Annotated in this window: 96 protein-coding genes, 1 tRNA gene and 1 pseudogene; 56 read left to right on the top strand and 42 right to left on the bottom strand. The window is 48.9% G+C overall.

The window, feature by feature from the left end:
• Positions 1 to 174: 174 nt before the first annotated feature.
• The gene (locus JKP77_RS15385; RefSeq protein ID WP_338024880.1) at positions 175 to 2,073 is read right to left on the bottom strand and encodes an aminotransferase class V-fold PLP-dependent enzyme; all 1,899 of its coding nucleotides are present in this window, start codon (positions 2,071 to 2,073) and stop codon (positions 175 to 177) included.
• Positions 2,074 to 2,230: 157 nt separating this feature from the next.
• Entirely contained in the window at positions 2,231 to 4,105 is a 1,875-nt protein-coding gene (locus JKP77_RS15380; protein ID WP_218312043.1) for a putative bifunctional diguanylate cyclase/phosphodiesterase, read from the bottom strand.
• A 221-nt stretch (positions 4,106 to 4,326) separates the two neighbouring features.
• On the opposite strand from JKP77_RS15380, the gene JKP77_RS15375 reads away from it, so the two are divergent.
• Together JKP77_RS15375 and JKP77_RS15370 are read left to right on the top strand one after the other, a co-directional pair.
• Positions 4,327 to 4,647: a hypothetical protein gene (locus JKP77_RS15375; RefSeq protein WP_218312042.1), complete on the top strand. Its 321-nt coding sequence runs from the start codon at positions 4,327 to 4,329 to the stop codon at positions 4,645 to 4,647.
• A 367-nt stretch (positions 4,648 to 5,014) separates the two neighbouring features.
• On the top strand, positions 5,015 to 5,410 hold the full coding sequence (locus JKP77_RS15370) for a DUF3718 domain-containing protein (protein ID WP_218312041.1): 396 nt from the start codon (positions 5,015 to 5,017) through the stop codon (positions 5,408 to 5,410).
• A gap of 261 nt (positions 5,411 to 5,671) precedes the next feature.
• Here the strand turns inward: JKP77_RS15370 and JKP77_RS15365 are convergent, their stop codons facing one another.
• Entirely contained in the window at positions 5,672 to 6,898 is a 1,227-nt protein-coding gene (locus JKP77_RS15365) for a methyl-accepting chemotaxis protein (RefSeq protein ID WP_218312040.1), read from the bottom strand.
• Between the two features lie 254 nt (positions 6,899 to 7,152).
• Entirely contained in the window at positions 7,153 to 8,043 is an 891-nt protein-coding gene (locus JKP77_RS15360; protein ID WP_218312039.1) for an alpha/beta hydrolase, read from the bottom strand.
• A 128-nt stretch (positions 8,044 to 8,171) separates the two neighbouring features.
• On the opposite strand from JKP77_RS15360, the gene JKP77_RS15355 reads away from it, so the two are divergent.
• Positions 8,172 to 8,669, top strand: coding sequence for a DUF3750 domain-containing protein (locus JKP77_RS15355; RefSeq protein ID WP_218312049.1), 498 nt, complete (start codon positions 8,172 to 8,174; stop codon positions 8,667 to 8,669).
• A gap of 93 nt (positions 8,670 to 8,762) precedes the next feature.
• Here the strand turns inward: JKP77_RS15355 and JKP77_RS15350 are convergent, their stop codons facing one another.
• Positions 8,763 to 9,659 carry a LysR family transcriptional regulator gene (locus JKP77_RS15350; protein ID WP_218312038.1) on the bottom strand — a complete coding sequence of 299 codons (897 nt, stop codon included), beginning with the start codon at positions 9,657 to 9,659 and terminating at the stop codon, positions 8,763 to 8,765.
• A gap of 114 nt (positions 9,660 to 9,773) precedes the next feature.
• On the opposite strand from JKP77_RS15350, the gene JKP77_RS15345 reads away from it, so the two are divergent.
• The 6 genes from JKP77_RS15345 (at position 9,774) to JKP77_RS15320 (ending at position 14,315) form a co-directional block, all read left to right on the top strand.
• Positions 9,774 to 10,226: a DoxX family protein gene (locus tag JKP77_RS15345; RefSeq protein WP_218312037.1), complete on the top strand. Its 453-nt coding sequence runs from the start codon at positions 9,774 to 9,776 to the stop codon at positions 10,224 to 10,226.
• A 386-nt stretch (positions 10,227 to 10,612) separates the two neighbouring features.
• Positions 10,613 to 11,203 (top strand): hypothetical protein, encoded by a 591-nt coding sequence (locus JKP77_RS15340; protein WP_218312036.1) that lies wholly within the window; start codon positions 10,613 to 10,615, stop codon positions 11,201 to 11,203.
• A 364-nt stretch (positions 11,204 to 11,567) separates the two neighbouring features.
• Positions 11,568 to 12,152, top strand: coding sequence for a hypothetical protein (locus JKP77_RS15335; RefSeq protein ID WP_218312035.1), 585 nt, complete (start codon positions 11,568 to 11,570; stop codon positions 12,150 to 12,152).
• Positions 12,153 to 12,614: 462 nt separating this feature from the next.
• Complete coding sequence (locus tag JKP77_RS15330; protein WP_218312034.1) at positions 12,615 to 13,013, top strand: response regulator transcription factor; 399 nt, start codon at positions 12,615 to 12,617, stop codon at positions 13,011 to 13,013.
• 88 nt (positions 13,014 to 13,101) lie between these two features.
• Complete coding sequence (locus JKP77_RS15325) at positions 13,102 to 13,734, top strand: CatB-related O-acetyltransferase (RefSeq protein WP_218312033.1); 633 nt, start codon at positions 13,102 to 13,104, stop codon at positions 13,732 to 13,734.
• A gap of 140 nt (positions 13,735 to 13,874) precedes the next feature.
• Positions 13,875 to 14,315 carry an MgtC/SapB family protein gene (locus tag JKP77_RS15320; RefSeq protein WP_218312032.1) on the top strand — a complete coding sequence of 147 codons (441 nt, stop codon included), beginning with the start codon at positions 13,875 to 13,877 and terminating at the stop codon, positions 14,313 to 14,315.
• Here the strand turns inward: JKP77_RS15320 and JKP77_RS15315 are convergent.
• Complete coding sequence (locus tag JKP77_RS15315; protein ID WP_218312031.1) at positions 14,275 to 15,252, bottom strand: endonuclease/exonuclease/phosphatase family protein; 978 nt, start codon at positions 15,250 to 15,252, stop codon at positions 14,275 to 14,277. The genes JKP77_RS15320 and JKP77_RS15315 overlap by 41 nt on opposite strands.
• Positions 15,253 to 15,506: 254 nt before the next feature.
• Here JKP77_RS15315 and JKP77_RS15310 point away from each other — a divergent pair, with 254 nt between their 5' ends.
• From JKP77_RS15310 to JKP77_RS15290, 5 genes are all read left to right on the top strand, one after another.
• Positions 15,507 to 16,151: a BON domain-containing protein gene (locus JKP77_RS15310; protein ID WP_218312030.1), complete on the top strand. Its 645-nt coding sequence runs from the start codon at positions 15,507 to 15,509 to the stop codon at positions 16,149 to 16,151.
• Positions 16,152 to 16,481: 330 nt separating this feature from the next.
• Entirely contained in the window at positions 16,482 to 16,661 is a 180-nt protein-coding gene (locus JKP77_RS15305; RefSeq protein ID WP_218312029.1) for a hypothetical protein, read from the top strand.
• Positions 16,662 to 16,851: 190 nt separating this feature from the next.
• Positions 16,852 to 17,202, top strand: coding sequence for a hypothetical protein (locus JKP77_RS15300; protein ID WP_218312028.1), 351 nt, complete (start codon positions 16,852 to 16,854; stop codon positions 17,200 to 17,202).
• Complete coding sequence (locus tag JKP77_RS15295; protein WP_218312027.1) at positions 17,189 to 18,079, top strand: MlaA family lipoprotein; 891 nt, start codon at positions 17,189 to 17,191, stop codon at positions 18,077 to 18,079. The genes JKP77_RS15300 and JKP77_RS15295 overlap by 14 nt, the downstream gene beginning before the upstream one ends.
• Positions 18,039 to 20,495: an efflux RND transporter permease subunit gene (locus tag JKP77_RS15290; RefSeq protein WP_220100179.1), complete on the top strand. Its 2,457-nt coding sequence runs from the start codon at positions 18,039 to 18,041 to the stop codon at positions 20,493 to 20,495. The genes JKP77_RS15295 and JKP77_RS15290 overlap by 41 nt, the downstream gene beginning before the upstream one ends.
• Before the next feature lie 754 nt (positions 20,496 to 21,249).
• Here the strand turns inward: JKP77_RS15290 and JKP77_RS15285 are convergent.
• Positions 21,250 to 21,444 carry a hypothetical protein gene (locus tag JKP77_RS15285; protein ID WP_218312026.1) on the bottom strand — a complete coding sequence of 65 codons (195 nt, stop codon included), beginning with the start codon at positions 21,442 to 21,444 and terminating at the stop codon, positions 21,250 to 21,252.
• A 29-nt stretch (positions 21,445 to 21,473) separates the two neighbouring features.
• Positions 21,474 to 21,650, bottom strand: a complete 177-nt coding sequence (locus JKP77_RS15280; RefSeq protein WP_018982048.1) for a DUF1328 domain-containing protein — start codon at positions 21,648 to 21,650, stop codon at positions 21,474 to 21,476.
• Positions 21,651 to 21,898: 248 nt separating this feature from the next.
• Between JKP77_RS15280 and yfbR the strand changes: the two genes are divergently transcribed.
• Positions 21,899 to 22,543: a 5'-deoxynucleotidase gene (gene yfbR, locus JKP77_RS15275; protein ID WP_218312025.1), complete on the top strand. Its 645-nt coding sequence runs from the start codon at positions 21,899 to 21,901 to the stop codon at positions 22,541 to 22,543.
• A gap of 380 nt (positions 22,544 to 22,923) precedes the next feature.
• Here yfbR and JKP77_RS15270 read toward each other — a convergent pair whose 3' ends face one another.
• The 10 genes from JKP77_RS15270 to JKP77_RS15225 form a co-directional block, all read right to left on the bottom strand.
• Positions 22,924 to 23,379 (bottom strand): DUF2383 domain-containing protein, encoded by a 456-nt coding sequence (locus tag JKP77_RS15270; RefSeq protein WP_218312024.1) that lies wholly within the window; start codon positions 23,377 to 23,379, stop codon positions 22,924 to 22,926.
• Positions 23,380 to 23,561: 182 nt separating this feature from the next.
• A complete protein-coding gene (locus JKP77_RS15265) occupies positions 23,562 to 24,125 on the bottom strand; it encodes a CC0125/CC1285 family lipoprotein (RefSeq protein ID WP_218312023.1) in 564 nt (187 codons plus the stop codon).
• A 9-nt stretch (positions 24,126 to 24,134) separates the two neighbouring features.
• Positions 24,135 to 24,395 carry a hypothetical protein gene (locus JKP77_RS15260; protein ID WP_218312022.1) on the bottom strand — a complete coding sequence of 87 codons (261 nt, stop codon included), beginning with the start codon at positions 24,393 to 24,395 and terminating at the stop codon, positions 24,135 to 24,137.
• Positions 24,392 to 24,904: a hypothetical protein gene (locus tag JKP77_RS15255; RefSeq protein WP_218312021.1), complete on the bottom strand. Its 513-nt coding sequence runs from the start codon at positions 24,902 to 24,904 to the stop codon at positions 24,392 to 24,394. The genes JKP77_RS15260 and JKP77_RS15255 overlap by 4 nt, the downstream gene beginning before the upstream one ends.
• Before the next feature lie 2 nt (positions 24,905 to 24,906).
• Complete coding sequence (locus JKP77_RS15250; RefSeq protein ID WP_218312020.1) at positions 24,907 to 25,233, bottom strand: DUF883 domain-containing protein; 327 nt, start codon at positions 25,231 to 25,233, stop codon at positions 24,907 to 24,909.
• Positions 25,234 to 25,446: 213 nt separating this feature from the next.
• Positions 25,447 to 27,438: a response regulator gene (locus JKP77_RS15245; protein ID WP_218312019.1), complete on the bottom strand. Its 1,992-nt coding sequence runs from the start codon at positions 27,436 to 27,438 to the stop codon at positions 25,447 to 25,449.
• A 15-nt stretch (positions 27,439 to 27,453) separates the two neighbouring features.
• On the bottom strand, positions 27,454 to 27,906 hold the full coding sequence (locus JKP77_RS15240; protein WP_218312018.1) for a response regulator: 453 nt from the start codon (positions 27,904 to 27,906) through the stop codon (positions 27,454 to 27,456).
• Entirely contained in the window at positions 27,899 to 29,410 is a 1,512-nt protein-coding gene (locus JKP77_RS15235; RefSeq protein ID WP_218312017.1) for a sensor histidine kinase, read from the bottom strand. Before JKP77_RS15235 ends, JKP77_RS15240 begins: the two co-directional genes overlap by 8 nt.
• Before the next feature lie 3 nt (positions 29,411 to 29,413).
• On the bottom strand, positions 29,414 to 29,638 hold the full coding sequence (locus tag JKP77_RS15230) for a hypothetical protein (RefSeq protein ID WP_218312016.1): 225 nt from the start codon (positions 29,636 to 29,638) through the stop codon (positions 29,414 to 29,416).
• 18 nt (positions 29,639 to 29,656) lie between these two features.
• Positions 29,657 to 30,991, bottom strand: a complete 1,335-nt coding sequence (locus JKP77_RS15225; RefSeq protein WP_218312015.1) for a sigma-54-dependent transcriptional regulator — start codon at positions 30,989 to 30,991, stop codon at positions 29,657 to 29,659.
• Between the two features lie 199 nt (positions 30,992 to 31,190).
• On the opposite strand from JKP77_RS15225, the gene JKP77_RS15220 reads away from it, so the two are divergent.
• Positions 31,191 to 31,799, top strand: coding sequence for an exopolysaccharide biosynthesis protein (locus JKP77_RS15220; protein ID WP_218312014.1), 609 nt, complete (start codon positions 31,191 to 31,193; stop codon positions 31,797 to 31,799).
• 161 nt (positions 31,800 to 31,960) lie between these two features.
• Here JKP77_RS15220 and JKP77_RS15215 read toward each other — a convergent pair whose 3' ends face one another.
• The 3 genes from JKP77_RS15215 to JKP77_RS15205 all read right to left on the bottom strand — a co-directional run bounded on the left by JKP77_RS15215 (position 31,961) and on the right by JKP77_RS15205 (position 35,739).
• A complete protein-coding gene (locus tag JKP77_RS15215; RefSeq protein WP_218312013.1) occupies positions 31,961 to 33,862 on the bottom strand; it encodes a putative bifunctional diguanylate cyclase/phosphodiesterase in 1,902 nt (633 codons plus the stop codon).
• A 319-nt stretch (positions 33,863 to 34,181) separates the two neighbouring features.
• Entirely contained in the window at positions 34,182 to 35,111 is a 930-nt protein-coding gene (locus JKP77_RS15210) for a LysR family transcriptional regulator (protein WP_218312012.1), read from the bottom strand.
• A 280-nt stretch (positions 35,112 to 35,391) separates the two neighbouring features.
• Positions 35,392 to 35,739 carry a rhodanese-like domain-containing protein gene (locus tag JKP77_RS15205; RefSeq protein ID WP_218312011.1) on the bottom strand — a complete coding sequence of 116 codons (348 nt, stop codon included), beginning with the start codon at positions 35,737 to 35,739 and terminating at the stop codon, positions 35,392 to 35,394.
• A 415-nt stretch (positions 35,740 to 36,154) separates the two neighbouring features.
• Here JKP77_RS15205 and JKP77_RS15200 point away from each other — a divergent pair, with 415 nt between their 5' ends.
• Positions 36,155 to 36,469: an ArsR/SmtB family transcription factor gene (locus JKP77_RS15200; RefSeq protein ID WP_218312010.1), complete on the top strand. Its 315-nt coding sequence runs from the start codon at positions 36,155 to 36,157 to the stop codon at positions 36,467 to 36,469.
• Between the two features lie 7 nt (positions 36,470 to 36,476).
• Here the strand turns inward: JKP77_RS15200 and JKP77_RS15195 are convergent, their stop codons facing one another.
• The 3 genes from JKP77_RS15195 to JKP77_RS15185 form a co-directional block, all read right to left on the bottom strand.
• Positions 36,477 to 37,793: a class II fumarate hydratase gene (locus JKP77_RS15195; protein ID WP_218312009.1), complete on the bottom strand. Its 1,317-nt coding sequence runs from the start codon at positions 37,791 to 37,793 to the stop codon at positions 36,477 to 36,479.
• A gap of 2 nt (positions 37,794 to 37,795) precedes the next feature.
• Positions 37,796 to 38,533 (bottom strand): PRC-barrel domain-containing protein, encoded by a 738-nt coding sequence (locus tag JKP77_RS15190; RefSeq protein ID WP_218312008.1) that lies wholly within the window; start codon positions 38,531 to 38,533, stop codon positions 37,796 to 37,798.
• A 720-nt stretch (positions 38,534 to 39,253) separates the two neighbouring features.
• The gene (locus JKP77_RS15185; RefSeq protein ID WP_218312007.1) at positions 39,254 to 39,610 is read right to left on the bottom strand and encodes a MaoP family protein; all 357 of its coding nucleotides are present in this window, start codon (positions 39,608 to 39,610) and stop codon (positions 39,254 to 39,256) included.
• 330 nt (positions 39,611 to 39,940) lie between these two features.
• Here JKP77_RS15185 and JKP77_RS15180 point away from each other — a divergent pair, with 330 nt between their 5' ends.
• From JKP77_RS15180 to JKP77_RS15155, 6 genes are all read left to right on the top strand, one after another.
• Complete coding sequence (locus JKP77_RS15180) at positions 39,941 to 40,108, top strand: hypothetical protein (protein ID WP_218312006.1); 168 nt, start codon at positions 39,941 to 39,943, stop codon at positions 40,106 to 40,108.
• A 122-nt stretch (positions 40,109 to 40,230) separates the two neighbouring features.
• A complete protein-coding gene (locus JKP77_RS15175; RefSeq protein WP_218312005.1) occupies positions 40,231 to 41,055 on the top strand; it encodes a LysR family transcriptional regulator in 825 nt (274 codons plus the stop codon).
• Positions 41,056 to 41,153: 98 nt separating this feature from the next.
• Positions 41,154 to 42,566: a M16 family metallopeptidase gene (locus JKP77_RS15170; protein WP_218312004.1), complete on the top strand. Its 1,413-nt coding sequence runs from the start codon at positions 41,154 to 41,156 to the stop codon at positions 42,564 to 42,566.
• The gene (locus tag JKP77_RS15165) at positions 42,563 to 43,972 is read left to right on the top strand and encodes a M16 family metallopeptidase (RefSeq protein ID WP_218312003.1); all 1,410 of its coding nucleotides are present in this window, start codon (positions 42,563 to 42,565) and stop codon (positions 43,970 to 43,972) included. Before JKP77_RS15170 ends, JKP77_RS15165 begins: the two co-directional genes overlap by 4 nt.
• A 1-nt stretch (position 43,973) precedes the next feature.
• A complete protein-coding gene (locus JKP77_RS15160) occupies positions 43,974 to 44,330 on the top strand; it encodes a DUF2750 domain-containing protein (RefSeq protein ID WP_218312002.1) in 357 nt (118 codons plus the stop codon).
• Between the two features lie 423 nt (positions 44,331 to 44,753).
• A complete protein-coding gene (locus JKP77_RS15155; RefSeq protein ID WP_218312001.1) occupies positions 44,754 to 44,990 on the top strand; it encodes a DUF2789 domain-containing protein in 237 nt (78 codons plus the stop codon).
• A 199-nt stretch (positions 44,991 to 45,189) separates the two neighbouring features.
• On the opposite strand, the gene JKP77_RS15150 is transcribed toward JKP77_RS15155, so the two are convergent.
• Positions 45,190 to 45,873 (bottom strand): YceH family protein, encoded by a 684-nt coding sequence (locus JKP77_RS15150; protein ID WP_218312000.1) that lies wholly within the window; start codon positions 45,871 to 45,873, stop codon positions 45,190 to 45,192.
• A 189-nt stretch (positions 45,874 to 46,062) separates the two neighbouring features.
• On the opposite strand from JKP77_RS15150, the gene JKP77_RS15145 reads away from it, so the two are divergent.
• The 6 genes from JKP77_RS15145 to JKP77_RS15120 all read left to right on the top strand — a co-directional run bounded on the left by JKP77_RS15145 (position 46,063) and on the right by JKP77_RS15120 (position 55,960).
• Positions 46,063 to 48,231, top strand: a complete 2,169-nt coding sequence (locus tag JKP77_RS15145) for a S46 family peptidase (RefSeq protein ID WP_218311999.1) — start codon at positions 46,063 to 46,065, stop codon at positions 48,229 to 48,231.
• A 333-nt stretch (positions 48,232 to 48,564) separates the two neighbouring features.
• Complete coding sequence (locus JKP77_RS15140) at positions 48,565 to 49,869, top strand: ribonuclease J (RefSeq protein WP_218311998.1); 1,305 nt, start codon at positions 48,565 to 48,567, stop codon at positions 49,867 to 49,869.
• A gap of 396 nt (positions 49,870 to 50,265) precedes the next feature.
• Positions 50,266 to 50,481 (top strand): hypothetical protein, encoded by a 216-nt coding sequence (locus JKP77_RS15135; RefSeq protein ID WP_218311997.1) that lies wholly within the window; start codon positions 50,266 to 50,268, stop codon positions 50,479 to 50,481.
• Positions 50,478 to 50,978: a hypothetical protein gene (locus tag JKP77_RS15130; RefSeq protein WP_218311996.1), complete on the top strand. Its 501-nt coding sequence runs from the start codon at positions 50,478 to 50,480 to the stop codon at positions 50,976 to 50,978. Before JKP77_RS15135 ends, JKP77_RS15130 begins: the two co-directional genes overlap by 4 nt.
• A 137-nt stretch (positions 50,979 to 51,115) precedes the next feature.
• A complete protein-coding gene (locus JKP77_RS15125; RefSeq protein WP_218311995.1) occupies positions 51,116 to 51,502 on the top strand; it encodes a hypothetical protein in 387 nt (128 codons plus the stop codon).
• A gap of 255 nt (positions 51,503 to 51,757) precedes the next feature.
• Entirely contained in the window at positions 51,758 to 55,960 is a 4,203-nt protein-coding gene (locus tag JKP77_RS15120; protein WP_218311994.1) for an EAL domain-containing protein, read from the top strand.
• A gap of 338 nt (positions 55,961 to 56,298) precedes the next feature.
• Here the strand turns inward: JKP77_RS15120 and JKP77_RS15115 are convergent, their stop codons facing one another.
• Both JKP77_RS15115 and JKP77_RS15110 read right to left on the bottom strand, forming a co-directional pair.
• Positions 56,299 to 58,542 carry a xanthine dehydrogenase family protein molybdopterin-binding subunit gene (locus tag JKP77_RS15115; RefSeq protein ID WP_218311993.1) on the bottom strand — a complete coding sequence of 748 codons (2,244 nt, stop codon included), beginning with the start codon at positions 58,540 to 58,542 and terminating at the stop codon, positions 56,299 to 56,301.
• On the bottom strand, positions 58,539 to 58,994 hold the full coding sequence (locus JKP77_RS15110) for a (2Fe-2S)-binding protein (protein ID WP_218311992.1): 456 nt from the start codon (positions 58,992 to 58,994) through the stop codon (positions 58,539 to 58,541). Before JKP77_RS15110 ends, JKP77_RS15115 begins: the two co-directional genes overlap by 4 nt.
• Positions 58,995 to 59,688: 694 nt before the next feature.
• On the opposite strand from JKP77_RS15110, the gene JKP77_RS15105 reads away from it, so the two are divergent.
• The 4 genes from JKP77_RS15105 to JKP77_RS15090 all read left to right on the top strand — a co-directional run bounded on the left by JKP77_RS15105 (position 59,689) and on the right by JKP77_RS15090 (position 64,077).
• Positions 59,689 to 61,362, top strand: coding sequence for an AMP-binding protein (locus tag JKP77_RS15105; RefSeq protein WP_218311991.1), 1,674 nt, complete (start codon positions 59,689 to 59,691; stop codon positions 61,360 to 61,362).
• A 361-nt stretch (positions 61,363 to 61,723) separates the two neighbouring features.
• On the top strand, positions 61,724 to 62,155 hold the full coding sequence (locus tag JKP77_RS15100; RefSeq protein WP_218311990.1) for a type 2 periplasmic-binding domain-containing protein: 432 nt from the start codon (positions 61,724 to 61,726) through the stop codon (positions 62,153 to 62,155).
• Positions 62,156 to 62,171: 16 nt separating this feature from the next.
• Complete coding sequence (locus JKP77_RS15095; RefSeq protein WP_218311989.1) at positions 62,172 to 63,308, top strand: topoisomerase IV; 1,137 nt, start codon at positions 62,172 to 62,174, stop codon at positions 63,306 to 63,308.
• Between the two features lie 379 nt (positions 63,309 to 63,687).
• Positions 63,688 to 64,077 (top strand): hypothetical protein, encoded by a 390-nt coding sequence (locus JKP77_RS15090; protein WP_218311988.1) that lies wholly within the window; start codon positions 63,688 to 63,690, stop codon positions 64,075 to 64,077.
• A gap of 58 nt (positions 64,078 to 64,135) precedes the next feature.
• Here the strand turns inward: JKP77_RS15090 and JKP77_RS15085 are convergent, their stop codons facing one another.
• Positions 64,136 to 64,792 (bottom strand): dUTP diphosphatase, encoded by a 657-nt coding sequence (locus JKP77_RS15085; RefSeq protein ID WP_218311987.1) that lies wholly within the window; start codon positions 64,790 to 64,792, stop codon positions 64,136 to 64,138.
• Between the two features lie 853 nt (positions 64,793 to 65,645).
• Between JKP77_RS15085 and recC the strand changes: the two genes are divergently transcribed.
• The 3 genes from recC to recD are packed head-to-tail and all read left to right on the top strand — an operon-like array spanning position 65,646 to position 74,427.
• Complete coding sequence (gene recC / locus JKP77_RS15080) at positions 65,646 to 68,948, top strand: exodeoxyribonuclease V subunit gamma (protein WP_218311986.1); 3,303 nt, start codon at positions 65,646 to 65,648, stop codon at positions 68,946 to 68,948.
• The gene (gene recB / locus JKP77_RS15075; protein WP_218311985.1) at positions 68,945 to 72,547 is read left to right on the top strand and encodes an exodeoxyribonuclease V subunit beta; all 3,603 of its coding nucleotides are present in this window, start codon (positions 68,945 to 68,947) and stop codon (positions 72,545 to 72,547) included. Before recC ends, recB begins: the two co-directional genes overlap by 4 nt.
• A complete protein-coding gene (gene recD, locus JKP77_RS15070) occupies positions 72,547 to 74,427 on the top strand; it encodes an exodeoxyribonuclease V subunit alpha (RefSeq protein ID WP_218311984.1) in 1,881 nt (626 codons plus the stop codon). Before recB ends, recD begins: the two co-directional genes overlap by 1 nt.
• Before the next feature lie 26 nt (positions 74,428 to 74,453).
• Here the strand turns inward: recD and JKP77_RS15065 are convergent, their stop codons facing one another.
• Positions 74,454 to 75,398, bottom strand: coding sequence for a hypothetical protein (locus tag JKP77_RS15065; RefSeq protein ID WP_218311983.1), 945 nt, complete (start codon positions 75,396 to 75,398; stop codon positions 74,454 to 74,456).
• Between the two features lie 365 nt (positions 75,399 to 75,763).
• Between JKP77_RS15065 and JKP77_RS15060 the strand changes: the two genes are divergently transcribed.
• Positions 75,764 to 78,148, top strand: coding sequence for a zinc-dependent metalloprotease (locus JKP77_RS15060; protein WP_246601229.1), 2,385 nt, complete (start codon positions 75,764 to 75,766; stop codon positions 78,146 to 78,148).
• Positions 78,149 to 78,298: 150 nt separating this feature from the next.
• Here JKP77_RS15060 and JKP77_RS15055 read toward each other — a convergent pair whose 3' ends face one another.
• Both JKP77_RS15055 and JKP77_RS15050 read right to left on the bottom strand, forming a co-directional pair.
• The gene (locus JKP77_RS15055) at positions 78,299 to 79,438 is read right to left on the bottom strand and encodes a M14 family metallopeptidase (RefSeq protein WP_218311982.1); all 1,140 of its coding nucleotides are present in this window, start codon (positions 79,436 to 79,438) and stop codon (positions 78,299 to 78,301) included.
• Positions 79,439 to 79,442: 4 nt separating this feature from the next.
• Positions 79,443 to 80,219, bottom strand: a complete 777-nt coding sequence (locus tag JKP77_RS15050; RefSeq protein WP_218311981.1) for a HesA/MoeB/ThiF family protein — start codon at positions 80,217 to 80,219, stop codon at positions 79,443 to 79,445.
• Positions 80,220 to 80,336: 117 nt separating this feature from the next.
• Here JKP77_RS15050 and moaB point away from each other — a divergent pair, with 117 nt between their 5' ends.
• From moaB to JKP77_RS15015, 7 genes are read left to right on the top strand one after another with little or no spacing between them, the layout of a single operon-like run.
• Positions 80,337 to 80,852: a molybdenum cofactor biosynthesis protein B gene (gene moaB, locus JKP77_RS15045; protein WP_218311980.1), complete on the top strand. Its 516-nt coding sequence runs from the start codon at positions 80,337 to 80,339 to the stop codon at positions 80,850 to 80,852.
• Positions 80,849 to 81,346 (top strand): cyclic pyranopterin monophosphate synthase MoaC, encoded by a 498-nt coding sequence (moaC, locus tag JKP77_RS15040; protein ID WP_218311979.1) that lies wholly within the window; start codon positions 80,849 to 80,851, stop codon positions 81,344 to 81,346. The genes moaB and moaC overlap by 4 nt, the downstream gene beginning before the upstream one ends.
• The gene (locus JKP77_RS15035) at positions 81,343 to 81,588 is read left to right on the top strand and encodes a MoaD/ThiS family protein (RefSeq protein WP_218311978.1); all 246 of its coding nucleotides are present in this window, start codon (positions 81,343 to 81,345) and stop codon (positions 81,586 to 81,588) included. The genes moaC and JKP77_RS15035 overlap by 4 nt, the downstream gene beginning before the upstream one ends.
• A complete protein-coding gene (locus JKP77_RS15030; protein ID WP_218311977.1) occupies positions 81,589 to 82,086 on the top strand; it encodes a molybdenum cofactor biosynthesis protein MoaE in 498 nt (165 codons plus the stop codon).
• A gap of 3 nt (positions 82,087 to 82,089) precedes the next feature.
• A complete protein-coding gene (gene modA / locus JKP77_RS15025) occupies positions 82,090 to 82,854 on the top strand; it encodes a molybdate ABC transporter substrate-binding protein (RefSeq protein ID WP_218311976.1) in 765 nt (254 codons plus the stop codon).
• Positions 82,851 to 83,543, top strand: a complete 693-nt coding sequence (gene modB / locus JKP77_RS15020; protein ID WP_338024878.1) for a molybdate ABC transporter permease subunit — start codon at positions 82,851 to 82,853, stop codon at positions 83,541 to 83,543. Before modA ends, modB begins: the two co-directional genes overlap by 4 nt.
• On the top strand, positions 83,522 to 84,694 hold the full coding sequence (locus JKP77_RS15015; protein ID WP_218311975.1) for an ATP-binding cassette domain-containing protein: 1,173 nt from the start codon (positions 83,522 to 83,524) through the stop codon (positions 84,692 to 84,694). Before modB ends, JKP77_RS15015 begins: the two co-directional genes overlap by 22 nt.
• 34 nt (positions 84,695 to 84,728) lie before the next feature.
• On the opposite strand, the gene hemN is transcribed toward JKP77_RS15015, so the two are convergent.
• Positions 84,729 to 86,093, bottom strand: a complete 1,365-nt coding sequence (gene hemN, locus JKP77_RS15010; protein WP_218311974.1) for an oxygen-independent coproporphyrinogen III oxidase — start codon at positions 86,091 to 86,093, stop codon at positions 84,729 to 84,731.
• A gap of 171 nt (positions 86,094 to 86,264) precedes the next feature.
• Positions 86,265 to 88,841, bottom strand: coding sequence for a TonB-dependent receptor (locus tag JKP77_RS15005; RefSeq protein ID WP_246601228.1), 2,577 nt, complete (start codon positions 88,839 to 88,841; stop codon positions 86,265 to 86,267).
• A 233-nt stretch (positions 88,842 to 89,074) separates the two neighbouring features.
• Between JKP77_RS15005 and JKP77_RS15000 the strand changes: the two genes are divergently transcribed.
• From JKP77_RS15000 to JKP77_RS14985, 4 genes are read left to right on the top strand one after another with little or no spacing between them, the layout of a single operon-like run.
• Positions 89,075 to 89,749 (top strand): histidine phosphatase family protein, encoded by a 675-nt coding sequence (locus tag JKP77_RS15000; RefSeq protein ID WP_218311973.1) that lies wholly within the window; start codon positions 89,075 to 89,077, stop codon positions 89,747 to 89,749.
• Positions 89,750 to 89,763: 14 nt separating this feature from the next.
• A complete protein-coding gene (locus JKP77_RS14995; protein ID WP_218311972.1) occupies positions 89,764 to 90,996 on the top strand; it encodes an acyl-CoA dehydrogenase family protein in 1,233 nt (410 codons plus the stop codon).
• A 2-nt stretch (positions 90,997 to 90,998) separates the two neighbouring features.
• Positions 90,999 to 92,042: a phosphotransferase family protein gene (locus tag JKP77_RS14990; RefSeq protein ID WP_218311971.1), complete on the top strand. Its 1,044-nt coding sequence runs from the start codon at positions 90,999 to 91,001 to the stop codon at positions 92,040 to 92,042.
• 9 nt (positions 92,043 to 92,051) lie between these two features.
• Positions 92,052 to 93,032: an NADPH:quinone oxidoreductase family protein gene (locus tag JKP77_RS14985; RefSeq protein WP_218311970.1), complete on the top strand. Its 981-nt coding sequence runs from the start codon at positions 92,052 to 92,054 to the stop codon at positions 93,030 to 93,032.
• Between the two features lie 416 nt (positions 93,033 to 93,448).
• Here the strand turns inward: JKP77_RS14985 and JKP77_RS14980 are convergent, their stop codons facing one another.
• Positions 93,449 to 93,721 (bottom strand): hypothetical protein, encoded by a 273-nt coding sequence (locus tag JKP77_RS14980; RefSeq protein WP_218311969.1) that lies wholly within the window; start codon positions 93,719 to 93,721, stop codon positions 93,449 to 93,451.
• A 174-nt stretch (positions 93,722 to 93,895) separates the two neighbouring features.
• On the bottom strand, positions 93,896 to 94,660 hold the full coding sequence (locus JKP77_RS14975; RefSeq protein ID WP_218312044.1) for an SDR family NAD(P)-dependent oxidoreductase: 765 nt from the start codon (positions 94,658 to 94,660) through the stop codon (positions 93,896 to 93,898).
• Between the two features lie 399 nt (positions 94,661 to 95,059).
• Between JKP77_RS14975 and JKP77_RS14970 the strand changes: the two genes are divergently transcribed.
• From JKP77_RS14970 to JKP77_RS14955, 4 genes are all read left to right on the top strand, one after another.
• Positions 95,060 to 97,186 carry a 3-hydroxyacyl-CoA dehydrogenase NAD-binding domain-containing protein gene (locus JKP77_RS14970; protein ID WP_218311968.1) on the top strand — a complete coding sequence of 709 codons (2,127 nt, stop codon included), beginning with the start codon at positions 95,060 to 95,062 and terminating at the stop codon, positions 97,184 to 97,186.
• Between the two features lie 5 nt (positions 97,187 to 97,191).
• Complete coding sequence (locus JKP77_RS14965) at positions 97,192 to 98,373, top strand: acetyl-CoA C-acyltransferase (protein ID WP_218311967.1); 1,182 nt, start codon at positions 97,192 to 97,194, stop codon at positions 98,371 to 98,373.
• 9 nt (positions 98,374 to 98,382) lie between these two features.
• Positions 98,383 to 100,182: an acyl-CoA dehydrogenase C-terminal domain-containing protein gene (locus tag JKP77_RS14960; RefSeq protein WP_218311966.1), complete on the top strand. Its 1,800-nt coding sequence runs from the start codon at positions 98,383 to 98,385 to the stop codon at positions 100,180 to 100,182.
• A gap of 298 nt (positions 100,183 to 100,480) precedes the next feature.
• On the top strand, positions 100,481 to 101,341 hold the full coding sequence (locus tag JKP77_RS14955) for an alpha/beta fold hydrolase (protein ID WP_218311965.1): 861 nt from the start codon (positions 100,481 to 100,483) through the stop codon (positions 101,339 to 101,341).
• A gap of 94 nt (positions 101,342 to 101,435) precedes the next feature.
• On the opposite strand, the gene JKP77_RS14950 is transcribed toward JKP77_RS14955, so the two are convergent.
• The 5 genes from JKP77_RS14950 to JKP77_RS14930 form a co-directional block, all read right to left on the bottom strand.
• Positions 101,436 to 101,831, bottom strand: coding sequence for a DUF3718 domain-containing protein (locus tag JKP77_RS14950; RefSeq protein ID WP_218311964.1), 396 nt, complete (start codon positions 101,829 to 101,831; stop codon positions 101,436 to 101,438).
• Positions 101,832 to 102,049: 218 nt separating this feature from the next.
• Positions 102,050 to 102,445: a DUF3718 domain-containing protein gene (locus JKP77_RS14945; RefSeq protein ID WP_218311963.1), complete on the bottom strand. Its 396-nt coding sequence runs from the start codon at positions 102,443 to 102,445 to the stop codon at positions 102,050 to 102,052.
• A 746-nt stretch (positions 102,446 to 103,191) separates the two neighbouring features.
• Positions 103,192 to 104,679 carry a Na+/H+ antiporter NhaC gene (gene nhaC, locus JKP77_RS14940; protein ID WP_218311962.1) on the bottom strand — a complete coding sequence of 496 codons (1,488 nt, stop codon included), beginning with the start codon at positions 104,677 to 104,679 and terminating at the stop codon, positions 103,192 to 103,194.
• Between the two features lie 463 nt (positions 104,680 to 105,142).
• On the bottom strand, positions 105,143 to 105,535 hold the full coding sequence (locus JKP77_RS14935) for a DUF3718 domain-containing protein (protein ID WP_218311961.1): 393 nt from the start codon (positions 105,533 to 105,535) through the stop codon (positions 105,143 to 105,145).
• A 166-nt stretch (positions 105,536 to 105,701) separates the two neighbouring features.
• The gene (locus tag JKP77_RS14930) at positions 105,702 to 106,604 is read right to left on the bottom strand and encodes a LysR family transcriptional regulator (protein ID WP_218311960.1); all 903 of its coding nucleotides are present in this window, start codon (positions 106,602 to 106,604) and stop codon (positions 105,702 to 105,704) included.
• Positions 106,605 to 106,747: 143 nt separating this feature from the next.
• Here JKP77_RS14930 and JKP77_RS14925 point away from each other — a divergent pair, with 143 nt between their 5' ends.
• A complete protein-coding gene (locus JKP77_RS14925) occupies positions 106,748 to 107,203 on the top strand; it encodes a MaoC family dehydratase (RefSeq protein ID WP_218311959.1) in 456 nt (151 codons plus the stop codon).
• 98 nt (positions 107,204 to 107,301) lie between these two features.
• Here the strand turns inward: JKP77_RS14925 and JKP77_RS14920 are convergent, their stop codons facing one another.
• Both JKP77_RS14920 and JKP77_RS14915 read right to left on the bottom strand, forming a co-directional pair.
• Complete coding sequence (locus JKP77_RS14920; RefSeq protein WP_218311958.1) at positions 107,302 to 107,466, bottom strand: entericidin A/B family lipoprotein; 165 nt, start codon at positions 107,464 to 107,466, stop codon at positions 107,302 to 107,304.
• A gap of 26 nt (positions 107,467 to 107,492) precedes the next feature.
• A complete protein-coding gene (locus JKP77_RS14915) occupies positions 107,493 to 108,482 on the bottom strand; it encodes a mechanosensitive ion channel family protein (protein ID WP_218311957.1) in 990 nt (329 codons plus the stop codon).
• A 414-nt stretch (positions 108,483 to 108,896) separates the two neighbouring features.
• Here JKP77_RS14915 and JKP77_RS14910 point away from each other — a divergent pair.
• The 3 genes and pseudogenes from JKP77_RS14910 to JKP77_RS14900 all read left to right on the top strand — a co-directional run bounded on the left by JKP77_RS14910 (position 108,897) and on the right by JKP77_RS14900 (position 112,333).
• A pseudogene (locus JKP77_RS14910) lies at positions 108,897 to 111,599 on the top strand (TonB-dependent receptor domain-containing protein).
• Between the two features lie 193 nt (positions 111,600 to 111,792).
• Complete coding sequence (locus tag JKP77_RS14905) at positions 111,793 to 112,095, top strand: 4a-hydroxytetrahydrobiopterin dehydratase (protein ID WP_218311956.1); 303 nt, start codon at positions 111,793 to 111,795, stop codon at positions 112,093 to 112,095.
• A gap of 161 nt (positions 112,096 to 112,256) precedes the next feature.
• Positions 112,257 to 112,333, top strand: a tRNA-Met gene (locus JKP77_RS14900).
• Positions 112,334 to 112,513 lie beyond the last annotated feature (180 nt).

The following is a 112,513-nucleotide window of genomic DNA, read 5'->3' as shown; positions in this document are numbered from 1 at the left end:
CGGCTTATCTCCATTAAATGATCTTCGCAAAATCAGTTTAATGAATGCTGATGTCCCCCGTTAATGATGAAGAGCCATCATTTGTTGAGGTCTGGCGGGAAAACCGTTTATGCGTTCTTGTATAAGTTAGCAAAACCATTTCCCGACTGCTGATAACCATCACGCCAACCCGCATCATTCCTCGTTCTCAATCACATATACCTCACCGTCGTGCAGGCCCTGAATTGTCAGTTTCTGGCTGGATAGGGCATCTAAATAATCCAGGTGGGCCTGCTCAATTTTTTGCCCTGGCACCAGCAATGGGATCCCGGGTGGGTAGGGGGTGATAAGCGCCGCGGCCGTGCGGCCAACACTGTTTTTCAGTTCAACCAGCTCTCGTTTTCCAAAAAATGCGTCGGAAGGTAGTGTCGCCAGATGTATAGGCGGTATTGCTACCGGTAACGCTTTCTGACGGTTACTTTTGCGCAATGAGACATGCCCGGCATCCAGTTTATTCAAGGCGTTGAACAGCCTGACAATCTTTGAACGCATGCCACCGAACGTCAGCAATACCAGCAGTGTACTGTGGGTAAACTTCTCGATTTCCAGGCCGACTTCGTCCATCAGAAAACGGTGTATCTCCTGATTGGAATAAGACAGTGCAGAAATATCGATAAGAATTTTAAGTGGATCATGGCCGATATTGTCTGACTCAAAATGTGAAAACATCTGCTTGAAGTCATCGGCATCCAGAATGCGTACCCGGGTAAATTTCTCAGCCTGCTCTTTTAGCTCCTGCACGTGGCGCAGTAAATTATTGATAATTTTGAAACCTTCCATTTCCAGTTGTTTGCGGCACACATCCAGAGAGGCAATTAACTGGTACTGCGGTGACGTACTGGTGTGGATGGCATAAATCTCTTTGAAAAAGTCTTTATCAAAATCGGGATCATTCACATGGATATAGGAAGCTTGTGAAAACGCTGATACTACTTTGTGCGCGGAGTGGGTCACATAATCTGCGCCGGCGTTAATGGCGGAATACTGTCTGAACTGCGGATGAAATAAGGAATAGGCGAACCACGCCTCATCAATGAATACCTTGATGCCGTGCTGATGGGCATACTCAACCACTTGTCTGAGATCGGTAAGCAGACCATCGTAGGTACAACCGGTAAGTACAATAAGCTTCGCATCCGGGTTTTCGTCAATCATGGTTTTGAGCTGGCCCAGAGAGGGGGGCGCAAAAATGCCGTATTTCGGGTCCAGAATGCTGTCCAGATACAGCGGCAATGCCCGTGCCTGGACCATGCCGTAATGCACTGACTTGTGACAGTTTCGGTCAACAATCACCTTGTCACCTTCACGCAACAGGGTTTGCAGAATGATTTTGTTGGACGTGGAAGAGCCGTTGGTAACAAAATAGGAATGGTTAACTTCAAAGGTACTGGCGACAAGGTTCTGCGCTTTTCCAATGGCGTTGGTTCCGTCGGATAACGACCCCAAAGAATCGACGCTCACAGACAGGTCGCTGATAAACATGTTGCGACCGAAAAACTTGTAGAAGTCATTGATGTAACTGGAGCCTCTGAAACTGGCACCGCCACTGTGTCCCGGGGTGTGCCAGGAGTCATTGGTTTCTACCGCGTATTTTTTGTAAGCGGTCCAGAAGGGCGTTTCGCTGCGATCATCAAAGTCGTTCACGATATAAGCCAGCGCTGATTCTGGATCTGCTGCTATTTCATTAACCGCAAAAAACGCTTCTATCCGGCTTGAACGCTTTACGATATCAAAGCCGATATCATCCTCTGCGGTAACGTATACTGGCAGCTCATGACGAATAGCTTTAATCGCATCAATAACGGATTCATCGTGCGATAGTGACTCTTCGGTTTCCCAGCTAAGCAGTGCAGCCTGTATATCGCCGTCACTATAAAGCTCGGTTGTCGCATCATCCGCGGACGACGCCGTAACAATCGCCAGCGTTAAATCGTCCCTGTCCAGCGAATGCATAACCGATTCTAAATACTGTTTGGTACTGGCAAGTCGTGTCTGGTTGTGATCGATCACGAGGACTTTTAAACAGGGAGCTATAGTCACAGAGTTTCCTTTCATCATTAATAGCGTCATTGCCGGAGCGTCGGCCCGGGCAATGACGAAACAACATTTTATAGTCATGAAGACTAGCAATTATCAGGGGTTATTGAAATTGCTTCTCACGCCTAACATCGTGAAACAGAGGGGGAAGGGATCAGAGAGACAGTTTTGAGCCGGGTACCGGTTTCGACCAGTAGTAGCCTTGCCCGGCGTGACAGCCAAGCATCATCAGCTTACCCAGTGTGGCTTCATCCTCAATGCCTTCCGCGACAATCTCCAGTCCCAGACTATCGGCCATGGTGATAATGGCTTTGACGATTTCTTCATTGTCTGCATCGGTGGTCAGCGCGCTGACAAAAGAGCGGTCTATTTTGAGTTTTCTGGCATTAAAGTGGCGCAGGTAACCAAGATTAGAATATCCCGTGCCAAAGTCGTCGATAGCCACTGACACGCCCAGTTCGTCCAGAGACTTGAGCTGTGACTGGATCTGGTCTTTATCATCCAGAAGCTGAGACTCGGTGAGCTCCAGTTCGAGAGCGTTTGCCGGCAGATTCGCATTGTTCAGCGCTGATTCTACGGTTTGCTGGAGATTACCATCGGCAAACTGCACCACAGACAAATTCACGGCGACTTTCAGATCAGGAGACGAAGAGTTGCGCAAAGCCGCGCAGAAAAGGCAGGCTTCGTTAATTACCCATTTGCCAAGTTCGGTAATAACACCGCTGCTCTCAGCCAGAGGAATAAACTCATCCGGACTTATCATACTTCCGTCAGGCTGCGGCCAGCGCAAAAGTGCTTCTACTGCAATCGTTTTGCCGCTTCGCAAGTCGACAATCGGCTGATAAAACAGTGCAAACTGCTGTGATGTGACAGCCTGATGTAATTGTTGAAAAAGTGCGAATTTATCTTCGCTTCCCTTATCCATCTCTGCATCATAAAAATGGTAGGTCTTCCTGCCCACTTTTTTGGCCTGATACATGGCAATATCGGCTTTCCGGCAAAGCTGTTTAAACTGGTTTCCATGTTGCGGAGCGACGGCAATTCCTATTGATGCAGAAATAACGATGCGGGTTTGCATGATGATAAATTCTTTCGCGCACAGGTCGATAATTGTGCTCGCCAGAGCGTGGATCTCGCGTAAGGAATCATTGATAGGGGCTATCAGCAAAAACTCGTCGCCACCAAAGCGAATAAGGTGTTGCTGTGGGCCCAACTGTTGATTCAAACGCTTGCTTAACAACTCCAGCAAGCGGTCGCCGGCTTCGTGGCCCAGTGCATCATTCACCGGCTTGAAGTTATCCAGATCAATAAACAGTATCGCCAGCTCCCGGTTATCCTGAGAGCATACATCATGAAGCTGATTAAACAGCTTCTCCCCGTAAAGCCGGTTTGGTAAATCAGTCAGCACGTCATGGTGGGCGAGGTGTTGTATCTGCGCCCGGCTGTGCTGTACTTTTATATTTTCAGCTTGTAATGAATGCATCAGGGTTTTGATATCCCTGACCAGAATAAAAACGCTGAACCCGGTAACGATAAATATTACCAGAATAAACAGTAAGTGAGTCCAGCTGAGGTAGGGAATGTTCGGATCAATAATACCGTGCAACGTTAGCCAGACTATGGCGATGCATAGTGCAATAACGAACAGTAGCATGGTAATAAACAGCCAGACGCCTCCCAGCAATGCCGCAAAAATAAACATACTGGGATAACCAAGAATGGCAAGGTCAAACATACCGGCGCCAGTGATGGCGAATGCAAATAGCATTGCCGACATACAGCCCAGTAAAATATAGGCAGATGCAGAGGTTTTATGTTTATAAGCCAACAGAAGTGCCAGGCCCAGACAACAAAGACCGGCAAGGAACAGATAAAAAGTAATCCCTCTGGCAACTAATAATGATGCAAGCAGGCCCAGCGCTGTGGCTGAACATATTTGCATCAACCGATAACGACGTACCTCCTTCAAACCATCTGTTTGTAGAATGTTTGCCGCAGTTAGCGGAGAGTTTGATGGTATGTTTTGCATTTTAACCGCTCGTTATCGCACTTATCCTACTTTACGTGCTTATTAGCAAAGAACCAAATTACCTGTCGATTTTATTTCAGCGAAGCGCAATAAGACGGAAAACGGATCATTTCCGGCCTTAAAGACAGGCGCAATTCGGAACACCGCGCAATACACTGCGTCTGAAGACTGTCGTCGGACTAATAAAGGATTGGAAATGCAATAATTAAGGAATGGATAACATGAACAAGATTCTTAAAAAATACTGTTCACTTTACCAGAATTGGTCTGTGGCTGAGCAAACCAGGTGGATATCAATTCAAAGGCGCGGGAAAGCCCGCTTCATCATCGAGCAGGGGATATGTCGTTGGGGACTGCTGTCATTTTTGTTGTTCATGCTGATATCGCATCAATCCATTACAGTTAAAGCTGACAATCCGTTACAACACATTTTAATCACTGCATTCGTGTGGTTGATTATCAGTGCAGTGTACGGTCTGTTGCTTTGGGAAGGTACAAACCTGTCATTTTCTGATTCGGACAAAAAGCGGGTGGGCGGATGAGCAAGGTTGTAGTCATTCTGGCGTAATCACAGTCTGAGTAGGCGCATTCACTGCAAAACGTAAAAAGCGACAACGCGTAGTGTGAGCGATATAAGCAGAGGTGTGTAGGGCGAAAAATACTTCTGATAAGCCAGGTCGCCAATTCTTATCTATCTAATTTAAAAATGATTTTATTGCTCGCTATTTGGCAGGGGCTTTCCTGAATCAACGTGCATTTAGCACGTCTTGAGCGGAATTCCTGCCTCTATGGTATGGGTTATTATACTTTAGTATCGTCCTGGTTATTTTCTCTTCTCCTGAAATGCCGTTTAATTGCTTCCGTACTCACCCAGTGAGCAAAAAAACTAATAACTCAAGGATAATAACCATGTTGAAAATTGTTAAAACTTCTTTGATCGTTGCTGCTTCTACTCTTGCATACTCTAATGTTGCACACGCGAACATCAACGACGCTCTGGCTAACATCTGTAACATTGTACAAGCTGACGACAAAGGCGAGTTACGTAAAAAAATGCGTAGCGTTGAGTCTGATTACCGTCTGAAACTACACGATTACTACACCGGTATTTCGTGCGACGGACAAAGCCTTATCCGTGCTGCTATCAAAAACAACGCAGTAGAAGTAGGCACGCTTCTGGTTAAGAAAATGCCAAGCCGTGACCTGACTGCGCCAGAAGCCGATGGCAAAACGCTTCAAGCGTGGATTGCTGAGCAAGGTCTTCAGGATAGCCCAATCGCTGCAGAGCTAAGCGGCCGCATCTAACCGTAATTTCACGCCATGTGACATCTGTTCAACATGGTTGCGGAGCCTATCTCCGCATCGTAGCCCCGAAAGGGGCTACATTCCTTTCAGCCCCCAGAAATTTCCTGATTCGCTCTGCATCCTGACGACGTATTTCATTACATACGCTTTTCCAGAACGATCCAACGTTCTCACCTTTGAATAAATAACGCTGAAAACCTCCAGAAGCAGTAAATAAACTAACTGCCCCGGAACCCGGAATGGCTGAGTTAGCTAAGCGAATCACTTCACAAACTGGGACAGTTGCTCGCTGGTGCTGTTGGATTGTGATTTGGCCTCTTTAGCATGTGAATCTACCTGTTCCATTTGCTGTTTCACTCTGTCACTCAGTTCTGTTATGTCCGCAACAGAACGATCAGCCTGTTGATATTGCGACTTTAACGATTCCACAGCATGCGTGATGTTGGTGAACTCTGACGTGTTGCGCTCAAAATCGGCAATCATGTTATTGAAAGTCGCATTCGTTGAGGATAGTTTTTCCCGCATAGCTTCTGACTCTTCGATAAGTCGGGAAGATTCGTTTTGCGTTTCATCAACCAGTTTTTCCATATCGCTGAGGAAGGTACTGATTTGCTGTGTGGCATCTGCAACTTTGGCAGACAGTGTCCGAACCTCGTCTGCCACAACGGCAAACCCTCTGCCAGCTTCTCCTGCACGGGCAGCCTCAATGGCCGCATTTAATGCCAGAAGGTTTGTCTGATCGGCAAATTCGACAACCATCTTCAGAATATTTCTGACGTTTCCGGCGTTTTGTTGCAATCCGTCCACGGTTTTAGAGAACTGCGACAACAACTGACTGATGTTATCAATTTGGCTGTGGGATTGTGACAGTTCATTGTTGGCGTTATTTGCACTGGTTAAATTGGATTTGTTGTTTTCAGCTACCGAGCCCGATGCCTCAACAATATGTCCGATACTTTTACTGATCTGTTGACTGGACGCTGACATCTTATGACTCAACGTTTTTTGCGCATCGACATCGCTGAATGCAGTACCCACCAGACTTGCCACTTCCTGGTTGGCCTGACTTGCCTGTTGGGCCTGCATGTGGATCCGCGTCATTAATCCCGCGAGATTATCGACGAACAGGTTATAGGCTTCAGACAGTTCCTGAAATTCGTCACGGGTAAAGGAAGGCAGGTGCGTTCTGATATCCCCTTTGGTGTGGTTAATATTGTTAAGCGTGGCGAGCAAGGATTTTACCGGGCGCACAATCAGGTAATGCAGGTAAAACAGGGTAAAGCCAAAACACAAAAGACTGCCGGCAAATAAGACAATTGTAGCCGTTTTCAAACTTTCATTGTCGCCGGAATCCGAATCGGCATACTCAAACAGAAGATAGAAGCTGGCCAGCTGGAATAAAAATAAAAAAGTAATGTTGCCAATGATTTTGCGGGTAAGCGTATAAAAGAACGTGCGCTCGATAGTGTTATACAATTTCCAGAACATAACTTTCACTGCGTTTTCGTGGTGACAGCGAGGGATCTCAGGCGCTAAACTCGGTGCACTTATCGCTGTATCTATTAATGATATGTTTTAAAGATAACGACCAGAGCGGAATTTGTCGAACCCATCGTTTCTCATGTCATTAATAATTCGACACTTATTGATCTTTGTCATCGAATTCCCGGTTACGCTGAGCAGGGGAGTCTGAGTTCACTTCAAGCGAATCTTGTACAATGCTGAAATGCAGGTGTGTCCTTTTACAATTTCGAAGTCCGGCTGTTCGTATCGTGCTTATGCGTCTGCGTTGTAAAAAACTGATCGATAGCGCCCAGGATCTGATGGTCATTCTCAAACCACGGATGAAGCTGTAATACCATATCGATATGATTCAGAGATTCAGGGAAAAAGGCCGTTTCAACGTAGACGTTTTCCTTTTGCAATGCATCTTCAAAAGACAACGCGTTTTTCATTGCAACAATTTCGTCGCCTTTCGCGTGCAGTAATAATGTTGAGGGTTCATTTCCGCTGACATGGGTATTTGCCTTCATGTCAGTAAAATTGTCTTTCCCGAATGTTTTCACGTACTGCGGATCTTCCGGTGTGAAATTGTAAGGCCCGGCGAGACCGGCAAAGGCGGTTATCACTGATGGTGTGAGATCATGCGTTTGCAGGTACCCCGCGTCTGATGAAACCAGTGCGGCAGAATGTGCACCGGCAGAATGCGCTGCGAGGTATAGCGGCTGGTTGGTATCTTTTGCGATGTTTTTGAACGTCCACGCTATCGCAGCAGAAACGTCTTCCACAAAGGTGGGGTAGGTGACGTCCGGATATTTCGCGTAATCAGGAATGACCACGGTATAACCTTTACGATAGAACGCATCGGCAACAAACGCGTATTCAGATTTTTTTCCCGATGACCAGCTTCCACCGTAAATGAAAATGACAACGGGAGCGGCCTGTGGCTGCGAGTAAATATCCAGCAGTTGCCAGGGCGCTTCTCCAAACGCGACATTGCGTTCAATTGACGCGTTTGTGGTAAGCACTACCGCCTTGTTGATGCCCCACAGACCGATATCTGTGCGGTACGTATACCCTAACCAAACGAAGGTGCCTAAAACCGCGGCAATAATCCAACCTTTTCCCGTCAACGTATTATCCCTCTGATAATTATTAGTAGTAGATAGGAGGTTTATCGACACCGGGATCAGCCTCATCTTCTACAATTCATTTTTAGGGAGACAGTGTGAGAGCGTTAATATTAGTCGCTGCGATCGTTATGGTGCTTAGTGGCTGTCAAAGTCCGGACTGGCGAACAGCGAGTCGGGAGCCGGCAGGTATTGCACCGGACCCTGCAACGACGAAAGATGCCGTGATTGAGGTCTACGCCGCCGATGCGTTTAGCTGGCGGGGATGGTTTGCGGTTCATACGTGGATTGCGGTAAAGCCTCTGGATGCAAGTGAATATCGTGTGTTTGAGGTGATTGGCTGGCGTGTGGACTCAGGTTTACCTGCACTTCGGGAGTACACCACAGAGACGCCGGATCGTTATTGGTACGGTGCCCGGCCAGACAAAATACTGTCGGTTACAGGGGCGAAGGCTCAGCAGTTGATCCCGAAAGTAACGGCAGCGATAAACCGTTATCCTTATGCTGATGAATATAAGGTTTTCCCCGGGCCAAACAGCAATACCTTTCCGGCGTGGGTTGGGCAGCAGGTGCCTGAACTGGGGCTGGAGCTTCCCTTCAGAGCTATAGGGAGCGGTTACATTGATTAGGACTTCAGGATGCGCACTGCATTATTCGTAAGGCTTACAAACATCAAAGCATTACTTAAACAAGGGCAATTAACTATTGAAAACGGCTAACGGCTAGTACGCGTCCCAGTATGGCGGAGAGCCGAAATAGCCGTCGGCAAAATCCAAAAACGCCCTGACTTTACTGGCAAGTAGCTGACGGTGCGCATAAATGGCAAACAAACCCATATCCGGCGGAGCCAGTTCCGGCAATATTTCTACAAGCTCACCGGTTGCCAGCGCCTCGCCGCAAATAAACGTGGGCTGAAGTGCAATACCAGCTCCCTGCACGGCCATCTGTACCAGGGTGTCACCGTTATTGCAGATGAAATTATTGTGGTTGTTGTCTGAGAGCGCATTGTGAACCGCCGATGCGGATGAGGGCTCCAGGTAACTGTAACGAAGATACCTGTGTGATCGCAGCGCCTCCAGTGAGGCCGGCATGCCATGGTGCTTAAGGTAGGCAGGGGAGGCGCAAATGACCGAGCGCACTGTCGCCAGCTTTTTGGCAATCAGTGATGAGTCTTTTAGTTGCCCAACGCGAAGTGCAATATCGAAACCTTCCTCAACAATATCCACTTTGCGATCATTAAGCTGACAATCAATAGTGACGTCCTCGTTGACTTGCTGAAAATCATAAAACAGTTGGCTTAGATGCTTTATGCCGAAACTAACCGGCGCACTGACTCTCAGGCGACCTTTCGCCTGTTGTTGCGAATCGCCCGCGGCATTCTCCATATCTTCAACTTCATCAAGAACAAATAGTGCTCTGGCCAGATATCGTTCTCCCGCTTCTGTAATGTGAACTCGTCTCGTTGTGCGGTTAAGCAGCCTTACGCCGAGATGTTGTTCTAATTGCGAAACATATTTACTCACAAGTTGGGGGGAGAGTGTCAGTTGGTCGGCAGCCGCGCTGAAAGAGCCTGACTTTGCCACTGCACAGAACGTTCTCATCGCTGTAAATCTGTCCATTATTATCAATACTGTATTTATAATAAGCCAATAACAGGCATCTTAATCTTCTTTCTTTAGGGGAGTAAAGTGATAAACACAAAACAGGCATCCCGCCGGTTGAGGAGATAAATTATGAATCGATTAACATCACTGATATTTAACAGCAACCCCACGTTAGGCGCTTTGGTATTGCGCGTCCCGGTAGGGATCATTCTCACCGCGCACGGCGCACAAAAGCTGTTTGGCTGGTTTGGAGGCTACGGTCTTGAAGGAACGGGGCAGTGGCTGGAGAGTATCGGATTGGCTCCGGGAATATTAATGGCGCTTCTGGCCGGCAGCGCAGAGTTTTTTGGCGGCATTCTGCTTATCGTTGGATTGTTGACCCGGCCTGCTGCACTGGTTTCTGCAATTACCATGCTAGTTGCCATTTTCAGTGTGCATATAGAAAACGGACTGTTTATGTCGAACAACGGCTATGAGTTTGCGCTTTCCCTGTTTGCAGCAACACTGGCGCTGACTTTTCAGGGAGCGGGCAGCATCTCTGTGGATAATGTTATCAAAAACAAACTGGAGGGAAGCCGCTGAGGGTGGCTTCCGGCAATGACATACCAGGCAGGGCGACGGTCCAGAGGTTCATTCGTTTCATCGTCGCTTTGCCTGGTTTAAATCTTGTGCTGGAGTAATAACAGGTAACGCAACTTGTTACCTGGTTGATAAGTTACTTATCTCAAGCTGAAAGCAGTATTTCCAGGAGGGGATTTCGACGAAGATTGCCAGAATTTAATGTTTACTGCTTTATAAAAGCATAGGGCTGCGCCAACGTTATTGACGGCAAAGTATAATTATTTAACTCATCCTGTTTCATCGGATCTGAATGTAAATTGAACGGATCGATCTGACAATTCCCAATGAATCGTGTAATATGAAATCTCATCCTATATACTTTTGTCTATAAGACAAAGAGGCTTTTCATGTTATTTGACCCGCGCAATCCCAATCAGTTGGTCAATGTCAGAAATGTATTGATCCCTGATGTATTTCAAATATCAGTAAATGATACTGAATATTATGTTCATATTAGTCCGTACGTCTGGCTACGCCCTTGGGAAGGCAAAGAGCACACTGGGTTTTCCATTGGTCTGGCTGCAGGTTGTCCAAACGCATGTCGTGCATTTGGTACGCTGGACAAGGGCTACCTGGACTGCTCACTGGAAGATGTGGTAAATGCTGCAAAAGACCGCATTCGTGTGCTTGGCAGTAGTTATTTCACGTCTAAAAGTGCTGGCGTGACCTCGTTGACAGAATATGCTGAAAGAGGTTTCACCGTGATTGATGAAGCCGACTCTCATCGCAAAGCTTACGACAAAGGCTACCGGTTTGTCGCACATATTTATCAGTTGCGGGGAGGTGGTATGCGTCGTCACATATGCGACTGGTATTTTTATGGCCGTCCTCAGACAGACACGCTGCTATCAAGACTACGTCAGGACGAGACCCTTCATCCTGATGCCATGCATTATGAAGTAAACGAGTTACTGAAAGAGTTACCTGTCAGTGCCTGAGTAGGTAATGCTGCTTTATCCTATCTTCTGATACATGCGGTGTGTCCATCTGTGTCAGACTGGCCTGATTTTTTCTATAAAATCGCCATCCCACGATAAATCTCAGTAGCCTCATCTCTTGCGTGTTATACGCCTGCCGGCAGTCGCTTTCTCCGGGCTATTATGACAATGAACGTAACAGTGTCTGATTAACTCGCCCTCAATCAGTTATTGGTGTTTGGCGCAACCCTGCAATAAAACGCAACAGCAACTACCTGCTAACCATCTGATAGAGCAGTAAATTGTCCTGTTAAACTAATGTCTTGTTGTAACCGTAGAAAGATAAAGGTATTTTTAGACTCTTAATTTTCTTACGAGGTTCGGGATGGTTGACCATAAACCGGTTGTTCTGCGAACTTACTCAAAAGCGCAGCTTAAACAAATTCAGGTGCTAACAGGTATATCCCCGAATGCGATGCGCAGAGTGTTTGGCGGATGGATCCTCTTTGCCGCAGTCGTTGGCGGTATCGTTGCTGTTGCACCGGATCTCAGCCTGCAGTTTATCGTAATGACGATGTTGGTGCTGGTTGCTTTCACCGTTGCAATGTTTGCGCAAAGTCGCATCGCTGAAGGATGGCCGGCAATAATCGCTGATGGCGACTATATTGGGGTAGTTCGGGATCCGCAAGCCAGAGAGTTTGTCTGTGTGCCGGTCGAGAGAATAAAAAACGTCGAGCCAACGCTTATTAAACCCAACAAGAAAGCAGTCGCTATTTTGTTATACACGTCGCAGCTTACTGAGTCGGACGTTGAAGTGCTTAATCAGGCTGTGTGGCCCAGAGATGACAAGCTTTTGGGCTTGGCACATTTCAAATCCAGGGAAGATGCCTGTGATCGTGTACTGGAATACATCAGTCCCAAAAAAAGCAATGCTGATCAAATGGGTAAGCGACCTGCAGCATCGGCCTGATCGCGATAACTTCCTTTTTATCAAGAGGTAACCGTTAAAATTTGTTTGTAACACCAGATGCTTATCACCCGCCTCAACATGCTGTGATTTCTTTTTACTGCTTGTAAAACACAATGTGTCGCCATTTACATGCTATTACGGTGCGAACCGGTAAAATGGCGTTGTTTATTGTGGCGAAGCGACCCTCACTCTGTCCATATAACAAAACAACGCGTAAATTTTTCCTCATATAAAAAACAAATTGCGCATTTTTCTTCCAGTTTGGTAGTCTTTTACAGTATCCCGCAGCCAAATGTCAGCGTTTGGATGTCTTGCAGCGATGGCGCGGGATGTGCTTAACAAGTAAGTACAAGGGTTTTATTTCCTTGATGGGATAATTGTGGGCACGGTAGCAGACCGTGATTTTGTGAGTGCGGAATAACCGCACGTTTCGTGCGAGGGACGCCGCAAGGAGACAAAGGTATGTCAGGAAATAATAGACTCTCTGTACTTGTAGTTGAAGATAATCCAGTTGTAGCCAGCCAACTGACCAGTTTTCTTGGTGGGTTAGGGTGGACAGTTGATTTTGCCGCCAGTGGACAGCGAGCTATGCATTTCGGTCGCGCTCAGCGATATGACGTTGTGCTGTTAGATGCCCAGCTACCAGATATGCAGGGCGCTGAATTGTGTAAGGTGCTTAAGCACGAGCAAAAATGTTGTCTATCTGTGGTATTGATGGACACGCAGCTGCCAGCCGAGAGCCGTACGCTTGAAGTGGCCCCGGACATCGACGACGTGGTAACTGATCCAAGTAACTACAAAGATGTCGTGGCACGGTGTCAGGCTGTTGCGCGTAAACAGGCGATGGCAATTACAGCCTGAATCAACATGAGAGGAGATGGGCCAATGAAGTAAGAACTGCTGAAAGTTTTTGACAATAGATTGCAATTGTAATTTTTCAGGAGTTCTTATGGGCCCGGATCCATCATCCGGACACCCCATTCCCGGGGTTAACCAAATCGTTTTCTTAAAGAATATCGTAACCAACCCGAATATTCAGGTTGGCGATTATACCTACCTTGACGACCCGGATGGAGCGCAAAATTTTGAAAAAAATGTGCTCTACCATTTCGATTTTATCGGCGACAAACTCATCATCGGTAAGTTTTGCGCTATAGCCAACAATGTCACTTTTATTATGAACGGCGGGAATCACGCCACACATGGTTTGTCGTGTTACCCGTTTTTTATCTTCAAAAAGGGATGGGAGCATACGGCGTCAGTGACGTCCACCGGCGTGAATCGCGGTGATACCCGTGTAGGGAATGATGTGTGGATTGGCACCGGCGCAGTCATTATGCCAGGCGTGACCATTGGCGACGGCGCTATCATTGGCAGCTACAGTGTGGTTACCAAAGATGTGCCTGACTATAGTGTGGTGGGGGGAAATCCGGCAACGTTAATTCGGCATCGCTTTAACAGTGAAACGATTGCACGTCTGAAAACCCTGGCATGGTGGGAAAAAGACATCACATTAATAACCTCAGCGCTTCCTGCAATAGTGAAAGGCGATATGAACGCTGCTGAGTCAATTTTGTGCTGATGAGCACAGACTACTAATCGGATATCCAGCAGAAGAAATGGGTGTAATCCAACCAGATACCGCATGCTTCATGGTGATCAATAGCCCTGAAAAAGCGGTATCGACAACAAGGTTAACTTTTTGCACGCCTTGGAAAGAATATGGATATTGATTTACAACTTGTTTTCTACCACTTTTACCAACTCGGCATTGCCTTCGTGCTGTCTTTGCCCATAGCGTACAACCGCGAACATAAAACAGACGGCGCAGGACTACGGACTTTTCCGTTGGTGGCGATATCTGCGTGTGCCTTTATGCTGGTAGGACGTGAGGTTTACCAGGATGGAGAAGCCGAAGCACGCGTGATGTACGGCATTATTACCGGTATCGGCTTTATTGGCGGGGGCGCAATACTGAAAAATTCCAAACAGGTGGCTGGTACCGCGACCGCCGCAGGTATTTGGCTGGTCGGTGCGCTTGGCGTAACGGTGGCTTACGGACGTTACGAAATCAGTATTGTGCTGTGTACGCTGGGGTTCATTATTTTCCAGTTTGCTGGCCCTATGAAGAAGCGACGTGCTCAGTCAGAGCGAGGCGAGTAAATAATGGAAAGTGATCAGAACCAAACCCTTCAAGCCGTTTAATATGAATCAACGTAAAATCATCACTGTGAAACACGTGGTCCAAAGGCCAGCGTATTAGCGGATATTTTGCGTGAAACGTGTTGAAAAAGCCGCGACCAATGCGTGGATCGCGTGCGTGACTTAGATGGCGGAACTTACGGGTTGTGGGCGACCAGGCCACGTCATTAAGATCTCCTGCGATAATGGTTGGCTGCTCGCACTTCGCTACTTCTTTGCCAATAATTGCCAGCTCTGCATCTCTGGGGCCCGCCGTTTCGTTTTCTGTTGGGCTGGGAGGTTTGGGATGCAGGAAGTACACCGTCACCGGAATGTCATCCAGCAGAACATCAACCTGAATGGAAGGAACGCCATCTTCCACGACAAATCGAAGTTCCTTTTTCGTGAAGGGTAAACGACTGTACAGATGCATCCCATAGAGGTTTTCCAACGGGCAGGCGACACGGTGCGGGTAGTCTGCATGCAATTCGGTAAGCGCATCCTCCCACCATTGATTCGTTTCCAGAGTTACTAACATATCCGGTTGATATTTGTTCACCAGGTCAATCAATCCCTGGCTGTTTTTATTGTGCATGTATACGTTACTGGTCATCAGGCTGATTGAATGCGCTGGATGCTCTTTCGAGTGAGGAACTTCTGCTTTCCAAAGTGCCGTGTAGGGCAGGATCCAGTGCAATTGATAAAGACCAGACACAGTCAGTGCGGTTATACATACAATAGAAACGGTAGAGAGAGGGACCGGTAAAAACAGCCAGCACAGTAACAATACCGCGATACAAGTGAGCTGCTGCGTGCGTGGAAATTCCCAGACTCTTATTAGCCAGTGCTTGCCGGGTATATGCGGCGCGAGTGTAGTGAATACAAACAAGGCGCTTAAACCAATCAATGTTTCAAACATTATACCTTCCTTTAAGACTTCAGCAGTTACGACCGGAAACCCGGGTACGACAACCGTTTATACAATAATCATTCCGGGTAGAGGATACTGTAGTTCAAAAACAGTAAAAAATTCTGATTTGCCAGTAAAGCTTGCAGAGGATGATTGTGTAAAAGGTGTTCAGATTTTCATTAAATTTATGATTTTTATCGTCTTTTTCGTTTTGGCAAGTTATTCGCATCAGCATAATTAGTTTCACAAAAGGAGAAGCTACTATGAAACGTTCAATACTTTCACTACTTATTGCAGGTGCACTTTCAACTTCAGCACTTGCCGGAGACATGAAGTCTGATAATTCGTGGGAAAAAGGCGCGAAAGACGCGTGGATTGACGGGAAAGCTGAGGCTACCTTACTCTTTAATGGCAACCTTGACTCATTTGACATCAATACCGATGTGAAGAATGGTGAGGTGATTCTTACAGGTAGCGTTGATAACTCAGTAGACAAGAAGCTCGCTGAAGAATTGGTAGCAAACATTGATGGAGTATCATCGGTAGATAATCAGTTAACGATTACTGATGAGCGTGATTACAGCGAGGAACTAACCGCAGCTGCAGATGACGCCGAAGATGATATCGACGACATGGCTGAATCTGCTGAAGATGAGACAGAAGAGGGCATGAGTGCGCTGACCGACGCGAAAATTGCGACAGTGGTTAAAACCCGTTTGTTGATGGACTCTGATATTTCAGGTTTTGATATCGACGTTGATGTCGAAGATGGAAACGTTACCCTGACTGGGAATGTGGACTCTGACGCAGAACGTCAGCTCGCAGTGGAAATTGCGAAAAATGCATCGGATGTGAAGGATGTAGAAGATAACCTGACTGTCGTGACCCAGACAGCTATGAAAAACTAAGCATACAGGTCTTGTGTAAAAAAGGCGTCCATGTGACGCCTTTTTTTTGTGTGCGATTCCTGGTTATCGCCAGAAGCGCGTTATTACCCGTTGCCATTTGCGAACAAATTAATGAAGTATTACATGTATGTAATATTTACCCCTGAATGGGTAAACCTGACGATGCGTTTACTCATCGCTTCGGGTAAAAAATCGTGCTGACGCCGCTCCATCTCAGGTACTACCTCACATTGCACATTTCTCTGGAACTGGTCTGCTTCTTGAATAGCTATGAACTTACTTTATATGTTTCGCAAGAACCAGATTTAGACATAGCAAGGAAAATATCCTATGAAGCTCTCAAAACCAAAGTTTCCGCCAAAGCCTGAAAACCGATTTCAGGAGTTCTTATGCAGTCAACCAGTATTTAACTGGTTTGATAAATATGAAAATAATCAAAAAGAAGCGGTAGCGACTATTTCTACGGATCTGGATACAGAAGAAAACTGGCTTGCAAAGAGTGCTGGCTAATCATATCACTGGCAGGGCAGTTTCTACCTGTTATTATGTAGAATTTGCCCGCTCTCTGTTTTCACCGCGTAAACCTCCACTTAGTATTTTAATTTATTATATTAAACAGCTACTTATCTTTTTCATTTCTGTTTTTTCTGGTACGGCATCTGCATAAGCTATTACAGGTAACAATTTTAAGGTGATAGCCATGCAATTCATTAAATCTGCAACTGTTGTCGCGCTGGTTACCATGATCCTGTTTGCAACCAGCCACTCTGACTCATTATTAGGTTTTATCTCTACAGCACAAGCGTCGTCGGTTGATAACACGCGCTCAGATGCGATTGTGAAGATGGAGCGGCTAGTGGAAGAAACTGATTTTAATTTAGCAGACCGAGATCATTTTCTACGCAAACAGCGTATTGAGCATTATCTCGAACAAGCCAGACGCTTTGACACTCACGAATGGTATTACAACCGCGATGATGCGTTGGAGCGAGCAAATAATATTCTGAGCCATCACGAAAGGATGCAAAGCAGTACGTATGCAAGTCTTTAAGCAATATGTGCTTGTAGTCGCGGCAGGGCTGTTAACAGCCTGTGCCAGCGTACCCGACAAGGAAGTAGTGGCTGACACCCGCGTTGAGCAGAGTCAGTCCAATACGAATGACGATGTAACCAGACTCAGTGCCGGTGAATCCGTTACCATTGAAACCAGTCAGGGTGAAGTCAGCGTTGAGCCCACTGTGGTGGCCATTACTGATGCTCAGGCTCAAACAGATGGGGATCAGGTCACAGATACCGTCTATTACCACGATCCGTGGGAAGGCATGAACCGGGCTATATTTTCCTTTAACCATTACCTTTACAGTTACGTGCTTATACCCGCAGCAGATGGTTACCAGTTTGTAGTTCCGGCTGTCGCAAGAGATAAAATCGGGAATGCATTTGACAATATTCGCGAGCCATTGAATCTGCTAAATAATGTTTTTGCGGGAGAAGTCGATGAAGCGGGAGTCAATCTGGGGCGGTTTGTTATCAATTCCACGGTAGGGTTATTTGGACTTTTCGACCCTGCGGAATCGTGGTTTGATTTGAAAGCAGAAAAACAAACCATTGCTGACACGTTATCAAAACATGAAATTCGGGCCGGGCCTTATCTGGTTTTGCCTGTGTTAGGCTCAAGTGATACCCGCGGCGCATTTTCTACCGTTACCGAAGGGTTTATTCATCCAATTAATCAGTTAGTAGATCCGCCGGAGTCCTATCAGTTGCGGATTTTCGACGGATTTGACGACTTCTCTTCACAGTCAGAAACCTACCAGACGTTATACAATAACGCAGAAGATCCATACCTCTATTTTAGAAATCAATACATACAGGGACAGCGTCGTGATGAAGTCTTCGAAAACGACAACAACGAACAGGATAACTAGCGGGATTGCTAACGGGATCGTTGCTGCACGCTGGGCGATAATTGCACTTTTCATTGCCGTTATTGCGATTGCGGGCTATTACATCACACAGTTCAGAATCGATGCCTCAGCAGACACCTTATTAGTGAAGGACAACAAACTGTATATTCGCACGCAGGTGGCGAATGAGGTTTTTTCCCCGGATGAATTCATCTTGCTGGCTTATCAGCCCAAAGATCATACTCTCTTCAGTAATACCACATTCAATGACATTAATGCGTTGTCAGAAGACATTCGTAAACTTGAGCGCGTAAAAGCGGTAACCTCCATACTCACAGTGCCACTTGTGGATGATGCATCGGCGCTCACCGGTGGCACGGACGTCAGTTCGTTGACCTGGCAGCAGCAAAAGTATTCACCTGAAACTATGAAATCATTGGTGTCAGGGCACCCGATATTTACCGATTTGCTGATAAACCGGGAAGAAACCGCAACCGCAATACAAATTGTTTTTCAGGAAAATGCTGAGCTCAGAGAAATAGAAAAAGAAATTACCGACATTCAGTCCGGACTTCTGGATGGCGAACTTACCGATGAGCAGCAGGCGAGAATAGAGACTCTGAAGGCCAAAGCTGATCCGATTCGACAAGCGCTGACATCACAGCGTAAAAAAGAAATTCAGCAAATTGAAGAGATAACCGACCAAGTGAGTGAGCGCGCTGATACCTACTTGGGTGGCTCTTACGTCGTTGGCCAGCATCTCATCGACATCATAAAGTCAGACCTGAAAATATTTGGTACTGCAATTGGTGTGGTCATTGCGCTGTTGCTGGCGCTGCTGTACCGATCATGGAAGTGGGTCTTTTTTCCGTTGTTGGCATGTAGCGTAAGCGTCATCATCACGATGGGCTTGTTTGGTATGCTGGATATGCGTACCACGGTTATCTCAGCTAACTTCATTGCACTACAGTTAATTCTGACGCTGGCGGTCATGATCCACCTGATTGGCAGTTATCGTGATATTGCCAGAAAAGAATCTCAATACTCACAGAAGGAAAGGGTAACAGAAACCCTCATCGACAAATTGTCGCCTTGCTTTTACGCAACGCTGACAACCTCTGTTGGATTTGGCTCGCTAATATTCAGTGGCCTGCAACCTGTTGTGGATTTCGGCTGGATGATGCTGGTTTCGATGCTGGTTACGATGTCGGTGAGTTTGCTGTTATTTCCCGCCTTACTGTGTCTGGTGCCAAAATCCGAAGAGACCCACGAATACGGTTTTTTGCAATCGCTTCTGGAGCGCGTCCGCAGGTTAACACTGGGCGCGCCAAAGCGAGTTGGTGCGTTATGTCTGTTAGTCTTTCTGGCGTGTGCTGCGGGTATTGTGCGACTGGATGTCGAAAATTCGTTTATTGACTATTTTGACACCGATACCCAGGTTCATCAGGAACTGGCTTTTATTGATCAGCAGTTTGGCGGATCTACACCACTGGATATTATTTTGTCGATTCCAGATAACGTTCAGAATGACGAGCTTATTCTTACCGCGGACATGGTAAATCAACTTCAGCTGGTCCAAAAAGCGGTTGAAGCCTTTGAGGCAACTGGCAGTGTGACATCCCTTGTTAACTTCACAGAACTTGCCAGAGACCTGAACAACGACAAACCCCTGACAGAATACGAATTAACCTCGATATACCATTTGCTGGACAAACAGGTAGTGAACCAGTTGGTTGGCGCGTATTTCTCTGGCGAGAACGAGCAGCTTAGAATTTCTGTCCGCATACAGGATACAACCGAAGGATTGGATCGTGAGACATTCGTGTCACAACTTAAGCAGGATTTGAATACAGTGGGCTTGAGTGAGCAAGAGTACTCGTTGACCAATCTGTTTATTTTGTACCAGGATATTCTTAGCCGTTTATTCGATTCCCAGGTAAAAACTCTTGGCATTGTCTATGTTGTGCTGGGTCTGGTGTTGCTTGCTATATTCCGCTCAGTCAAAGTGGCGTTAATTGCACTGGTTCCGAATGTGCTAACCACTCTGGGGATCCTCGGGATTATTGGTTGGCTGGGAATTCCGCTGGACATAATGACTATCACTATTGCTGCGATTGCGATGGGTATAGCAGTGGATGACACAATTCACTTTCTGCATGCCTGGCTGGCAGGTGCTGACAGAAATCCTGAAACCTCTGAAGCGCAATCTGCCTCAAAACATGCCTTCGGTCATACCGGTCTGGCAATACTCTTCACGACGACCATTATTGCAATTGGTTTCTCATTATTTGGTTTTTCAGACTTCCTGCCCAGCGTATATTTTGGATTACTAACGGCAACGGCCATGTTGATGGCATTAATCACCGACACCACATTGCTTCCGGCACTGCTGACGCTGTTTGTAACCAAGCGGCGTTCCCAGGATAATTCCGCCTGATAAAACCCACGTAGCCGCTATCCAGAAAAGTGTACCGCCTGCTACCCGGCAGGCTTCATCCTCACCTAACCAACATAAGTAGTGCGCTATAAAGCGGCTGCAGTGCTTGTTTGGAGCACTTCGCACGCTGCCTTGTAAAGGGGTTTTACGGGAAGCATCAATACACAGTAAGCCGTGCTTATTACGTTAAACAGAGCTGGTGAGGTTGTATTAAGGCCATGTCAGCATTTCATACTGAATCGGGTTTTGTTTATTACTGGCCGTTTTTGTTTACGTGACTTACACAGCTGGGAATTGTGTTGCAACGACATGCTTTATCCGGACAATTTTTTCAAGACCTCAAGACCTCAAGATCTCAAGACCTCAAGACCTCAAGACCTCAAGACCTCAAGACCTCAAGACTTCAAGACTTCAATACTTCAATACTTCAATACTTCAATACTTCAATACTTCAATACTTCAATACTTCAATACTTCAGGGTTGTCATACTTTTGGATTTCCAGATCCACGGCTTTTTTGTTTTGTCGACTATTGGAGGGGGGAGTGACAGGTACGAAAATACGCTTTACCACATGAACTGATAACGGGATTACTAGGATAACTGGGAGAGCTGTGTAGCGTAGATAGGGGAGGAGACGGTGCGTACTGTAGCCTGCCAGTCTAACCTCTCCTGTATTTACAGCATCAGCCGTGTGACCCAGACATAAAAAAGCCAGGCATCAAGCCTGGCTTTCCGGGAACACACATCAGTGATTAGCAGTCGTCGTCTTCTGCGTCTACACCTTCTTTCACATCTTCACAGGCGTCTTCAACAGCATTGCCGGCGTCTGTTACAACTTCATCCAGCTCTTCGCCAGCGTCCTCTGCTTCACCATCGCCGCATGCAGCAAGTGAAAGTGCAAAGCCTGCAACCAATAGTGTTTTCAAAAATGCTTTGTATGTCATCATATCCTTCTCCTTTATTCCTTTATGTTCCGTTATACCTTCGGTGATTTTCCGCGTAATGCATTAGCAATTAACGAAATCACCAGAAGTGCTACAAATACGAAAAACAGGAATTGAGCAATGCCTGTCGCTGCACCGGCAATTCCACCGAAACCAAAAACAGCTGCAATAATGGCAATGATAAAAAATGTAATAGCCCAACCTAACATAAGATATTCCTCTTATCGCTTCCTTAAATGTCACAATAAATAATGCGCAATTCATGCCAAATTTTAAGTCACTGATATTTATGGAGTATTGTTGCAGCTTGCGAAGCTGTGTCATAATTTCTCATCACTATTACAATGTTCTATGCACTTTTTACAGGCTAGGTATTTTCTGGAAAATCTGGATTAAACATGAGAATCCACAGGATTTTGTTAGAATGCAGCTTTGAAACAGACAGAGATAGATAACTATGGCTAAAACGCACTCAGCATTTATCGGGTTAATGCAGCGCGCCAGAAACGTAAAGCGCTGGCCGTTAATGGCGCAGTTTCAGGAGGAGATGTTATCTACCCATGTTTACGAAGCTTCAGTGGTAGCGCATATGCTTGGTGCCATCGCGGCTGATATTTATGAAGAGGATGTTCAGCCAGACCGGGTTGCAGCAATGGCAATTTTTCATGAAGGCAGCGAAATTGCCGGAATGAGTGATATTCCCAGCCCGGTTAAGTATCACGATCCGGAAACCACATCTGCAATAAAGAAACTGGAGCGCCGATTCGAAGCGATGCTCATTCAGACCGTGCCAGAGCCACTACAGGCAAGGTACCGACCGCTTATTGAGCAAGACAAAGAAGATATACACGTAAAGCTGGCGAAAGCGGCTGATGTGCTATGTGCGTACCTCAAGTGTGATTATGAACTGTCAAAGTCCAATTCGGAATTCGCCAATGCGATGCAGGAAATGGAAGTGCAGCTTTCCCGTTATCGGGAAATGTTGCCCTGCGTAGATTACTTCTGCAAAGTCTTTCTGGAAGATGCGAAGGGGACGCTGGATGAGCAAACCCGCGATCTCGACTGGGTAGAGCGGGCCAATACAATGCACCTTGATAACTGAACTAGCTGATTACCTGGGTACAATAACAGGTACATCTCATAGAGCGAACCGTTGTTGCGCCATCAAGGCAGTTAGTCAAGCAAGGCGGTTAGCTAAACACCTTTTCATCGTCAGTCTTGGTTGAGGTGCACCGGCAGCACATCGAAAGGCCGCACCAGATAGCTGCGTAGCTTGCCTGAGCGACCATAAACAAGTAATAACTACATCATAAAAAGGCGGCAACAGCCCTGTTTGTATTTGCAAAAACGCCCACGATGTATGCTGTTTCTATCGGTATGTGACATGCTTGCAACAACTGAAGTCATTGTGAGCGTTTTAGACCCTTCTGGGAGTAGTAACGTAGATGACAGGCTATCGCATAGTATTGCGGGCAGGGCGTGTCATGCTAAGCGTGGATCGGATGCGTTATACAGCGATAGCATCTCATCGTGACACTGTTGGGTTCGTGTGCGGACTAGCCGTAGCGATGACGCATTTTCAGATGATAGATTTTCATTAAGCGCATCATCTATGGTGTGTAAAATTGTCTCTTCAACTTCAATAAGCTGTTTTACGTAGGTGCAATCCTTATCATCCGAGATTGCGCCCAGCAGTTTGGTATAAATGCGTTGAAAGTCTATACAATTGCTGCTGGCACTTTCCGCCTCGTCTGCATCCAGCTCAGACAACGGTATTAAGGTTTTAACTGCACGCTGCTTTTCCTCCCACATTCTTCTGAACATGGCCTGACAGTTTGGCGCTGACACCTTTTCAATTGCTGTCGCGTAAAAATGGATACCGCTTTTCAGCTTTTTAACTATGTCCGTGATTTTGCCCACGGGAGACAGAGAATACATTGTGCCCCCTTGAATACTAAGGTCGTGTTCGTAAATCGCCGGAAGAATACATCTGACTTACATCAGAGAACCGGTTCGGAATTTCCACTTCAGGTGGAGTGAATGTAGCAAGCATCACCGCATTCGAGTTTGTGTCATACCGCTATTTTGACCCCGACACTCAGGGCATATATCACCTTAAATTAGCTTTTACCTTGAGGGCGTTCGCTCAGAACCTGGGAAACCGAAAGTGCATTTTTGCCTATCGCCTGCTGACTGTTAGCCATGCGAATTACAACAGAATAGAACACGTCTTTACTCGGAACTTCTTCAACTTCAACGTCTCCATCGGTGCCGTGGAAAGGCTGTGCGACTTCCTGACAGCCCGACATCGTGCATTGCTGTTCCGGTGGAAAAACGCCACCCTTGTTGCTGTCCTTCTTGACCACTTTCTTGCTAACCGACGTTTTTCTTTCAATATCGGTTTTAACGACAGCCAGCCAGTTATAGCCGTGCTCCTGAGCCAGTTCTGCTCCGCGTAATACAGTGTATTGTTGCACCAGATCAGCAGGTGTTGCTTCTGATGCTTTGAACATGACCCGGTACTCATTTTCAGAAAGTTGAGTGCTGGAAAATCCATAGCCTTCTGTGCTTTTTGCTGACTGATAAGGTGTCGGTGCAAGTGTTGATGTGGTCGAGCATGCGCTCAAAACTGCCAGGACAGAGGCAACAACGCTTGCATGGAGGGTACGAGATAACAACGACATATTGACTTCCTAGCCTAAAACATTGAATGCAAGGGTTCTTGCAAAAGTAACGAGTGCCTGACGCCGTCGGGATGGCGGATTATCAGACGTTGCTCCCTTGTACGCACCGAAGCCGAAAAAGGTCAACAACGACGACGGTTTCGCTACCAGAAGTCTGGCATTAGTTTTAGCGCGCTCAGTTGCATACTCTGTGCGTCTCTGGGCTACATGGTATTGCTTTCGGGCAAGGCTTACGGTTTGCTTCTCTTTTTCTAAAAACGGGTTTTTCATGATGAACTCCTGCTACGATCTGAACCATCGGGGATCTGTCCACGCAGTGCATGGAATGCGGGCATCAATGTGATGTGCTTGTATGCATCTTTAGCAATGGCGAAGGCTATTGCCGAAAAAACACCGTTAACGACTAACAACGCGGCGCACGTGATAAGGTAATGTATTCCCAAATGATGCATAACCAGCGCACCGGCAATATTAACGATGAGCCAGCAGAAACACCCGAACATGGCTGCAGCACCTGCAGCAAACCCTGTCACGATAGCGGATTTCTTCACCAACTGACTTTCTGCAGCAACCACATCCGCCAGATCCAGCCATTCTGCATGTTTCTGGGCGTAGGCATCCTTAAAGGCCTGTATGGTTTCATCCAGTGTGGTGTCATCCTGAAGTGTTTTTTCCTGCATACACGCATCTGCCCGACCAGAGTGGCTGGTCGGGCAGTACAGATTTTCGGTTTCAGGCGAATAGCTAGCCTGTTGAAAATCGGGTGTATACGTTTGCATGATTACTTCTTACGCATGATTGATGTAAGAAACATACCGGCTGCGAATGCAATGCCTGCAGCTGCCAGCGGGTTTTCTACTGCATACTTGCGTACTGAAGAGGCTTGCCATTTCTGTTTTGCCAGACGCTGACGTGCGGCCATGTTTTCCTTAGAGGTGGCGGCAGTATCACGTAGATTTTCTTCAGCTACACCTGCAGAACCAGCCAGTTTATCTACAGACGCATGTAATGTTTCCTGAAATTTATCGGTTACGGGATGCGTTGACTCACCGATACCATTCGACTTCACTTTCGTTGTACCTGGTACATTTTGCGATTGCGTCGCCATGATTTATCTCCTTGGTTTTGTGAATGCACTAGATATCTTGCAAGCGATGTACCATGGAGTAAGTGGTTGAGTTGTATGTTTTTTTCTAAAGGTGTTATGAATTGAAGGCTTCCGGTCTCGTAATTATTGCAGTCACCGGATGTAATAATTTCGTAAACTAGCGGGGACGTAAGTGTGGTGGACGTGTCGAATAACCGGGGAAATTAAACAGCGTCAAAGGCTGTCGAACAGGGAAATTAGATCTTCTCTGGATACGGGTTTAAGTAATGAGCCTTCAATGCCAAGCTCTTTCATGCGTTCAGGCTCAGGTTCGTTGCCACTGACGACAAACATTTTCGCGTCCACCTGTAACTGATGAATCTCGTTTGCTAAGTCGTAGCCGTGATAATCCGGCAACGATAAATCCATAAGAATAACATCAAACACAATCTCTTTGAGTGTCTGAAGCGCTTGCTTACCGGAGTTTGCGATATAAACGTCATGGCCCTGATGCGCAATGAAGAGCTGAATCAGTTCAGCAGCATCATGGTCATCTTCAATAACCAGTACTTTTTTACTCTTACCCTCAGGCAACTGATGACTTTGTGCGCGCTCTTTTTCTTGCTCATTGGATGGCGCCGGCCCCTCGGTACGGATCAAATAACGGTCGAGAACCTTGGTTAATTCGAATCGGTCGATGGGTTTACCAATAACGCCATCGAAGCCCTCATCCAACAAGGATTGTTTCAGGCCTTTGCGACTGGCAGCGGTGACGGCTACAACAGCAACGTTGCAGTTATGTCGACGAATGGCTTTAAGGGCATCTATTCCGTTCATCACAGGCATGTGGATATCCATCAATACCAGATGGAAGGGGCGCTGATCCTGCTCAGCCATGAGCACGGATTCAAGTGCTTTCACGCCATTTTCCGCATACGCCACACTGGCGTGACACTGACCAACCAAATGCCCGGTTAACCGTCGCAACTCACGTAAGTCATCAACAATCAGAACGCGCCCTGAAACGTGCAGGTTTAACGCATTGCTTTCACGAACCTGAGATTTTTCCAGATCCAGTATATCCCTGTTCTGGTTTGAAATGTCGCCGGGGTTGATTGTAAAGCTGAATACGCTGCCTTTACCAAAGTTACTGTCGACAGAGATTTCTCCGCCCATTTTATGGACCAGTTCACGGGATATCGCCAGACCAAGCCCTGCGCCACCATGGTTAGCGCGCATCACATCTTCTATCTGCTCAAAGGGCTGAAAAATACTGCTGAGTTTGTCTTTCGGCATGCCGATACCGGTATCTTCCACACGGAAAAGAAGCTTTTCAGGTTGACTGGCTGATAGTGGCTTGACTGTCTCAACAGCAACCGAAATCGTGCCATTGTCAGTAAACTTGATGGCGTTGTTAATTAGATTAATTAACACCTGTCTTAATCGGGTAGGGTCTGTTTCGATGTACTCGGGCAGCTTGGTTTCTGCAGATACAGAAAGTGACAAGCCTTTATCTTTTGCGGCCAGGCCCATAAGAGAATGAAGATCAGTAAGAAAGCCTGAAAGGTTCACTTCTTTTGGCGCAATCTCCAGCTTGTTTGCCATGATGCGTGACATATCCAGCATATCATTGAGCAAACTCAGCAAGTGCTTGCCATTGGAATGGATAATAGAGAGCTCCTGCTCGATATCTCCATTTCGCTTTTCATCCAAAAGCAACTCGGTATAGCCGAGAATTGACGTAAGTGGTGTACGCAATTCATGCCCGAGATGGGCAAGGAACTTGTCTTTGGCTTTGTTCTTTTGCTCGACCTTGTGACGCTCGATTCGCTCGTTTTCGATTTCCCGACGCACCATGGCATATCGTATGGTACGCATGAACCGTGGCGTTTCAATTTCGCTTTTAGTCAGGTAGTCAGCGGCACCTGCCCGCATCACCATTTCGTCAACTTTGGTATCAGACTGGCCGGTCAGAATGACCACCGGAATCGTTATCTGATTTGATTTGAGCACATCCAGTACATCAATGGCGTTTTCTGCGCCGAGGATGTAGTCGAGCAGGCACAAATCGAAGCTTTGACGTTTTAATACGCTCAATGCATCCGCGCTGTTTGTAACCCAGGATACTTTGAAGCGAGGCTCTTCACAGCGGGAAAGGTAGTCCGCAGTAAGAAAATAGTCGTCCTCGTCATCTTCAACCAACAGAACCCGAATAACGTCTGTCAAAGCTTTACTCCGTCATCAATCGTGTGGCAATTCTACGAATTCAATCCAGTAACGACCTAATGCACGCATAAGTTCTACCAGGCCTTCAAAGTTGACTGGCTTGGTAATATAAGAAGCACAGCCTAAGTCATAGCCACGTAACATGTCTTCTTCTTCTTTCGATGTAGTCAGAATAACTACCGGAATTGAGCGAAGTTTGGGATCAGCTTTAATTTCTTGTAGTGCTTCGCGGCCGTCCTTTCTTGGCATATTCAGATCCAACAGGATCAGGCTGGGGCGGGGGGAATCCTTTGGATCCGCATATTTACCTTCGCGGCGTAAGTATTCCAGCAGCTCTACGCCATCTTCAACACAAAATAAGTTATTAAGTACGCGGCTTTCTTTCAGCGCGTCGATGGTCAACAAACGATCGTCTTCGTCGTCGTCAGCCATAAGAATATTTATGGGTAGTGATTGTTTATCAGTCATTGCTAACTACTCCCTCTGATGTAGTCGATGCGAACGGTTCCCCGTTAACCGGGATTATTATTGTAAAGCGTGCGCCTTTCCCTGGCTGGCTAAGCGCAGATATCTGGCCATTATGCCTTTCAACTATTCGGCGGCAGACGGCAAGGCCTATGCCAGTGCCTTTATATTCACTTCTGCCATGAAGGCGTTGGAAAGGCGCAAATATCTTTTCTGAGAATGACTGGTCGAACCCTATGCCATTGTCCTGAATAGTAATTTTTGTCCAGTCATATTGCTCTTCGTGAAGCACATTTACCAGTTCTTCACCGGTAGGCGTCGAACAGCTTACTGTAATTTCCGGAGCAATGTCAGGGTTTTTGAATTTCAATGCGTTGGACAGCAGGTTAAGCATAAGCTGCTCAATCTGAGACTTATCGCCCAATATATTGGGCATATCGTCGACGCTGACTTTTGCACCAGATTCGTCGATAGCGATTTCAAGATCGCTGAGAATTTCACTAAATACACTGTTTAGGTTCACGTCTACGAAGTCTTTGCCGCGGGTGGAAACCCGTGAGAATGACAGCAAGTCACTGATTAGCAGTGACATTCGCTCAGCGGCGTTAAGCATGCGCTTGAGGAAATCCTGTCCCCGCTCATCAATTACATCAGCGTAGCCCGACTCCAAACGGTTACCGAAAGCCCGGATTTTGCGCAAGGGCTCCTGAAGGTCATGGGATGCTACGAAAGCAAAGTCTTCAAGTTCACGGTTGCTGCGCGCCAGTTCATCAGAATAGACACGTAGTTCCTGTGTGCGCTCCTCGATTTTATCTTCCAGATCAGAGTTAATATCTTCGAGCGTACGCTGATGACGAAGACTTTCCCGCACATTCATCTTCAACAAAATAAAGATAGCAATAATCAACAACACCGTTGTCAGTGAGGAAACAATCAGAGTATTGACAGAGTTCTTTCTCAATTTCATCAGCGATGCCAGGTGCTTCGCCTGCATCTCGCGCTCAGAATCGTCAATCTGCTCAAAGAGTGTCTCAATTCTGTCGTAGAGTATCAGGCCCCGGTTGCTGTTCAGTAGTGAGCTGGCATCAAGCATTTCGCCGGCCCGGGCGAGTTCTACAACTTCAATCATGCCGTTAATTTTAGCGCGCGTTAAGTCAAGCAAGGTTTCAATACGATTAACTTGCTCGGGCAAGTCCGACGCCAGCCCTGTTATTTCGACCTGATCAATCAGGCCGTTAATCTGATTCAGCGTATCGTTGTAATCGTCGAGATAGTCTTCATCTTCGGTTAAAAGAAAACCGCGCTGGCCAGACTCTGCGCGCAAAATCGCCACATGCAAATTATTTACGCTGCCGATAACACGGTTGGTAGTAAACAGTCTTGCTTCCAGAGCGGCTAGTTCATCGAGGGTACTTACGACGTAAAACGAGTTGCCTGTGATAACAATGATCACAATCGACACTATTGCTACCCAGCTATATAGTGACGACAACATTTTTTGAACCATTGCTTAGTCCGTTTGTGAATCACCCAGTTCAGACATCATGGTAGTGAGTGATTCACTGCATGCTTTCGTACTGGCGATAATTTTATCCAGGGCGTCCATAGCTCTCTCTGCGGGAACATCTCCGTTCAGCGCCATTTTGACGAGCTCGGCCTGCATTGAAATGCGGTTTAGCGGCTTGCGTGCATCATGCACGTGAGTTGCCAGTGTCGCAAATTCTGATTCAGTCATGGTTACACCTACTTATTGTTATTCTTCTTTACTCAGATCACCGTAAGCATGGAGTCTGTTGTAAAGTGTTTTAGTACTGATCCCCAGCATTTCTGCAGCAAGCGTCTTATTGCCATTCACTTTTTCAAGTGTCGCGTAAATCAGCTCTTTTTCGACATCCTCAATGGTTCTGCCGGCCTGAAGCGCGGGTGTGGTGCTTTGCTTTTTAGCAAATGGAGACTCGATGGTTTTTGGTAACTCAATGTCGCTGCCTTCCGGGTCACTCATGATCGCGGCACGATGTACGAAGTGACGTAGCTCACGTACGTTACCAGGCCAGTCATAGGCTTTAAGGGTATCCAGCTGGGTATCTTCCCAGATAAAGTTGGTGCCGTTTTCTTTATTCAACTCATCAATAAAGTAGGTGGCAAGCAGAGGAATATCTTCCTTGCGCTCGCGCAATGGCGGAATGGTGATAGGGAAGACCGCCAACCGGAAATAGATGTCTTCGCGTAAAACTTTACTTTCTGCGATTTCTTCCATACTGCGGTTAGTAGCAGATACAACACGACAATTTACCGGAATGGCTTTGGTGCCGCCGACACGAATAACCACCTTGTTTTCTAGAACCCGAAGCAGGTTAGGTTGCATATCGATAGGCATTTCGGTGATCTCATCTAAAAACAGTGTACCGTTTTCAGACTGTTCAAAAACCCCCGCTTTGCGGCCTACTGCCCCAGTAAATGCGCCTTTTTCATGGCCGAATAATTCACTGCCAATTAACTCTTTGGAAAATGCACCGCAGTTAGTTGCAATGTAAGGACCTTCTGCATCAGAGGCTGCGTGGATCGCTGCTGCGACCACCTCTTTACCGACCCCGCTTTCGCCCAGTAACATCACGTTAGCGCTGGTGCGACTGACTCGCTCGAGAAGTTTGTAGAGCTCTTTCATTGGCGTTGATTCGCCGATAAGATGGCCGAAATGGCGCGTGACTTTTGGGCCAGGCTCTTGTTTCTTCTGATTTTTCTTACCAGTTAATACCGCTTCTATTTCTTCACGTTGAATGGGTTTAACAAGGTAATCAATGTTTGGGCCACAAAGACCTTTGATAATGCCTTTTACTGAAGGATGTCCGGTGATCAACGTCACCCGTGGACGCTTGGGAAGTACGTCCAGTTCGTCAAAAAGATGAGCTCCGCTTCCGTCCGGGAGCATAAAATCCAACAGAACGTGGTCAAAAGTTTCTTTGGTTAGCCAGTCGCGTGCCTCGGCGAGGTTGGCTGCTGTCAAAACCTCATGGCCCAGGAATTCAATGATGGTACAAGCGACATCAGTAAACTCAGGATCGTCATCGACCAATAGGACAGTAAGCACTAAAAAGTTCCTTTTTGTTGTGAGTACCCGATGTATGACTTACCGGATTACTCGTTAAGTGGATCATTTTCACCGAAATATGCAGAATCTATGCCGGTGGGGCAAGTCTTGCAAGCTTTGGGAACAGCAGAAAGTAAACTCAGCCGAATATGGCACAGTATTCGCAACACCCATTCCGAATTTGATAAGGATATGAGTCATGTACAGCCAGACTTTAGCACGTTCAATGACGCTATACGAGTTGTTAGGCCGCATGCAGTCTACGCATACAGAAAACAAAGTGGCGTTTGGAGAACTCATTGAGATAATGGAAAAACGTGGTTTCGGACCGATGCTTGCGGTCCCGGCTTTCATCGCTGCAACGCCGATAGGTGCCATACCAGGAATACCTACAGTTACCGGTGTGACTATTTTTCTCATCTCTTTGCAAATTTTACTGGCTAAAAAACATCCTTGGCTACCTGGCGCAATTCGCGATATCGGCATCGATCGCGAATCGTTAAACAATGGAATAGGCTCGATTAAACCGGCGGCGATGCACGTTGACCGATTTCTGATCCCACGGTGGCTTTTCATGCGTCAGTACGTGTTTCGTGCAATGATTGCGCTGACCTGCGCAATGTGCGGAATGATGATGGTGCCTCTTGAACTCATTCCTTTTCTCGGTCTGATACCAGCATTTTCTGTGTTGATTATGGCAGTCGGGATGACGACGGATGATGGCGTGGTCGCGTTATTTGGCCTTAGCCTCGCGGTGGTTGGCTTTTATATGGGAGGTGCGCAGATATTTCAGACGTTACAGGGATAGCTGCCTAACGAAAACGCAATGTCGTGAGAAGAAATGCGCCAGTGGACTTATCCTTCGTCCGACCGTAGATCTACTTGTCGGAAGTGCATCATTCTCGAACCGCCCAATTACTTTTACTGCCGTTAGCGACCCCCACGTACGCCCGCGCCAAAGCAACGGGATTAATTATTCGCGACATAGTCGTAGCGAAAAGCCTGTGGCTGTGGCAGCAATTGGCTGATTGCATCAGCCTCTACCGCAGGACTGAAAAAGTAACCCTGACCAATATGGCAGTCGAGTTTTTGAAGTAAATCCGCCTGCCTTCTGTCTTCTACTCCTTCGGCAATCACCTCAAGATCGAGGTTTCTGCACAGCGATACCAGCCCCTCTACGACTTTTTGCCCTTTAATATCGTCCACAATGTGGGTAATGAATGCGCGATCCAGTTTTACGGTGTTTACATTTAAATCGCGCAGATAAGCAAATGAGCTCATGCCGGTACCGAAATCGTCAATAGAGACTTTCACGCCCAGTTCAAGTAATGCATCGACAGTGCGCTTACTCGCCGATTTATCTATCATGGCTGCACTTTCTGTTAGTTCAAACTCCAACAGCGATGGAGATACAGCAGATTTTTCCAGTTGTGAGTTAACGAAAGGGACAAATGCGGTATCCAGAAGGTTATAAGCAGACAGGTTCACCGAAACCGGGAGCTGATGTCCCATATCACACCATTTCTGAACTTGAGTAATAGCAGACTCAACCATATAGCGGGTGAACACATGTATAATACCGCTTTGTTCTACCAAATCGATAAACAGGGCAGGTCCCAGTAAGCCCTCTTCTGGATGTTGCCAGCGCACGATGGCTTCTACCCCAATCAGCGTGCCTGTTTCCATGACTACCTTTGGCTGATAATGCAGGACAAACTGATTTTGTTGTAACGCGGAGCGCAACTGGCTGCGCAACATGACTTTGATGGTGCTGTTAAATGCAAGCTTGTCATCGTATACCTGTACACCCAGGCGGCGCGCTTTGGCGCGATGCATGGCGGTATCAGCGTTTCGAAGTAAGGTTTCAAAAAGATGTCCATGTATGGGGTAGCAAGCTGCCCCGATACTGCATCCAAGTTCAAATGACGCGTTATCTACCTGAAGAGGCACGCGACATTCGTACAACATGGCAAACGCGGCATTCGTTACCTCTTCTTTCTGCAACGATGGCATCCACACAACAAATTCATCACTTCGGTAATGGTAAACGTCACTGTCCGGACCGGCCAGTTTAAGCAGGCGCTGCGCAAAAGCGTGAAGCAACTTATCGCCTACGTCCTGTCCAAAAGCGTCGTTCACATCTTTAAATCGATCAATATCCAGAAAAAGCAAAGCGCCACATCTGACGTTTTCAGGAGAGCTGCTGATTAGCGCGTTACGGTTTGGCAGGTGAGTGAGACTGTCACGCATTGCGAGCTCTTCCAGCGCATGGCTGGCAGACTGAAAGCGTCTGGCGATTCGCGCCGACATTATCATCGAAAGCCATACCGCTATACCAAAAGTCAGCAGCGCAGTAACCACGATCCGCAGTAAGATATGAGTCGGCAAATTTACCCCGGACAGATCCCGCCAGATTAACGTTAATGCGCCCTGATTGCCAATGTGGCTGCGGGTAACGTAAAAACGCGAGTCATCCAGAGTAACAAAGCGATCGGCCTCGGCCATTGCCAGCTGGTTTATTTTCTCGTGACGAATAAAAAGAGGAGAGGGGCCCTTAATGATGTGGCGGTTAGCTGTATGTAGCGCCACAAGATGCTTACCCGCTGTGTTGATAAATTCGGGTAAAGGACGCTGCCCTAGCGTATCGAAATAATCAGGATGCCTCTGTTGCTGTCTTTCAATGGCATTGGCGATAGCTTCCGCCTGCTGCGAATAAGCCTGACTTTCGACTTTTTCGCCCATTCCAATAGCCACCCCATAACCTACATAGCAGAAAGTAAGAATAACCAGCAGTGAGAGGCTGATTGAAGCGAGTAACAACCGCTTTCGTAATTGTGTGCTGGAGAGAGCTTTATTATTACGCCAGGGCATAGCTGCCCCGTTCAGATAAATCACCAAAACGCTCAGCCGCTGATTGACTAAAGCGTAATCGGCAACGTTTTGACTCTGTCAGAAGAATGCGTTCCATGGATTGCCTGTTCCTTATTGTTATTATTTCAGGCGAAGCATGTCTCTTGTTATACCGCGTATAACACGAACCTGCAACGTTGCGGTGTGCTACAGGCTTACCTGTGTCTGAGCCGGTGGCGATACAGACTAAACACGGTATGACGTTATTTAAAAATCGGGCAATGCATGCAAAACAGATTCAGCAACGGGACTGTGGAAGTCGTGTCGACCCGTAGCCAACTTATAATCGCTGCTGATCATTGTTTTCCAGTACTGACTCTGAGCAGGGCAACTGCATAGACTGATATCGCAGTTCGCCAATAAATGAACGTGCGGCCGGGCCCAACTGATCGCCATCTTCGAAGCTGAGATACAATAATGCTTTACGCAGCCCTCCATGCTCAAGCGGGAGTGGCATAAGTTGATGTGCGTCGATGTGCGGTTTGATGATCGCAAGGGGAAGCCAGGCAAAGCCCAGCCCCTGACATATAATGTCAATAGATGTCCTGACATGGCTGACCGTCCAGCGCTGTTCTGCTCCTAGCCAACCTGATTCCGCTTTACGTTCAGACGATGAATCTCTGACCACAATCTGACGATGCGATTTAAGATCTTCCGTCGTTATCGGGCGATTCAGCTGATGAAGAGGATGACCTGGATGAGCAACTGCCAGAAACTCTATTTCGCAAAGATCTTCACTGAATCCATTCGTGTACGCAAAAGGAGAGATCGCAATATCTACATTTCCGGCTTTGAGTAACGAGTTTGCACCGCTTAACACCGTCTCTTCAATTTCTATGCGTAACATGGGATATTCTTCAGACACTTTATTCAGTACGTTGTACAAGAAGGCGGAAGGAAAAATAATATCAACAGCAATGCGCAGCTGCGTTTCGGTTCCCTGTTGCAAACTGCTGGCAACGGCCTCCAGCTTTGCCGCTTCATTGAGTAAAAATTCTGCGCGTCGAAGCATGAGTTCGCCAGCGGGTGTTAGCCTGACTTTTCTGCCATCGCTTTCAAATAGCGTGACCCCAATGGCAGATTCCAGCTTCTGAACAGCATGGTGAACACTTGACTGACTTTTGTGAACCTTTGCTGCAGCCTGGTTGAAGCCCCCGGCGTTTACAACGGCTTTGAACATGCGCCATTGTTCCAGCGTTGCTTTAAGCATAGTTAATAGCAGTTATTGTCGAATGATTTCACCATTATAGCGCGCGCTCTGTTTTAAGAAATAGAACGACGTTAAAACTGTTAATCGATGGGGTGAAACGAAATAGACGGTTTTCGAAACGTGTCGCATTGTCACGCGACACGCCCGATAAGGATTAATCAGACGCAATGACGTTACGCTGCTTCTGATGTCGTGCCGGGGGGGGCGATAGAGGCAGTCGCCAATTTTGGATTGGTTCGCAACTTGTTTGGAACCGCGCGAGAATGAACTCTACTACGCGCTACGACAATGCAGCCTGAATTTTTGGAACGTCGCAGGTCAGAACAGTGACATTTTCGTAACCCATTAGTGATAACTGCTCTGCAGCTAACTGCGCACGAACACCAGAGGCGCAGTGAACATAGATGGGACGACTGGCGTCTTTCTCTTTCTCCAGCATTTGCATTTCTAATACGCCGCGAGGGATATTTACGGTGCCCGGAGTCGGCGAGTTCTCAACTTCCGCAGGCTCTCTCACATCAATCATTAACCCATTGTTTTTTTTGCTTTCCTGAGCAGCTTCTTCTGCTGAAATTTTACGAATAGGGACACTAATCGCATTTAGTCGGTCCTGTATTGATTTAAGCATAGTTGGATTCCTTGAATTTTATTGTATAAGTTATATCTAATATATTGGTTATTTACTATAATGCAAGGGAGCACTGGGAAGAGCGTGTGAACGCTTTTAACGTAAACCTGAACAGCTTTGATAGTCGACGCCTCAGTAAACCTTTGGTCAATTACTGCAAACTACGAGCGTCGGCATGCTGCGGTTTACTTTTTCCCTGTTCGCATTGTGGAAGGAGCTTGTGGTTAGGAAATAGCTGCTGGCGCTATTGAACAGTGAACGGCAACCTGGCGTTTTGTTCGACATACAAGGTCGTCTCAGGTATTGCGATTTTCCGTAAATGCTTATTAAAAATTAGGTTTTGCGACCAAACACCTTGCGAAATGCAAATCATTTAGATTGAATAGAGGCCCTGTTGGTAAAGTGTAAATTACGAATGGCAACGTCCGAAGCAATTAATCCCGAAGAAATGCTGGCACATGCATCAGATGCTGAGCGTTATTTGAAACAAATGGCAAATAAAACCCGCCTGATGGTTATGTGTTCACTGCTTGACGGAGAGCTCTCTGTTTCTGAATTGCTAACCAATATTCCGGTTACACAACCCGTGCTTTCTCAACACCTGGCACTGTTGCGTGAATCTGACATGGTGGCAACCCGGCGTGAAGGGCAAGTCATCTTCTATCGACTTGCCGATGAACGTATACGCCGTACAATCGAATTGCTGTACGAATTCTTTTGCGCCGGCTAAGCCGGCACTACACCAGCTTTGCCGGATCTAACAGCGCTGCTAATTCCTCTTCTGTCAGGTCGGTTTCCTCTTTTGCTACGTCCAGAACCGAGCGTTTCTCCTCGTACGCTTTCTTAGCAATTTGTGCGCCTTTTTCGTAACCAATTTTGGCGTTCAGCGCCGTAACCAGTATGGGGTTTTTAGCCAGCGCCTGTGCCGCGGCTTCGCCGTTAAACTGCATATCCGCAATGGCTTTGTCGGCAAGGTGCTCACAGCTGTTAGCTAATAACCCGATGGCGGTTAGCAGATTAGCACCAATTAGCGGAAGCATGACATTCAGCTGAAAATTACCTGACTGCCCGGCGACCGTAATAGCGGTGTGTAAACCCATGACCTGAGCACTGGCCATAGCGGTTGCCTCAGGAATAACCGGGTTCACTTTTCCGGGCATGATACTGCTACCTGCCTGCAGTTTAGTCAGACTGATTTCGCCGAGCCCTGAAAGTGGTCCACTATTCATCCAGCGCAGGTCATTGCTGATTTTCATTATCGACGCTGCCAGAACGTTGAGCTGTCCGGCATATTCCAGCGCCGTATCCTGAGCAGACAACGCACTAAAGTGGTTATCTGTCACGTAAAAAGTCAGTCCTAACTGTTGGGTAAGCGCTGATGCCACCCGCGCACCGAATTCAGGGTGTGTATTCACCCCGGTACCTACAGCGGTACCGCCAATGGCTAGCTGACTCAAACGGGAATGAGTATCCTGAAACCGCTCGATGGCTTGCAGTAATTGTGATCTCCAGCCAGACATTTCCTGACTGAATTTGACAGGCATGGCATCCATCAGATGAGTACGTCCGGTTTTGATTAACCCTTCTGCATCCGACATCTTCTTCTTGATAGTATCCGCCAGCGCCTTTAATGCCGGCAGCAGGCAGCTGTGAGATGCCATCATCGTGCTGACATGAATGGTGGTGGGGATAACGTCGTTAGAGCTTTGCCCCATATTCACATGATCGTTGGGATGAATTTCCAGCCCGCTTGCGCGGCTGGCAAGCGATGCGATCACCTCATTGGCGTTCATATTAGTACTGGTACCGGAGCCAGTCTGATATATATCTACCGGAAATGCGTCATCGTGTTCGCCATTTGCAACCTCAGTAGCGGCTTGCCAGATTGCTTCGGCGCGCTTGTCGTCCAGTAAACCGAGTTCTTTGTTCACAGAGGCGCAGGCCGCTTTCACAAAGCCCAAAGCATGGATGAACCCCGGCGGCATAGGCTGGCCGCCAATAGCAAAGTTCTCTATCGCCAGCGCTGTCTGTTTTTGATATAGCACGTCAGACATCGTTATTGCGCCTTTTGCAGTAGAGACTGCACGTAGCTGTCGTCGCCCAACTTATCCAGATCAATCTCTGGCTTCTCCATCAACTCATCATGGGAGAGCTTCACGTTTACCTTGTGACTGGACCAGTCAATCTTCTCTATGTCTCCGGGTAAAACAACCAGTTTTTTGCCGCCAGGCAACCAGTTGTTGGTATCGATAATGAGCATTCTCATAGCCCAGCTTTTTGCGTCAAAAATGAAGTCCGTAATGTGGCCCACATTATCTTCGGTTGTCGCCACTTCATAGCCATTTACTTCGCCACATGCGCGTAGATGATTTTCCGGACTAGCGGCCTGTTCTTCCTGCATGGCTTTTGCCATATCAGCATCAGCCAGCTCAGTCGGGTGAGCGAAGTCTCCCCACGCGCCAGGACCAATCCAGTAATAGCCGTAACCAAAATATTTAAATAAGGTTTCTTCGTACTGGCGCGAGACCGGTTTGTGCTCATCGATGGACGGACTGTCTTTGAGTGTCTGTGACGTCATCGATATATGCACATTTTCGTTTTCTACATCGACTTTTGTGACAGAAATTGGGGAAATAACGACCTTGCGGCTTAGCGGTAACCAAGTGTTGGTATCGGCAACCAGATAGCGCACTACATAGTCCTGGTCGTCAAAAAGAATGTCTTTGCATCCACCGATGTCATCGTCCGTGGCATGGAGTGAAAAATGCTTTAACTGCTTATAGGAAATCATCATATCCGGTTCCTCCTGATTCAACTTCCAAATTGTGCCTGAGGCAATACTAAGTGTAGTCCGCACTGAAAAAGGTGCGAATATGTAAGCATGTGCAGCGCAAAAAGTGTTTGGGGGTGAGCGTGAATTCCGTGCACTCCAGACACCTTGTTACGACGCCATGGGCGTGCCCCTCCAGTCGTCATCCTGCTGGCGGGTGAGAAACTAAGGCTCGGCCCGTCGTTTTTATGCCATCCACTCACCTGAATCCCAGTCCGTGATTGTAAACTGGTCACCACACCACTGTTTGCCCGTCACATCTTACAGCTTTCGCACACTCATGTTCTGATAACGCAAATGAAAGCTTGTACATCTTTCACCTGAATTAAAGGAATATCAGTGTGATAGCACATGTTATTGGTAACGCGATCCGGCATGGAAAGATCACCAAAACTACAACGCATGAAGTGTTAAAGCGGAATTGCGAAGAGTAATGGCGAAGGAAGACCGCGAGTCAGAGAAAAACGGTTTGCAGTCAGAAGCGTTGCGCGGTGACCGGCCTGCATGATCTATAAGGGAGAACGCATTGTCGACATTATAAAAACACAGGAGAACGTCGGCCGAGAATGCGCGGACAATATGAGGTGCTGCTGAAGCACGGTGATCACCGTGCTTACCGGCTGAAAATAAAACAGCACGCATCCCGGTGAGAACTTCACCGGGCTGCAATAACAGATAATGGCGTCAGGCTACGTCAAATTCGTCATCTGAATAGTCATCGTCATAATCTGCCTGGTTGCTGGCTGAGCTATGCAGCGTGTAAAAGTGCTTTTTACCACGCGCCAGTCGTGCGTATTTTTGCCAGGTACGTTCCAGTGCGTTTTCCGCTGGCACGTTACCTTGCACGAAATCGACAAAATGTTGCTCGTCGGCAGATTCAGGCGCGAGTTCTCCTGACTCCAGAGCCAACAACGTTTTACCGTATTTGGTTAGCAAGTCGGCTTCACTAATACTGAAGTCACCGGACTTACGGAAACCGTACGGAAACTTAGCGCGGTCAATAAAAACCTTTTGTGGTACACGAATGCTTGGTGCTTGCATGGGTCATCTCAACAGTGGTTGTGTTTTCAGGCTGACTTTTAAGCCAATTTGAACCAAAGTTAAAACAAAAGATTTTTTTCCTGAGAATAAAAAATATTGGTTGTTTTCTCATGGTGCAAAACCAAGTCTAATGCCTTGATATGTTTCAATAATATGACAGGGATAAACCGTTTTTTGCTTAGAGATGTCACAATGAAGGGCAACGTCAGTTTTCATGCCAATTGACAGAAGTTAAAACAAAAATTTCTTATCGATACGATGATAAAAAATCGTTTTCTATTTTCGTCTGTCAATCAATAATAGCCTTGTGTTAACAACAACGAGATCGTAATGAGTAAAGACTATCGTTACCAGCGTGAAGAATGGGACTCGGTAGAGGATGGTGATTTTGACGATAAAAAGTCAAAAGGTCGCCGTCATCATGATGTAAAAAGTAAGCAAAAGCGCGACCTGCAGCGTCGTGAAAAGCAACGCCGGCTTCATCAAGAAAGCTACTGATACCTCACGCTTTCATAAAAGACAGTGCATCACGCAGTGATGCACTGATTTAGCTATTGTATTTACATTGCCGGAAATCTGTGACAGCTTAGCAGCTACTACGATTCGGTTATGTAAAAAGCATGGACATACGCTTTCTTACCACTTTCATAGAAGTTGTAAATACTCGTCATTTCGGCAAAGCCGCCGAAAATCTTTACCTTACGCAGTCGGCTGTGAGTGCTCGCATTAAGCTGCTTGAGGAATACTTTCACACCACCTTGTTTATTCGTCAGCGAAACAGTATTCAGCTCACTCAGGCTGGAGAAAAGCTATTGCCTTATGCCAGGCAATTATGCGATACGCTGAATGAGGCAAAGCAGGAACTGCAGGTCCAATCTGCAGAATACGTCGTTTGTGGAGCTACCCAGCTTGCCAGTGAACTGACATTGCCAGATGCACTTACACACTTACACAATGCCTTTCCCGACTGGTCTGTAAAAGCCGAAGTGCTAACGCTGGATAATCTATCCAGGCAACTGCATGAACGGGTGATTGACGTCGCGTTCTCTACTGAGGTACTAAAATCCGAAGAAGTGGTGAGCCATGTCATGGAGCGAAAGGCGCTCACTTTATGCCAGTTCGCGGGGAACGGGAAAGGGGATGCGAATGGCTTCGTCACTATAGACTGGGGGGCCAAAGTCAGAGATAAAGTGTTAACACAGTTCCCTGATTTTCGTGATGCAAAGTTACGAACCAATTCGTTGTCACTGGCGCTGACTACCCTTAAAAATGAGGGAGGCATTGCGGTGCTGCCACAGGAAACTGCACAAAGGCTGGTTGCGGCTTCATCGGCAACGTTTTTTGAGTCACTCGACGACTGTTTTGTGAATGTTTACATGCACTCCATGAAGTCGGTCAGGCGCGTCGGTTTATCGGAAGTGATTGATAGCCTGGCACCTGCCTGATCAACAGATACAATTAACAATCATTACCTATCAGCCCCAGACCGACCTTCATCGCGGTTTAACAAGCAAAGTAACGCGCAGCGTTTAAGGAAAAATAAATGAAAAAGCTCATACTGGCGTTTAGCGTAGTGGGCATGCTGGCGGGGTGCCAGCAGTCTGCCAATCTCACTGAAGTTCCTGAAAGTAAACCCGTCGATGGTGGCCTGGCCGTGCCTGTTCACTACGAGACACTGGATAACGGCCTGAAAGTCGTGCTTTCAGAAGACAGCACCGCGCCCATTGTGGCGGTAGGCGTTTACTACAATATTGGTTTTCGTATTGAGCCAAAAGACCGCACAGGATTTGCGCACTTATTTGAGCATATGATGTTTCAGGGCTCACAAAACCTGCCCAAAGGTGAATTTGACAAGCTGGTTAATGGTAATGGAGGCATCAACAACGGCTCTACACGTTTTGACTTCACCAATTACTACGAAATACTGCCCGCCCATACTCTGGAGACGTTTATCTGGGTAGAGGCTGACCGGATGCGAGGGCTGAATATCACGCAGGCCGAACTGACAAACCAGCAGGGCGTGGTGAAAAACGAAGTGAAGGTAAACGTCCTGAATCAGCCCTACGGTGGCTTTCCCTGGCTCGATTTGCCACAACACGCGTTTGATAACTGGTACAACGCACACAATTTCTATGGCGACCTGGAAGATTTGGATGCCGCCACACTCGAAGACGTGGATGCGTTTTTCAAACAATACTATGCACCAAATAATGCGGTTTTGGTTGTTACGGGCGATTTAGATGTGGACCAGACTATGGCCTGGGTGAAGCAGTATTTCTCTGACATCCCCGCGGTAGAGTTAGCGCCACAACCTGATATTTCTGAACAACCCCAGACCGCAGAACGTAAAGCAAGCCGCGTCGATCCGCTGGCGCCAAAACCGGCCTATGCAGTCGCGTATCGTATGCCAGAACGCGACTCAGAGGCCTATTATGCGATGGGACTGATAGACCAGATTCTGCTGCAGGGTGATGACAGTCTGTTACACCAGAAGCTGGTTGAAGAAATGGGCATCTCCAGCAATGTGTTTGGCGGCATTAATATGCTGGGCAACATGTTTAACTATCAGGGGCCGATGCTGTGGACTGCCGGTATGATCCATGAGCCTGTGGTAACTGACGATTCGATTACCACAACCATAGATGAGGTTATCAACTCATTACAAACTGCCCCGGTTTCTGAGGAAACCCTCGACAGAGCCCGTGTCAAACTGCGCTCGCAACTTTACGACACGATTGATGGCAGCGGTATCGGAAAACTCGATCTGCTTGCGACATTTGCATTGTTTGATGATGATCCTACCCGCATAAACCGTATCGAGTCGGCGTTCGCCACAGTAACGCCGGAACTGATTCAGCAAACGGCTAAGACATATCTCACGCCCCAGAACCGGACAATTTTTACTGTTATGCCTGAATCAATGGCGCAGGAAAATGCACAGGGAGAAGCAAAATGAACCGTATAACGAAAGCTCTTTCACTGACTGTCGTACTAAGTGTGCTGCCTGTGATAGGCGTTGCCTCGACATTTCCTTCTGAACCGCCTGCACCGGCGACGCCTAAAAATTTCATGCTGCCTGAAGTGGAACATTTCACCCTCGAAAATGGTATGGAAGTGTCGCTGATCCCTTATGGCACCACACCGAAAAGCACCATGATGCTGCATTTTGATACCGGTAATGAAAATGACGGTGATAAACGAGGCTTAAGCGATATCACTTTTGAGTTGCTTAACAAGGGCACGTCTTCATTGTCTGCGTCTGACATCGCCAAACAGGCCGCGTCTATGGGCGGACAGGTGACTACCAGCGCAGGTATGAATACCAGCCGCATCGCGATCGACGTACTCAGCGAATTTAATGAACAGGCTGTTGCCTTGCTGGCTGACCTGGTTGGAAATTCAGAGTTCTCAGAAGCCGATCTTGAACGAGCTGTCGCAAATCAGTGGCGACAAATTGAAGTTTCAAAATCCAGAGCGCAGGGGCAGGCGGTAGAGGCGTTTTACGAGGCGATGTATCCGGCTCATCCCTACGGCCGCATTTTTCCGACCAATGAGGAGCTTACCCGTATTTCGCGAGATGATGTTCTGGCATTTTCCTCACGCTATTTAAACGGAAGTCATGCCCACCTGTATATTGCAGGTCAGTTTGACAGCCAAAGTCTGAAGCAGGCGATAACCGGTGCGTTTGCTTCTCTGCCAGCGGGAACGAAGACTGACAGTATTGCGCCACCGGCGCCTGCACCTGCTTCGCAACTGGTAATGATACCCCGTGATGGCGCCGTGCAGTCTACGGTCAGGTTAGGGCAGCGATCAATCCCAGCAGCAGATGACAAATACGTGGCCCTTGAGGTTATGAATACGCTACTTGGCGGTATGTTCTCCAGCCGGATAACCCAGAATATTCGGGAAGATAAAGGGTATACCTATTCTCCCAGAAGCGCGGTGTTTAGTCATGACGGCGCGGCGGTGTGGTATCAGTCGGCCGATATTCAGGCGGAAAGTACCGGAGAGGCGATTAATGAAATTGTATCGGAAATTGCCGGCCTGCAACAAACACCGCCTCCTGCTGAGGAATTGCAGGGGGTGAAAAACTACATGTCAGGATTATTCGTATTGAGAAACTCATCGCGTTCAGGTGTAATCGCGCAACTGGTAAATCTGAACATTCATGGTTTACCAAAATCGCGGTTAACCAACTACATCTCGCTGGTGAATGATGTCAGCGCGGAGACGGTATCTGAAGCCGCCAGAAATTATCTGGATCTGAATACGATGTCGTTGATTGTGGTAGGAGATCCTGAGCAAATGCAAACAGAGTTGTCGGTGGTAGAGAATCTGCCAGCGACACAATCGGAGAAGTAACATGAGTGGAATGTCACACCCGTTGTTGAGTGTGTCGGCACAACAACGCCTGAATGAGACGCTGACGGCGATTAAAGAGCATGAGGCGCTGTGGATCCTTACCGACGAGCATGGCTGCGTTATGCTGACTGCCGATGACGAAGATGGCATTCCGGTCTGGCCTGATGCGGGGATAGCAAGTTTGTGGGCCACCGATGACTGGTCACACTGCGAACCCTTACAGATCTCACTGGCAGACTGGTTTAAAAAGTGGGTGCCGGGCATGCAGGAAGATGAGCTACTGGTAATGGTTTGCCCTGTACCCGGTGAAGAAGGTGAAGTGATGGAGCCTGCGGAATTCGCGGAACAGCTGAGTTAAATGTCTTCACACTGCACCGCTGAGTAAGAGGCGAGTAAAAGGCGGGATAATATCGGAATGTCACTGTCCTGACAGAAGGGCCAGTAAAACCTGACGCTTATCGCGTACAGAGTGCAGTGAGGGCAAGTCTCAACACCTGAACCGCATTCCGGTGATTCGCGCATTAACCAAAAAAGGCAGCCCGGCGCTACGTCGTGCTGCCTTTTCTATACCTGCCAACCTGGCTTCATAATCGTCTGAATCATCCCGATTTTACGCCAGCGTCGCATTGCCGTCATGTTAAGGGCATTGCCAGAAAGGCTGCTGCTCTGACTACTTCAGCTGGCTGTCTGGTTCCCATCTTCCCTGTGGAAGCCGTGATCTTAAAGTTCTCAGTTTTCGTTTACCTGTATATGTTCCGGTAAATTCTAAATGGAGAAAGCGATGTTCACCGAGCAACCTACAATGAAAGACTTGTTTACTCAGCTTGGACTGGATAACAGTGATGAAGCGATGGAACAGTTTATTACCAAGCATCGCGGCATGAATGATAGCCGCCATATCGAAGAAGCGCCGTTCTGGAGCGATTCACAAGCGACATTTTTACGCTCTGCCTTGCTGGATGACGCAGAATGGGCAGAGGTGATTGATCAGCTAAATGCCCAGCTACATCACGACTAATTAACGCCTGCAGTTATCGTTGTGAAAAGATGGCGCGGATGCGAAAAGAAGGTGTCAGCGCCTTCTTTTCGTCTGTTTGCGATCAGGGTGAGGGCCGACATCGTTATACAACGCGTATAGACCTGGCGATATCCGTTGACCTCTTTTACCGGTATTTATCTTCTTCCTACTGCATTCCCTTCGACATTGTCTGACTTACTTATTGGGTATTCTGTTTTTCCAGTTCAGCAACTCTTGCTGAGAGGGCCGCGAGTGAATGCCTCAGTGCTTCGAGTTCCTGCATAACCACATCCAGTTCGCTGGAGCTGCAGGCTGTTTCGTGTGTTTGAGGCGGTAGCTCTGGCGCGACTTCCGGTTGATGAGTCGGGGTATCGGTGTGGCTGAAGCAGTGCTGATAACGGATTTCGCGCTTTCCCGGTTCACGAGGCAACGGCACTACTAAAGCGTCAGGTTGATAGGCCTGCAAACTTTCCAGCGCAGTTTCCATATCTGACATACCCGAAAAGTGCGCCATTCGAGAGCACCTTCCGCGTAACTCGCCTGGTGTCTGGGGGCCACGTAAGAACAGCTCAGCGATAATTGCCAGTTGCTGTTCACTTAATTTAAGATCGCCAAACTCAGTGTTACAAAAACGATGAGTTACCTTATCAACCCGGCTTCCGAAACCTGATGATACCTGTACCAGACGCTTAGCTTTTAATGAATCAAGTGTTTCGCGTACCGCTGTCTCCGAAAGCTGCATTACCGGAGCGCGGTTACTTTTCTGATTACACCCGTTTGTCAGTGCATTTACCGACAACGGGTATTGCTCCGGTGTGGTTACTGACTTTTCCAGTAGCACGCCAATAATGCGGATTTCCTTTTCGTTCAAAGACGACAACATAAACTCAACTCTCCTGCAGTTTCAGATGACAACTATAGACCTTTTTGCCTATTCCCTGGCAAGTAAAATTGACACTTCACTACGCTTTGTCGCGAAAAAGTACCCGTTCTACCTGCCGGTGCATGACACCATGCAACAGTTATGTAATAACAGGCAGTGTAATTAAGTATTACTGACAAGGAAAACAGAATGTCACGTAAATTATATGCCTTCCTGGCAATTCCTCTTGCAATATCTTCGCTTAGTGCGATTGCGAAAGAGGGGATGTTCACCCCGGAACAGCTTCCGGAAATCTCTGATGATTTGAAAGCAACAGGCCTGGCGTTATCGCCGGAGTCACTGAGTGACCTGACCGGTTTCCCGATGGGAGCGATTGTGTCGCTTGGCGGATGCTCTGCGTCCTTTGTTTCTGATACCGGGCTGGCGGTAACCAACCATCATTGCGCACGGGGTTCAGTACAGTACAACTCCACTGCTGAAAACAATTATCTTAAAGACGGGTTTTTAGCGACCTCACCAGATAAAGAACTTCCGGCAGCGCCGGGAACCCGTATGTGGGTGACCGTGGGCTTCTCAGATGTCACCGATAAAGTTACCGGTGACCTGGGCGACGACGTAACGGGCCGTGACCGTTACGATGCTATTGTGAAAAAACAGAAGGCGATAATCGCAGAATGCGAAGCTGAAGACGGATACCGCTGCTCGGTTCCGGCCTTTTACGATGGCCTGGAATACAAACTGATCAAACAACTGGAAATTCGTGATGTGCGAATTGCTTACGCACCCGCAGATGCCATTGGCAAGTACGGGGGTGATATTGATAACTGGATGTGGCCTCGACACACTGGCGACTTTTCATTCTACCGCGCTTACGTCGGACCGGATGGCAAGCCAGCTGATTACAGCGAAGACAATGTCCCTTATCAGCCAGAGCATGTATTAACCGTATCTGCAGCGGGCCTGGAAGCCGGTGATTTTGTGATGGCAGCGGGATATCCGGGCTCAACAAACCGCTACGCAAGACTGGTCACCGTTGACTACATGTTCAACTGGTTGTATCCCACCTATGTGGATCTGGTAACTGACTGGATTGACGCGATTGAAACGGCAGCACCTGAAGGAAGCGATGCCCGTATCATTTATGAAGCGCGACTGGCAGGCCTGAATAACTTTCTGAAAAATACCAAGGGGCAGCTGGCTGGCGCGAAGCGCGTAGGGCTGCTGGACAGACGTGCTAGTCGTGAGACAGCACTGAATGCCTGGTTAAAAGAAGAGGGAGATCCGAATGGATATCAATCTGCTATTGCTCAACTCGATGAAGTGAAGTCGCAGTCTGCGGCAATGAGTAAGCAGAACTTCTGGTACAACAACCTGACCCGGTCTCAGTTACTCTCTGCCGCGCAGACGCTTTATCGTAACGCTATTGAGAAGCAGAGGCCCGACGCAGAACGCGAGCCTGGCTATCAGGAACGCGATAACAAGCGCCTGGAAGAGCAAATGCAGCGTCTTGACCGTCGTTTTGATGCAGCTGTTGATAAAGCGGTCTGGAAGCGTTTTATTACACTGTATATGGCACAACCTGAAAGCGCTCATATCAACGCCTTTGACAACGCACTAGGACTGGATGACGCAGTCAATGCCGGCAGCCTGGATAGTGTACTGACGGGTATGTACAGCAAAACTGCACTGGATCAGGCTGATATGCGCCTCAAATGGCTGAACGCTGATAAAGCCGCATTTGAAGACAGCGACGACCCGTTCATTAAACTGGCGGTTGCGCTTTACGACACCGAAATGGCAATCGAGGATAAATCAAAGGCGCTGGAAGGTAAGGAAGCCGTGCTTCAGCCGAAATATATGCGCGCCATTATCGACTGGCAAAAGGCCCAGGGAAGTCTGGCGTATCCTGATGCGAACAGCACGCTACGGGTGACTTACGGAACCGTACTTGGGGGATCACCAAAAGATGGCCTGATTTACGAGCCATTTACGCGGCTTGAAGGCATTGTCGAAAAAGACACGGGCGACACTCCTTTTGATTCGCCGAAGAAGCAACTCCAGCTGATTGAAGATAAGAAATACGGCCCTTACGCTCTGCCAGATATTGGCAGCGTGCCGGTGAATTTCCTCTCTGACCTGGATTCTACTGGCGGGAACTCCGGCTCTGCAACGCTGAACGCGAATGCAGAACTGGTTGGGCTGCTTTTCGACGGTACCTTTGAGAGTGTCAATTCAGACTGGGACTTCGATCCAAAAACAACCAGAACCATTCACGTGGACACTCGCTACATGTTGTGGGTAATGCAATACGTTGATGGCGCGACGAATCTTATCGAAGAGATGAAAATCGCCAAATAAGCGCTGCGTAGTCTGCGCTTGTCGGAACAACATGTTCTGACGGCTTTATTGACAAAAGGGCTTCGGCCCTTTTTTTTCGCATGAAAATGACAAAGATAGCGTTCAACATTCATAAAAACCGCTTCTCTGATTGAGCGTAACGATATGCTGAAACGTATGGAATGTGTGTAAGCTAGGTCGCGAAAGCCGTAACGTTGGTCTGTTTCTGCTTCGCCTGTTTTGCTGCTTGCGATAACATGTCTGAAATTATTCTCGGTTTAAAAGGAGCATGCTCTGATACCACAGGAAGATGATCTCTGGTTTGTGCCGTTAGGCGGGACCGGCGAAATAGGCATGAATCTCAACCTGTATGGCCATCACGGAAAGTGGCTGATGGTAGATTGCGGGGTGTCTTTTGATGAGCCGCTGCAGCCTGAGTATCGGGGCGGTAAGGCTGGCAGTCATCGACATGCAGTCGTTGCGCCGGATCCGACATTTATCAGCGATCAGAAAGCGGCGTTGTGTGGCCTGGTGATTACACATGGTCACGAGGACCATGTAGGTGCGGTGCCGTATTTATGGCAGCGCTTCCGCTGCCCGGTCTATACCACACCTTTCACGGCAGAAGTCCTTCGACGGAAGCTGGCACAGACAGGTCTTCTGAATAAAGTGCCGATTATTGAGGTAGGGATACAGGCTACCTGTCAAATTGGTCCGTTTACACTCAAATGGATGGCCATTACCCATTCCATACCGGAACCCTCCGCGTTGCTAATTCAGACCCGTGTCGGAACGGTCTTTCATACCGCGGACTGGAAAATTGACGCCCAACCCATCACCGGAGAGCCCTTTGACCGCCAGGCGTTTCAGGCACTTCGCGATGAGTCTATATTGGCAATGGTAGGAGACTCCACTAATGCGACCAAGCCCGGGTTTTCTGTCTCGGAACGTAACTGTTATGACGGCTTGCTGGCCACCATTAAACCTTGTAAGGGCAGGGTAGTTGTTGGATGCTTTGGCAGTAATATTGCCCGGTTGATCACATTGGCGCGGGTCGCTGAGAAAACCGGTCGCTACTTAGGCCTGTTAGGGCGCTCGTTGATCAATATGTACGGCATTGCGAGGCAAACTGATGTCTGGCCGCAGGACCTGACTGTTATTGATGCTCATCACATGGGCTACCTGCCTCCTGAAGAAGTTCTGGTGGTGGCAACCGGTAGTCAGGGTGAGTCGAGGGCAGCATTAAATCGACTTGCACTTGATTCACATCCTGCATTGTCGCTGGACAAAGGTGATACGGTAATATTTTCTTCTATCGTGATCCCGGGAAATGAAGACGCGGTCGAACGCCTTACAGCCCGCTTTCATGGCAGAGGGATAAATACTTTGCAAAGCGAAGATAGTCCGCTGCCTATTCATGCCAGTGGCCACCCCTGTCAGGAAGAGCTGAAATTGATGTATCACTGGGTGAAGCCGCAGATCGCTATCCCTGTGCACGGCGAGAATCAGCATTTGGAGGCCCACGTGGCTATCGCGAAAGAGACGGGGGTCAGGAAAGGTTACGTGGGTCAAAATGGCGACTTGTACTGTCTGGCACCGCAAGCCGGCATTCGTCGTAATGTAGTCAAAACGGGCAGGATCCCCGTCAGGCAGGACTAGCCGGCGCCGAGCAGGTTACCTCTACGCTGGGTACTTTTAAGGATAGCTGTCACGTCAACGTGATCCGAGCACATCGCTGTTCGCAGCAGCGTATCGCTCTATTGCGTCACTATCGACAATGAGAAGTCCATTGCTGAGCGATTAGCGTCTGACGATCACATTCAGAGCAAGCTCATTCCTTTCACGTCGTTGCATACATAAGATTCAGTATGGCGTTCTGAGTAGTCTCATCGCTCGCGGTTGCCGATACCGTATCGAGACACTTGAAACAGCTCACCTGGTTTTTATTCCGGAGCTGGTAATCATTTTTTCACTTAAGGCCTGAGGTCAATTGCCGATAGCAAGTACGGCGGCGGTGTTCAGCCGCATTCAGGTAATCAAGCTTAAGGATTAAAGATGAAAAAGTTCGCAAAAATTGCAGTGGTCAGCGTTATCGGGTTATTATCAGGTTCAATTTCAGCACAACCCGTGACATCTCAGGGAACAACCGCCTTCGTAGACGAGGCTTGCAGCTTGGCCCCCCTGATTTGTACTATCACTACACTTGGTAACGGAAGTGGCGATACACCACCACTGCCAGACCCTAAGAAACCTAAAGATAAGGAAAAATGACAGCGGTATTTCCTCAGCTCCCGATAGCAATAGTGTTTTATTTCGTGGCATTGTTGCTGCACGTACTGACTGTGAGAAGGTTAACAGCCTTCTCCTTTGTTATTGTTGGAGTACTGTTGCTTGACTTTCTTCATGTTGGTTATGAGTTTTTTCTTAAAAGCTACTTCCACGATCCTGCCTTAAGTACTCTCGTCTACTACGGCTGGTATCTTGGGTTTGCACTCTCAGACTTTGCATTTGTGGCCTTAATCGCGGGAATCTGTAAAAATGCGCACCTGAAGCTCGATATTGCCAGCAAGGTAATATTATCTCTGTATGTGCTCCTTGGCGTAATTCAGTTATTTTCTCTCGTTGAAAGACTCATCGTAAGTAGTAAAGTCGCTTTTTATTTTTATACTCAAAGCATTCCCATATTGAATTTTGTTATTGCGTTTACGCTGTTCGGCTTCATTGTTACTACATTGCTCAGTAGCCTGCGTCAGCAAAAGACGGTCTGAATAATAAACAGAATTCGATGTATACCCTTCTAGATTTAATACCACTTTCAACGGTGTTGAATATTCTTTTATTGATTTGCTATGTCGCGGTCGTGAGTCGGATAACCAGTTATACAATCATTATTACCGGAGTGATATTGATCGAGTTTCTGCATCAGGGACTCTATGCCTTTCTCAGCCAGCCTGCAGCCTTCGAATTGGTAGGTAGCTGGTTATATGCAGCGTGGTATCTGGGCTTTGGAATAACTGACTTCGCTTTTGTCACTATCGTAATTGTTGTTTGCAAACTGTCTGGCACTCCTATTCAAAGCACGTCCAAAATCATTTTAGGTATCTTCAGTTTTCTTGGCCTCTTACAAGTGGTTCGCTTCATCGAGAAACAATATTCGGGAACCGATTATTTTAAAGTTATGTACACGCAGGGGATTCCATTTGTTAACTACATAGTGGTTGCCCTGCTCGGTGGACAGCTTCTAAAAGATGTATCGAATCGAAAAAAGTGGGCTGAAGATGACGTCTGCTGAATCGAAAAACGTTTTAAAGGTTTGGTACCAACGCATAGCGTCTAATACCAATAGACGTTATGAACAAATTCAAATGCTTGCTATTATCTAAAAGCTGGCAGGGAATGCGTAATGAGATTTATGGAAGCCAGGCGAAATCTTACACATGGTTCATTATTCTGAGGATGAATGATACACCGCGGTTAGGTTTCCATTAATGTAGAGCTGGGTTTGGAGAGGAAGCTCAGTGATTGCTCCCAAGAAGATAACCATAATATGAGCAGTATCAGCAAATTCGCGGTAGCGGTATTTTTTCTTTTTATCATTCCATTAGCGGCAGCGACTCAGGTCAGGGTGCCTTCACCGAACTTTGAGGTGCTTTCAACAAAAAATGGCCTGACCCAGGATTTTGTCAACCATATTGTCATCGAAGACAGCGGTTTTGTCTGGGTAGCAACAGAAGGGGGACTGGTTCGCTGGGATGGTTACCGGGCGCAACCGCTCAACGGTCCTGATAATACCTTTACTAACGACAGTATCAACCGACTAAGTCTGGAGGCAGACAATGGCTTATGGATCAGCACGTTTGCTTCCGGCGTCTATCGTTATGACTTTGAGAGCAATCAGGTGGAAAACAAAGTCAGACGCCCTTATCGCAATCAGCCGGACTGGATCCAACCTGCAAATAACTTTCACTGGCATTCAAAAACGCAACTGGTTATTTCGCTATACGAGGAGGTCATCCTCTATGATATTCAAACAAACTCCGTCAGCGTTATTTTTAGTCTTCATGACGAGGCGTTAGATAATGCCGAAAGTATACGGTTTGCTATAACCATCAACGACAGGCTTTTTGTAGCCACCACAAAGGGGCTTTACAGCAAATCTGTGGACGCATCGCCACAGGATTTTCAGCGACTGGATTATCTGAACGGGCTGCCAGGCAACGTTAAACGAGATGACGCGAAATTTCTGATGGCTGACACCCAGGGGCGATTTTGGGTAGGCGCTGTGGATGGTCTGTACATGGCGCCGGTTAGTGAGCTTGACGTTTATCTGGAAGGTAAAGGCAACAATCCGTTTACCCCGATCGTCATTGGCAGAAATATATGGACGGTAGCAGAGGCAGGAGAGAACACGTTCTGGTTGGGCACAAATAAGGGGCTGTTTTCATTAGCATATAGAAATGGGCAGTGGGAAACAGTCTATGAGCTTACCCCCGATTATGGCGATACGGTCCTTCCTCGTAAGCGCGTAAAGACTATCGCGAGGGATAACGACAGTAATATCTGGCTGGGCACAGAGTATGGCGGCGCGCTGTACTATATGCCATCTTCCGCTAATGTCACCACAATTCAAAACCGCCGCTCAGACAACGTGCTGACGCTCAGTAACACCATCGTCTGGACATTATATCAGGACGACGATAACGCGCTTTGGATTGGGACAGACAACGGGCTGAACCGGTATGATCTGGAGACCGGTGAGACCAAAGCGTTCCTCGTTTCTGAAGACGAAGATGACAGTAACGGCGACTCTGTGATTGAAAAAATCATGCCGTGGAAAGAGGGCACGCTGTTGCTTCAGACGTACAACGGCATCAGTGTTTTCGATAAAACGACCGGGACGTTAAGCAAACCTAATCCAGCAGGCGGAGCTGCACAGATATTCAGTCAGTGGAACTATGGCTCTGCGTTAGATGAAAAGGGCCGCGTTTACTTTGGCAGCGATAAATTTTACCGGTTCGATCACACGACCAATCGCGTTGAATCGCTGGCACTGGATCCGGACGTTTTTGATTCAGATTTCTTTTCCGCTTTTCTGGGCACGTCAGCCTATTACGATAATCGAATGTTTGTGGCGATGCTCAATGGTCTTTGGTTAGTCAATACCGACACCCTGGAATACGAGTTGGTTTATCAGTTACCGCCAGAGCAGCGCAATACGACAATGTCTGTATCGTCCTGGGCACTGGATCATCAGGGGCTGTTATGGCTGGCTTTCCCTCGTTTCGGGCTGCTGGCACTTGATGCAGACACGTTTGAAGTAAAGCAGCGCGTTAACGCTGACAATACCCTGCCTTCTGAAATTGTCTATTCACTCATGATGGATGACGACGACGGTTTGTGGTTCAGTTCGCACTCCGGCCTTCATCGTTATTCTACTACAGATGCTAACATAACCAATTATCGCTACGGTCAGGAAATTGCAGTCTCTGAGTTCAATGAGGGCGCGGTGACGAGGCTTGACGATGGTCGTTTGGCGTACGGCTCGACAAACGGTGTCGTGCTTTTTGACCCCGCCAAACTGTTTGATAAAAAGCACCAGCGGGACACGATGAGGAAGATGGTTATTACCGGGTTCAGGCTGGACTCGCGGGATGATTTATCATTGCCAAAGATGGACCTGTCTGGCGAAACAGTGAATCTGGAACACGATGATTACGGCATTTCGATTCTGTTTTCTCCCATGCTGATGAGTGATAAAACTGGAGAGAACTATCAATATTCGTTGTATCGTGGCCCTGATTTAGTTAGCGAGGGCGTGACCCGGGATCCAAAGATTATTTTTGCTACGCTGTTGCCGGGGGAGTATGTGTTTACCGTCGGACCTACCGCAAATAGCTTTGACGACACATTTTTACCGGCATCTATCACTATTTTTGTGCCTTATGCGCCGTGGCGCTCGCCTTTGGCATACACGGTTTATGTGATTTTTAGCCTTGCCATCGTGCTGGCGTATTTTTATGCACGCCATCAGCATCTAAACCGGCTACAACGAGCGCAGCAACAGGTGCGATTGTTTGGAGATGCCTTCAGGCAGACCCGGGACTGGGTTGTTATTTTCGACGCCGATCAGCAGCCGGTAGCGATAAATCGAGCTTTTGCCGTTGCCTTTGGTATCGACGAAACTGGCAATATTGAGCGAAGCTTTAAACAGTTATTTCTCCGTTACCCTAAGCTTGCAAGACAGATGTCCGGACGACTTGCTGCATTGCAGCCCGGACAATTCTGGAAAGATGAAGATGTCGTGGAGGGGGCTGATGGTAAGGCATATGACGTACTAATCGAAATTACTGCCATTAGCGATCCAGACAATACCGCGTTGACCGACCACTATCTGCTGGTCATTTCCGATATCAGCGAGCAGAAAAACGCGGAAAGAAAGCTGTTAAAAATTGCCAATTATGACAGCCTGACCGGACTGGTAAATCGTAGTCTCCTGCTAGACCGTCTGGAACATGCGGTAGAAAGTGCAAGGGAGAGCAAGTCGAAGGTTGCTGTATTATTCGTTGATCTGGACCGCTTCAAAGGAATTAACGATTCGTTGGGCCATGATTATGGCGATAAACTACTACGTGTAGTGGCAAATCGGATGCGTAATCTGGTTTCCGGCGCGGACACGGTTGCCCGGCTTGGCGGGGATGAGTTTGTTATTGTCATAGAGGACGTTCAGAGAGTCGATGATCTTAGCCATTTCGTAGGCGAGTTGATTGAGTCAGTAGAGACTCCGATATCGCTAGGTAAAGAAATACTGCGGGTCTCATGCAGCGTCGGTGTGTCGTTCTATCCTGACGACGCGGTGGAGCCTGCTGAATTACTTAAGCATGCCGACGTTGCTATGTATTCTGCGAAAAAAGATACTCTCAGCGCCTTTACTTATTTCACCTCTGAAATGAATCAGCGCGCCCGCGACAGGTTGCACGTAGAAAACCTGGTTAAGCGGGCCTTTACCGAAGACTGCTTCTACAATCATTATCAGCCTATTGTGAACACGCTTACCGGCAAAACAGAAGGTGTAGAGCTGCTGATGCGGTGTCAGTTGCCTGAACAACCGTTGTATCCCGATATGTTTATACCGGTGCTTGAAGAACTTCGATACATCATTGAAACCACGCGCCAGGCTATGCGCCGCGCAGTGGCTGATCTCGCCGACTGGTACGCTCGAGGGTTTGAAGGGTATATTTCGGTGAACCTGTCTGCGCTTCACTTCAAAACGGAGTTTGATATTGCCGGGGTGAAGGCGTTATTAGACGAATACGCGTTGCCGGCCAGCTCACTGCGTTTTGAGATCACAGAAGGCGTCTTAATGGACAACACCGGCAATGCGCTGACAGAGATCCAGCGTTTTGTCGATGAGGGGTTCGTGCTTGCACTTGACGACTTTGGAACAGGCTATTCCTCATTGAGCTATCTGAAGCGTTATCCATTGAAAGTGCTTAAAATTGATAAAAGTTTCGTTGATGACATTCAGCCCGGAAATGCGAATGACGCGCTGGTATCTACCACCATCACGCTGGCACAACGCCTGTCCATGATAAGTATTGCGGAAGGAGTAGATACGCTGGAGCAGGCGCAATATCTTGCAGAACTGGGGTGTCACTATCAACAAGGGTACTACTTTTCAAGGCCGGTACCGGGTTCTGATGTTCCTGAGCTACTTGCGCGGAAGTGGTCGATAAAGAATACCACCCCTTAGGGGCTAGTTACTCAGCGCAGTAATGTGTTAATGCCAAGCCGTAATAGTACGACCCTTTTCGGCAAACATACGGGCTCTATTCAGCCGGAAGCCTGCTGAGAAGCGAAGTATGCCTGTAGTGCCTGCTACAGGATATTTCAGTTCATCGCTATTTTGTCTTTACCCACTAAAACTGCATGGGCAGCAGCCCTGCGTTGTCTGTCGGCAGAAGTAATTTCAAACTATATTCCTACTGAGCAACGCATTCGGTATCGTTGCGTGATGCAGGGTAGCGGAAGCTTTTCTCGCGATAAAAGCTCACGGAGAAGTGCATCTCCGTGAGCCTGACTAAAGCTGTTTTAGCTGAGTGTTAACGGCAAAGGCAACTCTCTTATTCGTTTACCTGTTGCAGCAAACAGGGCGTTCGCAAGAGCAGGTGCGAAAGGGGGAGTGGGCGGCTCGCCTACGCCAGCAGGCGGCTTCGTGCTCTCTACGATATCCACATGAAAGTGTTTGGGAGCATGTTGAATTCGGGCGACCTGGTAATTGTGGAAATTAGTCTGGTCGATGGCGCCGTCTGTTGCTGAGATTTCGCCGATGGCACAGCTTAGTCCGTAAATCATGCCGCCTTCACACTGAGCGCGGACGTGCTCCGGATTCACAATCGTACCGGCATCAAGACTCATATACACATTCGGCATCGTCCAGGTGCCATCTTCAGCAACCTCAACTTCTACTACTGCCGCTGCATAACTTAAAAAAGAACGGTGTGCAGCCAGACCAAGAAAACGGTTGTTGACCTTGCGGTTGTCCCAATCAGCCATGTCGGTGACTCTGCGAATGACATTTTTTAATCTTGCTGTGTCTATCGGATAGACATCAATAGGGTCGCCGTAGTTGTCATACTCAGCGCCTTCTGCCGCCAGATCAATATGACGGTCTTCGCCAATTAATGAAAGCAGATAGTCCCTGCTGTCCTGATTTGCGGCATGCGCGAGTTCGTCGGCAAAGGAGTGAATGGCGAAAGCATGATAAACATTAGCCACACTTCGTAACCAGCCAATCCGCACGTGATTTTTGGCTTCGCCACGCTCCAGCTGCATATTTGGAATAGCAAACGGATTGTCGATAAATCCAAGACGTAATTCACCGTTACTGGGCTTGGTGGCAGCCGGGTTAAACGTTGAAGAAATTGACGGAAATACCGTGTTGTGTCGCCACGCCAGCGTGTTGCCCGCTTCATCCTGGGTTGCCTGGATATGCTGAGCACTCACCGAATGGTAATAACCATGCTGAATATCATCTTCGCGACGCCAGATGACTTTAACCGGTTTGCCCGCCTGCTGCGCCAACAAAGCAGCTTCAACAGAAAAGTCGGGTTTGGATTTGCGGCCAAAACCGCCACCGAGCAGAGTAACGTTCACGGTCACCTTGTCTTCCGGCATCTTAAGGGCTGCTGCAACGTTGCTGCGTGTGGATTGCGGGGTTTGGGTGCATGCCCAAATCTCAGCACTGTCTGTGGTGACTCTCGCAGTGGCTGCAGGCGGCTCCATCGGCGCCTGTGCCAGCAGTGGTGCATAATAGGTAGCGCTGATGACGTTTCCACTGTCTTTCAACGCTTTCGGAGCATCGCCGCGCTTTCTAACGACCTCGCCGGGCTGTTGCGCCGTGGCGATAAGTGACGCTTTGTAGCTGTCGGAGTTGTAACCGGTATGTTCATTGCGGGTCCATTTCACAGAAAGCGCCTTTACGCCCTGCATCGCCGCCCAGGTCGTCTTGGCCAGCACTGCCACACCGCCAAGTGGATTAAATCCGGCCGGTGCTGTCGCTTCCGGTAAATTGATCACATCAACCACACCGGCGATGTCGCGCGCCTTTTTGTCGTCAACGCTCTCAGCGTGCGTAAACATTACCGGGGGGCGCTGGATCACGGCAACCAGCATGTCATCAAGCTGGATATCCTGTCCAAACGTCGTGTTTCCGGATACCACATCATCAATATCTACGCTGGTCATGACTTTGCCGATGAACTTCCAGCGGGAACGGGGCTTCAGTGAAACTGAATCCGGTTCAGGCACGGGAAGGGTTGCGGCCACATCAATTAATGACTTGTAGTCAACCCGGTTGCCGCTTGGAGTGTGTACAACACCGTGTTCGCGGTTAATGCAGTCGTCCGGGCTTACATTCCAGCCGCGGGCGGCCGCTTCACGCAGCATGGCAGCCGCTGTCGCGCCAGCGATGCGCAAACGCTCAAGGTTGCGTCTGACACTGCGTGAGCCATCGGTATTCTGGTCGCCATATTTGGGATGACCCGTAGCCTGTACCACGGTTACCCGATCCCAGTCTGCGTCCAGTTCATCAGCAATGATTTGTGCCAGGGAAGTGCGGATTTGTTGCCCCATTTCAGAACGATGACAGGTGACAAATAGCTGACCGTTTGCATCGAATTCGACAAATACGTTAGGTGCCAGCGATTCTGTGTGCGTCCCCTCTGCGGCCACCGGACTGATTGATGGCAATAGCGTTAAGCCCAGTGCAAAACCTGAGGCGGAAGCGGTTTGTTTTAGAAAAGTACGGCGCTGAGGGGAAATAATATCTTTCATGAAGCTTCTCCTTTCGCGGCGTCTTTGATTGCATTTCGAATGCGGGGGTAGGTACCACACCGGCAGATATTGCCTGACATGTGTTGATCAATTTCCGTATCCGAGGGGGCGGCGTTTTTTGCCAGTAAGGTTGCAGCCTGCATGATTTGGCCACTTTGGCAGTAGCCACATTGCGGTACGTTATGCTGTTTCCAGGCGACTTGCAGTGGATGTTGATTATCCGCATCAAGACCTTCAATCGTCGTTATCGACTTACCTGCAATGGCAGACATTGGCAACTGACATGAACGGGTGGCTTCGCCATCAATGTGAACCGTACAGGCACCACATAGCGCCATCCCGCATCCATATTTAGTGCCTGTCATCTGTAACTCATCACGTAAATACCAGAGTAGGGGCATTTGCGGATCGCCACTGTACTCTCGTGCCTCACCATTTATTTTTAATTTCATGTCGATGCCTGTTTATTGTAGTTGATGCCATTAAAGTATTGTGTAAATCCAGCCTTTGCAGGGCATAGCGAACACGTAACGTAAATATCCGTCCAGCGCATATTGCGGTCTTTGCCAGCTTAGCGGCAGGTGCGCCCTGAACGCTATCCGGATTGGCCGGGGTAACTAACCAGCTGAAAATATTTATGGCTTAACCGTCGTGCTGCCTGAATGCGCGCGGACAGGGATGTGTTATCGGCTAACTGATGTCAAAGTCGCCATATCTGACCAATCGATATCGCACCAGTAATCTTTTTATCGTAGCCCACTTCTACCCGTGTTCCCGCTACCATCGTCTCTTCTACCACAAATTACGCTCGCCTCCGGCAACCTGCCTACGCAATTGCTAATCATTACAGCAGCATGGAATATCGGCTAATTCAAACTGCATGCGGTAAAGTCTAGTTTTTGTCCGATATTCTGTCACGCTTCATATGGCGTCTGACCGGGGGCCTCGATTCCCCTTCCACACTATTACGCAAGGCAAGGTAAGACTATAAAAAAACTAAATTCACCGACGAAGCACGCGGTTTTACCGTGTTTTCGTTGTTAATCGAAGCATAAGGGCTTGTCATAAGGTAAAAAATCGTGATTATTATAGCCCTGTGAAAGATTTGTAAACCTGGTCTACATTAATACAACATATGAGCGACCTATGCCACGAGACATGACAACTGACGCGACAAAACACGATGTATCATCTCCACTCAGTATGCTTTATCACTGGGAAAAGGAGCGGGGAGACGACGTCTATCTCACGCAACCAGTAAAGGGTGAATATCAGCCTTACACCTGGTCGCAGATAGGCAACCTGGCGCGTCGTATTGCATATCGACTCCAGGAACTGGATTTACCGCCTCAAAGCCGAATCGGGATATTTTCTAAAAACTGTGCGGAATGGTTTATCGTTGATCTTGGGATCATGATGGCCGGTCACATATCGGTTCCGATATTTTCGACAGCCGGTGCTGATACTATTCAATATGTGCTCAGGCATGCTGACGTTAAACTCTTGTTTATCGGTAAACTTGATAATACCGCAGAACAAGTTGCAGCCGTGCCGGACAATTACCATACGGTAGCGTTTCCTTATCCAAACTTGTCTACTACGCAACAGTGGGCTGAATTTATCGACTGTCCTGCTATCGATGATTCACCGGTGCCGGACATGGATCAGACCATGACCATTATTTATACCTCCGGCAGCACAGGTCAACCCAAGGGGGTAGTACACACCTATTATTCGATTTGCTGGGCTGCACAACGTTCTTTGAATCAACTCAATATAGATACCAGCGACAGAACACTGAGTTACCTGCCGCTTGCGCATATTACTGAGCGGGTATTGGTAGAATTGTCGAGTTTCTACTCCGGCGGGCAGATTTATTTCGTTGAGTCTCTGGATACTTTCCAGCGTGACGTTAAAGCCTGTCAGCCCACCCTGTTTATTTCCGTACCCCGACTTTGGACCAAATTCCAGATGGGCGTACTGGCGCAGATGCCGCAGAAAAAGCTCAATACATTGCTGAAAATTCCAATTCTGAAAGGTATTGTTGCGAAGAAAATCCGGGAAGGTCTCGGGCTGAACAATGCCCGCTTATGGGCAAGCGGTTCTGCTCCACTGGCTCCGGCGGTTATCGAATGGTTTGCGAAAATCGGTATCAATATCTCTGAAGGCTGGGGAATGACTGAAAATAGTGCCTATGGCACGGCAAGCGTGCCGTTTCGTCACGACAAGATTGGCTGTATTGGTAAGCCGTACGATGGAGTAGATATTCGCATATCAGACGAAGGCGAAATTCAGGTAAAAGCACCTTGTAACATGAAAGAATACTATCTTGAGCCGGAAAAAACGGCCGAGGTTTTCACTGATGATGGCTATCTTCGAACCGGCGACCGCGGCGTAATGGATGATGAAGGCTATATCCGCATTACAGGACGGCTGAAGGATATCTTTAAAACTGCGAAGGGTAAGTACGTGGCACCTGCGCCAATTGAAGCAAAGTTCATGGAGAACCCGCTGGTTGAGCAGGTGTGTGTCACCGGAACTAACCTGCCACAGCCTGTTGCACTTCTGGTACTTAGTGAAGAGGCACAAAAGCAAAACAAGCAGGAAGTGGAAGAAAGCCTTGCACATACGCTGTCGCAAATTAACAGCGGACTGGAAAGCCATCAGGTACTCGACCACGTGGTGATTATGCAATCGGAGTGGACGATTGAAAATGACCTGCTGACGCCTACACTCAAAGTGAAACGCCATGTATTGGAAGAACGTTTCCACGATGTGATCCAGGCATCGTACAACGCGCCGGTAGTGCGCGTAGCCTGATAAGTCTGGCCACGGTATCCCAGCCGTGGCCCTATTTCATCGCAATATGATGGGCTCAGACGCTCTCTCCAGAACAACCACGTATTACTGGTCATACCTAGACGCATTCTAAGATACCCTTAAACATACCTTTTACACCTTTTGGCTAGTTGGTAAATGTCACAAATGCCACTACCATCCGCCTGAATTTATTAATGCACGTCAGATAACTGTGTGAACTGGTGAATTGGATTTTCTTCAATTGATGAACTATCACTAAAAGCACAATATGTCCTGAAAGATATACCATTATTTTTCAGGTATGGCGTTGTCAGAATATCGGCGCGTTGGGTTGTCGATGACTTAGTCAGGAAAAGCACAAATGCAAAAGAAATGGGTAAGTGTTCTGTTTGGCACGGCGATCTTCGCAGCTACAGCGTTATCGTCATCAGTGTTAGCCGAAGTGGTGGTGGTTGTTCATCCTTCTAACGAGGCTTCACTCACAGAAAAAGACGTTCAGAGAATCTTTCTGGGCAAAGAGAAAAAGTTTCCCGATGGCCGCGAGTCAATCCCGGTAAACCAGGAGACTTCCAATGACATTCGTGGAGATTTTGACCAGAACGTGTTGGGAAGAAACTCTTCTCAGGTAGCAGCATACTGGTCGAAGCTGGTATTCACGGGCAAAGGCGTTCCTCCTAAAGAGGTGTCCGGCGACAGCGCTGTGATTGAATTAATTAAAGAAAACAAAAGCGTTATTGGTTACATCGATTCAGCATCGGTAACCGGCGACGTTAAAGTCATTCAATTAAACTAGTACAGCGGAGCAGAACATGAAAAAGACAATTTTAGCCCTTACTATTCTTGCTGCCTGTGGTAGTGCTCATGCTGATGTTCGCATCAACGGCTTCGCCAATCTTATTGCCGGTAAAACCAGCAGTGATGGCATGCTTTATGGCTACGATGAAGATATCTCGCTAAGCCCGGAAAGCCTGTTTGCAGTTCAGTTAAGCGGTGATGTTAACGACAAGCTGACAGCAACCGGACAGTTAGTTGCTCGCGGCAGTGATGATTATGACGTAGATTTCGAGTGGGCATACTTCACCTATGCCGCCACTGATAATGTCAGCGTGTCAGCAGGACGTCTGCGCCTGCCACTGTTCCGTTATTCTGCGTCGCTGGATGTGGGTTACTCTTATCATTGGGTTGCGGCACCACAATCGGTTTATGGTGTCCCGTTTAATAATATCGACGGTGTGAGAGTGGATTACAGCAATTACGCCGGAGACTGGGAGTACAACTTTCAGGTTACAGCGGGGACATTTGAAAACAAAGGTTATGAAATTACCCCGGGAACCTTCGCTGATATTGAAGGTAACAATGCCATAGTGGGTACAATTGAAGCCACTTATGAGTGGTTTAAGGTACGTGCTACAGCAGGTTCTGCGAAGTCGTCGCTGTCAATTGACAGTATCGATACATTGATTGGCCAACTGGCCATGATCTCAGCTCCACTGGCTGACAAGCTTGCATTCAATGACGATTCAAGTGCGTTCTATGGTATCGGTGTGGAAATCGATCAGTTCGACTGGTTTGTGAGTGCAGAGTGGACCAGCATCGACATCGAAGACTCCTTCAACCCGCAGGATGTGGCTTACTACATCACGGCCGGGATCCGCCATGGTAAGTTCACGCCATCTATCACCTATGAAAAGCTCGACGGTAACGATGATGTGAAGTTCCTTAGTGATGTTGCTGCACTTCCGGAACAGGTTCGTGGCCCGGCGGCAATGATTGTAGGTGGTGTTCAGCAAGCCGTAATGGAAGAAACGTCGACGGTGACACTGGGATTACGTTACGACTTCGATACCAACGTTGCGCTGAAAGCTGATATCAGCCGAAGCACCGACGATATCGATGATGCGAATGATACAACACTGGTTCGTGTGGCGGTTAACTACATTTTCTAAGTCACGCCAGTCAAAACCAGTTTAACGAAAAGGCCACGAGAGTGGCCTTTTATCGTTGAAATCTAACAAAAACTCACACCGCTTTCTTCCGGGGTCACGCATCATCTGGATGGGGACAGGAAAACGCGGGTCAAAAGCTGGCCGTTTATCGTCACTCTGCCTGTAGTTGTCAGGCAACCAAAAAGCCCGTCAGGCCTGCACGTCCATGCTAAAAAACCAACCTTCCTTTTTTATTTTCCTGAAGAAAATCTGTTGAAGTAAAACAAGCTTTGACCTGCTTCAGATAGTCAAAACAATGGTGTCGAAACAGATGGCTTTGTCGTTAACCAAATTGGTTCTATACTGGTTAAACTTCAATCAATCCAATCAGGGAAGAACCATGAAACTGACTACCGCATTATTAATCTCACTATTTACCGTTGCCGCTGCGCCCGCGCTGGCCAGCGATGCAGATAAATTAAACGATGCGTTTAATCAACTTTGCGACAAAATGGAAGTTTGTGCGCTGGAACAGATGGGCAAGGAGGAAAACCTTACGCCGCAGATGCGAAGTATGATTGAAGGCATGATAGACGGTATGTGCAAAAACATGATGAATCTGGAAGAGATCGATCAGTATTCAGAGCTTGTGGATCCTGCCGTGGCTTGCATCGACTCAATGACATCACAAAGCTGTGCAGAGTTGGAGGGCGATGAGGCGCAAACCCCGGCATGTCAGGAATATGAGCGGCAGGCTGAGGCGTTTCGCGCAGAGCTCGACGGGGAGTAATCACGTTATTGATAAAGACACCGGGCTGCTGCAGTACCACAGCCCGGCGTAACAGATGTCACGCCCGCGGATAGCGCGCCTGAAGACCCTGATAAATCAGGTCGCTGTAATCTTTCGCATTTACATCCAGTGAATTCAGTACTTCAACCAGGTGTTCATTGTCTTCCCGGCCATCCCAGGTTTTTTCATAGGTGCCCGCTTTGTAGCCGTTGTCCTGACGGAAGAAATTCAGCACATTTTTGCCAACGTACTGGCGATACAGTTCTTCACCGGTCATGTCACACTGATTCACAATCTGCATAAACAATGGCACGTTGAAACGCTTGGCAGCACATAATCCAGCCATTAACTCCAGATTATCCAGTAATTCCTGCTGCTGCGGATCATAATCAACGTTATCGAACTTCACATGCGCCTGTGCCTGAGCAAGTTGTGCAGCTAATGCTGCAGCCGTTGCCTCAATATCGCCCTGATAATCGATAATGCAGGCTGACAGTGCGAAGTGCCAGATATCCACCAGTTCCATCTGCAGTTGCGGCAAATCTTTCGTTTGCGCTTTCCACCATTTCCAGCCGTGATGCTCGATCGCCTCAACGGATTCCACCATTGCCGCCCGCAAATAGCCGTAGCCTGCGGTTAACCACTGAGGATTGACTTTGGTATTCATTTTATTCTGAAGTGCCAGCATGGTGGCAAGCTGCGGTTGAGTAAGCATTACTATTCCTGCATAAACTAGGGCTGATTCAGCCGGTAAGTCAGTCTGACGTACTATTCATCATAGCGCCGGCTCGCGACACCCAAAATCAGGTATCACACAAATTACCGTTAACCCGTATCCTACGCTCAGTAACGCCTAAACTGTCGGATCATAATGCGGCTGCGCTGTCAGAGATATCGTCAGGCTCTGAAGAAGCATGGATTGTAACGAATCCGACATGCGCAGAAAAGCGGTCGTCGAGGTTATCGCAGATTATTACCCTGGTAATCAGGGCAAATGTTACCGGTTCTGATAATCCAAATGAGTGTGGAAAGTTCTGATATTCAGAAAACGGAAAGACCTCCGTGCCCGACAAACGGAACGCTGTTATTTGTCAGATGAGCCTCGAAGCCAAAGGAAGCGCACCGCCAGTGAACACAAAAATCTTCTTAAGGTGCGCATCTTTGGTGCACTTGCACCATGTGGTCAACTTTCAGTAGGTGGGAAGGCTGTAAAATCTATGTTAAGTGATTGAATATTAATAATAAAAAAATCTGGCATCATTGGTGCTATATCTTTAAGTGTTAACTGCGCAACGTTGTGGCGTTAACTTGATTCGGTGCCAGGCAACGCCAGAATCAGGTTGTCACAGGGTCGCCCGTAACCTTACCCATACAGGTTTTTCGTGTCCTGAGGCCTGTATGGGTTTTTTTCTTTCTTGTTTCCCTTTCTCTTCACTACACATACCGTCAATTGTTATCCAATCCCATGTCGACCATGGCGTCGAGTCAAGCCGTGTACAGATGTCTGGATGCGTGGTTCAGAATCCCGTACCATATTAAAAAATCATTCCAAGAACAGGACGTTTCGGTTGCTCGCGCTTTATCCCTCTAACAAACTGGAACATTTAAGTTTTCTTCTGGGCACGGTGTTAAAACAGCGCGCTTCGTCTGTCCTCGCTCCCACCACAATCCTGGTTGAAAGTCCCGGCATGCAGCACTGGCTGAACATGGAGCTGGCGCGGCAGCAGGGCATTGCCATGAACCTGTCTTTTCCATTACCAGTGAGGTTCATGTGGGATACCGCCAGGGCGATTCTGGGTGCAGACAAAGTGCCTAAACAGTCGCCGTACCGACGTGAAGTGTTGATGTGGCGTATTGATGCCTTGCTGGCAGATGCGCAATTAGTTGACTCTACAGACATGGCGCCGGTGAAAGCGTACTGGTCGCATATTGACAGCGACACAGAACAAAGCGCCCAGCGATTGCAGCTGGCAACGGTAATGGCTGACGTCTTCGAGCAGTATTTGCTGTATCGGCCAGACTGGCTTTCAGCCTGGGAAAATGGCGAACTTCAGTCGCCTGACAACACGATGGAGCGCTGGCAGTCAAGGTTGTGGCGAGCATTGAGCGAATCAGAACCATTGCATCCGGCATCGTTGCATCGTGAGGCTATCGAGGCGCTGAAAACTGGCAATGCGGGCAGTCTTTTACCCGAGCGGATCATTGTGTTTGCCATCAATACCATGGCGCCGCAGCTGGTCGCGTTTTTCGACGCGTTGGCTGAACACACCGATATCCATATTTTCCATCTGAACCCTAGTGTGAACTACTGGGGGGATGCAAAAAGTGACCGTGACCAGGCTCGCGCGCTACGTGAAGGCGCCGTTGAAAAATGGATGCAGGAAGAACAGTCTAACCCGTTTCTGGGAAATCTGGGAAAGCAGGGCAGAGACTTATTTAACCTGCTGACACAGTTGGATACCTTTGAAGTCAGTGCCTTTGATGTTCCCAGGCCAGAAGAGCAAAGCGAAAACCTGCATTTGCTGCAGCATATTCAATATGACGTGCTTCAGGCACGTGCGCCGGTTATTGAGGAGCGGAACCAAATTGTCCGTCATGCATCAGATGATGACAGTGTGATTGTGGCTTCAGCTCACTCGGCTCTGCGCGAAGTTCAGGCCCTGCACGATCGCTTACTGCAATGGATGCAGGAAGATCCGTCGCTAACGCCGTCTGACATTGTCGTGATGTGTCCGGCGATTGAAGAATATGCGCCGCTAATTGATGCCGTGTTTCACCGCGTGGGGACTCCCCGCCCATCGGACAATACGCCACCAAGAATTCCCTGTTCGATTGCCGACCGTGCTCCTCTGGACGCTGAGCCAATGGTGGCCGCGTTCATTAACCTGTTAACGCTGCCGGACAGCCGTTTTCGGGTAGTTGATATTATGGATCTGTTGCGCCTTGACGCTATGCGGGCCAGATTTGATTTAAATGAAGAAGACACCGAAATAATCACGTACTGGCTGCAACAGGCGCACGTGCATTGGGGGCTTGATGGTGAACATAAAGCCACTGTCACCGAGGGTGCTGCAACGTCAGAAACTTACAGCTGGTGGTGGGGACTAAAACGTCTGCTGCTGGGTATGGCCTACGAAGATAAACCCGTTATCAGTAACAACTTGCTGACGTTACCGGATGTCGAGGGCCAGCAAGCGCTGGCACTGGGTAAGCTGATGCAGATTGTTGATATGCTGGGTGAGCACGCCAGACAGCTGAATACCAACCGCACGGCTGAGAACTGGCATCAGTATTTATTAACGCTCAGAGACAGCTGTTTTGCGCCTTTGCCTGACCAGCACCAGACGTGGGAAAGTCTGGGGAAAGCCTCGGCAGATCTCGCCGCGCAGTGTGCTGAGGCAGGATATGAGACTGAGTTGACGTTACGCCAGGTGCGGGACGTGCTGATGAAGCGTTTTTCCTCCCCGGATGCGGGCAATCATTTTATGACCGGACAGGTCACGTTTTGCTCGATGCTGCCTATGCGTAGTATTCCCTTTTCGGTAGTGGCGGTACTGGGGCTGAACGATGGCGAATTTCCCCGTCAATCCACGCCTGCGAGTGTGGATCTTATGGCCAGTCAGCCTAGAAAACTTGGCGACCGTTCACGTCGGCTGGAAGACAGGTATCTGTTTCTGGAAGCCATGCTATCTGCCAGAAAGCATCTGTACTTGAGCTATCAGGGTAACAGCGCGCAGGATAACAGCGAACGCCAGCCATCGCTGGTGCTGGCGGAGTTTCTGGACGTCATGGCAAGAGGCTATCAGCGCCCTCCGGCCAGCATGATCCAGCAGATCCCACTGCATCCGTTCAGCGCGGCTAACTTTTCAATGCCTCAGCCAGGTTTTGAAGCGGGGTGGTGCAAACTTGCCAATGCAATACAGTCGCCCTCACAGGCACAAGATGTCACACTGACGGCACTGGAAGATGCGAAAACCCAGGATGAGGTGACGCCGGCAGACATTGCGCGCAGCCTGGCTAACCCGTTGCGCTACTTTGCCAATCAACAACTGGGTGTTTATCTTGAGCCGTCGGTGCCTTCACTGGAAAACCGTGAACCTTTTGCACAAAATAATCTTACCCGCTATCAGGTAATAGAAGCGGTGTCAGACGTGCTGGTGGACGATGCCATCATGCGGGATATTGTGTCGCGCACCCGCTTACATGGCGATATGCCCGATACCCCCCTGACAGACGCCGTGCTTGAGCAATGGCAGGAAGCCGGTGTTGCACTGACTAATGCCATCGGGCTTCGCGATACCGACCCGGCGCAGGTACGCTGGCAGGGCAGTCACATTACCATTAAGGCGCAGGCTTGGCAGGGCGGAGGTGAGCTGAAATGGCGACATGCCGGTAGTCAGCACAGTCAGCGTAAATGTGAGCAACTTATTACTTCGTTGTGTTTTGCCGCTGCCGGTATCGCATTGCCACTGGAAATTTACTATATCAAATGGAGCAGCGGTGAATTTCAGGTACGAAAAACAGTCTATAAAGCCACCGACAGTGATGTGGCACAGCAACTGTTAACCGATTTGGAAGCGATATACGTTCGCCTTCATTCGCAACCGTTGGCAGCGTTTATTGATGCAGGCCTGCAGATGGTGAAAAAAGCCAAAGGCGACCCCCTAGAAACCTTCATGTACACCGACGACGGCGAGCAGGCATTTAAAAATCTGATGAGCAGCGCCTCACCATTTACCTCGGGGCTGGATGACGATCCTTACGTGCACTGGTTCTATCCACGGGGCCTCACGGCAGATGACGTGCCTTTCCAGCAGTTAGAGCCCCTGTGTCTGGCGATAGAAAATCATTCCCGGGACAACAAAGTATGAAGTTTGAGAAGCTTAACGTTCCGGCTATGCCTCTGCATGGACGTCACCTGATTGAAGCCAGTGCGGGAACCGGAAAAACCTATAACATCACCCGGCTGTATTTACGCCTGCTGTTAGAAAAGCAGCTACCGGTACAGAAAATCCTGGTGATGACGTTCACCAATGCTGCGACCGAAGAAATTCGTGGTCGTCTGGCCGACACCCTGCGTGAGGCCCTGGCGTTCTGGACTGATGCAGAGGCAGGCACTGCCAGTACGCAACAGGCCGATCCGGTTTATCAGCATTTGTACGAGGTCTGCGAGCCACGGCTTGCTATTGCCAGCCTGCGCGCTGCGTTACTGGAGCTGGATGATGCCGCGGTTTTTACCATTCACGGGTTCTGCAACAAAGTAATGTCACAACTGGCATTTGACAGCGGTGCGCCGATGTCACAAAGCCTGGCCACCGATACCCGGGAAATGTATCTGGACGCCGCCAGTGACTGGCTTCGCATGCAGTCTCGACATTCCGATAATTTTGAGCTGCTGGCAGCGCAGGGCTGGCATCAGCCCGAGGTGCTTTTGCAGCAGTTTGAGCGGGTGGCACGAAGTGATATTACACCGTCAGTCAGCACCGAAGAGCAGGTGGAAGCCAGTATTCAGCACTATCGTGATGCCCAGAGCGACATACTGAAGCCGGTATTTGATGAGGTACGGGAACAGTTGCTGGCCAGTGAACCGGAAATCACAGACGCCCTGATTAACAAGCCCAAAAAAGCAGATGAGCGTGAGTCGCGCCAGCAGGAGTGGGAAGTGCTGCTTGGCTGGCTAAATGAGAAGGCCGTAGCGGAGCCGCCACCAGAGATCGGTAAATTTATTAATGGCAACCGCTATCGGGGAAACGACAGCCTGAAAACCTTGTTTGCACCGTTAAAACAGCTGATCAGCGACGTAAAAGAAATTGCGTCGGAGATGCAAAAAAGCCGAAGTCAGCAGTTGGCGGCCATTCCTGCCCTGACCCTGATTTTAAGCGGTATCACGTTTATTCGCGAGCATGTGCGCAAGCAAAAGCAGCGGGTAGGCGTGATTGATTTTGATGACCTGATAAGCGCCCTGGCAGTGCAGGTGAGAAAACCTGACAGCGCCGTAGCGCAGCAATTACGCCTGCTTTACCCGGTAGCGTTAATTGATGAATTCCAGGATACCGATGCCAACCAGTATGCCATTGTGGATACCGTGTATCCCAAGGCCAGCGAGAGCCAGTGCCTGATGATGATAGGCGATCCTAAACAGGCGATATACGGGTTTCGGGGCGGTGACATTTTTACGTACCTGCAGGCGGGAAAACAGGCAGATTTTCATTGGGTAATGGATACGAACTGGCGTTCAGTCGCGCCCATGGTGGAGGCCTATAACCGGTTGTTTTACGGTGCTCCGGTATCGGGTGAACCGGCCGATGTATTTGGTTTTGATATTCACTACGAGCCAGTAAAATCGACCCCCCACGCCAAAGCGGCAAATGTGCCACTTGACGACCCGGAAAACGGGCGGCGCGCCATGAACTATATCATCACGGAGTCTCAGGGCGACACTCAGCCGGCCAAGGCACAGCTTCAGCGCAATCTGGCAGACTGGGTAACCGCGGAGATCCAGCGTTTGCTTAGCCAGGCCTCGCTTGGCTCGCGTTTCTTGCTTCCCAGTGACATTGCCATTCTGGTGCGCAGCACCACTGAGGCCACTGTTATCCGGCAAAGTTTACGTAAAGCCGGTGTCAGCGCGGTATTTCTGAGCGATAAAACGAACCTGTTTGCCTCGTCGCAGGCGGCTGACATATATCGCGTGCTGGATGGCATCTGGCACTGGGAGCATACCTCCAGACTTTCTGCGAGCCTCAGTAGTCCACTGTTTGGTTACACGCATCAGCAGCTTGTGGATATTCTGCATCATGAGGATGATGCGGCCTGGGAGCAATTGTCAGAGCGGGTGATACAGCTACGTCAGATGTGGGTGCAACGGGGCTGTATGAGCGTGTTGTTGTATCTGATGCAAAACCATTACCAGTGCGTCAGCGACCAGCCAGAGCGAGCGCTAACCAATTATCTTCATCTTGCGGAAGTGCTGGAGCGTGAGGCGGCATCACACGCAAGGCCAGATCAGTTGTTGTTGTGGCTACACCGCCAAATCAGCGAACCCGACGCCAGTGTTGAACAGGTTCAGCGGCTGGAAAGTGACGCAACACTTATTCAAATCGTGACCCAGCATGGATCTAAAGGGCTGGAATATCCCATTGTGTTTGTTCCCTTCGCCAGTGACTATCGCGATCCGGCAAAGGCCGGCCAGCAGTGGGCGTCTTACTATCAGTATTACGACGCCGATTCACAACGCCTGAATATTCAGTTGGGGCATAGCTACCCGGTAGCAGAGCGGGTCAGAGCAGAGGGGGATGCTGAGGCAATGCGGTTGCTGTATGTTGCTGTGACACGCGCAGCACACCGCTGTTATCTGGGCGTGGCTGAATTCAGGCAGCACCAGCAAAGTGCATTGGCCAGGGCGTTGGGAATGACTGACGATACCGGCTGGGAAGCCCTGATTGATGCTGTGACAAAAGAGGGCGGTGATCACACTACCAGACTATCGGCGTCAGCGTTGCCCGCCCACGACGCTGACACGACACATGAGATGCCACTGCCTGACACGCTCACGTACCGCGAGTTCACCGGAACAGTAGAAGAAGCCTGGCGACTGTATTCGTTTTCGGCACTGGCCCGACAGCAAATTGTAGTCCGTCAGTCTGAACGTGATGCTGAGTCAGTTACTGTCCCGGATACCGGTGCTTCAGCGCTCCCTCCTGCAAACCAGGCGTTGCCCTTCAGGTTCACGTTTACCAAGGGGGCGGAAGCCGGCAACTTACTGCATGATGTGTTAGAGCACCTCGATTTCAGTGATCCTGACTGGCAACAGGACGGGCAGGAGGCCATGCACAGATTCGGCCTCACCGACGAAGACAAACCCGCATTCACAGCCTGGCTGCAGGAAACGCTGGACATGCCGCTGGCTGACGCGGGTATCACACTGGCAGAGTTGACGCTGCCGAAGACATTGCGTGAGGCTGAGTTTTATTTTCCGATGATTAACCTGAAATGGTCAAAGCTGGCGTCAGTGTTACGACTTCACCGGGATGAGCTGGCCGATATTGCCCTGCCGACTCCGGTACCGGCGCTACACCAGTACGATTTGGAAGGCATGATGCACGGGTTTATCGACTTAATATTCGAAGTGGATGGGCGTTATTACGTTGCGGATTACAAATCAACCTGGCTGGGGACGCAGTTCTCGGATTACCAGCCAGCGTCGTTGTTACGCAATAATCAGCATCATCTGTACGACCTGCAGTATCTGATTTATGCACTGGCTTTACATCGTTATCTGTCTCAGGCGTTACCGGATTACGATCCCAATCTGCATTTCGGCGGCGTGTATTATTTGTACCTGAGAGGTATGCATCCTGAGAACGAACATCAGGAGGGCGTATTTTATACCTCGCTTTCTTCTGAATTGCTGCACGCACTCGACGACGCCTTTGGTACCTCCGAGGCTTTGACCACGGGAGCTTCAGCATAATGTCCATGACGATTGACGATATCAACCACAAACTGGCCGGCGTAGCCGCGATTGATTTTTATTTTGCCCGGGCGTTTTGTGAGCAGGTGCAACTGGATGAGGAAGGACAGAGGTGCTGGTTTTCCATTCTGTTGGCATTGTCCTGGATGCAGCGACAGGGTCATACCTGTTTGTCGCTGGAACTGATAGCCGACACAACGTTATTTCACGATGAGGAGACGACGACAGGGATCACGTTCCCTCCGCTTACCCGACTCATTCAGCTTACGCGACAAGCGCTGACTCAATACCGCGAGCCGGTAGCGCTGATTTACGAAAAAGGCCGCCTGTATTCCCGGCGTTACTGGCAGTTTGAAGATACGATTGCAGAAGCCATTGCAGACAGGCAGCAACCGGTATTACTGACTGACGATGAGTACGCAGCTTGCGAGAACGTGTGGCCACGCCTTTTTGATGTGTCACAAAGCACAGAGCCTGACTGGCAGCAGATAGCGGTAGCCAGTGCGCTGGTTCAGCGTTTTAGCGTTATCAACGGTGGGCCCGGTACAGGTAAAACCTATACGGTGACACGCCTGCTGCTGGCACTGCAGGCTCTATCTGGAGGGGAATTGCGGATCCAACTGGCTGCGCCCACCGGGAAAGCCGCGCAGCGCCTGACCGAGTCGGTGAGTCAGAGTCTGACACAGCTGGAGAGCGAGCTGGATAAGTCGCTGCTTAATGCCATACCGCGTGATGCCAGTACCCTGCACAGGCTGCTGGGACTGGCACGTTTTGGTGTTCGTGCCCGGCGCGATCAGCTATCGCAGCTGGATGTTGATGTGCTGATCGTCGATGAGGCATCAATGGTAGATGTAGCATTGATGGCTCGTCTGATGAGAGCGCTGCCGCAAAAAGCCAGAGTGTATCTGATAGGTGATGCCGATCAGCTGCCCGCCGTCGAATCCGGCAATGTACTGGAGTCGATGATTGGCGAATTGCCAGAGGAGCCTGCTGTTACGTCAAGTATGCGTGCGCATTTAGCGAGGCTTTGTCCTCACTTGCCGCTGCTGCCGTTGGCGGCAAGCACACAGAAGGATGCGTGGGTTCACTCGCTGCACAAAAGTCAGCGTTTCGGAGGCAAACTGGCAGAAGTGGCAGCAGCGATTCAGCGCTCAAATGCTGCGCAGGCATTGTCGCTAATCACACCGATAGAATCTGCCCCGGAAGCACTGGGCAAAGATGATGTTCTGTTGTCTTCATTACCGGAAAATCCGCAGTCGTTGAAAGCGCTGGCAAAGGCAAGCTTTGCTGGCTTATTTGCCTGCAATACGGCGCAGCAGGCGCTTGATGCATTGCGTGACTGCCGCTGGCTGACACCTTTGCGCCAGGGGCCCTTTGGGGTTGAAAACCTGAACCGGGTGATCGAGCAGGCGCTGGCAGAAAGCTACGCGGTGCTGCCGGGAGGCCAGTACGCCGGTCGGCCTGTCATGGTAGTGGAAAACCAGTACGCACAACGCCTGTTTAACGGCGACGTCGGCGTACTGTGGCCTGATGACAGCGGTCAGCTAAAAGCCTGGTTTGAAGATGCGGACGGCGGAGTGAGATCGCTGAGTTTGTCGCGGCTGCCGCGCGTTGAAACGGTATTTGCCATGACAGTGCATAAATCTCAGGGCTCCGAATTTTCTCAGGTAATTATGGTGATCCCTCAAAGCGAAACCGCACAGTCGCAGGCACTGAATAACCGGGCACTTTTATATACCGGGCTAACCCGGGCCAAAAAGGGCGTATTGTTGCTTAGCAGTAGGGAGGTACTGACCGGGGTTATTGCCAGAAAACAACATCGGGTATCCGGTTTATCTTACCGGCTTCGTCAGATTCTTGCCGAAAAAGACGCGTTTTAGCGTCCGGTATTAATAGTGAACACTCTCTAGCATTTAACCGGGCAAAAATGCAAGATCCCCTGACCTCGCAGACAATCTACCGAGTTTGCTATCAAAAAGCAGATCAGGGGCACGCGAACGCGCAGTCGGTTATCGCTGGCATCGAAGTAGTCGAAAAGGCTCTGGTGGGTTGATGCGCCTTTTAAACGCAAGTGGTCCAGGCCGTTATGGTCGAGCCAGCCAATGGACTCACCAGGATGCAGCGTCACAAAGGCATCTTTCGCTGTGGGTAGGTTCAAAGTAATGTTGACGCCAAAAACAGGCCGGTCTGAAAACGTCACGCTGGCGGCTTTAAGCGCGTCTAGACGGTACGCAGAGCCTAACCAGCATTCACGGCCAGTCTCGCGGTTTGTCTCGAATTTTAGCTCTGACAATGTCTGACAAACCTGTTGTAAGGTATCCCCGGTCGCACTCTCAGGAAGCAGAAGTTCCACCGAAGGACAGGGCCATGGATACCGGGTTAATGCCAAAGGCGCGAAGTTTCCATGTACGGTATAGGCAGAAAATACGCTGCCAAGGGCTGCACTGCCGGCCTGACGACGGTAGCTGAATGTCAGAGGCTTGGGACAGCAGGCAGTGGTAATGGCGATAACTGCGTCAGGCTGCCAGTCAACCAGGGTTTGAAAGCGCGCGCGGCATTCAGCGTCGTCCACGGTATCTGAGGCTGGCAACACCACAATTCTTGTCTCTGTACAAAGTTGCCGGTAGCCCCGGATGAGCGTCTCTGCCAGTTGAAGTGTCGTATCTGTGTCAGGATGCCTGTGCATCACCAGACACAGTAAGCCTGGATGCGTGCCTTTTATGCTTAAGACCACAGGTTGTGAAGGCGCTTTATTAATAAGCTTCCGCCAATGGCCTGGCTCTGACTGGATATTACTCAGAAATGTAAAGCCTTCAGTGTGCGTCACTGGGTGGCTGACAGAAAGTGTCATGCGATTTACCTGATGATGAATCAATACCGTCACTTTATTAAACAAGGCGAATGACGTTGTTGACGTGGATCAAGGGCTTGTTTTCAATGCTGCCTGTGCCGACGTTTTCGGTGGAGCACCTTTCAGCATGATAAAGTGATATGACAAATGTAGCGGCAATAGGATAGGGTATTACAAGGGAACATGTGGTACCGGATCTAGGTGAATTACCTGGATTTCAGGTATCAGTTTTAGCATGGAAATCGCGACCTAACGACAGCAGCCGGGCGTAACATAACAACAGAATGACATCCGTTCGATTAGGTTTGGTAACGCACGTACTGACGAATTTGCACCACACAACGACAATAATGAAGGAAACACACATGGTTCGAGCATGCCTGTGTCTGATAATTCTGATGGTAAGCCCGGTCCGGGCTGCCATGCCGGATATCAGCGAGTTCACACAAGACATGGAAAAGCAATCTGGCTTTATTCCGTTTTACTACGACAGCAGTAATGACCGGGTTTATCTTCAAATCAGCAGGTTTGACACTCCGTTGCTGTTCCAAAGCAGCCTGCCGCATGGTATTGGCTCTAACGATATCGGTCTTGACCGGGGACAGTTAGGGGATACACGACTGGTGCAGTTTGAACGCTATGGCAACAAAGTGATGCTTAAGCAACTGAATACACGTTACCGGGCGTTAAGTGATAATAAGTTCGAACAGCAGAGTATTGATGAAGCCTTTGCCGATTCGGTGATTGCCGGTTTCAGTGTTGCCGCGGCCAGTGATAATACCGTGTTAATTGACTACACGCCGTATCTGCTCTCGGATATTCACGGTATTGCCAAGCGCTTGTCAGGTACCAAGCAGGGCAGCTATAAAGCTGATGCGTCGCGCAGCGGCGTGTATCTTCCTAAGAGCAAAGCCTTTGTGAAAAATACCGAACTGGAGGCCATGGTGACCTTCGGTGGCAGCAACCCGGGGCAGTATGTGTCTCAGGTTGCACCGGATCCTGAAAGCTTGTCAGTCCATTTGCATCACTCTTTTATTGCGCTTCCCGAGGAAGGCTATCAACAGCGGGCATTCCATCCGTATTCCGGCTACTGGAAGTTCAGTTATTTTGACTATGCCACTGCGATTTCCGTACCGATGGAAAAGAAATATATTATCCGGCACCGGCTTGCGAAAAAAGATCCGGAAGCGAAGACGAGCGAGCCGGTTGAGCCCATTGTCTATTATTTGGATCCGGGGATCCCTGAGCCGGTAATGTCAGCCTTAAAAGAGGGCGCCAGCTGGTGGAACCAGGCATTTGAAGCGATAGGTTACGAGAACGCTTTTCAGGTAAAAGTGCTGCCAGAAGATGCTGACCCTATGGATGTGCGCTACAACGTCATTCAGTGGGTTCACCGCGCTACCCGCGGTTGGTCCTACGGTTCTTCTGTGATCGATCCGCGTACCGGTGAGCTGATTAAAGGGCACGTTACATTAGGCTCGTTGCGGGTGCGTCAGGATTACCTAATCGCTTTGGGGCTTACCAGCCCGTTCACGTCAGATAACGCCGACACTAAAGCACAACAGGAAATGGCACTGGCCCGCATTCGTCAGCTGTCAGCCCATGAAGTGGGACATACGCTGGGTATTGCGCATAATTTTGCTGCCAGCGAAAACGGTCGTGAATCGGTGATGGATTACCCGCATCCGAAGATCACGCTGGAAAACGGTAATATTACGCTGAACGACGCGTACGATTCCGGAATGGGGGAATGGGATCTGCACGCAGTGGCTTATGGTTACCAGGACTATGTTTCTGAACAGGCAGAAACACAGGGGCTGGCACAACAGATAGAAAAGGCCAGAACTGCCGGTTTACACTACAAAACCGATGCTGATACGCGGGCGTCCTATCACGCATCAAGCGACGGGCACATGTGGGACAATGGTGCAGATCCGATAGCCGCGTTTAAGGAGATCTCTCTTATCCGACAAAAGGCGCTGTCGCGTCTGGGAATAAACACCATCCAAAAAGGTGACAGCCTGTCATCGTTAGAAGATGCGCTGGTCCCGGTTTATCTGCTGCATCGTTATCAGCTTGAAGCGGTGGCGAAGCAAGTCGGTGGTATAGATTACACCTACGAGCTGAAAGGCGATAACGCCTCGCCACAGGGCCAGTCGGTAGTCGCGGCGCAGACTCAAAAACAGGCAGTGGCACTGTTGATTGAAGCAACCACGCCGGAATACCTGCGCATGCCAGAGTCGTTATTATCTCTCATCCCGCCCACGGCGTTTGGTGATGATATTACCCGCGAGCATTTCAATGGCCGGATGGGCCGCATGCTGGACCCGGTTTCGGCTGCGGAATCTGCTGCCGATCATGCACTCAAATTATTATTGCAACCTGAGCGACTTAACCGCGTGAGCTGGCAGCACAGTCAGGTACGGGGCATGCTGAGTGTTGAGCAACTGGTATCACGCTTGCTGGACACACACTGGTACCGCAAAGGCGAAGCCAATTACGGCCTTAATGACCGTTTGCGTTATGTCACACTGAACGCCGTCATGCGCGTAGCGATGGACAAGGATCTGGCGCCGGAAGTGAAAGCCAGCATCGATGCAGCACTGACGGACTTTGATGACTGGCTGGATGATGACAGTAAGCTGCCACAACGGGATATCTTACGTGCCCGCCTCGATCACTACTGGGAAACCGGTGAATGGCCGTCATTGTTTGAAGTAAAACCGTTACCGCCGGGTTCTCCGATCTAAGGCGGTTTCCTACCCGTACCGCCGGCACTTGTTGGTGATGGCATTATGCATCACCGACAAAACGTAATCGCCGGTGACACGAAAGGGGTGGACAGTTTTCACCATGATTAGGTACACGAACGCGGCGTAACGACTTACGCCGCGTTTTTTTCAGCTGTCCGCGCCGTCGGTCAGCGAAAAGTAATTGGTAAAAACCTTATACAGTTGTGTACCGCTTAATACCGATGCCGAAGGGAAGTGAAGAATAGGGATAAGATCGCACGGTGCATTGACCTCAAAACTACCACGCTCGTTATCCAGCTGGTCGATATTCAGCACTCTGGCGAGAGGTTCGCCTTTTGTAACGCGCTGACCGGGTCGAGCCAGGTACTCCACCATGCCGCCCCACTGGGTGAAAAGGGTTTTATAGTCTCGCAGGTACACGCCAACCCGCTCCATTGTTGCAGGCACAAAGTCGGCATTGTCCAGCGCGCCTTTGGCATTCAGGTAACCCAGTATACTATTGGCATCGACATTGCCCTCAGCGAACTGGATCACTTCCTGGCTACCCATTTCCAGTGTGAACGCTTCCACGCCGAGGTCATAGGTTTTATCAAAGCGCGATGTCAGTAAATCCTGAAGCGTCCACCACGGGCAGAAAGTCGCTTCGTCCAGTGCTCCGGCAAACACATTCGGGATAAAAATACAGTGAGGGAAGTTAAACAGCGTCGCCGATTCTCTGGCGTATTCGGGAACGTAAATGTGGCGCGTGGAAACCGGTCCGTTGTGCAAATCCAGTACATAATCTGCACTGACAGCCAGTTGCTGAAGTTTGAGGTTTAACTGTTGCGCCAGCCCAAGTCCCCATGGCGATGCGAGCTTATCGGCAATAGCCTGCGCCCAGTAAGCTTTAAAGCGCTCACGTATGGTGTCATCTGGCTCTTCAGCAGTGACGGTTTCAGCGAACTGGTGGACAGCCGCTTCATCATAATAGTAGCCGCGATTCCAGTTAGTCCCGTTTACCGGATCGAAACGCCCCAGCGTGTATTCACCCGCTTTGATATTGGTGCCCACCGGGTTGCAGTTGGGAACCAGGATAATTTCGCCGCAAATCGACAAGTGTTTCAGTTGCTGAAGCAACTGATAAATCACGACATTGCCCTGTACCTCGGCGCCGTGAATAGAGCTTTGAATGTATACCGTAGGGCCCGTTTTTTCGCCTCGCAGGCGGTATATCGGCACATGCATATTGCGCCCGGAGGCGTTCTGGGCAACCACGATATAGTCTTTATGGATGGCTGTAGTTGTCATTGTTTTATTTATTCTCTGAAACATTAGCGGAAGCGGAGCATACGTTGCAGTCAGGCTTTTTGGGCACACTAAAGGTTTGCCAGTCATAGGTCAGTGCATCAAACAGCATGAGCTGGCCAACAGGGATATTGCCTGCGCCAGTGATAAGTTTGATGGCGAGAAGTGCCTGGTGTAATCCGGTAAGACTGACTACCGGAGACAGAATTCCGGCCTCGGTGCAGCTTACGTCCGGTGCTTCAAACAGGGTTCGTAAACAGGCGTAACAGGAGGAGCCTGAACCAGGCTGACAAACAAATAGCTGACCTTCAAAGCGGATCGCGGCGCCAGATATTAAGGGCTTGCGGGCCAGATAACTTACGCGGTTTATCTGGTCCCGGCTTTGGGCATTGTCGGTGCAGTCCAGCACAACGTCATGGTGCTGAATCAGGTCTTTGAGCTCGTCATCATCAGCGGCGTGTTCGACAGTGTTAATCTGACAGTCTGGAGCACGCTGGTTGAGCGTGTCGCAGGCGGCAATCACCTTTTTTGAGCCGGTCTGATCGTCGCGAAACAGCCACTGGCGAGGCAAGTTGTGGGTTTCCACGGTGTCAGGATCTACCAGTGTCAGCGAGCCCACGCCCGAGGTGGCAAGACTCATGGCCGCGGCATTACCCAGGCCGCCAACGCCGATAACAAGAACGCTGGCATTGAGCAGTGCTTCCTGACCGGCCAGGTCAATTTGTGGCAACACAATCTGACGATTGTATCGCATTGCTTGTGACACACTGATGGAATCTGGCATAGTTACTCTTATTGACTCATCAACGCCGGATTGGCGGCGTCGCGGCTGCCACAGGCAGCACAGGACATTACTGTATCAAAGCCAACCCGGTTTTCGAATCTGTATTTAGGAATTCTTATGACTGCTGTTAGTACGCCGTTGTCGATCGCTGTGTTGACGATATCTGACACCCGAACGCCCGACACTGACACTTCCGGGCAATATCTTGCTGATGCGTTAACCGACGCAGGTCACACACTCGCAGAACGTGCGCTGGTGAAAGACGATATTTATCAGCAGCGTGCCATCGTTTCAAAATGGATTGCCGATGACAGCATACATGCCGTGCTGGTTACCGGCGGTACCGGGTTTACCCATCGTGACTCTACCCCTGAGGCATTAAGTGTACTGTTTGATAAACAGGTAGACGGATTTGGTGAGCTGTTTCGTCAGGTCAGTTATGTGGAAATTGGTACCTCGACAATTCAGTCTCGCGCGATTGCCGGGTTTGCCAACCATACTGTGATTTTCTGCCTGCCAGGCTCTTCGGGTGCCTGTCGTACAGGATGGGAGAAAATTATCCGTAGTCAGCTGGATATCGACTTCAGGCCGTGTAACTTCGTTAAGCACCTGATTAAAGAGAGTGCACAATGAGTGGATTCAGCCATTTAAACGCCGGTGGCGAGGCGAATATGGTCGATGTCAGCGACAAGGCCGTTACGGTTCGTGAAGCCACCGCCGTGGGCGAATTGCATGTGAGTAAAGCGGTGATAGACGGGATCAGCGAGCAGAACATTGCCAAAGGTGATGTGTTTGCCGTTGCCCGCGTCGCCGGCATACAGGCCGCCAAAAAATGCGCTGATCTGATTCCCTTATGTCACCCGTTGGCACTATCAAAAGTGGATGTGCAGTTTGAGGTGAATGCCCGGTCACAAATCATTGTTGCCCGCTGCTATTGCAAGCTCAGCGGCAAGACCGGCGTCGAGATGGAGGCACTCACCGGAGTGAATGTCGCGCTGCTGACATTGTTCGATATGTGTAAAGCCATTGATCCAGGAATGCATCTTCAGAATATTCATGTTACTGAGAAGAAAGGCGGTAAAACCGGCCACTGGCAAGCCAGTGAAGCGACAGGGAAGGCAAAGTGAAAGTCACGGTAAAATTTTTTGCGCAACTTCGTGAGCAACTTAACTGCAGTGAAACTACGGTAAGTCTTACGCCGCCATCCACTATGGCGGATGTTAAAGCGGCGCTGAAGCTTTCGCTGGATAATCACCAGGCGTTCGAGGGGCCGATATTGATGGCCTGCAATCAACAAGTGGTTGCTGATTCCCATCCGGTCAATGCTGACGATGAACTGGCCATGTTCCCGCCGGTCACCGGAGGTTAAATGTTTGCTGAAGTGATCAATTCCCCATTACAGCCGTCTGAGTACTACTCCCAGCTTAAGGGCGGGTTACCGGCTGGCAAGAGCGGCGCAATTGTGACCTTTACCGGGTTGGTACGCGATTTTAATGAAGCAGGGCACATTGACGGCATTTCACTGGAGCACTATCCGGGTATGACTGAAAACGCGATGCTGAGCTTACTGACCACAGCGGCGCAGCGGTTTTCACTGGTGTCTGCGGGCATCGTACATCGGGTAGGTGAAGTCAGTAATTTCGAAGAGATTGTCTGGGTGGGCTGCGCCGCCACGCACCGTAAAGCCGCCTTTGATGCCGCAGGGTACATCATGGACATGCTTAAACAATCAGTGCCTTTGTGGAAAAAAGAAATCGCTGAAGGTAAAGCAACGTGGGTAGCGCCAAAGGCGTCCGATGATAATGCCGCCATGAAGTGGCTGGGTGAAGACACCTCCCCATTACATGTAGTAAAAGGAGAGCGTTAAGCCATGCATAAATGGATTGTGGTAGTGCTGGTAAGCGCCATCGTTGCTGTCAGCCCGACAGCGTGGAGTGAGCCATCGCTGAAACTTGCCGTGGCAGCGAATTTTGCTGAGCCACTGCGCGCCATCGCTACGCAGTACGAGCAACAATCGTCGGTGAAAAGTGCTATTACTGTGGCGTCGAGCGGAACATTGTTTGCGCAGTTACAACATGGCGCTGACATTGATGTGTTTTTCTCGGCGGACCGCGCCAGACCTCAGGCGCTGCTGGAAAAGGGGAGAGTGCAGCAATCAGACGTGCACACCTATGCCTTCGGCAGACTTGCCTATCTGGACCGTTCGCAGACATCGCCGTCGCTTAACGATCTGAAAACTTACGCGCTGTCGCCGGGCACGCGCATTGCAATCGCCAATCCCCGTCTGGCTCCCTATGGGCAGGCGGCGCAGGATACCCTGCAACAATTAACCCTGTGGCCGCAACTTTCTGCGCGTCTGGTGAAAGGAAAAAACGTGCTGCAGGCATATCAGTATTATGCATCAGGGAATGTAGACAGAGCGCTGGTCGCCTGGTCGCTGGTGGTGAATGACAACGCTCACGTGTTCCTGATCCCCAAAAAGCTGCATCGTCCTATCGAACAACAGCTGGCCGTCACGGCCCGTGAAGAAAACCGGTCTGCGGCGCGGGCGTTTGTTGATTTTGTTCTCAGTCCAGCCGTGCAGTCAACCCTGTCTGACTGGGGCTATGAACCTGTGGATGACAGTACGCAGTGATAGCCCCTGACGATTGGCTGGCTATCAGTCTGACACTCAAACTTGCCTTGCTCACCAGCGTGATCCTGCTGGTGATTTCATTGCCACTGGCCTGGTGGCTGTCGCAATGGCAAAGCCGAGCCAAGCCGATTGTGCAGTCTGTAATTGCGCTACCGCTGGTGCTGCCGCCGACGGTATTAGGTTTTTATTTACTGCTGGCGTTTTCGCCCTCAAGCCTGCCTGGCGAGCTTTGGCAATCGGTCACCGGCACGCAGCTGGCGTTCTCTTTCAGTGCGCTGGTGATTGGCTCGGTAATTTACTCACTTCCATTTGCCGTACAGCCCTTATACACCGCCTTTATTCAACTGGATAATCGCTACGTGGATGTGGCGAAAACCCTTGGTATGTCACGATTTGCCCGCTGGCGACATATCGTATTGCCGTTAATTAAACCCCATATACTGGTGGCCTTCGGTCTCAGTTTTGCTCACACCATTGGGGAGTTTGGCGTGGTGTTGATGATTGGCGGAAATATCCCCGGTGAAACCCAGGTGCTGTCAATTGCCCTGTACGACCATGTGGAGGCACTCGACTACAACAATGCTCATACCCTGGCTGCGGCACTGCTGATTTTCTCACTGGTATTGTTGAGCGGATTATACCGGTTAAACCGAAAGGACGGAGGCTCATGGACATCAATGTCGCGTTAACGGTGTCATCCGGCTTTCATATTAATACCGCGTTTACCACGCATGCTGACACCCGGATTTTGGGGCTAACAGGCCCATCGGGCGCTGGCAAAAGCACCTTACTCAAAGTGTTAGCCAACCTTCACCCTGCGGACGTCTGTAAGGTTGACTGGGGTCGGGAGGTCAGTCGCATTGGTCTGGTATTTCAGGATGCCTTACTGTTCCCGCACTTAACTGTATCAGAAAACTTAGGCTTGGCTGAGCAGTACGCACAGTCAGCGCCACCGCGCGACAACATCATCGATGGTTGCGAATGCCGGCATTTGCTGGACAGAGATGTACAAAGCCTCTCTGGTGGTGAACGTCAGCGCGTAGCGCTGGCGCGTGCGTTGATAAATGCGCCGGATGTGTTACTTACCGATGAGGCGTTCAGTGCGATGGATAATGCCCTGGCAATGCAGGTACAGTATTTTGTAAAGGCGCACTGCCAAACGCACGGTATTGTGCTGATTATGGTATCTCATGATGTGAAGTCGCTGGCATTGCTTTGTGACGAGGTTGCGGTGATGCAGCAAGGGATCGTTGTGGCATCGGGCTCGCCAGAGACAGTGCTGTTTCATCAGGCTGGCTCCGATCCTTTATATACTGTTCCGTTTGCCCTGATACAGGGGCAAATTTCACAAGAGCACATTGCGCAGGAGCAAGTTACACAGGAGAAAGTTACACAGGAGAAAGTGACGCAGGGACAAACCACGCAAGAAAAGCCTGAGCATAAAAAAGTCACGCCAGAGCAAGTTGGGCAGGACAAACCTAACCTGAAAGAAACCCCACAGGCACAGCCTGACAATATGGGGGCGTCCGCCGGACTGTACGTTATATATTGCGAAGGCCAGCGACTTTATTGTCGTCAGCCATTAATAGAAAATGGGATCGGAAAAATCACCGTAGATGCGCAGGATGTCAGTATCGATCTTTCCCATCATCATCAATCCAGCATTTTAAATGCGTTTGAATGCGAAATCTGTGCGCTTGAAGTGGTAAACGAAAGTCAGGCACTACTCACACTTGAACGCGGCAGTACCACGCTTTACGCGTTAATCAGCACACTGTCAGTGGAGCGGCTCAGACTGACTATTGGCATGACTGTGACAGCCAGGTTTAAACTGCGATAAGTCAACCCCCGCTTTGCCTGAATTCTTGTGTATATCAGATAACTCTGGAATACCGGTTCAGGTGCTGAGTTTGTTTCAGATAGGCATCGAAAGTCATGCAGATAACCCGGATGACTAATCTGGCGTGACTGGCGATGTGAATACCGGTGTTATCAATCGTCAGCAGTTCATCGTTGATAAACGGTATCAGATGCTGGATCTCGTCCTCGAAATATCTCGCAAACTCAATATCATGCTTTTTCTCGAACGCCGATATGTCCACCTGCAAGTTACACATCAGCGACATGATAAGATCCCGGCGGATAATGTCATCCTGTGTCAGCGTATACCCTCTAACAGTGAGGGGTCTGTTGCCGTCCAGTGCTGCATAGTAATCGTTCAGCGTTTTTGGATTCTGACCATAGGTGTTGCCAATGGCGCTGATAGACGAGACACCGACACCCAGCAGGTCCAGGTCATTACGGGTCGTGTATCCCTGAAAGTTACGGTGCAAGGTGCCGTTTGCCCGGGCAACGGCGAGTTCATCACCCCGCTTCGCAAAGTGGTCCATGCCGATCATGATATAGCCTGCCTGCGTGAGGCTGCTCACCGCCAGCTTCATTAACGCAGTCTTCATTTCTGCTGTAGGTAGCCAGTCATCGTGAATTTTGCGCTGCGCAGCAAACCGGCTGGGCAGATGCGCGTAGCTAAACAGGGAAACCCGGTCCGCTGACATGGCTTTTACCGCCGCCAGTGTGGTAGCAAACGTTTCGGTAGTCTGATGAGGCAGGCCGTAAATCAAATCCAGATTAATTGATGAAAAACCAACGGTTTTGGCATGGTCTACAAGACTGGCTATATGTGCTGTGCTCTGCACCCGGTTTATGGCTTCCTGCACGTGATAATCAATATCCTGCACACCAACGCTGAGACGGTTATAGCCCAACGCGCCAAGATGAGTCAGGTAAGCAGTTGAAGTGCGGCGCGGGTCAATCTCGATACTCATTTCGCAGTCAGGCGCAATCGCAATGACACGGTTAATCATGTCGCGCAACCGAGTGTGTTGCACTTCGGTGAGAAAGCTTGGCGAACCACCTCCTAAGTGCAACTGAACCAGCGTACGGTGCTTAAGAATATCAGCCCGCAGTTCCAGTTCCTTCTCCAGATAATCCAGGTAGCGGTCTGCCTTGTCCTGATGCCGGGTGACGATTTTATTACAACCACAGTAGTAACACAGTGAATGACAAAAAGGGATATGCACATACAGTGATATTTCGTTACTGCCTGATTGCTGTGCGGCCTTATCCAGAATGGCGTTATCAGAGATATCGGTAAACTCAAGCGCGGTCGGATAGGATGTGTAGCGGGGACCATTAATATTGTATTTTCTTAATAGCGCCGGATCGAATAAGTCGTGCATAGCGTGGGCAACATGGTAGTCAAAGACGTGGTAAGGGTATCGCGACAGGATTTTGCAGGAGTTGATCGAGCGCAAAGAATACCAGGGAAGATGCGAAAAAGTTGGTGATCACATCTTGCCCGGTGTGTGTTGCGCTCTGCTATTTGTCAGAAAGCGATCTTTGCAACGTGATTAGAAATACGTCTGTACCGTAACGCCCCATGATGCTGGCTGGCCTGGATACGCCATGATCTTGCCGGTTTGCACCGGTACATCAAACCCACTTCTGGCGGCATACTCTTTGTCCAGTATGTTTCTGCCCCATAAAGTAATGTCCGTTTCCCATTCGGGGAGTGTGATCATCCAGCGTAGGTTCACCAGTTGGTAAGACGGTGAATATTTATAAGGGTCGTTGGAATCATCAAGGAATACGTCGCCTACATATTGGTAATCCACGCTTAGTCGCGAGGGGTAGGCACCGATATCGAAATACTGACTAAGTGTTGCAGACCCCGCTAGTTCAGGTTCAAAGCCAACACGATTACCGGCTTTGGAACAATAAGGAACCCCCTCGGCAGGACGCCCCGGGTCGCCCATACCCGTATGCCACGGATAGCTGGTCCAGCAGGTACCGCGTTCAAATTTATCAAACTCAGCGTGGGTTCTGGCCATGTTGAGCGACAGTTCGGTATTGGCGAAAGGCAACCAGGTCACTTCCACTTCGAAGCCGTTCACATTGATATCACCGGCATTCTGAAGATTAAATCCTGTACCGGTAAACGTGGATGCCTGAAAATCACGGATTTGCGTTGTATGCGCGGCGACGTTCAGGCGCAGGTTATACTGGTCCCATTGCTGTTTTACACCAATCTCAACAGAGGTTGCAGTTTCGGCATCAAACACCGGGTCGAACCCAGTGGCAATACGGTCAGTATTGAGTCCGCCAGCCTTATAGCCTGTGGCACCAGACAGATACCACATCTGATCGTCATGAAGTTGCCACGCCAGTTTTACGCTGCCGGTCCATTGCGCATCACTGATGGACTTATTTAAATCAGGGCGGGGAAGAACTGAAGCCGTACCCAAAAAGAAATAGCCCCAACCGGGCTGTTGAAATGGCGCAATAGCCGCCAAATCGCTCTGGCCCGGAAACATGCCGGATGCCAGTGCCGCCCCGATGTTTTGCAGCGCCATGCCCGCAGCCAACGGATTGGGAATAGCGTCAGGGGCTGTCGGTAAACCGTTAATCCCCGGACCATCTTCAGTGTACTGTCCGCTCAGGGTTTTATCTTCATGCGTATAACGTATACCGGTTGTCAGCGTCAGCGAGTCTGTCAGCATCCAGTCAGCCTGTGCGAATAAGGCAATGCTATCCTGTTGCTGATCGGCACTGTGTGCAAAAGCGGTGTTACCCGGTGCGGCTGGCGCGGCAGGTGGGATAACACCCTGCGTGACAGCGCTCACGGCGTTGATGCCATCGATCAGAGGCGCAAGTTCTGCCGCGCTGGCGGCAAAGAAAAACGGAAACTGATCCTGTGTAGTAATAGCAAAATCTAAATCCAGATTCTGGGTAAAGTAGTAGGCACCAATCAGGCCGCTGACACGCGCTTTATCAACGTGCAGCCTGACTTCCTGCGAGAAAGACTGTTGCCGGGCATCATTACTGGTCATTAGTAAATCTGCGTTGGTAAAGTCGGTGTCTACGATATCCAGGGAATCGAAACCGCGCCATGCACTAATACTGACCAGAGACAGACTGTCACTTAAGACATAATCGAGTTGCGCCGAAATGCCCCGGTCGGTCATTGTTGAGCGCGGTGGCACTGACAGTGCCGTTTCGTAGTCGTAAAAATTATCACGGGTGTACAGAGTCGCAGAAAACGGCGGCATCATCAGCAGCGCATCCGTACCGAATTTACCGGGGATCTCATTTGCCTGTTGATTGTCCTGCCATGTCAGAGCACCGCAACAGCGTTCGTCGAGTTCGGCGTAATCGGCTATAACCCGGAGTGACAATTTGTCGCTGGGAGTATACAGCGCCTGTAGTCGGGCGCCAGAACGGTCCCGGTTATTGAGTGTGGTATCGCTGCCAATATCATTAATCCAGCCATCTCGCTGCGTGCTGAAGCCTGTAACGCGAAAAGAGAGTGTGTCTTCGATTGCAGTGAATGAGCTACCTGCAGCAAACCGCAATAAACTGTCGGTACCAGCAGTGGCGCTGGCAAAACCATTTGCCGCATCGTGAGCAGGTGCATTGGTGTTAATGACTACAGCCCCGGCCGGCGTGTTTTTTCCGAACAATGTACCTTGCGGCCCCCGCAGCACTTCAACCGCATCGATATCGACCATATCGTTAATAACGGCGTTTTGTCTTGAGCGATATACGCCGTCAACGTAAAGGCCGACCGATGACTCAAATCCAAAATTTTGCGACGACGTACCAATCCCGCGAATTGAAAAACTTGAGTTTGTGGCACTTTGACTTTGAAACGCGGCAAATGCGGGAACGTATTGCTGGATATCGAACAGGTCCCGGGAGACGGTGTCGGCCAGATCCTCACCAGAAAGTGCAGTTACCGCAACAGGAACTTCCTGCAAACTCTGCGTGCGCTTTTGCGCATTGACTTCGATATGTTCGAGCCCTTCTGTTTGCGGTTGCGCGGTCGCTGTGCTGCACGCAAGCGCGACGGCAAGGCCCAGTAAAGATGGCGAAAACCTGTTATTAAACAGTGACTTTTCCATAATGATATTTCTTTTTATTGTTTTCATTTACGCTCAGGCAAAAGCGTTATGCGTCTTGATAGCAGGTAGTCTGCATGAATTTTTCAATGAATTCACCTGTAAAATGTAACAGTTCACATTGAAAAATGAAGGTGAAACCGCGTGCACCTTACTTCTTTAATCATGAGTTACTCTGATTAATACCTATTAATATTATCAATTAAACTTATGATGCGGGATTCACTACCATGCTTAACATTAATGTAACAACGGAAGCGTGTATGGCTGAGTTTTACCTTGTTAGACATGGACAAGCCTCTTTCGGAAAGGCTGATTATGACAAGCTCAGTGAGCTGGGGTTTCAGCAGTCCAAGTGGCTGGGAGAATATTTCCGGGCCAGGGATATTCATTTTGACGGCATGATAAAGGGAGATTTGCGTCGCCATCATGAAACCGGCGATGGAATTTGTGAGGGAATGGGGTATACGCCCGGGTTTACTGTTGCTGACGGGTTGAATGAGTTCGACTTTCAATCGGTAGCCGCTGCGCATCTGGTCAATCACCCTCAGGATAAAGTCGCGCCTGGTGCCAAACCCGCTGAATACTACCGGTTGCTGAAAAAAGCGATGCTCTCGTGGTCAGCCGGGGAGCTGGACAGCGCGCTTGTGAATGAAAGCTGGGAAGAGTTTGAAGGCCGGGTGAAAGCCGTTCTGAATCAATTGGTAAGTAGTGAGGCAAAACGGGTACTGGTGGTCACCTCAGGGGGGGCTATTGCGATGATGCTTCGCCATATTCTGGGTTACGACGCAGAAACCGTCATTAAAATGAATTTGCAGATAAAAAACGCAAGCTTTTCACAATGCTTTGCGAATCCACGGGGTGTTCACTTAGGAAGTTTTAATAACATTCCCCATCTCGATCATGCCGACAGACAGCATGCGATTACTTACAGTTAACCACTGGAGTCTTTATGAATTTTGAATATAACGATAAAACCAAAGCGCTGATAGAAAAGCTCAACGCGTTTATGGAAAAAGAAGTGTACCCCATTGAAATGGAGTACATAGAAACTGTAGAGAATGCGCAAAACCGCTGGCAAACCCCGGCGCTGATGACCTCGCTGAAAGAAAAAGCCAGGGCTGCCGGGTTATGGAACCTGTTTTTACCGGAAGAATACAAGCCTTATGGCGCAGGACTAACCAACCTGGAGTACGCGCCTTTATGCGAAATTATGGGACGTGTGCCTTTCAGTGCTGAGGCGTTCAATTGTTCAGCACCCGACACCGGCAATATGGAAGTACTCGCGAAATACGGCAGTGAAGCGCATAAAGAACGCTGGTTGATTCCACTGCTGGAGGGGGAAATCCGTTCCGCGTTCGCCATGACGGAGCCTGACGTTGCCTCCAGTGACGCAACCAATATCGAAACGTCGATAAAACGCGATGGCGATGAGTATGTGATTAACGGCAGGAAGTGGTACACCAGCGGTGCCATGAATGAAAACTGCAAAATTATGGTAGTCATGGGGAAAACGGATTTTGATGCGCCAAAACATCAGCAACAAAGTCAGATCCTGGTTCCCATGGATACCAAAGGTGTCACCGTGGTGCGTCCCATGTCAGCGATGGGGTATTACGATGAGCCGGTAGGGCATGCGGAAGTGCTGTTTGAAGATGTCCGTGTTCCTGCAGAAAACTTGCTGGTGGGCGAAGGCAAAGGCTTTGAGATTGCGCAGGGGCGTTTGGGGCCAGGCCGTATTCACCATTGTATGCGATTAATTGGTTGTGCGCAGCGAGCGCTGGATTTGGCCTGTGAAAGGGTAGAGTCTCGTATTGCGTTTGGTCGACCTCTTGCCAAACAACAGTCAGTACGCGAGAGCATTGCTAAGATGTATTGCGACGTTGAGCAGGCTCGCCTGTTAACCCTGAAAGCGGCTGACAAAATGGACCGCTACGGTAACAAAGTCTCCCGCGACCTGATTGCGGCGATTAAAATTGTTGCACCAAGCATGGCGTGTCGCGTGATTGATGAATCTATTCAGATGCATGGGGCAGCCGGAACCAGTCAGGACTTTACGTTATCTGCCATGCTGGCTTATGCCCGCACGGTGAGACTGGCAGACGGTCCGGATCAGGTGCATATGATGCAACTGGGTAAAAACCTGGTGGCAGATACCGTCGCGAAGAGCAGAAAAGGGAGCTAACAGTGTCGCAGCACGATTTTGATCTCGCCACGTTAAACGCGTATCTGTCGGAACATTGTCCGCAGGTGGGAGTGATCACGGAAACAGAAAAATTCAGCGGTGGTCAGTCTAACCCTACTTTCTTACTTACCAGTGAGGCAGGGCAGTTTGTACTTCGCAGGCAGCCCCCGGGTAAATTGCTTAAGTCGGCTCATGCAGTAGATCGTGAGTTTCGGGTTATTCGTGCTCTGGCCGATTCTGATGTGCCGGTACCCAAGGTGTATCACCTCTGTGAAGATCCTGATGTTATCGGCAGTATGTTCTACGTGATGGCTTACGTGAAGGGCAATATATACTGGAACAGTGCATTGCCGGAAATAGACAGCAACGATACCCGACGCGCGATGTACCATGAAATGAATCGGGTACTGGCGGCGCTGCACAGTGTGGATATTGACGCTGCAGGTCTGAGTGATTATGGCAAGCCGGGTAACTATTTTGCCCGCCAGTTGTCTCGCTGGACGCAGCAATACCGCGCCTCAGAGCTTGAACATATTGAAGAAATTGAAACCTTGATTACGTATCTGGAGGAGAATCAACCTGAAGACGATGGTCAGGTTTCACTGGTTCACGGTGACTTCAGGCTCGACAATATGATCTTTGATAACCCGTCTGATGGCAGTGCCCGGGTAAAAGCGGTACTGGATTGGGAGCTGTCAACGCTTGGTCACCCCTATGCCGATTTGGCGTATCAGTGTATGCAGTTGCGATTGCCATCCAAGCTGGCTCATGCGGCCGGGCTTGGCGGTCTGGACCGCGACGCGCTTGGTATTCCTTCAGAGCAGGAGTACGTACAGGAGTATTGTGAGCGTCGAGGCATCGGCAAAATCCACAACTGGACATTTTATCTGGCATTTAGCTTCTTTCGGCTGGCAGCCATTTTACAGGGCGTAGTCAAACGCGCTCATGATGGGAACGCCTCCAGCGACAAAGCGATGCAGCTGGGGAAAATGGTGAGACCGCTGGCGCAACTGGCCACGTCTCTCATTCATGAAGAACAACAGTAAGGGAGCATAATGAAAGCGATTATTTGTAACGAATTTGGCCCGGTAGATACCTTAGAGTACGGTGATGTAGACGCCCCGGTAGCCGGAAAAGGACAGGTGGTAGTGGATGTGCAGGCTGCTGGCGTAAACTTTCCGGACGGTCTGTTAGTGCAGGGGCTTTATCAGATGCAGCCGGATTTTCCTTTCATTCCGGGTAATGAAATTGCTGGCGTGATAAGTGAAGTTGGAGAGGGCGTTGAGCACCTCAAAGCCGGGCAGCGCGTCATCGCGTTAACCAGTCTTGGAGGTTATGCTGAAAAAGTATGTGTGCCTGCTACCCACGCCATGCCGTTGCCAGATGAGATACCAGCCGAAGAGGGCGCCGCACTGGTGACTGCGCACGCCACGGCGCACCATGCGTTAAAGCAGCGAGCGCAGCTTAAAGCAGGTGAAACGCTGGTTGTAACCGGGGCCGCTGGCGGTACCGGACTGGCCGCAGTTCAGATTGGTAAGCAAATGGGAGCCACGGTGATTGCTGTTTGCTCGACCCAGGAAAAGCTGGAGCTTGCTAAAGCCAATGGCGCGGACATCCTGATTAATTACAAAGAGCGCGATCTTAAAGAAGCCATTAAAGAAGAAACCGGAGGCAAGGGCGCTGACGTGGTCTACGAGTGTGTGGGTGGTGATACATTCCATGCCTGTTCCCGCAGTATGGCCTGGGAAGGTCGGTTACTGGTTATCGGTTTTGCCGGCGGTGATATTCCTAAGTTTCCGGTAAATCTTGCACTGGTGAAAGGCTACTCCGTAGTAGGCGTGTTCTGGGGCTCGTTTACTAAACACGATCCCGCTGGTTTTGCCGCTAATATGAAAGAGCTGTTAGGCTGGTATGTTCAGGGTAAGGTAAAAGTGGTGGTTGATGAAGCCTTGCCACTTCACGAAGCGTCTAAAGCGATGAATAAAGTCATGAACCGGGAAGTGAAAGGGAAAATGGTGTTACTGGCAAACCAGTAGCGCCGGATAGCCAGACAACGTCGCTGTGGCTGTCTTTTCTCAGTCAGTCATAGCGCGCTGTGATACTTCCGTTATTTCATCAGAAAACATGTTGCTAACGACTGAGAATGCATCTGCAGGCTCGTTTTGTTTCTCAAGAGTGCATCACAGTGCTTTCTGTCTTCTCAAAAATACCTGTGCGGCTGCTGTCGAGCCCCTGTAACTTTGGATCGTGGCTGGACCGATGTAATCTATCGTTCTGAAAGCCTGAAAGCCTTAAACTTCCTATCCTCTATACTTTTGCCGTGTGCTGGTGGCATGAACCAAAAAAGCGTAACTCAAGATGTTTTGCTAACGCATAAAAAACGGCTCCACGAGGGAGCCGTCCGAAGTTGCAGAGCGCACTCTGCCTACCATGTTGAAATGGTGTGAAAAGGTTAACGGGTTGCCAGTAAAGTGCCTGGTAACCGGGGGTTGAGCAAAGCGTCGTGAGAATCAGTCAGCTCCGGTCTGGAATTTTCAGGTTCGACATCAGCGCAACCGGTGTGAGATGCTTTTAACATACCGGGTACGACTTCATTAGAGCGTTCTTTTTTGACTACGTCTGAGGATACCGATGTGTCATTACAAGCGACTCCAGCTTCATTAGCATGAGCCAGCGTTACCATCGAAAGGGGAAGTAGTAATGTTAAAATGGCTTTTTTTATCATTGTTCTGAACCCTTGAGAACATCAGAAGCGGCAGCTGCCGCTTCGTCAGTCGGTTTGCTTGTTTGTTCAAAGCTATTAAACGCCCGTATTGGTCATAGTGAAAGCTAAGGGGGTATACAAGCGTATGATAAAAAATACCTTAATTTGTCTTTTTCCTTTAAAAACAAAGGGATGTCACCATGCGGTAACGCCGCCATCCACAGCAATCGTTTGCCCGTTCATGTAACTGTTTAGCGGTGACAGGATAAGTAGCATGGTATTAACAATTTCCTGGGGTTCACCCAGGCGTTTCATTGGGCAGCCCGCTGCCAGTTGCGTGCGTGCTTCCTGCGTATTGTATCCATCCACATTCAGAATGTTAGTGGGGCTGTAGAACGGACAAATGGCGTTGACTCTGATATTGCGCCTGCCATATTCAATGGCTCCTGTGCGCGTAACGCCGGCTACAGCATGCTTCGCGGCTGCGTACGCGCCGCCCTTTGGTGCGCCCCCCAGACCTGCCAGTGAACTCACATTGAGTATGTGACCCTCACCTTTAGCCAGCATAGCCTTCAGTTGGTATTTCATGCCGAACATCACACCTTTAAGGTTCACCGCCATCTGACGATCAATAATCGCTTCCGTCATTTCATGCAGTGGACCGGGGGTATGGGCAATGCCAGCATTATTCACGGCAATATCCAGATGTCCGAAACTGTCCGTAGCCAGATTGACCAGTGCCGCATTGTGGTCTTCATCACTCACATCGCCTGCGAGAGTACGAACGTCTGTAACTTGTTGCAATGCTTCGGCAGTGGCTTGTAGTCCGGAAGCGTCGATGTCACTGAGCACAAGCCTACAGCCGCGGGTCGCGAGGCCTTCACTTAATAACTTGCCAAAGCCGCTGGCAGCGCCCGTTATGAGCGCTGTCTTGCCGGTAAAGTCGAGAAGCGGATCCATATTATATTCCTTATTGTTGTCTTTGGGCTCAGCAAGCTCACCCAGTTGATGGTTGTAATCAACGCGCAGGGATGCGTGTAAAATTCCTACGTTTATGCACTGGCATCCAGCTACGGATTTTGGTGAAAACATGTACTGCTGCCAGTTCTTGGTATTGGTCGCAGTGGATTGTAATTATTTTGTAAACAAATTGTCTTTAGAAATAACAAAACAGAACCGCACAATTCTGTCAATTTGCCTGTAGCATCCGTGTTATATGGATAGTGCTGTGATCTTAGCCAGGTTGCGTCATAGCCCTAAGTATTCAAAATTCTGATAACTTACTATAAGACCAATAAACTTGGATGATTGAAGAGGCTGACCTAACATCCGGTCATATCGCAATGAAAGGATAAAGATATGACAGGTTCAGATAACGCCGTAGTGGATTATCAGGTTAGCGACAATGTCGCCACTATTACGATGAAAAGCGGTCCGGTCAATGCGCTGTCTCAGGCTGTAAGAGTCGGGCTTCAGGATGGTGTGCAACAGGCATTAAGTGATGACAGCGTAAAAGCTATTGTTATCACTTCTGCGCTGCCGCTTTTCTCAGGCGGTGCGGATATCAGTGAATTTAAAGGGGGTAACCTTGCACCAGCATTACCTGAAGTTCTCGATACCATCGAACAGGCAAGCAAACCTGTAGTTGCCGTGCTTCCAGGACCTGCCTTTGGCGGTGGCCTTGAAGTGGCACTATCCTGTCATCACCGGATTACGGTAAAAGGCAATAAAGTTGGCCTGCCTGAAGTTAATCTCGGTATTCTGCCTGGTGCTGGCGGCACGCAGCGCCTGCCACGACTTACCGATGCCGCTACGGCGCTGGGTATGATCGTCAGCGGTAAGCCACAACCGGTCACGTCGCTTAAGGGCGTGTTTGATGTTATTTCAGATTCACCAGAGACATTGCCGGCTGACGTCGCTGACTACCTGTTGTCGCTGACGCCTGAAAATGGCATCAAACGTACCAGTGACATTCAGATTGAGCTGGATGACCAAACAAAAACGGTATTTGAACAAACCCGTGCACAGGTAGCCAAAACAGCAAAAGGGTTCTTTGCTCCTGAAAAGTGTATCGACTGTGTATATGCCGCTTACACTCAGCCTTTCGAACAAGGTCTGCAAACAGAACGCGAATTGTTTATGCAATGCATGAACACCCCTCAGGCGCGGGCACAGCAGCACTTTTTCTTCGCTGAGCGCGCTGCGGGACACGTAACAGATTTTGATAAATCTACGCCTGAGCGCGACATCAACAAGGTAGCGGTGATTGGTGCAGGCACCATGGGCGGCGGTATCGCCATGAATTTCGCCAACGCCGGCATTCCTGTCACTATGCTCGAGCTGAAAGCAGAAGCACTGGAAAAAGGGCTGGCGCTTATTCGACGCAACTACGAGAACTCGGCGAAAAAAGGCAAGCTGAGTGCGCAGGATGTGGAAGATCGTATGGCGCTGCTAACCGGCACTACGTCTTATTCTGATCTGGCTGATGCTGATCTGGTTATTGAGGCCGTGTTTGAAAAAATGGAAGTGAAGAAAACCGTTTTTCAGGCATTGGACGAAGTCTGTAAACCGGGGGCGATCCTGGCGTCGAACACCTCCACGCTTGATATCAATGAGATTGCCACAGCAACGTCACGACCCAGTGACGTCATCGGCCTGCACTTCTTCTCGCCTGCCAATGTGATGAAGTTGCTGGAAGTGGTGAAAACCGATGATACCGCTCCGGATGTCATTAAATCCTGCATGAAAATGGCCAAGCGTATCCGCAAAGTTGCTGTGCTGGTTGGCGTATGTTTCGGCTTTGTGGGTAACCGTATGATCGAACCTTACGGCCGTGAGGCTAACCGGCTGCTGCTGGAAGGCGCGTCACCTGAGCAGGTTGATAAAGTGATGACGGATTTCGGTATGCCAATGGGGCCGTTCACTATGGGTGACATGGCGGGGCTCGACATCGGCTACTATGTGCGCCAGTCGCGCGCAGAACATATAGCGCACGATCCTACCTATGGTGCGGTTGCCAACCGTCTGGTAGAGCAGGGCCGCGTTGGCCTGAAATGTGGCAAAGGTGTTTATCTTTACGAAGAGGGCAGCCGCAAACCGGTTCCTGATCCGGAAGTACTGAAAATTGCCGCAGAAGAGGCACAGCGTCTGGGCGTCACGCAGCGCGATGACATTTCAGATGAAGAAATTCTGGTGCGCTGCATGTATACGCTGATTAATGAAGGCTCGCGTATTCTTGAGGAAGGCATAGCCGCCAAGCCAAGTGATATCGATGTGATTTACGTGTACGGCTACGGCTTCCCGGTATACCGCGGTGGCCCTATGAAGTTTGCCGACGAACTGGGCGTAAAAACGCTGCACGACAAACTCTGTGAATACCGTGACAAACTGGGCGAATACGGAAAAACCTGGCTACAGCCCAGCGAGCTTGTAACTGAATTGGCCGACAAAGACGGCAAGTTTGCCGACCTACAGAAAAAAGGATAAGCCTGATGCGTGATGCAATTATTGTTAGTACAGCAAGATCTCCAATTGGGCGTGCTTATAAAGGCGCGCTTAACAACCTGCCTGCACCGTCGCTAGGCGGACATGCCATTCGTAACGCAGTGGCCCGAGCGGGAGTCGATCCTGCAAAAGTTGATGACGTCATCATGGGCTGCGCGCTAACGCAGGGCAGTGGCGGAATGAATATTGGTCGACTGGCTGCGCTGGCTGGCGATCTGCCGGTGTCCGTAGGTGGTATGACCCTGGACCGCCAGTGCAGTTCCGGTATGTATGCAATTGCAACAGCCGCGAAGCACGTGCGCTGTGGAGAAGCGGATGTCATGGTAGCGGGCGGCCTGGATTCTATTTCGCTGGTGCAGAATAAAAACATGAACACGTTCCGTGCTGCCGATCCGGCATTAATTGCCAAACACAAAGATGTCTATATGCCAATGCTGCAAACCGCCGAAGTGGTAGCAAAGCGTTATAACATCAGCCGCGATGTACAGGACGAATATGGCTATCAAAGCCAGATGCGTACCGCTGCGGCGCAGGAAGCCGGCTTGTTTGACGATGAAATTGTGCCTATCACCACCAATAAGGTGATAGTGAATAAAGAAACCGGTGAAACCAGCGAGCAGGAAGTGACGTTATCGAAAGATGAAGGTAATCGTCCGGAAACGACTCTGGAAGGACTCAACTCACTGAACCCTGTGATAGAGGGCGGGTGTATTACTGCCGGTAACGCCAGTCAGTTGTCTGATGGCGCGAGTGCTTGCGTGATTATGGACGACCATACCGCAGCAGGCTCTAACGCGACGCCACTGGGATTATATCGCGGTATCGCGGTTGCTGGCTGTGAGCCTGATGAGATGGGGATCGGTCCTGTTTTTGCGATCCCAAAATTACTGAAGCAGCACGGCCTGAAAATGGAAGATATCGGGTTGTGGGAACTTAACGAAGCTTTTGCTGTGCAGGTACTTTACTGCCGCGATAAGCTCGGTATTCCTAACGAATTAATGAATGTAAATGGTGGTGCTATTTCCATCGGTCACCCCTACGGAATGAGTGGGGCGAGAATGGTTGGACATGCACTGATTGAAGGTAAACGTCGTGGTGCAAAGTTTGTTGTCTGCACCATGTGTATCGGCGGCGGTATGGGCGCGGCCGGTCTGTTTGAAGTCCTATAGGTATTCACTATGCAAGATTATAAAGCTCCGGTGCGTGACGCGATGTTCGTCACTCAAGAACTCTTCGACTATCAGTCTCATTACGCCAAACTCGGCTTTGACGATGTGTCTGAAGATTTAGTGTCAGCGATTTTTTCAGAAGCGGCTAAGTTTGCTGAAAACAGCCTGGCCCCAATCAACGCCAGCGGCGACAAAGAAGGCTGTAAGTTTGATGACGGTGTAGTAACCACACCGTCTGGTTTTAAAGAGGCTTACAAGCAGTATGTTGAAGGCGGTTGGCCTGGTCTGGCACATCCTGAAGAGTTTGGTGGTCAGGCGCTTCCTTATTCGCTGGGAACAACACTGGCAGAATGGTTCTCTGGCGCTAACCACTCCTGGGCGATGTATCCGGGCTTAAGTCAGGGGTGTATAAAAACGCTGAAAGCACACGGCAGTGACGAGCAAAAGCAGCGCTTTTTGCCGAAACTGATTGAAGGAAGCTGGACGGGCACCATGTGTCTGACCGAAGCGCACTGTGGCTCTGACCTGGGCATGTTGAAATGCCGCGCAGAGCCAGCGGAAGATGGCAGCTATCGTCTGACAGGAACGAAAATTTTCATTTCTGCCGGCGAACACGATATGTCAGACAACATTGTTCATATCGTTATTGCCAGAACACCTGACGCGCCTGAGGGCACGAAAGGAATTTCATTGTTTGTTGTTCCGAAGTTTAACGTATCAGAAGACGGTGAGATTGAAGATCGCAACGCTGTGTCTTGCGGTAGCATCGAACATAAAATGGGTATTAAGGCGAGTGCCACCTGTGTCATTAATTTTGATGGCGCGAAAGGCTATCTGATTGGTGAAGAGAACCGCGGACTGGCGTGCATGTTTACCTTTATGAATATGGCGCGTATAGGTACCGGTCTTGAAGGACTTGCGGCTTCAGAAGCCGCGTTCCAGGGCGCATTGCGTTATGCGAAGGATCGTCTGCAATTTCGCTCACTGACGGGACGAAAAAATCCTGATGCGCCTGCGGATCCGATCATCGTGCATCCGGATGTAAGACGTATGCTGTTAACGCAGAAGGCGTTTGCCGAAGGTAATCGTGCGATGGCGTGTTACTGCATGAAGCTTGTCGATGAAACTCTGTATGGCAGCGATGATACTGCCAAACAGCTGGCTGAAGCGAAGCTCGCGCTGCTGACACCTATCGTGAAAGCATTTTTGACAGAAACCGCGCAGGAAACGACCAGTTATGGTATGCAGGTATATGGCGGGCACGGTTACATTTCCGAATGGGGAATGGAGCAATTGGCACGCGACACCCGTATTTGTACCATGTATGAAGGCACAACCGGTATTCAGGCTATCGACCTGCTGGCACGTAAGATCATGGGGTCAAAAGGCGAGCTGCTTAATGTCTTTGCCCAGGAAGTACGTCAGTATTGCGACAGCTTACGCTCAAACACGAAGTTTAGTGTGTGGACCAATGCACTGACCTCGCATCTGGACGAGTGGCTACAGATAACTCAGGATATCGGCAAGTCTGCGGCGACAAATCCTGATGAGCTGGGCGCAGCGTCAGTGGACTATCTGATGTATTCAGGCTATGTCACAGTAGGTTACTTCTGGTTGCAAATGGCCGTAGTAGCGCAGCAAAAACTGGATGAAGGCAGCACTGAGACAGATTATTATCAGGCTAAGCTTTACACCGCGCAGTTTTACTTTGATCGTTTGCTTACCCGCACGCGGTCACTGGTCTCGGCAATGCAGTCAGGCTCAGATAACCTGATGAACATGTCCGAAGCGATGTTTCAGGTTGAGTAATTACTGATATAAAGATGAAGCCGGGACTTTTCCCGGCTTTTTTTTATGCTCGATTTTGTACTATAAAACCCTCGGTTTAGCTGTATACGCATGAGAACTTGTGTTGCGCATAGCACAACGTCGCTGGAAGTTACCCGGAGTGTTTTGCATAACGTTCAAGTAGCGGCAAGCTCTGTGGAAGTGTCCTGGTGGCAATGCTGCTTAGGTAGATGAGCTTAGCCACCCTGTGTCGAAAACAGTCAGAATTGACAGCATTTAGTCCGTGAATCGTGACAAATAAAAACGAAAGGAGAAAGCCATGGAACGTAATGAATGCATGATTGACGGCAAACCATTGTCGTATCTGATTAGGCAGGCTTCTGAGCCCGGCGGTCCTGTTTGCGTACTGCTTCATGGCTTTCCGGAAGCCGGATTCGCCTGGGAGCAGGTAATCGCACTGCTGCCGGAAACGGCGACCATTATTGCCCCCGATCTGCCAGGGTATGCGAACTCTGAGCCGTTAGATAATGACAGTGATTACGCGGTTCCGGCTCTGGTTGCACGAATGTCGCAATTTATTGAAAAGGTAGCGGGTGACAGACCGGTTACTCTGGTAGGGCATGATTGGGGCGGCGTGATTGCCTGGCCGTTGGCTGCGTTCAATCCAAAGCTGATTAACCGATTAGTGATCCTCAATGCCGCTCATCCCGGCGCATTCTCCCGCGAGTTGCAAAATAATGTGGAGCAGCGTGAGAAAAGTGCCTACATACATACGCTGACAGCGCCCGACGCAGCAAAGAAGCTTATCGACTCTGATTACGCGCTGCTGACCCATATGTTGCGCTCACGTGCACCGGATGAAGAGTATATTGAAAAGCTGAAACAGTCGTGGTCATTACCCGGACGCATCAATGCCATGCTCGCGTATTATCGCATGCTTCCGCAGGCGATCCCCGATAAGGATGAAAGCGTCACGTTGCATATTCCTGATATCCGCATTTCGCAACCCACCAGGTTGCTGTGGGGTAAGAAAGATACCGCATTTTGCCTGCAGGTCACGGAAGCGTTGTCGGCCTGGGTGCCAGACCTCACACTGGAATATCATGATGATGCCAGTCACTGGCTTCACCGGGAGTATCCTGAATGGGTAGCTGTTCGTATTTCAGAAGAAATAAAATAGGCGCCCGAAGGCGCCTGAGGTGTGGTGTTACCCACATACCATGTTGAAAGCGTTCAGCATGGTCGGGACGATTCGCCCCTGCTAACTTAGTAGATTAGATGCGTTCTGAAAGTGCCTGTGCAATCGGATTTGCCTGCATTCCATTTTCATCAATCCATGCCTGAAGTGTTTTACCGTCCGCTTCTGGCGTATTGAGATCAGTTTTAGGCATTTTTTTGATTAGCATCGTGCCCGACTCAACCGCGTTATTCAGCAGTGCAGTGCGGATCAGGCTGTTGCCGTCACAGCTGATACCTGTGTAATAGTCTTTCAGTTTCAGGCGGTAGTCGTTTTCTACGTCACGCATTTTTTTGCGCAGCTCGCCTTTGTCATCAGCCTGAACAATGGTACAGATATTAGCCAGCGCAGATGACACATCCGCTGACGCTGTCGTGGTGTAGCCCAGACCAAGAGTCGCAGCCAGTAAAGAGATTTTCGCAATTTTCAACATGGTAATAATCCTCGACAAAGTCATACCTCATGACTTAACGGTGCGGATTAGACCCGAAGTTTAATTTGCCGGCTATCAGCAGGTTTATACTAAGGTATTAGTATTGATACAGGTGTTGCGGGGAAAAGGGTGTGGCCCCGAGAGGGGCCACGAGTGCGGAGGCGGACTCCGCAACCATGTTGAAATGGTCTCACATGGTGTGAATAGCGTTTTTGTAATTAAATGCGGTCTTTTAGTTCAACTGCGATTGGACTTGACTGATGACCTTGCTCTGCAATCCACGCCTGAAGCGTTTTGCCGTCGGCTTCCGGCTCTTGCAAATCGCGGCTTGGCATTTTCTTAACCAGCAAGGTACCGACTTCTACTGCATTGTTTTCAATTGCAGAGCGGATAAGGCTGTTTCCGTTGCATGAGATACCAGTGTAGTAGTCGTGTAGCTTCAAACGATAGTCTGATTGAACGCGACGCATTTTTTTACGCAGTTCGCCTTTGTCGTCTGCCTGAACGATATTACAGATATTCGCCAGTGCGTCATTGATATTAGCGTGCGCTGCATTAGAGAAAGCCAGAGTAGAAGCTGCGATTACGATAGAAGTTTTAACTATTTTCAACATGGTTAATTTCCTTCGGTTAGTGGTTGTGTTTGTTTGTTCGCAATCTATTCAAGTACAAATGAATATGATGAAAAATAATACATCGTATACTAAGGTATGTTTTTTTATACTCATATTTAGCGCAATAAACGTGCTATTTCGCACTCTGGGTTGAATTTAACCTTTTGTTTTTAAAGGTTTAATTTTTCTAATGTGATTTCCAAAAGAATCAGTTAAGCAATTAAGACTAAAGTTGAATAAAAAAGGATCATTTCGTGTTGAAATCATTATTTTGTGGTTTCTTACTGTTTCCAACAGAAATAATGTCGATAGATATCGATAAAAATGTCGTGTAACAAAGACACCTGCTCGACAGATCGTTCTGTTAGATGCGTTTTACGAATTGATGAGATCCCAATTTACTGGCACTGCCCGCTCAGGTGTTACCTCAATAATAGAATCGTGGTGATTCTGAAGAGAGGACTTTAATCTGTAAAACCCGCTCTCTCAGTTGACAGTGTCCCACTGCATAAACACTGAACAAAGATAAACAAGCTCTGGTAACAACAACCGTAATAGCCATTCGGGTTATAAAAAAGCAATTGCTCAATGGGGGGAGGCACAATTGTCGGACGTGGAGGTGAGCGAGTTTCAAAAGCAACTCGTGGTCATTACGTTTTAAATAAGGGGCTCACTTCTCAGGGTATAGCCAGAAACGCGGTCTGGCTACTACACCCACCGTTGCCGGTGGGTGTATCGGGGATTACCTAATTGGCGACCGGCGTACCATCATCATTAAACTTTGCAATTTCAGCGCCTGATGACTCCCACTCCTTGCGTTCTTCGTCTGTGGCCTTAGGCGAGAACCAACCCATGTAGGCGTAAAAAATGCCTATGACTGGTGCCGTCCAGCATGCAAATGCCAGAGGGATATAGAGCAGGTTTTCTAAACTATCACCAGAAATCCCCAGACCGAGAGCTGATATGACAAAAGCACCACCGGCGTTCCAGGGGATAAGCGGAGACATTAAGGTGCCGCCTTCCTCAATTCCCCGCGATAAATTCAGGGTCGAGTAACCCATGCCGCGGTATACGGGAGAAAACATACGTCCAGGTAATGCGACCGACAGGTAAGGGTCGCCCGCCACCAGGTTGGTTGAAAACGCTGTGCCCACAGCGGCAACCTGTGTTCCGGCAAACGTCCTTGCTTTGCTCTTTATCGAGTTAATAATACTTCGCAGACATCCTGTGGTTTCCAGCGCGCCACCAAAAGCCAGAGCAATGAGCACCAGAGATATGGTCCACATCATAGATTGAATGCCACCACGATTAAGTAAACTGTCTATCTCACTTATGTTTGTTTGAATCGAGTAGCCGTTGTTTGCATAATCAAACACCGCCTGCAGACCTTGACCCTGCGTAATCATGGCGAATGCGCCACCTACCACAACCCCCACAAATAGCGAGGGAAGAGGCGGAAACTTCATCAACGCCAGCACCATTACCACGAGAGCAGGCAGCAATGCCCAGACAGAAATATAGAAATTGTCTTCCAGCGCGTTGGTGATCCCTTCTATTTTTTGGAACGACACACTTTGTGTATCAATCACAAAAAAGCCGACGCCGACATAAATCAGAAACGCGATCAACATGGCGGGAATGGTGGTAGCCATCATATTCTGAATGTGAGAAAACACATCGGTACCCGTCACCGCAGGAGCAAGGTTTGTGGTATCGGAAAGTGGCGAGATTTTATCACCGAAGAACGCGCCGGATACCACTGCCCCGGCCGTCCAGTACATGGGAATATCAAACCCCTCACCGATACCCATCAGCGCCAGGCCGACCGTTCCGACACTTCCCCAGCTTGTGCCCAGAGACACGGATACCACTGCACATATCACCATTCCTGCTGCCAGGAAAATCTCGGGTGATAAGGTTTTTAATCCGTAGTAAATAATGGTGGGCACGGTTCCACTTGCTATCCAGATACCGATAATCATGCCTACGACAATCAGTACGCTGACTGATGGCAATGCCACGTGGATAACTTTGAAAATGCCCGCCCGAATCTCTTCCCACGTAAGACCCAGATATACGCCAACAATGCTGATTAGCGCCACGCCAATTGCCAGAGGAATGTGGGGTTCAAATACGCCGAAGTAAAATATCTGTGTTCCCAGTATAAAAAGTGTCAGAACAACAGGCGTAAGTGCAAGTAAAAGCTTAGGTGTAGCGTGCTGTTCATCTGTCATATTTCTACCTTATATCCGAAACGGTGATGAGGGTGTTCATCAGGCTATAAAGAGCATTTACGATGAGCCGACATCAACCCCGTGATTTATTGTTATACCGGAAGGTAGGTACGTGGCGAGTCGCAGAATAGTTCGGGAAAGCAAGTCGTAAACCAGCCGCGAGGGTAGGGCATGCAGTCTGCTTTGCAGTTCCCTGTAGTGACCGCCTGAAATAAGAGTAAAGACAGACAATCATTTACGGGTGTGTATCGCGCATTTGTGAAAGCGATCGCTGATGATTGCGCTGTTTTGTCACAAACGTAGAGGAGTCTTATTTTACCTTGGGTTTATGTCCAGGGTGCCAGTGTAGATAAAAGGATGGTGACTCGTGGGGCAGATAACGAAGCCGGCTTATCACCGGCTTCTATAACATTCGGTTGCCAGGTAAATTTCTGATAACCTTTTGCTCGCTATAGCAAGCCTGCTACATTCTTTCGTTAATCACCGCTGCCAGCGGACTATCCTGAAGCCCCTGTTCGGTTAACCAGGCCTGTAAGGTTTTTCCATCAGCCTCAGGTGCTGACAGATCTCCGCGTGGCATTTTCTTTACCAGTAGCGTCCCTGTCTCAATAGCATTGTTTAATGCCGCTGTTCGGATAAGGCTGTTGCCACTGCAGCTAACGCCGGAATAGTAGTCTTTTAGCTTCATACGATAGTCTGATTCTACCATTCGCATTTTCTTTCTTAATTCCCCTTTGTCGTCAGCCTGAACAATCGTGCAGATGTTTGCGAGTGCCTGATTCACATCAGCTGCAGCGAAAGGCGAAGCGACAAGGGTTAGCGACAAAAACAGGGGGTATTTAACATTTTTCAACATGATTAATTCCTCTCATACTCCGGCGTTACCTGGCGGCCGGTAGCGCAAGTAAATCGTATGAAAAGTAATCGAAGAATAACCTGAATAATACCGGGGTATTATTTTTTATACCCCGGAGAAGGTAACTGTTTGTGAAAAAATAAATTTTACAAAAACAGGCCTGTCGTTAATGTGGTTTGTAAGCCTTTGCAACTTCCATAATTTGCTCCCGCATCCACATATGTGCGTAATCATGATCGGCACTGACGTGCCAATACAGGTAGTATTCAACAGGAGGAATGTCGAAAGGCATTTCATAAATTGCCAGATCGTAATGCTTGGCCAGATGATAAGGCAGACAAGCTATCAAATCAGTTTTGACAATGGTACTGGGTACAGTCAGAAAATGTTGACCGCGCATCGCGACTTTCCTGCGTTTGCCCATTTTGTCCAGCGCAATATCAATGGGACCTGCACCTGATTTTCGATGCGAAACGTTAATGTGTCCGAGGCGTAAAAATGTATCTACGTCCAATCCGTGCTTCAACGCCGGATGATTCTTTCTGGCCATCACTACGAAGCGATCTTCAGCGATTCTTTCTTTGCAAAGGTGTGGGTCGGTGAAGGTCGATGCATCGGCAAAAAAATCAAGGGTCCCACTCGCCATCGCTGAGACAACCTGGCTTCGGTTAATTTCATAGTTTGTCAGACTAATATTGGGAGCCAGGTTTTGTAACCGGGCCATAAGCCGCGGCATAATGCTAACTTCCAGCAAATCTCTGCTGGCAAAATTGAATGCCTTTTCTGCGGTCAGCGGGTCAAAAGTATGGCTTTCCTGAACGCTTTTACGCAGCAACGCCAGCGCTTGTCTGGCAGGTACGATAATATTCTGCGCGACAGGCGTTGGCGTCATACTATGACCCGTTCTCACAAACAATGGGTCATTCAGCATTTCGCGTAATCGCGCCAGTGAATTACTGACCGCGGGCTGGGTAATACAAAGCACATCTGCGGCTTTGGTTAAACTTCCTGCCGTATAAATGGCGTCGAATACAGCAAAGAGGTTCAGATCAATTCGATTCAGGTTCATGTCTGACAGTCCGTTAGCAGAGCGTTAATGCAACGATAGTGTACGCGTTTTATTTATAAGTTCATATTATTAAAAGTTAATTGAATTATTCAACCAATCAATAGTACATTTTTGTTACGGTTTAATAAACAGAAGAAAATAATATGAAAAGCCTCATAGACTTACAGGTTGGTGATGAACTAATCCAGCCAGATTGGACTGATGTTTCTCAAAATGCGGTGAATCAGTTTGCAGACGCTACCGGCGACCATCAATGGATACATATTGATGTTCCGCGCTGTGAGAAGGAAAGCCCGTTCGGCACGACGATAGCACACGGATTTATGACTGCGTCCATGTTGCCTCAGGCGTTTTCTTCGGTGCTTGGCAGCAGTGAAAAAATTGCGTCCGTTATTAATTACGGAATAGATAATCTGCGTTTTCTTGAGCCTGTCAGGGTAGGCAGTCAGATTCGATTTGCATTTAAAGTGACGGAGCGCACGACAAAGCCATCCGGTACGCTCTTTCATGTATCGGCAACATGTTCGATTAAAGGAAGTGACAAACCCGCGTTGGTAGGTACATTTCTGATGCTCGCAGTCGAGGTGCCGGCTGGCTGATCATACTTTGTTACGGATTGGTATTAGCCCTGGTGCGTCAGTAGAAAATAAAAAAGGCTGCGTACTACGCAGCCTTTTTATAAGCGTATTGAGCAGCCTTAAGATGCGTCGTCAGCTGCATCTTCTACCGCATCACCCGCTGATTCAATATCTTCGCCTGCGCCTTCAATAGTGGCGCAACCTGATGCCAGACTTGCCAAAAATGCCAGCACTAAAACAGTGTAACTTGAACGCAGACGTTTTGTTTTCAATAGTGATTTCATAATTCACTCCATTTGGTTTGATTAAATTAGTTGCTCTCACCTTCAGCGCCATCATCACTGCCGGATGCATCGGCGCTGGAGTTATTCGAGTTGGTATTGCTGTTTTTCGCTTCCGATGTATCACGAACATCAGATAACATGCTGTTTAGCTTTTCCCCGCCTTTGGCGCCAAAATCCAGAGTACGAATAGGGAACGGAATAAGAATGTCGTTTTCTTCTAATACCCGTTTCACGGTTACCACCGCATCGTGTCTTACCTGCATAAAGCCATGATCGCCGGGGTATTTTATCCAGAACCAGACCAGCAGATTTACACCGCTATCGCCAAATGAGGCCGCATACACCGCGGTTTCGTCATGCTTGATGACGTATTTGCGCTCATTCATTGCTTCGACGATGACGTCGGCAGCCTTTTGGGGATCATCCGCATAACTAATCCCCACGGGCACTTCAATGCGGCGGTGCCCCCGAATGCTATAGTTCGTCACAATATTTCTGAACAGGATTTTGTTCGGAATTATTTCCAGTTGACCGTAAAACGTTTCAACTAATGTATTGCGAAGGTTAATTTCTTCTACTTTGCCAAATACCCCTTCCGCTTCGATGACATCACCAATCTGAAAAGGCTTCCTGATGCCCATGGCAATCCCAGCGATCAGGTTTTCGGTCATATCCTGAAATGCAAAACCGATGGCCAGCCCAACTATCCCGGCACCCGCCAGAAGGGAAGTCACCGTGCCCTGAAGACCAACAAAATCCAGCGCGATGAAAATACCGGCGACAGCTATGATGGTTTTAATAATAGAAGTAAGAAGCCCGGCAATCTGCTTAGATTCAAAAGCCCGGCGCATGACCCGGCCTACCACATTACCCACGATTTTAGCCAGAATGCCGAACGCAATGGCAATGAGGATCGCCACTACCAAGTTTGGCAGGTGTTTAATTCCGCTCTCTACCCAACCTTCCAGCTTTTCATTGATGAGTTTGTAAAACTTATCCAGCTCCGGAAAATCCATGCTTCTCCCATCTGAAATTCTTAATCAGCGAGAACGTTTCAAAAACCATACCGGTTTCACAACCTCTTTATTAAGTGCGGGGAGTATTCTAACCTTCTATTTTTAAAAGGCTTTTTGTTTACCGTGTCGTTTGAGAGTGCTATCAGAGAATGTCAGCGGGAAAAATTTACGACCCGTGTCGGCAAGATATTCACGCTACTTTAAACTCAAGTGGTCAGACCATCCGTGTAAATTATATAAACTTATTACTAACAAAAAATTTACAAATCTCAGGGGCCTACATACTATCAGTGTGATGGTGAAAAAATCATCAAACCTAAAAGAAAAGCAAAAACACATACTGGAACAGAGAAGCCTGTCGCTAACAGAGTGATGTGATAGCTGGTAGTGATAAGCTAACAATGGGACTTTACAATGAGACTAAATACCCGCAAAACCGCGCTGGCTGCTTTAATCGGCGCCAGCCTGTTCAGCTATCCTACGTTTACCTTCGCTCAGGAAGAATCAGAACAAGAAGAAAAACAAACCAGAGATATGGAACTTATCCTGGTAACGGGAAGCTTTGTTCGCCGCAGTGAGAATTTTGAATCGCCCTCGCCGCTGGCTGTGGTCGATAGCGTGGCAATAGATGCCATAGGGGCGAAAAACATCGCAGATATAACGCAAACGCTGACAATTAACTCCGGTTCTGAAAATAATCCGGACGCTTTTACCCAAAATGCGACGGCCGGGACGTCAAACATCAACTTACGCGGTCTGGGCGTGGCCTCTACGCTGGTACTTCTTAATAATAAGCGTCAGGTAGTCAATGCGCAGCAAACTAACGAGGGACTTAACTTCGTCGATACCAGCTCACTGGTACCAATGATTGCCATAGATCGTATGGAGGTGGTCAAAGACGGTGCCTCTGCCTTATACGGCTCTGACGCGGTCGCCGGTGTAGTTAACTTTATTACCAAGCGTGATTATGACGGCGCTATGGTCACGATGGATTACCAGGACGGTGCGCACGGTGACAATAAAGAATATGTACTGCAGGGCTTATGGGGGGCATCTAACGACAAAGGTAATGTCATGGCTGCCATCAGTTACACAAATCGTTCGCCACTGTTTATCAGCGATTGAAGACTAAGCCGGCCTCAGGATGATACCAGTGCACTCGGTAATCCTGGCTCATACTTCATTAACGTGCCAGGGGTCGGGGCTTTACCTATTATCGACCCCTATGGGTGTGAAGAATTTGGCGGCTATCCGGATTTGCGTGCACCGAGCGGGACTATCCCTGGTCTTGAAGTAGGATTGTGTGGCTTTGACTTTGGGCCTTACTACTCTTACGTGCCAGATGAGACACGCACTAATGTCTACTCCAAAGCGACTTATGCGCTTTCTGATACACTTACCTGGACAGCTGAATTTGGCTATGCGAGAAACCGCGCAGAGCGTGGCGGTGCCCCCAGCTTCCCTATTCTGACCTCGCCAATTGTACCGGCTTCGCATCCGTACAACCCGTTCGGACAGGACGTGGCGTTCTTTGGCCGCGCAGAAGGTAATGGCTTTGACGGGGATCCGGCAAATACTGAATCGGATACATTCAGATTCAGCACCAATTTACAGGGCGAGTTAGAGAACGGTTTCTGGGAGATCAGTTACACCCGGGCAGTGAATGACTTCCTGTTTATGGTTCCGGATGTACTCAATACTGAATTTCAACTCGCACTTCAGGGCTTTGGTGGTTCGCAATGTAATCCGGTAACCGGGACTGCCGGCGAAGGGGATTGCGAATACTTTAACCCGTTTGCTAACTCTTACACGACAGCACCAAACTCAGACTATGTGGTTAATTCGTTTACGGCGCGTGAGGTTATTGATTCCAAGTCTGATTTGGAAGTGATTGAAGGCTTCGCGTCATTCGATGTGTTTGAAATGGATGCGGGGTTTGCCGCGTTGGCGCTCGGTGCACAGTACCGTGAAGAACAGCTAAGTCAGGATTATGACGAACTGGCCAATCAGGACAGCTTTACCTTTGTCATCGGTAACCCCGATTTTGAAGGATCGCTGGATGTCTGGGCAATCTTTGCCGAACTGGCATTGCCGGTAACCGAAGATCTGGACGTGCAACTGGCCGTTCGTCACGAGGACTACGGCGGCACAATTGGCAGTACGACGGATCCTAAACTGGCATTTTCCTATCGTGCGTCCGATACACTTTCGTTCCGCGGTTCTATTTCTACCTCGTTCCGCGCCCCGACTGTGTTCTTAAGAAACGGTGGCTCTACGTCACTACAACAGCTGGTCGACCCAGTACAACAAGCGCAGGCATTTGTGGCAGTGCGTACCTCGGGTAATGAAAATCTTAAGCCTGAAGAGTCGACGGCCTACAACCTTGGGCTTTCTTTTGAGCCATTCCAGGATCTGTCAATTGAGCTCGACTACTGGAATTTCGAGTTTGAGGATTTGATCATCCAGGAGAATGCGCAGGCAGTACTTAACAGCAACCCGTCAGATCCTGACCGTATTGTGCGTGCAGGTGATCCGGAGACGGGCCCGCTAATTCAGGTTAATAACACCTTCGTAAATGCAAGTTCGCTGGAAACATCGGGCATTGATTTTGTCAGTAGCTATAAGATGGAAACCGATTTGGGTTTCATTACACCCTCAATCAACGCTACTTATGTGACAAAGTACGACCTGGTTGACCCTCAGGCAGGCGCTATCGATGGTGCAGGACGTCGTAATTTCAATAACATTGGGGTGTCATCACCTGAGCTCAGAGTTAACGTAGGATTAAACTGGTCTAACGATATCCATGCAGCGAATATATTTGTTCGGTACATCTCATCATATGACGATGATCAGAACTGTGCAGATGGCACTGCGAACCTTGGCGGCTGTGCTGACGGTTTCTATGAGATTGACAGCCACGTTACAGTCGATGCGCAATACAATGTCGACGTTGGTGCTTTCTTTGATACTGAGCAAAGCTACGTTCTTACATTAGGTGGCATTAACATTTTTGATGAGGAGCCTCCTCAGGTATTTACTAACAGTGGGTTTGACTCAAAAGTGCACGATCCTCGCGGACGCCAGCTGTATGCGAGACTGGCAGTAGAATTCTGATTACCAAATCAGTTTGAAACCAAAGCCCGGTGATGACCGGGCTTTTTTTGTAAACGCAAACTACCAGCTGCTGGTATATGATTTTGGTGTGTCACCTTGCACTGCCGCACAAGCAGAGTACTCTGAGGATGATCTAACTTACCTGCGTTAGCGTTACTACTAACATCGCAGCAATGAAAAAAGGGAGCAAAGAATGACATCACGGTTATCAGAGTCCGAGATACAGGATGCACTGGATTCTTTGAATGCGTCACTTAATGACGATGAAAAATGGTCGCGCGACGGTGACACGATTTCCAAAACATTTACTTTTAAAAGTTTTATTCGTGCGTTTGGCTGGATGAGTCAGATTGCCATTTGGGCGGAAAAGCTCAAACATCATCCTGAATGGTTTAATGTTTATAATCGGGTTGAAGTGACATTAACGACTCACGATGTCGACGGTTTGAGTGAGCTGGATTTTACGCTGGCAGACAAAATGGAAAAATTCCGCTAAATTCGTGCAAAATTACCGCAGGTTGCTGGATTAAACAACAGGTAGTCAAAAAACGGTAATAATTGTGAAAAGACCCCTTGCTAAGGGCAAAACGCTATGTATAATACGCACCACTTGAGAGGCACCACGCAGTAACCTGTAGTCTTTCAAACCAGTTCAGACGCGGGATGGAGCAGTCTGGTAGCTCGTCGGGCTCATAACCCGAAGGTCGTAGGTTCAAATCCTGCTCCCGCAACCAGTTAGAAAATCTGTATAAATCAGATTTTATATAGAAAGCAAATGCTTTCAAAAAGTACAGACAAAGATGTCAGTACTCAGGTAACAATAGCGTTACTTACAATCAGTTCAGACGCGGGATGGAGCAGTCTGGTAGCTCGTCGGGCTCATAACCCGAAGGTCGTAGGTTCAAATCCTGCTC

The organism is Alteromonas antoniana (assembly GCF_019249295.1).
Classification (GTDB): Bacteria; Pseudomonadota; Gammaproteobacteria; order Enterobacterales; family Alteromonadaceae; genus Alteromonas; species Alteromonas antoniana.
The sequence above is the reverse complement of the archived record's forward strand: the minus strand, read 5'-3'. Positions and strand labels throughout refer to the sequence as shown.

What these genes read in the sequence shown, in the direction of transcription:
- JKP77_RS15380 (WP_218312043.1), bottom strand. Translation starts at nt 4,105, where the DNA reads ATGCAAAACATACCATCAAACTCTCCGCTAACTGCGGCAAACATTCTA.
- JKP77_RS15375 (WP_218312042.1), top strand. Translation starts at nt 4,327, where the DNA reads ATGAACAAGATTCTTAAAAAATACTGTTCACTTTACCAGAATTGGTCT.
- JKP77_RS15370 (WP_218312041.1), top strand. Translation starts at nt 5,015, where the DNA reads ATGTTGAAAATTGTTAAAACTTCTTTGATCGTTGCTGCTTCTACTCTT.
- JKP77_RS15365 (WP_218312040.1), bottom strand. Translation starts at nt 6,898, where the DNA reads ATGTTCTGGAAATTGTATAACACTATCGAGCGCACGTTCTTTTATACG.
- JKP77_RS15355 (WP_218312049.1), top strand. Translation starts at nt 8,172, where the DNA reads ATGGTGCTTAGTGGCTGTCAAAGTCCGGACTGGCGAACAGCGAGTCGG.
- JKP77_RS15350 (WP_218312038.1), bottom strand. Translation starts at nt 9,659, where the DNA reads ATGGACAGATTTACAGCGATGAGAACGTTCTGTGCAGTGGCAAAGTCA.
- JKP77_RS15345 (WP_218312037.1), top strand. Translation starts at nt 9,774, where the DNA reads ATGAATCGATTAACATCACTGATATTTAACAGCAACCCCACGTTAGGC.
- JKP77_RS15340 (WP_218312036.1), top strand. Translation starts at nt 10,613, where the DNA reads ATGTTATTTGACCCGCGCAATCCCAATCAGTTGGTCAATGTCAGAAAT.
- JKP77_RS15335 (WP_218312035.1), top strand. Translation starts at nt 11,568, where the DNA reads ATGGTTGACCATAAACCGGTTGTTCTGCGAACTTACTCAAAAGCGCAG.
- JKP77_RS15330 (WP_218312034.1), top strand. Translation starts at nt 12,615, where the DNA reads ATGTCAGGAAATAATAGACTCTCTGTACTTGTAGTTGAAGATAATCCA.
- JKP77_RS15325 (WP_218312033.1), top strand. Translation starts at nt 13,102, where the DNA reads ATGGGCCCGGATCCATCATCCGGACACCCCATTCCCGGGGTTAACCAA.
- JKP77_RS15320 (WP_218312032.1), top strand. Translation starts at nt 13,875, where the DNA reads ATGGATATTGATTTACAACTTGTTTTCTACCACTTTTACCAACTCGGC.
- JKP77_RS15315 (WP_218312031.1), bottom strand. Translation starts at nt 15,252, where the DNA reads ATGTTTGAAACATTGATTGGTTTAAGCGCCTTGTTTGTATTCACTACA.
- JKP77_RS15310 (WP_218312030.1), top strand. Translation starts at nt 15,507, where the DNA reads ATGAAACGTTCAATACTTTCACTACTTATTGCAGGTGCACTTTCAACT.
- JKP77_RS15305 (WP_218312029.1), top strand. Translation starts at nt 16,482, where the DNA reads ATGAAGCTCTCAAAACCAAAGTTTCCGCCAAAGCCTGAAAACCGATTT.
- JKP77_RS15300 (WP_218312028.1), top strand. Translation starts at nt 16,852, where the DNA reads ATGCAATTCATTAAATCTGCAACTGTTGTCGCGCTGGTTACCATGATC.
- JKP77_RS15295 (WP_218312027.1), top strand. Translation starts at nt 17,189, where the DNA reads ATGCAAGTCTTTAAGCAATATGTGCTTGTAGTCGCGGCAGGGCTGTTA.
- JKP77_RS15290 (WP_220100179.1), top strand. Translation starts at nt 18,039, where the DNA reads ATGAAGTCTTCGAAAACGACAACAACGAACAGGATAACTAGCGGGATT.
- JKP77_RS15285 (WP_218312026.1), bottom strand. Translation starts at nt 21,444, where the DNA reads ATGATGACATACAAAGCATTTTTGAAAACACTATTGGTTGCAGGCTTT.
- JKP77_RS15280 (WP_018982048.1), bottom strand. Translation starts at nt 21,650, where the DNA reads ATGTTAGGTTGGGCTATTACATTTTTTATCATTGCCATTATTGCAGCT.
- yfbR (WP_218312025.1), top strand. Translation starts at nt 21,899, where the DNA reads ATGGCTAAAACGCACTCAGCATTTATCGGGTTAATGCAGCGCGCCAGA.
- JKP77_RS15270 (WP_218312024.1), bottom strand. Translation starts at nt 23,379, where the DNA reads ATGTATTCTCTGTCTCCCGTGGGCAAAATCACGGACATAGTTAAAAAG.
- JKP77_RS15265 (WP_218312023.1), bottom strand. Translation starts at nt 24,125, where the DNA reads ATGTCGTTGTTATCTCGTACCCTCCATGCAAGCGTTGTTGCCTCTGTC.
- JKP77_RS15260 (WP_218312022.1), bottom strand. Translation starts at nt 24,395, where the DNA reads ATGAAAAACCCGTTTTTAGAAAAAGAGAAGCAAACCGTAAGCCTTGCC.
- JKP77_RS15255 (WP_218312021.1), bottom strand. Translation starts at nt 24,904, where the DNA reads ATGCAAACGTATACACCCGATTTTCAACAGGCTAGCTATTCGCCTGAA.
- JKP77_RS15250 (WP_218312020.1), bottom strand. Translation starts at nt 25,233, where the DNA reads ATGGCGACGCAATCGCAAAATGTACCAGGTACAACGAAAGTGAAGTCG.
- JKP77_RS15240 (WP_218312018.1), bottom strand. Translation starts at nt 27,906, where the DNA reads ATGACTGATAAACAATCACTACCCATAAATATTCTTATGGCTGACGAC.
- JKP77_RS15235 (WP_218312017.1), bottom strand. Translation starts at nt 29,410, where the DNA reads ATGGTTCAAAAAATGTTGTCGTCACTATATAGCTGGGTAGCAATAGTG.
- JKP77_RS15230 (WP_218312016.1), bottom strand. Translation starts at nt 29,638, where the DNA reads ATGACTGAATCAGAATTTGCGACACTGGCAACTCACGTGCATGATGCA.
- JKP77_RS15220 (WP_218312014.1), top strand. Translation starts at nt 31,191, where the DNA reads ATGTACAGCCAGACTTTAGCACGTTCAATGACGCTATACGAGTTGTTA.
- JKP77_RS15215 (WP_218312013.1), bottom strand. Translation starts at nt 33,862, where the DNA reads ATGCCCTGGCGTAATAATAAAGCTCTCTCCAGCACACAATTACGAAAG.
- JKP77_RS15210 (WP_218312012.1), bottom strand. Translation starts at nt 35,111, where the DNA reads ATGCTTAAAGCAACGCTGGAACAATGGCGCATGTTCAAAGCCGTTGTA.
- JKP77_RS15205 (WP_218312011.1), bottom strand. Translation starts at nt 35,739, where the DNA reads ATGCTTAAATCAATACAGGACCGACTAAATGCGATTAGTGTCCCTATT.
- JKP77_RS15200 (WP_218312010.1), top strand. Translation starts at nt 36,155, where the DNA reads ATGGCAACGTCCGAAGCAATTAATCCCGAAGAAATGCTGGCACATGCA.
- JKP77_RS15195 (WP_218312009.1), bottom strand. Translation starts at nt 37,793, where the DNA reads ATGTCTGACGTGCTATATCAAAAACAGACAGCGCTGGCGATAGAGAAC.
- JKP77_RS15190 (WP_218312008.1), bottom strand. Translation starts at nt 38,533, where the DNA reads ATGATGATTTCCTATAAGCAGTTAAAGCATTTTTCACTCCATGCCACG.
- JKP77_RS15185 (WP_218312007.1), bottom strand. Translation starts at nt 39,610, where the DNA reads ATGCAAGCACCAAGCATTCGTGTACCACAAAAGGTTTTTATTGACCGC.
- JKP77_RS15180 (WP_218312006.1), top strand. Translation starts at nt 39,941, where the DNA reads ATGAGTAAAGACTATCGTTACCAGCGTGAAGAATGGGACTCGGTAGAG.
- JKP77_RS15175 (WP_218312005.1), top strand. Translation starts at nt 40,231, where the DNA reads ATGGACATACGCTTTCTTACCACTTTCATAGAAGTTGTAAATACTCGT.
- JKP77_RS15170 (WP_218312004.1), top strand. Translation starts at nt 41,154, where the DNA reads ATGAAAAAGCTCATACTGGCGTTTAGCGTAGTGGGCATGCTGGCGGGG.
- JKP77_RS15165 (WP_218312003.1), top strand. Translation starts at nt 42,563, where the DNA reads ATGAACCGTATAACGAAAGCTCTTTCACTGACTGTCGTACTAAGTGTG.
- JKP77_RS15160 (WP_218312002.1), top strand. Translation starts at nt 43,974, where the DNA reads ATGAGTGGAATGTCACACCCGTTGTTGAGTGTGTCGGCACAACAACGC.
- JKP77_RS15155 (WP_218312001.1), top strand. Translation starts at nt 44,754, where the DNA reads ATGTTCACCGAGCAACCTACAATGAAAGACTTGTTTACTCAGCTTGGA.
- JKP77_RS15150 (WP_218312000.1), bottom strand. Translation starts at nt 45,873, where the DNA reads ATGTTGTCGTCTTTGAACGAAAAGGAAATCCGCATTATTGGCGTGCTA.
- JKP77_RS15145 (WP_218311999.1), top strand. Translation starts at nt 46,063, where the DNA reads ATGTCACGTAAATTATATGCCTTCCTGGCAATTCCTCTTGCAATATCT.
- JKP77_RS15140 (WP_218311998.1), top strand. Translation starts at nt 48,565, where the DNA reads ATGAATCTCAACCTGTATGGCCATCACGGAAAGTGGCTGATGGTAGAT.
- JKP77_RS15135 (WP_218311997.1), top strand. Translation starts at nt 50,266, where the DNA reads ATGAAAAAGTTCGCAAAAATTGCAGTGGTCAGCGTTATCGGGTTATTA.
- JKP77_RS15130 (WP_218311996.1), top strand. Translation starts at nt 50,478, where the DNA reads ATGACAGCGGTATTTCCTCAGCTCCCGATAGCAATAGTGTTTTATTTC.
- JKP77_RS15120 (WP_218311994.1), top strand. Translation starts at nt 51,758, where the DNA reads ATGAGCAGTATCAGCAAATTCGCGGTAGCGGTATTTTTTCTTTTTATC.
- JKP77_RS15115 (WP_218311993.1), bottom strand. Translation starts at nt 58,542, where the DNA reads ATGAAAGATATTATTTCCCCTCAGCGCCGTACTTTTCTAAAACAAACC.
- JKP77_RS15110 (WP_218311992.1), bottom strand. Translation starts at nt 58,994, where the DNA reads ATGAAATTAAAAATAAATGGTGAGGCACGAGAGTACAGTGGCGATCCG.
- JKP77_RS15105 (WP_218311991.1), top strand. Translation starts at nt 59,689, where the DNA reads ATGCCACGAGACATGACAACTGACGCGACAAAACACGATGTATCATCT.
- JKP77_RS15100 (WP_218311990.1), top strand. Translation starts at nt 61,724, where the DNA reads ATGCAAAAGAAATGGGTAAGTGTTCTGTTTGGCACGGCGATCTTCGCA.
- JKP77_RS15095 (WP_218311989.1), top strand. Translation starts at nt 62,172, where the DNA reads ATGAAAAAGACAATTTTAGCCCTTACTATTCTTGCTGCCTGTGGTAGT.
- JKP77_RS15090 (WP_218311988.1), top strand. Translation starts at nt 63,688, where the DNA reads ATGAAACTGACTACCGCATTATTAATCTCACTATTTACCGTTGCCGCT.
- JKP77_RS15085 (WP_218311987.1), bottom strand. Translation starts at nt 64,792, where the DNA reads ATGCTTACTCAACCGCAGCTTGCCACCATGCTGGCACTTCAGAATAAA.
- recB (WP_218311985.1), top strand. Translation starts at nt 68,945, where the DNA reads ATGAAGTTTGAGAAGCTTAACGTTCCGGCTATGCCTCTGCATGGACGT.
- recD (WP_218311984.1), top strand. Translation starts at nt 72,547, where the DNA reads ATGTCCATGACGATTGACGATATCAACCACAAACTGGCCGGCGTAGCC.
- JKP77_RS15065 (WP_218311983.1), bottom strand. Translation starts at nt 75,398, where the DNA reads ATGACACTTTCTGTCAGCCACCCAGTGACGCACACTGAAGGCTTTACA.
- JKP77_RS15060 (WP_246601229.1), top strand. Translation starts at nt 75,764, where the DNA reads ATGGTTCGAGCATGCCTGTGTCTGATAATTCTGATGGTAAGCCCGGTC.
- JKP77_RS15055 (WP_218311982.1), bottom strand. Translation starts at nt 79,438, where the DNA reads ATGACAACTACAGCCATCCATAAAGACTATATCGTGGTTGCCCAGAAC.
- JKP77_RS15050 (WP_218311981.1), bottom strand. Translation starts at nt 80,219, where the DNA reads ATGCCAGATTCCATCAGTGTGTCACAAGCAATGCGATACAATCGTCAG.
- moaB (WP_218311980.1), top strand. Translation starts at nt 80,337, where the DNA reads ATGACTGCTGTTAGTACGCCGTTGTCGATCGCTGTGTTGACGATATCT.
- moaC (WP_218311979.1), top strand. Translation starts at nt 80,849, where the DNA reads ATGAGTGGATTCAGCCATTTAAACGCCGGTGGCGAGGCGAATATGGTC.
- JKP77_RS15030 (WP_218311977.1), top strand. Translation starts at nt 81,589, where the DNA reads ATGTTTGCTGAAGTGATCAATTCCCCATTACAGCCGTCTGAGTACTAC.
- modA (WP_218311976.1), top strand. Translation starts at nt 82,090, where the DNA reads ATGCATAAATGGATTGTGGTAGTGCTGGTAAGCGCCATCGTTGCTGTC.
- JKP77_RS15015 (WP_218311975.1), top strand. Translation starts at nt 83,522, where the DNA reads ATGGACATCAATGTCGCGTTAACGGTGTCATCCGGCTTTCATATTAAT.
- hemN (WP_218311974.1), bottom strand. Translation starts at nt 86,093, where the DNA reads ATGCACGACTTATTCGATCCGGCGCTATTAAGAAAATACAATATTAAT.
- JKP77_RS15005 (WP_246601228.1), bottom strand. Translation starts at nt 88,841, where the DNA reads ATGAAAACAATAAAAAGAAATATCATTATGGAAAAGTCACTGTTTAAT.
- JKP77_RS15000 (WP_218311973.1), top strand. Translation starts at nt 89,075, where the DNA reads ATGGCTGAGTTTTACCTTGTTAGACATGGACAAGCCTCTTTCGGAAAG.
- JKP77_RS14995 (WP_218311972.1), top strand. Translation starts at nt 89,764, where the DNA reads ATGAATTTTGAATATAACGATAAAACCAAAGCGCTGATAGAAAAGCTC.
- JKP77_RS14985 (WP_218311970.1), top strand. Translation starts at nt 92,052, where the DNA reads ATGAAAGCGATTATTTGTAACGAATTTGGCCCGGTAGATACCTTAGAG.
- JKP77_RS14980 (WP_218311969.1), bottom strand. Translation starts at nt 93,721, where the DNA reads ATGATAAAAAAAGCCATTTTAACATTACTACTTCCCCTTTCGATGGTA.
- JKP77_RS14975 (WP_218312044.1), bottom strand. Translation starts at nt 94,660, where the DNA reads ATGGATCCGCTTCTCGACTTTACCGGCAAGACAGCGCTCATAACGGGC.
- JKP77_RS14970 (WP_218311968.1), top strand. Translation starts at nt 95,060, where the DNA reads ATGACAGGTTCAGATAACGCCGTAGTGGATTATCAGGTTAGCGACAAT.
- JKP77_RS14965 (WP_218311967.1), top strand. Translation starts at nt 97,192, where the DNA reads ATGCGTGATGCAATTATTGTTAGTACAGCAAGATCTCCAATTGGGCGT.
- JKP77_RS14960 (WP_218311966.1), top strand. Translation starts at nt 98,383, where the DNA reads ATGCAAGATTATAAAGCTCCGGTGCGTGACGCGATGTTCGTCACTCAA.
- JKP77_RS14955 (WP_218311965.1), top strand. Translation starts at nt 100,481, where the DNA reads ATGGAACGTAATGAATGCATGATTGACGGCAAACCATTGTCGTATCTG.
- JKP77_RS14950 (WP_218311964.1), bottom strand. Translation starts at nt 101,831, where the DNA reads ATGTTGAAAATTGCGAAAATCTCTTTACTGGCTGCGACTCTTGGTCTG.
- JKP77_RS14945 (WP_218311963.1), bottom strand. Translation starts at nt 102,445, where the DNA reads ATGTTGAAAATAGTTAAAACTTCTATCGTAATCGCAGCTTCTACTCTG.
- nhaC (WP_218311962.1), bottom strand. Translation starts at nt 104,679, where the DNA reads ATGACAGATGAACAGCACGCTACACCTAAGCTTTTACTTGCACTTACG.
- JKP77_RS14935 (WP_218311961.1), bottom strand. Translation starts at nt 105,535, where the DNA reads ATGTTGAAAAATGTTAAATACCCCCTGTTTTTGTCGCTAACCCTTGTC.
- JKP77_RS14930 (WP_218311960.1), bottom strand. Translation starts at nt 106,604, where the DNA reads ATGAACCTGAATCGAATTGATCTGAACCTCTTTGCTGTATTCGACGCC.
- JKP77_RS14925 (WP_218311959.1), top strand. Translation starts at nt 106,748, where the DNA reads ATGAAAAGCCTCATAGACTTACAGGTTGGTGATGAACTAATCCAGCCA.
- JKP77_RS14920 (WP_218311958.1), bottom strand. Translation starts at nt 107,466, where the DNA reads ATGAAATCACTATTGAAAACAAAACGTCTGCGTTCAAGTTACACTGTT.
- JKP77_RS14915 (WP_218311957.1), bottom strand. Translation starts at nt 108,482, where the DNA reads ATGGATTTTCCGGAGCTGGATAAGTTTTACAAACTCATCAATGAAAAG.
- JKP77_RS14905 (WP_218311956.1), top strand. Translation starts at nt 111,793, where the DNA reads ATGACATCACGGTTATCAGAGTCCGAGATACAGGATGCACTGGATTCT.